Below are 115343 nucleotides of genomic sequence, written 5' to 3'. Positions count from 1 at the left end.
GCGGCAGGAGGCGTTGCCAAGCTCGTGTGCGACAAGGCAGGACTCGGCGCCACGATCGGCGACGAGTGGATCAGGCGAGTGGTTGAGTTCCTGCGCGAATACGACATACTGGAGTCCCCGCCGGTCGTGCCCGAAGCCGTAAGACGGCATCTTCATGGGCAGCGACCTTTGCAGCTCGCCAAACGTGTCGTGCGACTCGTGCCTGCCGAGCGCGGGTGGCGGTGCCGGAAATGCTCGATCTGGCGTCCCTATCTGGCCGATGTCTGTTTAGCTTCAACTGCATGCTCCGGAGAGGGCAAGGACCTTCTCCCAAGCACGGCGGACCGAGAGAACTATTATGTGCAACTCTACACCGCCGACCGTCCGCGACGCCTGCGCGCGCTGGAGCATACCGCCCAGATTGACCAGGACACCCGGGCCAGGCGCGAGCAGGAGTTCAAGGATGGCAAGCTGGAGGTGCTGGTGTGCAGCCCAACCTTGGAACTCGGCGTGGACGTTGGCTCCCTTTACAGTGTCCTGCTACGCAATGCACCGCATACGCCGGCCAACTACGTGCAACGCGCAGGCCGTGCAGGCCGGCGGCTTCGTATCGGGTTCGTGACCACCTTCTGTGGCACCGGGCCGCACGACCGGCATTGCTTCGAGGACCCGGCCTGGCTGGTCCGCGGCGAGTTCAAGCCGCCGGTGGTCCGGATGGCAAACGACAAGATTCTCGCCCGGCATGTGCGCTCCTTTGCACTGGAGGAACTCAACGAGGACTTTTCCTGGCTCATGGGCGACCTGCTGGCAGACATCCAGAACCCGGCGGTACTCAAGCGCGATCGATATGCCCACCTCCTCGACAGGCTCCGTGCGCAGCGCGCTGACATTGTCGCCAAGGCGATCGATGTGTTCGGCAACAAGGAACGCGTCACTGAGGTTGTGAATGACTTCCCGGACGAGTTCGAACAAACGGTGGTGAGATGGCATGAGCAGGTGAAACGGCTACACCGCGAATTCCACGAATATGCCCGCATCGTCTCGACCCGTGAGTCGGAACAGAAGCGACGAGCCCGCGAGCGTGCCTATCGGGAGTTAACGACCGATCGTGAAAAGGCCTTCGTGCTCTCGTATTTCGCGGAAGAAGGCGTGCTGCCTTCCTACCAATTCCCGACCGATACGTTCTCGCTTGATCCGGGCGTGGGCGACACGCCGACGCTGCGAAGACCCGCCTGGATCGCGCTGTTCGAATTCGCGCCGGGCAACATGGTCTATGCCAACGGGCACAAATTGAAGAGCATCCGAGCCTTTTTCGACGGCGGTCGGCGTTCCGGCCCCAGCGAGCGCGGCGCCGATCAGACTGGTCGTGTGGAGCGGTTCTGTTTCTGCGAGCAGTGTGGCTTTGCGGCCAAAGAGGTCGTGAACCACTGTCCGCGCTGTGGGAACCGGATTGCTCGTCAGGCCGAGGTTGCGCTGATCGATTCATTCGAGGCGGAGGAACACACACAGATTACCTCGGCCGAGGACAGCCGGCAGCGCCTCACCTTCAAGCGGCAGGAACATTTAATGGATGCCGCCGATGGACAGGCGCAGATGTATCCCTATGAATTCGTGACGCTCGAATTCCGCCACCATGCCAACCTCTTGGTCACGAACTGGGGCAGGCAGAGGCGGGAGCGCGATCACGGCGAGCCATTCGAATTATGTCCGCTCTGCGGCCGCCACCGGTCCCCCGGGTTGACCGAGAACAGACTGGCGCGCTGGGATGAGAATCATCGTGGTTTCTGCAGCGGGGAGCCGAGACCGTTCATCCTCGGCTATGAATTCTCCGCCGACGTGTTGATCGTCCCGCTTGCGCCGGGGCTCGCTCCGACGAGCCACGATGACGCCGAGGCGTTCTGCCGCACACTCGGCAAGGCGCTGGTGGTCGGGGCGCAAGAGCGGCTTGAGATCGAGCAAGACGAAATCGCCTATTTCCAGCATCCGGATGGGGCAGGGGGCTGGACCTTGGTGTTCTATGAAACCGCTCCCGGCGGCGCCGGCTATCTGGAACAGCTCGCGCAACATCTTCCTGCGTGGGCCCACGCCGCTTATGACCGCCTATTCAACCATGATTGTGAGCGGGCGTGTTATCGCTGCCTGAAAACGGCCCGCAACCAGTTCGACCATGCCCTGCTGAACAAAGAGCTGGTCCGCAGCGTGCTCTTTCAGTTGAGCGTCGTTCAGCCGATCGCCGAGCCGCATTCCGGCCGATCAGGAGACGCCAGAGCGTCATCGGCTGATTGGCTGCATCGCCTCACTGCCGAGCGACAGACGCAACCAACATCGAATACCGCCATCGAGCAGGCCTTGCTTCAGGCGATCCGTGACGGCGGGCGACTTCCCGAGCCTGTGCCTCAATTCGAGGTCCTCAACCGCGATGGGAAGCGACTCACCGTTCCCGATTTTGCCTACCCCGATCGCCGGATCGCCATCTATTGCGACGGCTTTGCCTATCATGGGAACCGAGAGGCCCTGGAAAGCGATGCTCGGAAGCGAAATTCGCTGCAAGCTATCGGCTGGACAGTGTTGACTTTCTGGGGCCGCCAAATCTTGCGGGACCCGCGTGCCTGTGAGACGCAAATTTGGCAGTGTTATCAATTTCGTTAAACTTCGCCTTCAGGAACTCTAGCGCCCGCTGCCGGAGCGGTCGGGGCGGTCGGGCCGCTCGGGTCGTTCGAGATGTTCCAGCCGTTCCGGCCGGCCGTCGGTGCGAGAACCGCGGTCTTCTCGGAGTCGTTCTCCGCGCCCGCTGCGGTCCAGTCGGTCGCTGCCTGCGCCCGATCCCCGCCGGTCCTCACGGAAGATTCGATCCGGTCGGTCGCCGCGTTTGACCGCGTCTTGCACGGCTTGGAGCGGAATTCTCCCCTCGCGCCCGCGCCGTTTGAGCTCGCGGCTCAGGTCAGCCAGTTCCGAGGGGCGAAACCCTTGCCGCAGCGCTTCAGTGACGAGGGACAACCCATCACGCGAAGGAACCCCGCCCTCTTTCATGACCGCCAGGCTTTTTGCGCCGGACGCGAGCGCTTCCGGCGTCAGGCGCGGTTTGCTTTCCTGCGCCAGTCGTCCGATCTCGCGCACCTCGTCGGGCGCCACGCCGCGCGCCAACGCCTCGGCCAGCACTTCGACTGCCCGTTGGCGTCCGCCGCTTCCCGCATCGACCAACCCTCGCCCGCTCAGCTCTTTCAAGGTCTCCTGTGCCGTCTCCAACCGGCCGGCCATCTCGCGGAGCACCGGTTCGATCCGCACAGGCTCGATGCCCTTCGCCAAGCCTTCTTTGATCTTGTTCACGAGTGGTCCGGATGGGAGGCCACGCTCGCCGGCTTTGTTCGCCAGCTCGATCAGCGGCTTGATCTCTTCGGCAGAACGGCCCTGCGCTGCGCTCAGACGGGTGATATCGTCCAGGTCTTGCGGCAAGACCGCCTGCCCGAAAGCCACCCCAGCGCCACCCAGCCATAGTCCGGCTACCGCAACCAGACGGGCGAGCCGCGCTCGCATCGAGGACGACACGATGGGCCGATTTCCTTCCATTGCCATTGGCTTACGGCACCACCAGCACGCCATTGAGGTTCCCGAATCCATCCCGCACGAAGTCCTCCGCCTCCGGCGGCGTGAGCCACCGCTTGCCGTCGATGACGTACATGAATCGATACTCGCCCTCCGGAATCGCTACGACCCCACTCCACACTCCGTCGCACCCGGCAGGCTTCAGCGGATGGGTTGTTGGCGACCACCCGTTGAAGTCGCCCGCCACCGCGACCGAACGCGCCGATGGCGCCACGACCGTGAACCGGACGCCCTCGCCCCCCACCCGCTGCTGTTGCGACACCGGCGCGGCGCAGGCCGTCAGAACCAGCCCTAGTGCAAACGCTAGGCCGAGTGCTCGAAACTGATGCGCCATCCCTGTCCCCGAACGCATGCTCGGCGAGAGGGTAGCGCAGCCGCTGAGAGCGGCGCAAGCATCGGGGGCGCCGGCTTACAACGGCAGCTCGACGTCCAGCACCGCGTTGCTTGATCCGAATCCGTCCAGACTTTCCTCGTGCGCGAAGGGGTCCGTGACCCACTGTGTGCCGTCCACCACGTACATATAATGATAGCGACCCGGCTTGAGTGGGATCGTCGCAGCCCAGACGCCGCCATCGACGCGGGAAAGCGGCGTCCGCTCCGGATTCCACCCGTTGAAGTCGCCCGCCACCGCGACCGAACGAGCCTGGGGCTTCAGCAACACCAACCGCACCAGCACGGTCGGTTCGGTTGCGGCCGGGGGCGCTGCGGGCGGCGCGGAACGATCGATCGCGATACGGGAAACTCCGCTCATCACCGCCAGTGCGATAACCGCGATAGCCAGCGCCCCGGCAGGACTCCAGTGCAGCACGCGCGGCGTGAGGAACCAGTTCTTGATTCGGCTCCATCTGGTCGCGTTGGTCTCGCGTAAGCAGGCTCGAACCTGTGCGACAAATCGGCTCGACGGCGCCAATCGCGGCAGCCGTCCGGCCTCCGAGACGAGCCGCTCGATTTCCAGCAGGCGCCGCCGCAAGGTCGCATCTTGATCAAGCGCGGTCAACAAACGGATGCGCTCGTCCGGCGTCAGGTCGTTGTCCACGAACCGTTGGAGCAACAATTCGGCTTCATCCATTCCTGTTTCTCCCGCACATCATCTGGTTTCTTGCAGCGCGCCCAGCATCCGGCAGAGTTGAGTTCGAGCCTTATAGACCCGCATCTTCAGGGTATCGCGATTCACGCCGATGATCTGTTCCATCTCTTCGTAGTCGAGCCCTTCGACATGCTTGAGCACGAACGCCTCTCGATAGAGAGGCGGCAGCTTCTGAATAGCGCGCTCCAGATGATCGGCGATCTGCCTTTGCGTCAGTGTCCGTTCCGGAGTGGCCTGATCCACCGCCAGTTCCGCCCAAGCTGCTTCGGCCTCCGACTCGGCAGCCCCCTGTCCCGCTCGGTGCGTGCGAAGCCAGTCTTTGCACTTGTTCATCGCGATCCGATACAGCCACGTCGAAAATCTCGCATCCGCTCGGAACGTGGGCAACGCCTTGAAGGCGGCGAGAAACGTTTCTTGCGCCACATCCTCGGCGTCAGCTCGTTCTCCCACCATCCGATAGGCCAGGCTGACGATGGAGGAGGCGTACCGCTCCACCAGTTGCCCGAACGCGTCCGGGTCCCGGCGAAGGCTGCGGGCCAGCAGGTCGTGTTCATCGGGGGCCGTTCTACCTGCTCCCATCGGTCCATCCACATCCGGCCGCCCGCGGGCGCCGCCGCAAGCCCGAGTCTTCTCCAATGAGATTAGACGGCGCTCAGCCGCTGCGGTAAACGGATTGTACAGGATTCTCCCGAACCGGAAACAGGAAGCCGTTCCGCACAACCTCGCGGAGAATCGCACGGCTTAAAACCGCCAAGCGATTCCGCCGGTGAGCCCATAGGCCGGCGCCCCGTCGGAGAGCCCGACGAGCAGCGAGGCGTTGAACCGAAGCGCGGACGTGGCCTTGTAGTTCAAGGCGAAGAGGAGGTCACGCGGGTTGGAGAGGGTCGGAATCAACGCCCGATATTCCTCGTAGTATGCGCTGAGTAAGAGAGTCTTGGTGGCGTTGTATCCGACGCCGAAATCGTAGTACCACTGGTTGCGCAGGTCCACCCCCGGGGGATCGCCGATAAAGGTGTACCCGAAATCCAGGAACCCCAGCCAGTTGCCGACCAGTGTCTTGCTCATTTCGACGCCGAAGCTTTCATCGAACTCGCCGGTGCCCAGGCCTCGATGTTCGTCCGCGGTGGGAAACTTGATCCGTCCCGTCACCGCGATCGTGGGAATCCAATCCCGCTCATCCACCAGGTAATAGCGGCCGCGGAGAATCAGATCGCCGATCCCACAGTCCGTGGAAGCGGTGGGCGCCACATTGCCGGGACTTTTGTCATCACCTCCCCGTCCCCTGCCGCTATTGCCAGATCCGCTGCCGGAACCAGAGCCTCCGCTGGATCCGCTTCCACTGCTCCCTGACCCGCTGCTTCCGCTGCGGCTCACCCGGTTGGGCACCCCGCTGAGCAATGTCACCGCGCCGGTGCTGCTGATGCAAATGTAGGGAACCGTCAGGGTAAGATCGCCGTCGTCAAAGAGCCGCCGAATCGACAGCGGGAGATAGGCGATGTCGGTCGTCGTATCCGTGCCGTATTTGCCGCTCGAATAAGTCGGCGAGAAACTGACCTGCCAATTCGGCGCCCGCTGGTCGTTCTTCTGTTCGGCGGCGACGCCCGTGACCGCATCGGCCAGCATGACGAGCACTCCCGCCATGGCGGCCATGCATCTGACTCCTCTGCCCGACATCGTTCTTTTCCTCGTGCACACTTCGACTCCCGTCGCAGGACACAACGAGGCGGCGCCGGGACCTCACCCGCCGCCGCCTCGACCGTCTCGCTGCCTCTCCTTACGAATTGACTCTCACCCGGATCGACATTCCCCCTGACTAGCGACCAGGCCGTTCCGGCCGATCCGCCCGATCGGGAAGCTGCGGCCGCTCCGGTCGTGGCCCGCGCTCCGGGCGATTGAACCGCTCCGGCCTGTCTCCTCCTCTGAGCACATTCTCGCGCGCAATGTCGCGGCCGTGTTGACCCGCCTCGCCTGCCGCCTGGTCCGCGCGGTCCAGCCCTCGCAGCCCGCTCCGATTGCTTCGCTCGGTATCACCCGGTGGAATGGTCGGCGCTTCCGGAGCCTGGGCCAAGCTTACCCTGCTCGAGATCAAGAGCGCCATGATCAGACAGAGGGTGACAAAGAGGGTTCTCGTTCCCATACTTCCTCCTTTGGGTTATCGATTGCCCCGTTCCGGCTTTTCCGGCCGTTCCGGACGCTCGGGTCGCTGGGGGCGTTCCGGCCGCTCCGGGCGCTGCAGCCGCTCGACCCGCTCCGCCCGTGCCTCGCGCTTCATGTCAACTCCCGCCTGACCGGCCCGCAGATCCCGTCTCAAGTCATTCAACGAATGCCTCACCTCGCTGACGACCGGCCCGAGCTTGAAGCCCAGCTCTTTGGCGATCTTGCCCCACCCCCCGCCGTCGTTCCGCAGGGTCGCAATCCGCTCCAGCGCATCGTTGAGCGTCGGGAAGTTCGCCGGATCGGTTTTCACCAATTTGTCCGCCAACGCCAGCCGGATGGTAATCTCTCCCCATCCCTGCCCCGCGCTCCGTAACTTCTCGATCTCGCCGACAGGCAGTTGGAACTGCCTGGCCAGCAGCTCAGCCTGCGCCTGTTGCCCCCGCTTGGCCGCATCTTCCTCTGCTTCCCGTTGCATGGCCTGCATCCGCACTTCGTCGGCATCGGACTGAGCGAAAACCTGCCCGGCGGCGCAGACGGCCGCCAGGACCAACCCGAGCAAAAGCGACAACCGCGTCATCGTCATTGTCATTCCGCACCTCCTCTGTCATTCACACACCTGTGCGAGCAATGCACCGAACTGTGGAGCTCCCACACAGAGTACAACGCGAGCGGTCCTGAGCCAATGGCTTTTAGCGACCGGACCGGTCCGGACGTTCGGGGCGCTCGGTCCGCCCCGACCTATCCGATCGCTCGATCCGTTCGACCCGCTCAACCCGTTCGACCCGCTGGTTTCGCTCGATGCGCTCAACCCGTCCATCGCCTTGACGATCGATTCGCCGGTCTTCGTGCCGCTCAACGATTCGTTCGTCGCGCCGGTCCATCTGGCGATCCAACCGGCGATCGTCCCGCCTCTCCGCTTGCCGCCCATCTGTCCGCACCGACCCGCCATCCGGCCGGCCACGGCCTTCACTCTTCACTTCGTTTCTTACGAGACCGCTGTCCACGCGGAATTCCGTCCGGACACGGTTGCCGCCGCCGTCAAACCCTTCGAGGCGGACCCGCTCGAATCCCGTTTGCTGACTCAAGCGCTGGACCAGTTGCTCACGGTCGGCGTCGCTCAGTGTTCCGACATGGACACCCTCGATCCGCGCGCGCAACGTCCCGTCTTCCTGGCGCTGCACCCGAGCTTCTACCTGCTGGCCGTCGACCACGCCGCGAAACGTCACGGTCCGCTCCACCCCGTCAGCCGGCAACGCGGCACCGACGTGAGCCAGCAGGTTCTGGTTGCGCTCGACACTCAGAAGCAAACTCCGGCTCTCTTCCACGTCGAGCGTGAAGTCGCGGAACTGGACTGCTCTGGCGCCCTGGGCGAATCGACCGGCCACGACCTCTCGCACTTGTGCCAAGTCCACCGCGCCGCTCGGCGTTCGGGGCAGCGCGCCACGGATCGTCGCTTCATCCAGTGATTGCCCGAGACCGCGGTCAGGCAACATTCCGCAAACCAATAGCACAAGCGCAGCCAGCCAAACAGCCGGTGCTGCCCCTAACGTCTTCATAGGCTTCCTCCTTCCCTCATCGCCGGAGGCCTGTCACCTGATGCACTGCCCGCCGCCTTGACGTCCGCCGCCCAGGACACATAGGCCGGACACCACTGCCAGACCCCCAACGTGATGATGCGGGTCAGCCCGGCCGGGATGCAGGCAGTTCTGGTCACAGTGACATTGCGGTTGATGACGCGACCCGGCTCACCGCAACGATTGAGATATTCCGCGCCCTTGATCTCGTTGAGATCCACATGCGGCACGAAAAAAGCCGCCACCGGCACAGGTAGGACGGCGATCGACGAGTCGTCCACCCATTCGCCTCCAGAGCAATGCGCCTCTGCGACCGTCGTCCGCTTCACGTCGTCCCGCACCAGCGTCGTCGAACACCCGGACAGGAAAAACGCGCACGCCACGCCGAGCGACACCCGCCGCAAGACGCGAGATGGTCGCTCCATCACGGATTCTCCTTTCGAAATGTCCTGCTGCCTTGCAAGTTGCAAATAGCCAGCAGCCAATAGCGAACCGCGAGCAGCTTTCCCCTCCCCATCCCTCCCCCTCACCCGTTTCATCGGCCCGTTGCAACGAAGTGCAACGGGTGTCCCGGAGGAAGGGCCTCGGGAAGAGATGCTTTCTATTGCAGCGTGAACCCACGGCCGATGAAGACCGTCGTGTAGTTAGACGAAGCGTGACGGAGTTCGTAAACGGAGATTTTGGGTTTGAACCGCCGAAAGGCAGCAATGCTCAGCGGATGTCTTGGAAGAGCACGCCTGAGCAGGGCGGGTGATGAAAAAACCCTCTGTTCTCGAAAGTCGGCTGGCTGAGACAACTGGCGGCGAATACGCGCATCTACCGGATATTGCCCGTAAACAGGCGGCTTTCAGAACAGAATTGCACATTCACGGACGATTTTTCCGCCCGTTCCCCATCAGCCCAATCAGTCCCTGCCGCAACGCTTTGCCTAACTTTCCAAGAAATCACGCGATTCTCACCGCAAGACGCACGGCACAACGTTTGCTGAGCCCCTGCTCTGTTTCTACGAAGGAAACAGACGGGGCCGGAGCCATGACGTCGGCCTCTCAACCAGGGATGAAGGAGGGTTCATATCATGAAGAAGAAAAAGAAGAAGACGATCGGCATCCTCTGCCTCGCCGTCATCTCGGGATGCTTGACCGCCCACCTGGCCGACGCTGCCGGTTCGAAATCTTCGAAGTCCGCCCCGCCCCCGCAGGTCGCCTCCAAGCCGGCTCCGATGAAGATGGACACCAAGCCTGGGCCGGCCTTTCAAATGGTCGAGGGCAAGCTCAACAAGATCGACGGGGACATTTACGTGGTGGAAGACTACAACGGCAACGAAGTCCGCTTGTACGTCGGCAAGGAAACCAAGAGGCTTCGCGGGAACAAGAAGGTGGGAGACACAGTCCGTGCAGAAATCACCCGCGGCGGCTTTGCGAATTCGATTCAATAACGCAGGCGCCGCGAACCCGCCCGAGTCTTGCGGCATTTCCTCCATGGGCTGACCGGCAACCGGTCAGCCCATCTTCTTTCTCGCAGCCAACTGATTGCCCACACCTTCTCCGTTGCTTCCGGTCATCACGCGCTGATGCCATCCAACACGCGTCGCTCTGCGTCGACGCAGCCGAAGACCGTGGGTCGAAAGAGTCTTCGTCCTCACAGCGCAGCTTTCCTGAACACGATATCGCCGTAGTATGCCGTGGCCGACTCAAGCGTGTTGTCCGAATCGGTCATGATGGCGACACCGGAGATCATCGGCGGTTCCTCGCCGAAGGCCTTCTTGTAGTCCTCGTACAGGTTGCGTTCCTCGTCGATCCATTGATTCAGCCGCTCCGTGCCGCTTTCCACGACGATCATCTTGACCTTGTCGGTGTAGGGATTGGGCACGATGGTTCCTTTGGGCGCCTTGCTTTCCCAGATGTAGCTCAACGCGCCGAGCGGCGGATATTGCCCGTAGAGCAGCCTGACGGCTTCATATTGCGCCTTCTCGAGGAAGCCGACCCGTGAAGAATCATATTCAAAGGTGATATAGAGCCGGGCTGGATAATCATCGCCTTCTTTCTTGGTCACATCGCCCTTTTGGTAGACGTTGGTCACCTTCCAGCGCCAGGAAATGATCGAGTATTCCTTGGGATCGATCCTGATCTCTCTGGTCAATCCCGCCGAACCCGCCTCGCTCGTCGCCTTCACGACCACCCGATCCCCGTCCCGGACCAACTCGTACTTCGTGTGCCGTTCGATCTTTTTGAACGTCAGCGGTTTCCACCCGTCCGGGAACGCCTGCCCCTCCTTCGCCGCCGAAAACTTCCCCACCTCCAGCACTGCCCCAGAATCACCGATTGAAGAAATCGGCGCGAGCGCTGTCAGGACCGCAAGGAACACGAAGCATATAGGCTCGACGAATCGCTTAAGGGCAGCCATCCTGCCGGAGATGGGGGACGAGGCAATCCTCCACTGCGCGTATCGAACAAGCACCGCCCATTGTTTGAACATGCGAAATGATCTTGTGTACGCGTTCTGCGAGTACAGAGGGTTGCCTCGTCTCACCATCATCCCTTTCTCGTCCATTCAAACCACTTCCTCAACATCCGCTTCTGCCCCTCCGTAAAATGCGCCTTCCGCCACAGGTTCACAACCTTCTTGTTCACCTCGGCCTGCGTGGGGTACGGATGAATCGTCCCGGCCAGTGTCTTCGCGCTGCCTCCCGCCTTCATCAGCGCGGTGAATTCGCTGATCAGATCGCCGGCGTGGGCTGCGACAATCGTGGCCCCCAGGATCTTGTCTGTGCCTCTTTGAATATGGACACGGGCAAAGCCTTCTTCCTCGCCGTCGAGGATGGCGCGATCCACCTCGTCCAGCCGATACGTGTAGGTTTCGACCTCCAGTCCCTTTGCCTTCGCTTCCGCTTCATACAGGCCCACGTGCGCGATCTCCGGCTCCGTGTACGTGCACCAGGGAATAATCAGCGAGTCGGCGCTCGCATAGGCCAGCCCGAACGGGTGCGGGAACAGCGCATTCTGGATCACGATCTGCGCCATCGCGTCGGCAGCATGCGTGAATTTGTAGCGCGAGCACACGTCTCCGGCGGCATAGATCCGCGGATTGGTGGTCTGGAGCCGGTTGTTCACCTTCACGCCGGTCTTATCGTAGTCGACGCCGACCGTCTCCAGGCCGAGCCCTTCCACATTCGGAGCGCGGCCGACGCCGATCAGGATCTCATCGACTGTGATGTCGTAGCGCCGGCCATGCGAATCGACCGTCAAGCGTTTGCCGCTATCCATTTTCCCGACGGTCAAGTCCTTCCCGCAACACAGCAACGTGACGCCATCGCGAAGCATGGAGGCATGGACGATGTCCGCCGCGTCGCGATCTTCGTTCGGCAGGATGCCGTGCAGGGCTTCGATGAGGTAGACCCGGCTGCCAAAGCGGGCAAAGCTCTGCGCCAGTTCGCATCCGATTGGGCCGGCGCCGATCACAGCCAGCCGTTGGGGCAGTTCGGTCAGCCAAAAGACGGTTTCGTTGGTCAGATACCCCGCCTCTTCCAATCCGGGAGTGGGCGGCGCCGCCGCCCGGGCCCCAGTACAGAGAGCCGCCTTGGCGAAGCGCAGCGTCCGGTTCCCGGCCGGCCCTTCCACCTGAATCGTGTCCGGTCCTGTAAACCGGCCGCTCCCGATATATACATCCACACCCAAGCCCCTATACCGGTGCGCCGAATCCGTATGGCTGATCCGAGCCCGCAATCGTCTCATGCGCGCCATCGCCGCGCCGAAATCGTATTTGACCCCGGGCGGGATATGGAGGCCGAATTCCTCCGCCCGCCGAAGCTCCGCCCAGGCGCGCGAAGCTCGGATCACGCCTTTCGAAGGCACGCACCCAACGTTCAGGCAGTCGCCCCCCATGAGGTGCTTCTCGATCAACGCCACCTTCGCACCGATCCCTGCCGCAATAGCCGCGGTCACCAGGCCCGCGGTTCCCGCGCCGATCACCACCAGGTTGTACCGACCGGAGGGTTCGGGGTTGACCCATCGGCTCGGATGTACGTTCTCCACCAGCCGCTGATTATGCTCATCGTCGGGGAGCACTAAGACATCCTCACGCGTGTTCATCGGCTGAGCCCCTCATTGTCAGTGAGTCGCCACCGCATGTGTCTCTCCGGTTGAGGACGCCGTCTGTTCGCAGTGTCCTGCTCATGCCTTTCCCGCGGCAAATTTCCGATAAATGATCGGCGCCAAGGCCAGCAGTCCAAGCAGAGTGAAAGCCAGGAGCACGTTAGGGGAGGCGATTTCCGAAAGCGAATTGATCGTGGCCAGTTGGCGGCCGGCGTAGGCGTACACAAAGCTGCCGGGAATGATCCCGATGGCCGTGGCCGCGACATAGGTCCCGAGGCTGACCCGTGTCAGCCCGGAGACCATGTTGACCAGGAAGAACGGAAACAGCGGGATCAGCCGCAGCGTCATCAAGTAACTGAATGCGTTCTTCGAGAACCCTTCCTGAATCGGTCCCAGGCGGCTTCCGAATCTTTGCTCGACCCAGTCCCGCAGGAGATACCGCGACGCCAGGAACGCCAAGGTGGCGCCAGTGGTGGCGCCGATGTTCACCAACACTGTCCCCAACGCGCTCCCAAAGAGAAACCCGCCGGCCAGCGTCAGGATGGCCGCGCCGGGCAGGGACAAGCCGGTGACAACGCAATACGTCGCGATGAAAATGCCGACGGCGGTGGCAAAGTTGGCGTCGGTGAAGGCCAGCAGCCGGTCGCGGTTCTCCTTGAGCGCATCCAGCGTTAGGTAACGGTCGAGATCAAAATAAAAGAACGCGCCAATGACCAATCCGAAGAGCGCCGCGATGACGAGTCTGCCGGTGTTGGACCCGCTCGCCGATGATGTCTGCACCGTCGTGGTCATGGCTGCTTGGTCGCGTATCATGGTGCCTCCCCTTCCGGCTGTCAATGCTGTCAGCCGGCCTACATTTTCTCTCTTCAATGGCTGGCTGGAAGGACATGGTGCTGGTTGCCCACCCAGCCGCAGAACTCAGCTCTCGCTGTTTGGTCATGACTGGCCGAGCAATCTAGCAGGGACGGCCAAGAAGACATGGAACGGGAATACCACGACGAGAGCTCAACGGATGAACGGAGTGGACGCCTCAACTCGGACGGCCCGGTCCTTCATCGGCTTGGAACGCGTGCCTGGAGCAGCTGTTTCTTCACCATGCCCCATTCCTCCAGGTCGGACAACCGAGCCCGATAGCCTCACCGGTTACGACACACTGCCTATCCGCTATGGGGGAAGGAGGCTATCGAGTGCCTGCCTCACACGCTCACAAACCGCCTGCACGTGAAAGTGGCCGGTCTCCTCGACGCCGCCGTCCGCATCAAAAACGGACCGCTCATTTCTTGAAGATCAGACGCGGCACCTGTATGTCGCCCATCGCCACGGCCACGAGCTCCCAGCCGGCATTGCCGTAGTCATTCAAGATCGCCTGCAACGTCTGCGTATCCGCGGTTGAATCGACGACCTTGTACTGGAACCGCTTGGGCTCCTGGGCAGATGTGGTATAAACCACCCACAAGACGACCAACAGATTCACCAGCAACAGCACCCCGGCCACAACACGCTTCTCAGGCATGTGCTTGAACCCCATTGCTTCCCCTCCTCCTAGGAACGTCTATGGGCGCAGTCTACTACACCTTGTCACGAAACCTGCACCAGGTGCCCACGATCGTTCGGGATGCTGTTGACCGAGGGCTTGGATAGCACGGCGAGATGGATTGAGCCGGGCATACCGAGCTCCACACCGATCGATCTTCCCCACACCGCCGAAGTCCGGCAAGAAAGCCTTGTCAGGCCACCGGGGTTTGCTCTACTCTTGCCCGGGACGCCTTTCCGATGGATGCGAACGAACGGCTGATCAAAGCCAAAGAGAACTGGGCGCGGGCGCGCCGCGGTGGCGAGGAACGCGAAGTCTTTGAGGAAGGCAACGATCGGCTGCCGCCGGGCCAACACCTCGTCGAGACTTGGCCCGTGCTCGACCTGGGTTACAGGCCGGACATCCCGTTGTCCGAATGGAGGCTCACGGTCAACGGCTTCGTCGCCAATCCGATCGTCTGGACGTGGGAAGAGTTCCTCGCTGAGGCGACCTTCACGTCGGTCTCGGATTTTCACTGTGTGACGAGTTGGAGCCGGTTCGACAACGAGTGGCAAGGGGTCAGCTTCAAGCGGCTCATCGAGGTCGTGAAGCCGCTGTCTCTGGCCCAGTTCGTCCTCTTCAGCGCCTACGACGACTACACGACCAACCTGCCGCTTGACGCCTGCGACGATGATGATGTCTTGCTGGCCTATCAATGGAACGGCCAACCGCTCTCGAAGGAACACGGCGGGCCGGTCCGCATGATCGTGCCCAAGCGCTATGCCTGGAAAGGCGCCAAATGGGTGAAAGAGATCACGTTCTCCGACCGGGACCAGAAGGGCTTTTGGGAAGTGCGCGGCTATTCGAACTCCGCCCTGCCGTGGCGGAACGACCGATACGGATGACGGTCATCGTGCGGCGGCACTCCATCAGGATTAGCGTCACCTGACCCCGGTATTCCTCATAGCGTGACGACCATTCGCACACATTCCGACGCCATCACCAAAGTCGAGCTCTGGCCGGTCGACATCCCGATCACCGATCCGTTCGTCATCGCGACCGGCAGCCGCGTCGTCGCGCAGAACGTGTTCGTGCGGATCACTTTGCAGAGCGGCGCGCAGGGATACGGTGAGATGGCGCCGTTTCCGGAGGTCGGTGGGGAGGATCAGGCAACCTGTCTCTCGGTCGCAACCCGACTCGGGAAGGCGCTCCTGGGGCAGTCCGCGGCGCAGTACAGACGCTTGGCCGACCTGTTGCAGGATCTGGCACCCTTGCACTCGGCCGCGCGCTGCGGGCTGGAGATGGCGGCGCTCGATGCCTTTTGCCGCGCCGCCGGAATCCCCCTCTGGGCTCTGTGGGGCGGCGCCGATGTGCGTGCACGCGAGACAGACATCACCATTCCGATCGCCGATCTCGATCGCACCGTCGCACTGGCGCGCGGCTGGCATGCCAAAGGGTTCCGGCTGTTCAAGATGAAAGTCGGGAAGGACGTGGATGGCGACGTGCGCCGGCTGGAGGCCGTGCATCGGGAGCTTCCCGACATCGCGTTCATCGGAGACGCCAATCAAGGCTTCAACCGCGAAGAGTGCATCGCGTTCGTCAACGGCGTCAAGCGATTCGGTGGACGTCTAGTCCTGTTGGAACAGCCGGTCGCGCGGGACGACCTAGACGGCCTGCTGGCGCTGCGTCATCTGACGGGCATCCCGGTGGCCGCCGATGAATCGGTCCGTTCCCTGGACGATGCGCGGACCGTCCTGGAAAAGCAGGCGGCGGACTACATCAACATTAAAATCATGAAGACCGGCGTCATCCAGGCACTGGACATCGCCGCTTTTGCCCGTGGGGCCGGTTTACGACTGATGATCGGCGGGATGGTGGAGACGCGAATCGCGATGGGCAGTTCGTTTGGCATAGTGTTGGGCTTAGGCGGGTTCGACGTGCTCGACCTCGATACCCCGCTCCTGCTCGCCGACGACCCGATCAAAGGCGGGTACGCCTACAGCGGGCCGCGCCTGCATCCCTGGCGGGAATCCGGCCTCGGCCTGACGACCGACGCCGGCCACGAGGTGACGCTCATCGAATGACCGTCACCTCGTTCGTTCTCTCTTCATTGCAAGTCTTGCAAACCAGCGTCTGTCCAAGCCGCCGCTGGCGGCCTTCTTCCGTGAGGACCCACGGCCGATTCATGAACGGCGGCTGATGGCGTACATGTTGCCCGTGGCCGCAGACCAGATCCGCGACCCAGTCACCGTGCTCATCCTGATGAAAGCCGACGATCACTCGTTCCATCACCACAGACGGGGGCGGCCATTGCGCGTTGGCATCCACATCGCGCGGCGTTGGCGAACAACGCCTCGAGTCCTGGAGGCCGTTTCATGGACAGGATGCCGAGGTTCTGACCGCATCGAGGCTGACCACCGGCTCATGGCCGACGACTTCCGCGGAGTGGACCACCCCGCGCGGCACCTCGAGAATGTCGCCCGCTTCTAGGATCGTTTCCTCTCCTTCGACGATCAGGCGAAACCGCCCGGACACCACCGCATCCATCTTATCGACGTGGTGGGTGTGATCCGGAAAGGAGGTCCCCGGCGGATAGACATACCGGGTTACCGTGTAGCCGAGCCGTTCAAGCTTCCGCCGGAGCGCCGACTCGGAGAGCGGTCCGTCCGTCTCGGGATTCCACCGTATGAGGTTCATGGGATCTCCCCGACAGATCGAGCCTCTTGTCAGTTCGATCGACCTGCGCGCATCGGATCAAAACCGGTCACAAGCGGCACAAATTAGAACAAGCTTACACCGTTTCTGCAAGATCTCCTGGCACGGATCGAGCTTGCACTGGGAACTCGGGGGGAGAAAGAATGATCGCCGTAGCCGGAATGGTGTGAGTATCCCCTTGCGGCGGTGACCGGAGTGTGGACAATGTTGACGTAATGCGGGGGTGGCGCCATGAACTGCACGCGGTTTTTTCTCGTCCTGGTTGTCCTGGTCTGCTGGATCGGCTTGTTCGCGTGCGTGAAGATCCCACGAGAGCAACAGATCGAGTTCGTCTATCTCGCCTTGGGCGCGAGCGATGCGACGGGGGTCGGCGCCTTGCCGTTGACGGAGGGGTATGTCTACTTGATCAAGGACGAGTTGGACAGGCACCTTCCCGGTGTCGCGCTGCTCAATCTTGGCGTTCCGGGAGCCCGGATTAACCTCATCAAAGAGCAGGTGCGACTCGCGGTGCAAGTCGGCACGAAAGCCGATCTCGTCACCGTCTGGACCGGAGCGAACGATCTCATTCACGGCGACGGAGTCGCGAAATTTCAGGAGGACCTGCGGTTCATCCTGCAACATCTGCGGGAGCGCGTCTCCAAGGTCATCATCGTCGCCAACCTCCCGGACCTTACCCAACTCCCGCGCTTTCGTAGCAACCCCGATCCCGCCGTGAACCTGGAGCGTGTCAGCGCGTTCAACCGCGCGATCGAAGAGGAGGCCCGCGCCGCCGGCGCGCCGGTCGTGAACCTGTTCGCCCAACCGGTTCGCGACGACTTGGTCTTCGATCTGGACGGCTTCCATCCAAACGATGCGGGCCATCGGGAAATCGCGCAGCTGTTTCTCAAGGTCGTGCTTCCGGCCTTGGGGGTGAAAAAGTAGGGGGAAGCGGAAGAGCGCGCTGGTCGGTCGGGATGATCGGCCGTGGGAGTGATCGTATGCTGAGAACGCCGATCAGACGCTGGGCTATCGGGTGGATCTTGCTGCTTCCTCTGGCCGGTCAGGCTATGGAGGCAGGGCCTTTCCCGGCGTCCTCCGTTCCGGTTGCCGACACTCCAGCTTCCGTTCTCGTGTATGTGTCCGACTATTTTTCCTTCGTCGGCGCAGATCAACACGGCCGCGTAGCGTTTGCACTGGACAACAATCGGGGACGCGACGGCGACGCCTATCAGGCGGAACACGTTGTCGTGTTGCACGACGAGCAGCAGGGATGGGCGAACGTCGCCGGCAACGGGCGGTTCGAGCATGTCGGAAAGGAACTCAGCCGCATCCCCGACTCGCCGTTCTTTCAGTTTCAGGGGACCCCGGACACCGGGCTCGTCGTGACCAGCGAGACAAACCGGTTGAGCCTCAAGATCGATCCGATTCCGCAGCGGACCCGCCGCACGCACGAGCAATCCGTGATCCGGATGGGATCGGCGCCGGCGGTGTTGACCTGGCAGGGACGGACCATTCCAGGGCGCGTGATTTACGAAGGGCTCGTCATGCCGGACTTCAATCGGCTGACGAGAACCTACTTCCGCCTGTGGAACGAGTTTCAAGGCCTGTATGTGCTGGCCGGCAAGGACGGGGACCTCTACCTGCACAGCCAGCGGAGCGAGCGTCTCGCGGCATTGGCCGGTCGGCTGGTCGGGTTCGCGGTCTTCGATGAACAGACCGATCCCCTGAACGACTTGCGCATCGAGGTGTTGTCCCGCGATTGGGCGCTCGTCTTCTATCGGTGGCCGACCGCTTGGGGCATCACCTGGTACGGGAGCCGCGGCCCCGCCTCGATGACGTTGCACCTGTCCGATCGGAAAACGATCGCCAACTGGGTCATCGGCGGATTTTCAATGGGGATCGTGCAGGGCGAGCTGGTCTACGCCGGTCGCACGTGGCCGGTGTATGGCCTCGCTGAACTGATTATGTAACAGGCGCCCGCGACATGGACGACGAAGTACGAACCGCATTAGAGGAACTGGCCGTGTGGGCCGCCGTCAACGTCGGGCATGCGCCCGGCCGGCTGGAGAAGCGCCTCGTCCTGATGAATGCGTTCGCCGAAGCGGACCGCATCACCGAGGCCGCGATCGGGAAACCCGATCTCGCGCTTCTCGACGCCTTGCTGGACGAGCCGGAGATGTTGATTCCCAATCTCCAGCGTCTCTGGATCGGTGACGACGACGTTTGTTCTAGGTGACCATCGGGCCGCGCAGCCCGGCGATTCACTTTTTTTCTTGCACCTTCGGCGCTGCGCCGATCGCGTCCAATCCGGCCTGCGCGCAGGCGTCGTCCAGGTGGGCGCCAGGCGCCCCGCCGACTCCGATCCCGCCAACTACCTCGCCGCCGATTTCGATCGGCAAGCCGCCGCCCAGGATCAGAATGTTCTCATCCATCCTGTGCAAACCTTGCAGTACCGGCGTCTTGGCCGCCAAGTCCGCCAACTCGCTGGTCGGCCGCCGCAGGCTCGCCGCCGTAAAGGCTTTCTTCGAGCTGCTGCTGACGGTATGCGGTCCGGCGCCGTCTCCGCGCAGGAGCGCGCGCAGTACCCCGGCCCGGTCCACCACCGCCACGCTCACCTTGTACCCGTCCTTCGTGCACTTCTCCAACGCGGCATGCGCAGCCTTGTCCGCCTGCGCGACCGGCAACACCGCCTCCCGCAGCAGTTCATCCGCCGAGGCGGTTTGCATGAATCCGAGCATGAGGCCTGCCACTAGCGCCAGTGTTTTCATTTCAGCCTCCCTGTTGTCCACGTTCGATAGCCGAACCAGCCGGCGGAGCGGTGCGGCCGGTTCGGCGCAAACCGCCGTATAGTACTGAGGGCGCCGGCGTGACGCAACGGTCGTCGAGACGTGCCGGCATCGCGTCCGCTGGCTTCACGACTTCAAAAGGAGTGTCCCACTGAGGGCAACCATCTGGGAAGCTCTCTCAACGCCATGAGTGAACCTGGCACCTCGCCGAAGCGATCGTCGCAACACCGCCGAGTGAGCCGGGTTCCTTGTGGTCTCGTGCGGCCGGCTCCCCATCGTCGCGTGCATCTCGGCCCCCTCCAGCCTCGCCGTCCAACTCGCCTGGGAATTCGGTCTCACGCTCGTCGGCTTCTTGCGCGGCAAGCGGTTTGTTATCGATACGGGGGAGGAGCGCCTTCGCTTGTCCCCGCCCGCCGGCTCCTGAGCGTTCCGCCCGAGCTCACGCCTCACACGCCCAGCCGACGCGTCAATCCTCCGCCGGCCTTTATGACCTGATAAGCTACCTTTATGGACCTCAATGTGCTGATCGTCGGCGGAGGCATTCACGGCGTCGGGCTGCTGCATGACCTTGCCACCCGGAAGATCGAGGGCGTTCACCTGGTCGAACAGGCCGAGTTGGCGTCGGGCACGTCCAGCCGCACGACCAAATTGGCGCACGGTGGGCTGAGGTATCTGGAGCATCCGGCGCAATGGGGCCTCGTGCGCGAAGCCCTCCGGGAACGCGCGCTCCTGCTCCGCAACCTGCCCGAACTGGTCTCGCCCCTTCGCTTCGTGTTGCCGAACTTCACAGGCGGGAGACCCACCTGGCTCGTCCGCATCGGGCTCGCTCTCTATGACTGGCTTGCTCGGCAGAGCGGGCTTCCGAAGGCACGCCATCTCACCAATGCCGAGATCGCGCAGATGGCGCCGTACCTCCGCCGCGAGAGGCTCGCTCAGGACGTGCGGTCAGGCTTCCTCTACTACGATGCCCAGATGCTTGATGACGTGATCGTGCGCGTCGCCGCTCGCGCCGCCACCCGCTTAGGAGCCACGTTCGCCGAGCACACGCGCGTGGAAGAGGTCGCGCCGGAGAGTGAAGGATTTCGCGTCCGCCTCGCCACCCCTGATGGCCGGCACATGGTGACGAGCCGGGTGATCGTCAACGCGACGGGAGCCTGGGCGAATGCCAACCTGCTAGCCTGGGGGCACAGCCCGCAGGTGCCCTGCCTCCTCAACGTGGGCTCCCATCTGTTGTTCGCACCGGAGGCCGTGAGCGCTTCACCGGAAGACTGCGCAGCCGCGCTCTTGCAGCACGACGATGGACGCGTGCTCTTTTTCATCCCCTGGCAAGGGAACTGGTTACTCGGCACCACCGAATCCGTACTCGAAGGAACACCGGAGAAGTGGGAGTGCCCGCCGGATGATCGCGAGTATCTTCTCCGTGTGGCCGAACGGAATCTCGCCCTCATCGAGCCGGCGCGCCACACACGGGAGTTCTTCTGCGGCATCAGAACGATTCCGCTTCCCCACCATAGAGTGAAGCTCCAAACCCGTTCGGCGCCGGACGCCTGGCGCGAGAAGCCTTTTGCCTCGCCTTGGTATCTCCGCACGGTGGATCGCGATGTCTCCGCATTGTCCCGCGAAGCCGTGGTGGATGAACCCGCGCCCAATCTGTTCACCATCTACGGCGGCAAGTTCACCACCTATCGGGCGCTCTGCGAGCGGGTCGGCGATCGCCTCGCCGCCAGGCTGGGCCATCCGACGCCCAGCGGCACTCATCTGAAAGAGAATTGGTTTCTGGACGATCTCAAGCAGACAGAGCCGGACCTCTTGCGCCCTGACCCCAGCCTCCGCCGGCGGTGAGCCGTCAGCTAAAAGCATGCCGAGAGCGGCTCTCGACGATTTTGCCGTCTGCTCGGCATTTCCACCGACTGCACGTTGACCCGATCAGTCTGCTTGTATATCCTATCGTATATACAGAGCGGAGGAGATTCATGAAGACGGCAAAGATCTTTATGAGCGGGAACAGCCAGGCGGTCCGAATTCCGAAGGAGTTTCAATTGAAGGAAGACGAAGTAGAAATCCAGAAAAAGGGTGACACGCTCATCCTTCGACCGAAGCGGAAAACGTGGGCGACGCTCGCCGCAAGCCTGAAGAAGTTTACCGACGACTTCATGGCAAAGGGTCGAGAACAACCCCGCCTTCAGAAAAGGCGCCGAGCCTTCTCATGAAGTTCATGCTCGACACAAACATCTGCATCTATCTTATCAAGAGACAGCCGGAGGCCGTGCTCGATCGCTTCGCATCGCACCCGGTCGGAGACGTCGGCATCTCGGTCATCACGTTGGCCGAATTGGAGTACGGCGCGAGCAAGAGCAGCAATCCGTCCAGAAACCGCGAAGCGCTGAAGCAATTTGTCCTGCCCCTGGAGATCGCGGCGTTCGATCGTTCTGCAACCATCACCTACGGAAAGATCAGAGCCCTTTTGGAGGAAAGAGGTCAGCCGATCGGCTCAATGGACATGCTGATCGCCGCCCATGCGTTGAGTCTGGGGGCCCGGCTGGTGACCAACAACATCAAGGAGTTCAAGCGCGTGCCAGGCCTGCGAGTGGAGAATTGGACCTGATTTCCCGCAAGCTCCGCTGCGCAGCCCCCGCGATTGCGAGGGAATCAACGAGAGCCTATATTGCCGCCGGACCGATCCGGGAGCGTATGAAAAAACCAGATACCCCAGGGTGAGGCATGAGTGAGTTGGTAAAGACCTTCGGTTTGTTTATCCTGACCGCAATCGCGGAGATTGTCGGCTGTTATCTTCCGTACCTCTGGCTGAGGAAAGATGGGTCCGCTTGGCTCCTGGTGCCGGGCGCGCTGAGCCTCTGTCTGTTCGCGTGGCTGTTGTCGCTTCATCCCACCGCTGCAGGCCGGGTCTATGCTGCCTATGGCGGCGTGTACGTTGCCGCAGCCATCTTGTGGCTCTGGTTGATGGATTCGGTACGGCCCACAGCATGGGATCTTATCGGCTCAGGCGTGGCGATAGTGGGTATGTGCATCATCATGTTCGGCCCGCGTCACCCATAACCGGCACGGTGAGCGGATGGCCCGGCTCCCCTCGGCCGGCGCTGGAGTGCGGCGGGAGAACGTTATAGCCGGGGGGGCTGACCCCTTATTTTTGTTCTTCGCCGTTCAAAAGCTTGCGACTAATACGCTCGAAGACTCCATCCCGCCGCAAGGGAGCCAAAGAAAAGGGGTCGGGAGTCTTTATTGTTTGTCAAGCCTCACGGATAAGCATTGTATTTGGAAAGGACTCCCGACCCCTTTTCCCCATGCGTGCCGACCTTTCAATTGCCGGGCGTCACCATCACCCCCGGAGATCTAAACCGTGATCCGGATCTGGACACTGAGCTGCGGCGCTCACCCTTCACTCGCGTATTCGTGTACAACATGCTCGGCCACACGGTCTACGAGTGGCAGAGTGAAACTGGCTGGCGGTGCATCTAGGAGATGCCCCGCGGCATCCACTGCAACGGGCACCGAGCTGTGGTTCAAGCGGTATCTAGCTGACCCCGAGATATGCAAAGACCCGAAGGGCTGGGCGATGCGTGAAGCGGAGCGTGTGCTGAACGAGCTGCGGGGAGTCCGCAAGAATCGCAGCCACCCATGAACGCGTCGCCTAATTTGAAAAGGCGCGTGATGTTGGACCGGCCGCATGACCGCCGGGATAGCCGCTGGAGGCAGCTTTAGGTAAGGCACCCATGCGGTCCACGGCTAAGGTACGGAGGCAGCGGTGAACTGGGAAAAGGGCTTACAGCGAATGGGTATCGTCTGCTCGGTCGCGGTCCTGGTGCTCGGGATCGTGCGCGACGCCCGGACCCTGACGGAATACCAGCGGGCCGAGGTGACGTTCAGGGATGGAAAACGCTACACCGTGGTGCTGCCGCACCTCAGACAGCTGGTTGACCGAGTGGACGGTACTGCCTGGTTGTACCCGTACTGGGGGGAATGGAGCCAAGACAAACTTGTTGAGGCGGAAACACGGATCTACGGGACGTCGAGAAACAAGTTCCTCACCGATCAGGGGGATGTGGGACCATTCAGCCAAGAGAAGCTTGACAGGGTCGTCAGCAGAATAAGCAAAGAGTTCAAGGAAGCACAAAAAATATTCCAGGAATTTGGCGGCCTGATCTTTCCTCACTTCCATTCGAAGAGGGAGCAAAGGGTCCACAGGTTTAAATTACTGGGCTATCCCTTAGGAGAACCTGAAGATTTTCTGTTCGATCAGATTGCGGCGGAGTTGGTGACTACGCATACCGTGCCCCAGGAACCGATGCGAGCGATCACCGTCACGTGACACGGCTATGCGGTAAGGTCCTGGGCCGCCAAGGTCCCTTCGCCAACAGCGCAGCCGACCCAAGAACAGATCGCAGAGGCGAAGAAGAGAACTCTAGATTACCTACTTTTGCGCATCCCAGCAGTGCGCCGGTTCCAGGAGGAGGATCGACAACTCCGCGAGAATAGGCGAAGGGCCGGGCTGCCGGAGTACTCTGAAGAAGAGAAACTCGCGCGGGAATTCTGGGATGATGAAACGAAAGCCATCTATTACCATCTTGAGCTGAAGGAACCACCCCCAACGGTGGAGGACCTGAAGGTGTGCCTCGAGGACGTGAGCGATGAGACTCGCATGGCCATGGTTGAGATGCAGATCGTGCGCGTAACGCTTCAATAGCCGACGCGTCGCCTGTCCGAGGCGTTCTACATCGCCCGCACCGCTTTGCTCGTCATCGTCCTCTGGAGGGTGTTCTTCCCGGCCTTTGGACGCTGCAGGGATTCAGGCGTTCCCGATGAGGCGAAGGGCACCGGTGGTACCAGCAGGCGCAAGGCGGTTACGTCCTCAGCCGAGAGCGGAGGCAATCCCGTCCGAACACGACCTTGACAGGCCCATTGGCATGCCAATGCATTCCGGTTTTCCTCAGCACTGGTCGGAGTGGCTTGACCGGCACATTTGGCCGCAGATTCAGACCATGATGTTCCATGACAGCTTTTTCAAACTATTCAGCTATGCTCGGGAACTCACTAGGGAGTTCAGCGGTCCTATCGGATGGCTCATGGAGGTCGGATATGTCACCACTCAGGCGGCGGCTATTCGCAGACTGTGTGATCCCCGCAAGGATGTCATTTCCCTGAGACGACTGCTTGAAGAACTCAAGTTACTTGTAAGACTCCAGTCAAAGAGCAACTTTCAGGTTGAAGAGCTTTCCGGCAAGCTGAGACGCTGTGACTATGTTTGCCGCATGGCGAATAACTACATCTTCCACACCGCAGACCCGCGCCGCAGGCCAAACCTCAGCGAGTGGAAGTTGCTGGTCGATCACCTGACTGAAGCACAGAAAGCAATTTGTGAGGTTGCCGTTACACTCGACCGTGACTTATTGAAGCGAAGGAACTACGTCGAAATCATTCCTGTACCTCAGTACAACTTCACGGAGGAGTTCGAGTCGTGGGTAGGAGCCAGTAACATTCAGAAGCTCCGGGACTACTTCCATAGCTACCGTCGTAAGATAAAGGCTTGGATGACCCGCCCTAACTAGACAGCCTCCACGTTTGTTGAACCATTCGAGAACAAGAAAAGTTCGACACAGAGTCCTAGCAGGGTGTTTATATTGACTCCCCCTTTGATGCAAGGTCATGAGTCATGGCGATGAGTTCTGACTCCGCGCAGATATTCGGCCTCGTGGTGAACCCGTCTGTGATGGGAAGAAAAGGGGACGTTCTACTTTTCTGTTGACCGGACGTCTAGGTCCTGCTGGCATGCCAGCATTCCCGCACGGCCCGCGGCTCGGGAGGCCTGTGCTCCCACGTCATCAACCGCAGCGCCCGGTTCGCGATCGAAGCGTGGGGACAGCTGACAGTGCGACGGTTGGGCTTGGAGGCGAGCTTTCTTCTCAACGTGGGTTCCTGACACGTTTATAAAAGTAGAATGTCCCCTTTTCTTCTTCTTTTCTTCTTCTTCTTTTCTTCTTCTTCTTTTCTTCTTCTTCTTTTCTTCTTCTTCTTTTCTTCTTCTTCTTTTCTTCTTCTTCTTTTCTTCTTCTTCTTTTCTTCTTCTCCTTTTCTTCTTCTCCTTTTCTTCTTCCGCGCAATCTCCTCCCGCAATTGTGCGGCCCAGCCATCGGCCAATCACGTCACCGTCTGCTGGGTCGAATACCAGTACCGGTTGCCATCCATGTAGAGATACGTTGCCCGGTCGGACAGCCACCGCGGGGCATCCCCGAAGACCGCCGTTCTCGCCCGGCTACACGCACCCCAGCCGCACCTACCGGTTGCCAATGCCGCGGTGAGCCGCATGCTGGGTCGGAGCCGAACCCAGATAAATCGTCCTCGCAACGCGCCGGCAAGCTGAATACCACCCCAGGTTCGGGTCCTCGCGATCCAGCGCCAGCGAGTGCGGACTGTCCAGGTTTCTCTCGATCACCGACCCTTATTAGTGGGTCGAACCCTTTTATTTTTGTTCTCTTATTTGTGTTTTTTGTTTCGGTCCCGCTTGGGCCATGTGTCATGCACAAGAGGGAGGCCGGAGGCTGCAGGGTGGGGCAAATCGGCTGCCTGGAGCCAAATCAATGACCAGAATCACATGTTAGGCGTCGGCATCGAACTGCACTTGCGGAATCGACCACAGGGCGGTGATCCCCAGCACGGCATCACAGAGCCGGTTGGGCATTGTGGCGTTTTGACTCTCTGTGTGGCGCTGACATCCTGCCAGAAATTCCAGAAAGAAACCTCCTTAAAAAACAAAAAGCGATCTTGCCGAGCAATGGGCGCGCATTGCCCAGCCCTCGGTCGCCCCTAGCAGTCCGCTCCCCGCTTGTCCCGGTTCATCCCTGAACTCCCCGGAGCCCCGTGTTCACGCCCTTCCGAGGTTTCTTCCGGCCTCCCTTCCTGTCGCATCGGATCCCCAAAAATGCTCGCACAACATGAAAAACTTTTCACCTGCACATCAGACGCTTTTCATCTTCGGTTGTATCGTCTTGACGAACACCATCACGAGGTGTGGCAGAAACGGGCGGGAATGTCGATAAGGGAAAGCACAGTGCATAGGAGGCAGCCATGAAGACTGACGATCTGATCGGATTGGCATTGATCGGTGCGTTCTTCGGCATCATGGTCTCGGTCGCGCTTCTCTCGAACGTCATCAAGGGTTGACAGGCTTACAGGCTTCTCACTTGGGGAGCAACTTCGGACCGAAAAGGTCGGACCGTGGAAAGAGGATTGAAAACGGAGGAGGTGGCCCATGAAGCACCCGCAAAACACCGTGTACCAGTACCTGCTCATGGTCGGGATCTTCAAGTTGGCCGTAATCTTTTGGATTCTCGCATGGTTCATCTGACTGTCATCAGAAGAGGTGGTGTCCTTTTCGGCGACCTCAATCGATAGCAGCGCTCAGGCCATGGAACGGCAGGGTATGGCAGTGCCTTCTCAAGAATTTTCGCCCTTCTCAAGGCACCACCCTGAGTTGTTAGAATCATTGAGGAAAGCCGATGGGATCGCCCATGCTAACCGGTCGACCGGCATCGGCGGCGGATCGGACCTCACGGAGAGTCGTGATGCGCATTCTGTTAGCCGAAGATGACGAGGATCTGGCCCGTTTTATCTGCAAGGGGCTGCGGGAAGAACAGTACGCGGTGGAAGCGGTCGGAGACGGCGAAGCCGCGCTCGAGCTAGCTGAGACGGGCGGCTTCGACCTGCTGATCTTCGACCTGCTGCTGCCCAAGCTGGATGGCCTGAGCTTGTGCCGGAGACTGCGCACTCAGGGAGATCACACACCGATTCTCTTGTTGACGGTGAAGGATACCGTCGAGGACAAGGTCCGTGGCTTAGACGCTGGCGCGGATGATTACATGACCAAACCGTTCGCGTTCGCCGAGTTGCTGGCGCGCGTACGGGTTCTCTTACGCCGTGGCACATCGGTGAGCGGCACTCGCCTGAAGGTTGACGATCTGGAAGTCGATCCAGCCGCCCGGCGCGTCTGGCGGGCAGGCAAGGAGATTTCTCTGACCAACCGAGAGTATGCCCTATTGGAATATCTGCTGAGAAATCGGAATCGCGCCTTGTCGCGTGCAGCCATCATCAATCACGTTTGGGGGCTTGCCTATGATCCCATGACCAACATCGTCGATGTGTACATCCGTGCCCTTCGAGCCAAAATCGACAAGGGCTATGCTCGCTCGTTGATCACCACAGTGCGTGGCGTCGGATACATGCTCAAAGACGATGAAAAATGAATACTCAGGGGGACGAATGAAGTCCTTTCGAAGTCGAATCCGGTACTCCGCAGTGGCACTCGTGGCCGTCCTCTTGGCCACGTTCAACGCCTTCGTGTATTGGGGGTTCGAAACCCTGTCCGGGCAATACATGGACGCCCGGCTTCACGGGCTGGCTCAGACGCTGGCCGAACTGTTCGAACGACACCCGGAGTTCCTCATGGCCTCCGAAGGTGAAATTGCCCGCTACCAAGGAACCTTGTCGCCTCGCGTGACGGAACTCCGGGAAGTTCTGCACTCCGTCCAAGTGCTGTCCCTCAATGGAGAGGTCATCTGGAAGGGAATGGATGTCCTTCAGAACCACCCTGCCAGCGGTGTGGTTTTGGACCGTGTCCGGAACGGCGAGTTCGCTTTTGAAACGGTGCGGACGCCCGCGGGCATGCTGGTCCGGCGGATCGTCATCCCGCTTCACCGCGAAGACGAAGTTCGGTTCGCTCTCCAAGCCGAGGCATCGCTCAGCCATTTCGAGAAGACGCATCGCAACCTAATGGGGCTCCTGTCGATCGGCTCGGTCTTTGTCATCGGGGTGGCTTGGCTCGGCGGGAGTTGGATCGCGCGGCAGGTCCTCCTCCCGGTCGAGGCCCTGAACCGCGCTGCGGAGGAAATCTCGGCCTCGTCGCTACGGAGTACGGTGAGCTTGCACGTTCCCTACAAGGAGTTCACACAACTGGCCCAGGCATTCAACGGCATGCTCGAGCGGCTCAGAAAAGCGTATGAAAGTCAACGCCGTTTCGTGGACGACGCAGCCCACGAGATTCAGACCCCGCTTACCGTCATTCAGGGCAATCTGGAGTGGGCTGCGCAAAAGCCTCGCACGTACGAAGAGTACCGTGAAGTGCTCACCACGAGCTTACGGCACGTGGCCAGACTGATTACCTTGGCCAAGTCACTGCTGATGCTCACCCGGTTCGGCGGCGAGACTCCACCGGTTCACCTTGCCCCACTATCGCTGGAGCCAATCCTCAGTGAGCTTGTGGAAGACCTCAGGCCCTTGGCGCAAGATCGTGGCCTCACGTTAACACTAGAACTGGAACCTATACCAAAAATTCAGGGAGATGCAGAGCGACTCAAGCAAGTGCTGATCAATTTACTAGACAACGCGTTCCGCTATACGCCGCCCGGCGGATCCGTCACCGTGCGAACCAGCCGAGTAGGAGATAGGGTCGCCATCGCGGTCCGCGACACCGGCGTAGGCATCCCAGTCGACGCACTACCTATGATCTTCGAACGTTTCTACCGGGGAACGGAAACCAAAGGTCACAACCCGGACGGTGTCGGATTGGGCTTGGCGATCGTCAAGGAAATCGCCCAAGCCCATAACGGCTCGGTGACTGTCGACAGCACAGTCGGCTTGGGATCCACATTTACCTTATGGTTGCCAGCCGTTGCCGCGTGAAAGTGTTTTCATCATCCCTTCATGCCTTTTTCACGTTCACAGGTTAGGATTGAAGGTAAGGGAACCTGCGAAAGCGTCGGACCGGTCACGGACACAACGATCACACAGAACGATTGTTCGTGTGGAAAACGCAAACGGCGGAAGACGGACTGAAGGAGGGAGGAAACCATGAGCGCGATGGGAGCGATTGCAGTTGTGATGTTTTTCTGGTTGTTGGGGGTTTTCGGACTCGTCCTCGCGCAACAGGCCGGGGAGTCGTACCAAAATCAAGACCGGCGCAACGGCCAACGAGTCGCGGCGTAACCGCATGGAGGCTCGGGCCGGGGAGTCCATTGTTCCTTGTTCCGAGTCCCGGTATCTTCTTCCGCTAAAGATCCGCATCTGTCAGCACCCGCGTAGGCCGCCCGACTCCCCGTTGACCACCGGTAGGGCCCCGGCTTCCCAACTCGTTGAATGCGCCGGTCATCTTAGGTCCACCGAATCCACACCGCATTTCAGGAGCCGGCTGTCTGAATCGACTCGGTGAGCTGTCCGTTTCTGCCACGCCTGGTTCCAATCCAAGGTAAACACGGGCCGCACCGCAGCCCAGCGCTCTTTCTAGGGTGGCGAATTCATTCGCTCGGTTTAATTCATGAAGCGCGGTGGGCTGGGATCCACGTTGCGGCCCTGCAGGCGGCCGCAAGGGCTCGCAAGAAAAGACTCCCGACCCCTTTTTTCCATGATTGCCGACTCCACGCTGAATATGCTTTAATCCGCCGCATGTCAGCGGCCGGCCGATCACATACCGTCTTGCCAGCTCCATTCCCGCCGCTTCACCCACGCTAATCACGGCAGCGTCGGGTTGTCGCACAGGCTATGTCCATGACTCAGTATTGGAGACTCATATACACGTCCGTCGTTCAAAGCAGCCTTGCGTTGCTCCTGACGCTCGCGGCACCGGCTGCTGGCCTGGCCGAGACTCCGCACTCCTCCAGCGATCTGTACATCCGGCAGTTGGATGAACTCTCCGCCCTCTGGAGCTTCTACAAGAAGACATACATCGTGAACGGCCGCGTCATCAGCCTGGACGAGAACGGGATCACGACCTCGGAAGGCCAAAGCTATGCGATGCTGCGCGCCGTGTGGTCGAACGACCGGCCGACCTTTTCCAGCGTGTGGACATGGACGAAGCAGAATCTGCAGGTCCGGCCCGACAAGCTGTTTGCCTGGAAATGGAAAGGCAAGGTCCTCTCCCTCAATTCCGCTACGGACGCCGACGCAGACATCGCGCTGGCGCTGATCCTGGCATCGCGGCGATTCGACGAGCCGACCTACGAGCAAGACGCCCTCGCGATTCTGGATTCGATCTGGAAGACGGAGGTCCTGACGATCGGCCGGCGGGCTTACGTAACCGCCGGCAACTGGGCGCCGCAGGAAGACTATCCGACGATCCACACGGCCTATCTGGCGCCCTATGCGTACGAAGTCTTCGCGAACGTCGATCGGCGCCATCCGTGGAGACAGCTCATCGAGAGTTCCTATGCGATCCTGCGGTGGCTCTACTTCGAGAAGAAGCTGCCGCTGCCGCCGGAAATCATCTACCTCAACAAGCGCACCGGTGAGCTGCTGCTGAAGCATCCGCAGTCCGGCGCGTCGGCCCAGTTCGGCTATGATGCAGTGCCGTTGTTCTGGCGGATGGCGGTGGATGCCGATTGGTTCGGCCACCGTGCGGAAGCGGATCTCCGACGCCAGATGCTGGCCTTCTTTTGGAAAGAATGGCAAGCGCGCAAGAAATTCTTCGACCAGTACACCGTGACCGGTGAGCCCCGCTCCACGCTCGAAGGGCTGCCGCTCTACGCGACTGTCCACGCGCTCGCTCTCCAGGAAAGCCACGATCTCGCCCGTATCCTGAGCGAAACGAAACTCGGACCGCTGCACAGCAAAGCGCTCGCCGGGAAAGACACGCCTTACTATCTCCACAACTGGCTCTGGTTCGGGCGCGCATTCGAGCTGCATCTCATACGGACCTACGACGAGTTCCTCGGCTTTCTCCGCCCGTTCGACTTCAAAGGCTTCGCCGCCCATTTCCCCTGGGAACTGTTTTTCGTGACGATCGGCCTCTATATCGTGGCGCGGTACCACCCGCTGTTGCAGCTCGCGTTTCTCGCCTGCGGCTTTATGCTGTGCGGCCGCTATCTCGTTTGGCGTTTCACCCACACGCTGAACTTCGTAGAGACCGCCGGACCGTTCATCAGCCTCTCGCTCTGGGCGGCGGAGCTGTACGCCTTTTCGACGGTGGTGCTGCTCCTGGTGCAAGTGGGACTGGGAAGGAAACAGCCGCGCCACGCGCCCCCTCAGGCGCCGCCCGGTTTCGCCCCGTCCGTAGACATCTTCATCCCGATCTACACGGAGTCGTGCGAGATTCTCGAAAAGACCCTCATCGGCGCCGGTGCGATCGAGTATGCGAACAAGCGTCTCTACGTGCTGGACGACGGGCATCGGCCGGAAGTGGCCAAGCTGGCCGCCGACTACGGCGCCGTGTATATCAAGGGGCCTCGCCGGCATGCCAAGGCCGGAAACCTGAACCATGCGTTGACCCACACGTTGGGCGAACTGGTGGTCGTGTTCGATACCGACCACATTCCGGTCACGAGCTTTCTTAAGGAAACCGTCCCCTTCTTCGCCGACCCGAAGGTGGCGTTCGTCCAGACGCCCCACCACTTCTACAACCAGGACATCTATCAGCGCGCGCTCGCCGCCGGGCCGCGGATTCCGAACGAGCAGGATCTGTTCAACCACGCCATTCAGGGCGGGCGCGCGCCGTGGAACGGCGCGTTTTTCGTCGGCAGCGGCGCGGTCTTTCGGCGCAGCGCGATCGCTGAGATCGGCGGGTTTAACCTCATGAGCATTACCGAGGACATTCACACCAGCCAGCACCTGCACGCCAAGGGATGGCGGTCGGTGTTCGTGGACAAGGATCTCGCCGTCGGGCTGACGGCGGAAAACCTGTCGTCCTACATCGTGCAGCGGCGGCGCTGGATGCTCGGCTGCTTGCATATCTTCTTCAGGGACAACCCACTGTTCTGTCGGGGGCTGACACTGCGGCAGCGTTTGGGTTATTTCGCCTCGCTCTATTACTTTTTCTTTCCCGCCGCGCGAGTTATCTTCTGGATCACCCCGCTCTACTACCTGTTCTTCCATCTCCATCCGATTTTCTCGGAGGTCTCGATCCTGGTCGCATACCTGCTCCCGTTTCTTGTCGTCCTGCCGTTGCTCTCCTACGCGCTCCTGCCCGGCTGGCCCCGTCTGCTTTGGGCTTCTCTCTATGAAATGCCGATCAGCTTCCCCCTGTTCCGATCCATGTTCGATCTGCTGCTCCCCAAACGGCTGGGCTTCAAGGTCACGCCGAAGGGGCTTACGTCAGACCGAAGGAAGTTCGCCTGGGATTCCGCGAAAGGTCTCGTCCTCGCCACCGTCATCACGATCGTCGCCATCGGCAAGGGTCTGACGGAGTTCTTTTACTTCGGCATCGAAAAAGACGCCTACTTCTTCAACCTGAGTTGGGCCTCGCTGAATCTACTCCTCTTGCTGGCCGGACTCCTCATCGCCTGGGAGAAGCCGCAACGGCGCGCGGAAGAGCGGGTGCGAAAATCTGTGCCCTTCACCCTGCAGGACAACACCTTCACCCTGCATGGGCAGACCACGGATCTCAGCTTGACCGGCATCTCCTTCATCACCCCATCCGCTGACCCGATCCCGCCCTCTGTCGAGCTCACGCTGCATGACCGGCGCCCCATCACGTGCCGCTGCCGGGTCGTTTATCACGAACGGATCGGCCGTCAATACCGATGCGGCCTCACCATGCTGGACGTGAATCGGGAGACGCGCCGGGCATTGATCTTGAATCTCTTTGCCGACGCCAATACCTGGCGGGACGCACACGAAGACCGCGTGCGGAGCAACATGTTGATGGCCTGGCTTTTCTTTTGCGGGATCGCGCGCGGGTTTCGACCGGCCAGACGGACTCGCCGTCGTATCGCGCGCCGCAGAACCTGGCGGCTCGTACATGTCCAGGTCGGATCGCACCGGAGGCTAGTGCTGGTCCGCGACTGGTCCGCGCGCGGCGCCGGCGTCATTTGTCTGAACGGTCAGACTCCGCAAGAGGGACTGTGGCACTTCCTTGACCCGGTGTACGACGACGCGCCACTCCGGCCCGTGTACGAACGCCGCGTCCTCCTTCTTTTCCGCCGGGTCGGTTTGCAGGCCGATGCGCGGCTTCCTCGAGAGCCCGAGTGGGAATTGGCGTTTTCGAGCACCATTGAACAGTCACATTCATGAGGCCATCACGATGCCCCGATTGAGCAAGAGGCTTTCCGCCGCAGGCCTGCTGTGCGCGGTCTTCTGGAGCGCATCCGTCTGGGCCGCCGACTTTACAGAGTCTTGGTACATGTCCCGCGGACGGGCGAACATGGAGATCGGCAACTACAAGGCGGCGATCGAGGCGTTCGAAAAAGTCGTCGAGAAGAATCCGGACAATCGAGAGGCGATGCGCAGCCTGGGTCTCGCGTATGAAAAACAGGGTTTGCGGGACAAAGCAATCGAACAATTTGACCGGTATCTCGAGAAATGGGAGGACGACCCGGAGATCGCGTTCAAACAAGCGCAGGCACTTGAATGGTCGCGTTACGCCTACCGCGAGAAAGACATGATGAAGTATTACCGGATGGGACTGAAGCGGAAGGACGACCCGCGCATGCGCCTGAAGTACGCGGCCCATCTGGCGAAGCGCAAGGAGACCAGCCGGGAGGCCATCGCGCAATATGAAAAGGTCCTGGTGAAGGAACCGCGCAATGTCGAGGCCCATCGGGGATTGGCCAAGGCCTATGCCTGGCTGGGCGACAACGACAAGGCGCTGTACTACACCAATCTCGCGCGGGACTATTCGCGGCGCGAACCTGGCGACATGACCGTGCTGCGCCGCGAGATGATGAAAGGGCGGGAGCCGACCGTAGAGGGCATCATGGGCGTCCTCGCCCAGCCTGAGCGACCCTTCGAATTGTACGGCCTTCGGCTCGGCTCGCGCGGGAAGATGGACTTGACGCCGTTCACCACGAGCACGCTGGAAGTGGGAGCCGAACACTTCTGGGATTCATCGGAGAACCGGTCGGGCGGATACCTGTCGCTCGGGAATCAGCTTCGCTTCAATCCGACGATCCGCCTGGACACCCTGCTCGAGTATCACGGGGTGACCAGAGGCGACGGGCTGGCCTACAAATTCGAGTTCACGCATGAAGCGACGGCCTTCACGATCCGGCCCGGGGTGAAACGGGAATTCCGGTACGATTCATTCGCCGCCCTGGTTGGATCGCGCAAGACCGGCCCGCTCCTCGGCCTCGCCCGTTCGACGCTTTTTTACTCCGACCTGACGTTCGAGACCGGCCAAGCGCGGGTGGACGTGACGCCGTTCGTTGGATGGGTTTCGGCCGAGAACCTCGACAACAACGCCCAGGTGGGACTGGATATGAAAATCACCGTACCGTTCTGGCAGGACGATCGCTGGGACGTCTACGCGGAATATCTTTTCTACCTCACCCACTACACCGAAGATCAGTCCGGCTTCAGGCCCAGCGTGATCGAGCCGCTGCCGGGCGGCTATTTCAGCCCCAGCGTCTTCGTGAACCAGATCCCGCGTTTCGCGGCCACCTATGTCGCCGAGAACAAGGGTGAGTTGTACATGGCGGCCGGCCCGGCGGTGCAGTACATCGACGAGGCGACGAAATCACCGGTCTTTCGGGTCGGCGGCGACGCCCACGCCTCGTACACCATGAAGCTTCCGCAGCGGTTCCTGTTCAAGGTACTGGCGGACTTCACCCAGATTGCCACCGTGTATATCCGGTTCCAGATGAACGCGCTGCTGGTGTATACGTTCTGACTTTCCTTGCTGACGGCGAACAGTGAATCATTCACAGCTATTGGCTACTTGCCACTCGCTATTTTTTAAGGCGTGAATATTTCGGGCCAGGATGACTTGCCGTCGAGCGGAAGTATTCTGTTCGGCGCTTTCGGTTGGCTATGCCATTGACCGAAAGATGTGGACGATCCGGCCTCACAGCCGTCGGTCATCGGCGGCAGGTGTCCGAGGAGCCCGCTAGTCGACGAGCGCCGTTCAGGCTCCTTCGCCCGTCTCCGGTGTATACTGTCTATTACGTTCGCCCCGTTATACCCGACGACGAGGTCGAATCGCGGGCACGGGGCCCCGACGGCCAGCATGTGCACAAGGAGCCGACATGACCTTGACTGCCTATAACCAGGTGCCGATCCCCTCGTTCATGTACGGCACGGCGTGGAAAAAGGAGGCGACCACGGCCCTGGTCCAGCAAGCTGTGCGGGCCGGATTCCGCGCGATCGACACAGCCAATCAGCCGCAACATTATGACGAGCCTCGCGTGGGAGAGGCCTTGCGGCTGCTCGCGGCCGACGGCATCTCACGGGAGAGCCTGTTTCTTCAGACGAAATTCACACCCCTGAACGGCCATGACCACCGGATCCCGTACGATCCCACGGCCGATCTGACCACCCAGGTCGCCCAGTCGTTCGAGGGCTCGTTAGCGCACCTTCACACCGACTATCTCGATTCCTATGTTCTCCACGGACCGTATTCGCGGCGAGGCTTGGGTCAGGCGGACTGGGAGGTGTGGGCGGCCATTGAAGGACTCTTTCGGGCAGGGAAAACCAGAATGATCGGCATCAGCAACGTGACGGCTGAACAACTCGCTCTCCTGTGCGAACACGCTACCGTCAAACCTATGGTGGTGCAAAACCGGTGTTACGCCGTGCTGGGATGGGATAAAGAGGTGCGAGAGATTTGTCGAATCCACGGTATCATCTATCAAGGCTTTTCGCTTTTGACCGCCAATCGACAAGTCCTCGTGGATTCGGACGTGCGCGCCATCGCCGCGCGACATGGGACCGGCGTCGCCCAGGTCATCTTTCGGTTTGCCATGCAGGTGGGCATGCTCCCGTTGACCGGCACCACGAACCCGCAACACATGAAGGAAGACCTCCAAGCCGAACAGTTCACCCTCTCTCCGGAAGAACTCGATCGGATAGAAACCATCGCGCTGTAGACCGAACATCCGATGAATGAGACTCCGGCATTCCAGACAGGCCCCTCGGTCCGAGGCACCAAATCAGTCGCCACAAGGCCATGTCATGCGGAAGTCGAGTTCGGACAGATGGCAATGGCGGATATGCCGGTGACAAGGCTACCGGCCGCCTTTTTTGCGAGATCGCTTCACGGGCGCGGTTCGGCTGGTCCGCCGAGACCGACCACCGGCCAGCTTTGCCGGTCTTCGCGCGATGCCAGTCACACCGACATCCTCCACCAGTGCGCGCAACGGCTCCGCCACCGACCAGGCTTGCGCCGGACAGCCGCGCGGTCGGTGCGGCGCTTCCCCGTCGAAGATTTCCGAGACCTGTCCCAGACAGGCCTCGCCGAGGTGTCGCTCGATTCCCTGGAGAAACGCCTGTGCGGTCTTTTTCGCGGCGGCCGTTTTGCCGTGGACCTTGATCCAGGCCGTGAGGAACGGACCCAACAAAAACGGCCAGACCGTTCCTTGATGATACGCGCCGTCCCGCTCCGTCACGCCCCCTTCATAACGGGCGCGATAGCGAGGATCGGTCGGCGCCAACGTGCGGAGGCCGACTGGCGTCAATAAGTGTTCTTGCACGACCTGCACCACTCGCTTCGCCTGCTCATGGCTGAGCAGCCCGTCGTTCAGCGAGACGGCGTAGAGTTGGTTCGGTCGGAGCGACGGATCGTCGCCGTCCGGCCCATCGATCACATCGTAGAGATACCCTCCGGCTTCATACCAGAAACGGGCGCGAAAGGACGAGCTGGCACGCTCGCGATCTTCCCGACAACGGGCCGCATAAGCCGGATCCTCGAACCGTGTCGCCAAGGCTTCCCCGACCGTCAGCGCCCGCACCCAGAGCGCTTGAACCTCCACCGGCTTGCCGTGCCTGGGGGTGACGACCCAGTCTCCGACCTTCGCATCCATCCATGTCAATTGCGTACCGGGCACGCCTCCGACAATCAACCCGTCGGCGTCCATGCGGATACCGTAGCGGGTGCCTCCGCGATAGCCGTCAAGAATTTGCCGGACGGCGGGCCAGGCTGTTTGGCGCACATGACGCTCGTCGCTCGTGGCCTCCAGATACCGGCCGACGGCATCGACGAACCACAATGACGCATCGATCGTGTTGTACTCGGGCTGCCCCTCCGCATCGGGAAACCGGTTGGGAATCATGCCCTGCGACACATGCGTTGCAAACGCCTCGATGATCTGCCGGGCGACGTCGAAGCGGCCGGGAGCCAAACAGAGCCCCGGCAACGAGATGAACGTGTCGCGGCCCCAATCCGTGAACCAGGGATAGCCGGCGATCACGGTCTGCGCTTTGCCGCGCTCGGACAGGTAAGCGCCAGCAGCCGACCAGAGCGCACGGACCAGCGGATTACCCTTGGGCGCCCGCGCCACTGCGCGTGCTCTCCGGCGCTGCTCCTCTTCCGCCAAGGCCGCCACATCCGCGGATTCGATCAACTCAGTGGTCAGAACCATCCAAACCGGGTTGTCCGACGCAAGATGAAACACCAGCTCCCCCGGCGACCACCAGTCCTCTTCACAATCGAGACCGCGTTCCCGTTCGACCGGATAGTGCAAACGTCGATACCAATCCGGCTGATGACGATAGGTCCCGTTGTGCAGAACGCGGACGCTCGGCAGGTCGCTATAGGGACTCCAGCTCACGTGTCCGTCCGCGATCACCGCCTGCGGAAACAGCGCGCCGTTTTCGTGGTGCAAGGCATGGTAATCGCGGCCGGTGAGCATGGGCCGAACCCTGAGCGAGAGCAGTGGACCGGACACGGTCTTTACCTGCCATCGAGCCACGACGGCATCCCGTCCGTGCGGGTAGAAGATCTCCCGCTGCACCGGGACACCCTGTACGTCGAATGTCCACGTCGGCCACGGTTCGGTCGAAAAGCCCGTACATCGTCGATAGCCGTCCGGGTGAACCGCGTCGGGGTAGAGATTGGTCGCCAACGGCACGACCTGGCCGCCGACTTCCACCCATTCTTCGAGATGGTTCACCAGCGCGATGCGATCGACCGGCGGCCGGCGCGCGACCAGCAGCAACGCATGGTACCGCCGCGTGTTGGCACCGGCGACGGAACCGGACGCGAAACCGCCCCGCCCGTTCGTTTCAAGCCATTCGAGACTGAGCGCCCGATCGAGGTCCTGGCAGGTTGCCTTATTCACGCGCATCGTTGGCGGCTGGTCGCTGTTTCCACATATCTCGTCTTCCGTCTCTCGTCATTCGCGAGACACGCTTCATGAAATTATTCCCCGCTTTGCTGAATGAGCTTCGCCACCAACGCCGTCCAGCCAGTCTGGTGGCTGGCGCCGATCCCCGCTCCGTTGTCTCCGTGAAAGTATTCGTAGAAGAGGATCAGATCCCGCCAATGAGGGTCCTCCTGAAATTTCCTTGTGCCTCCGTATACCGGGCGCCGGCCGTCAGGCCCTCGCAGAAAGATGTGCGTAAGCCGGCGCGACAGCTCGGCGGCCACGTGATTCAGCGGCGCCAGGCGGCCGGAGCCGGTGGGATATTCCACCTTGAAGCCATCGCCCAGGTAGTAATGGAACTTTTGCAGCGACTCGATGATCAGATAATTCACCGGGAACCAAATCGGGCCGCGCCAGTTGGAGTTCCCGCCGAACAAGCCGGTCGCGGATTCCGCCGGCTCATAATCCACCCGGTATTCCACGCCCATCACCGAGAGCGTATAGGGATGGTCCCGGTGGTATCGCGACAATGCGCGGATCCCGTAGGGAGAGAGAAATTCCTGCTCGTCCAGCATATAGCGCAGGACCTTCTGGAGCCGCCGGCGATTCACCAACGACAAGAATCGCCGCACGCTACCGTCCAGGCTCTGCGTCTCCACATGCGCGGCGAAATCCGGCCGGTTCTCGATGAACCATTGCATGCGATGCTTGAACCGCGGCAAGCGGTCCACCAACTCAGAGTCCAGCGTCTCCACCGCGAACAGCGGGATCAAGCCGACCATCGACCGGACTTTCAGCGGAACGTTGCGCCCGTCAGGCAGATGGAGGACATCGTAGAAGAAACCATCCTCCCGGTTCCACAACTCGATGTGTTCATCGCCGATGTTGTTGATTGCGCGGCAGATATAGACGAAGTGTTCGAAGAATTTGCTCGCCACATCCTCGTACGCCCGGTTCTCCTTCGCCAGCTCGAGCGCGATCGCCAGCATGTTGAGGCAGTACATGCCCATCCAACTCGTGGCGTCGGACTGTTCGATGTGTCCGCCAGTCGGAAGCGGCGCACTGCGGTCGAACACGCCGATGTTGTCCAGCCCGAGAAATCCGCCTTGGAAAATGTTCTTGCCTTCAGCGTCCTTGCGGTTGACCCACCAGGTGAAATTCAACAGCAATTTGTGGAACATCCGTTCGAGGAAGACTCGGTCGCCCACGCCTTTGCGTTTTTTCTCGATCTTATAGACACGCCATGCAGCCCAGGCATGAACCGGCGGGTTCACGTCGCCCAGCGCCCACTCGTAAGCGGGAATCTGTCCGTTCGGATGCATATACCACTCGCGCAGCATGAGAATCAGTTGTTCTTTGGCGAACGTGGGATCGACGAGCGCCAGGGGAATGCAGTGAAACGCCAAGTCCCAGGCGGCGTACCAGGGATACTCCCACTTGTCCGGCATGGAAATGACGTCGGCGTTGTACAGATGGGTCCACTCGCAATTGCGCCCCTTCAATCGCTCCTTGGGCGGCTCCGGCCCGGCGGGATCGCCCTTCAGCCAGCGGGCGACTTCATAGTGATAGAACTGCTTGCTCCACAGCAGGCCGGCGAAGGCCTGCCGCTGAACCAACCGGGCATCCTCCGAGAGGCCGCTGGGTGCCAGGGCATCATAGAACTCATCGGCCTCCCGCCTGCGCTCGGCGAAGACGGATTCAAAGGCCTCCCATGTCAGCAAGTCGTTCGCCGTCGAATCAGTAAAACGGAGGCGAAGGGTGGCGGTTCCGCCCGGCTCCACGTTCACCACGTAGTGGGCCGACGCCTTCGAGCCGATCTGGTCGGGATTCACCGCGTCCTTGTCGCCGTGCACGATGTAGTCGTTGATACTGTCCTTCACATACCGTGCCCCGTCCGGATCGCCGTAGAGCCGACGCGTGTTCGTTTCGTTTTCCGTAAAGAGCAGTTCCGGCCGGCCCTCGCAGAGCAGGCGCCGATATCCGTAATAGTCGTGCGTGAACTCGATGACGCTCATGTCCCAGACCGGATCGCCTCTGCGAAGCCTGGGGCGCCGAACATCCAGTCCCCACGACCAGGTGTTGCGGAACCAGAGGGTGGGCAAAACCGTCAATTCGGCAGCTTCAGGTCCCCGATTCACCGCCTGAATGCGGATCAACAGGTCTTCCGGCGTCGCTTTGGCGTATTCCACAAAAACGTCGAAGTAGCGATCGTCGTCGAAGACGCCGGTGTCCAGCAGCTCGAATTCCAGATCCTGCCGGCCGCGACGCCTGTTCTCTTCGACCAGTCGGGTGTAGGGAAAGACCGCTTGCGGATACTTGTAGAGATACCGCATGTAGGAATGGGTCGGCGTCGAATCCAGATAGAAGTAATACTCCTTGACGTCCTCGCCATGGTTGCCCTCGTTGCCGCTCAGGCCGAACAGCCGTTCTTTCAAAATCGGGTCGCGACCGTTCCACAGGGCCAAGGCGAAACAAATCATTTGATGCCGGTCGCAGAACCCGGCCAGGCCGTCCTCGTTCCATCGATAGGCTTTCGACCGTGCATGGTCGTGCGGGAAGAATTCCCAGGCGGTCCCGTCAGGACTATAGTCCTCGCGCACCGTCCCCCATGCCCGTTCGCTTAAGTAAGGTCCCCATCGCTTCCAGTGTCGTTCACGACGGGCATCCTCCTCCAGACGTTGCCATTCCGTCATACCTGAACCCGGACTGCTGATCCTCGGCTGAACAGCGCCATCCTGGTGCGCCTTTTTGTCACGAGGGTGCGTCGATCCTCACCGGCCGGCGGCAGGCCGCGCCACGATTGTTTTTTCCAAGATGCTCCTTTCCGGATCATATGCGCAAGTCCTTTCTTTCTCCTTCGTCGTCACAAGACGCGCCGCGAAGGAGGCTTGCTCACGACGAACGTCCACGCCTCTCCCTGCATCGCCTGCACGAGTCCGCCGGAAACGGACAGTAAACTAGGGGAGCCCTTACAGAATGACAGGAGGACCGAGGGGAAGAAGAGTGAGCGCCGGCAGGTGAAGCCACCAGGCCGGATCCAGGGAAACCTAACTCCAGATCACGGTGTCCTGACGGAGGAGATAATCAATGACCTCAATACTGTCTCGGAGTTGCACCTGAGCCTGCTCGGACATTGGGACGACAGCCCCGACAAGCCTGCCGGATTCAAGCTCATCCAGGGAGGGAATTCCATCAACACTGGCTTTTTCGAATTCCGAGCGGTAGCTAGCCACGGTAACGCCTTTCTCCGGTCCTATCCACGGATGTCACTGAGAGCAATTCCAGACCCTTTTCTCTAAAGACCGGCCTCTGAGTGTTAGCATACCATAGGATTTACCTCCGGCCTGGCAATTCGATGGAACCGCTCAATTTCCTGGAGCTTTTCTGGCTGGACACTCACGGAACCGAAGCGATCGGAGCTAGCGCGCCGAGATAGGAAAACCCGCCGACCTTGAGAAGAGGAGTATCCGGCCTGAGGCGAAAGTCGTCCCGGCCCGGATCCACAAAGCGGGGGTCTACCGCCAGATCCGACTCCGCCCGAAGTTCCGGCGCCGGCCGGAGCGAGGCCCCAGCCCACAGATAATCGCCCCCGTTGGCATACAGCGCATTGTATGAAAGCCTCGCCTGACTCGACGGCGCGACCACAAATCCGACCTTATTCAACCCGACGATATTCCCCGTGACTTCTCCCTGCGAGGTCCCCAGAAACGCGACGCCTCCGCCGTTCTTGACGATCGTGTTGCTGATCAGCGCGGCACGGGCCTTATCCATGACGACCACGCCTTCGAACAGGTTGCGGGTGATGACGTTCCGCTCCAACCGCACGTCGGACCGGCCGGCGACCGTCACGCCATGGTCGTTATCATGGATGACATTGCCGAGGAGGACTGCGTGGGCGTCGGCCAGTTGGACCCCTGTGGTCTCGCTTCCGCCGATGGTGCAATGCTCGATGCGCACCTCCCGCACCTGTTGGCCGAACAGCATCCCATTGACGCGAACCTCGCGCAGGACGATCCCCCGACCGTTGAAGATGCCCATTGCATGTCCGCCGTGCTCGTTGATCGTCAGCCCGCTGATTTCGATGTCGGACGCTCCGTAGGGCCACTTGCCGATGTGGAACACCCCGACCCGTTGACGGCCCAGGATCGTCACCCGATCCATCCCGTCCCCGATCAACCGGAGCCGCTCCTTACTATGAATCGTCACATCCTCGCGGTACGCGCCGGCCTTGATCCTGATGGTATCGCCTTTCCCCGCCGCATCGATCGCCGCCTGAATCGATGTGAATTGGCCGCTGCCGTCCTGAGCCACCACCAAAGTGCGGAAAGATTCCGTCTCCTCCGCCCCGGCGGCTAGACCGACGCGGACGAACAACAGCAGCGCCGATATCAGCATGCCGGTTCGACCCATGACTCGCATGCTGAGGGTGATACAGGGAAGAGCGTCCGGGAGTCAATGGTCACTTTCAGCTTTTCCCTTCGCCGCTCGCCCAACCATTCTGCTACCCGATGACCATTAAACTGTGACGCCTGATCGCTTGGATCTGGCGTCCTTGTAGCGGTCATTTGGCGCATGCTAGGCTCCCTCCCATGATTGTGGTGGGATTGACAGGCGGTATCGCCACGGGAAAAAGCACCGTGGCGCGGCTGTTTCAGGAATGCGGTGCGGCGGTGATCGACGCGGATGTCTTAGCCCGCCAGGCCGTCGAACCGGGCAAACCGGCCTGGCGCGACATCGTGCGGACATTCGGCAAGGGAATCCTCAACTCCGATCGCACGATCAACCGCCGCGCCTTGGGGGCAATCGTCTTCCGTGCACCCGCCAAACTCCGCCGGCTCAACGCCATCGTCCACCCGCGCGTCGCCAGAGCGCAGGCGCGGCTTGTGCGGGAGATCGCCCGCAAGGACCCGGACGCTGTCATCATCTACGACGTCCCGCTCTTGTTCGAAGCCGCCGCGCACCGACGTATGGACAGGGTCGTGGTCGTCACCGCCGATCGAAAGACCCAGATCGCCCGTTTGCAACAGCGGAATCATTTGACGCGCGCCGAAGCCCTGCGCCGGATTCGAAGCCAGATGCCGTTGGGGAAGAAGACGAGCCGGGCCGATTACGTGCTCGACGGCACCCTGCCGATGGCGCGGCTCCGCCGGGAAGTGGCGCGGATTTTCGAACACTTGCGGCACAGCGCGTGAGGACGCCCCTTTTCGCTTCCCGATCGGCTGTGTTACAGTCCTTTCATGGTTCGTAACGTCGCGATCATTGGATCGGGACCAGCCGGGCTGACCGCCGCCATCTACACGGCGCGGGCCGCTCTGTCCCCCTTGGTAATCGAAGGGTGGCAGGCGGGCGGGCAATTGACGACGACGACCGAGGTGGAAAATTACCCGGGGTTTGCGCACGCGATCATGGGTCCAGAACTCATGAAGGAGATGCGGGCTCAAGCGGAGCGGTTCGGCACCGAGTTTCTGACGGGCGATGTCACCGCCGCGGATTTCAGCCGCAGGCCGCTCAGGCTGACAGTGGATGGGGAGCAGACCATCGAGGCGAAAACGGTAATCATCGCCTCCGGCGCCTCCGCGCTCCACCTCAATCTTCCCAACGAATCCCGCCTCTTGGGCCGCGGTGTTTCCACTTGCGCCACCTGCGACGGCTACTTCTTCCGCGGTAAAGAACTGGTGGTGGTCGGAGGCGGCGACAGCGCGATGGAAGAAGCTATCTTCCTGACCAAGTTCGCCACCCGCGTCTTCGTCGTCCATCGTCGCGACAAGCTCCGCGCCTCCAAGATCATGCAAGACCGCGCCTTCAAGAACGACAAGATCACCTTCATCTGGAACAGTGTCGTCGAGGACATTCTCGGCGATCAGGTCGTCACCGGCGTCAAGCTCCGCAACGTGGTGACCGGCCGGACCTCGGAGCTCGCCTGTGCCGGCGTCTTTGTCGCCATCGGCCACAGCCCGAACACCGGAATCTTCAAAGGCCAGATCGAGATGGATGCAAAAGGGTACATCATCACCCGAAACGGCACCGCGACTAGCGTGCCGGGCGTCTTCGCCGCCGGCGATGTACAGGACTCCAGGTACCGCCAGGCCGTCACCGCCGCCGGCTCAGGCTGCATGGCCGCGATGGACGCCGAGCGCTATCTCGAATCGCTCGGTGAGTGAAGCGCCGTCCGCGAACCTCACGAGAGACGCTTCATCAGACAGATACGGGTGATGAGTCGATGCGCTGCGCGATCCTCCACTATCACGAGCTGGCCCTAAAGGGGCGGAACCGGTCGTTCTTCGAGCAGCGCCTGGTCCGCAACCTCCGCCTGGCGCTCAAAGATCTCGGCGTCAGACGGGTCGACGCGTTGCCCGGCCGCATTCGCGCGATCCTTCCCGATACGCTTCCCTGGGAGCCGGTGAAGACCCGCCTCTCGCATGTCTTCGGCGTCGTCAACTTCTCGCTGGCGCAGTCAGTCCCGTTGGATCTGATCCATCCGAATCTCGACGCGCTGAAAATCGCCGTCGCCGACGAAGTGCAGGGGCTGGCGTTTCAGACGTTTCGGGTCACCGCCAAGCGCGCCGACAAGCGCCTGACGCTGACTTCAATGGATGTGGAGCGGGAGCTGGGCGCCTACCTATGCGCGGTGACGGGCAAGAAAGTGAATTTAACGAAGCCCGACCTGACCGTCTATGTCGAGCTGCTCAGCTCGGAGGCGTATTACTCCGTGAAGAAAGAAGTCGGCCCTGGCGGCATGCCGACGGGCGTGAGCGGCAAGGTCGCGTGCCTGATATCCGGCGGCATCGACTCGCCGGTGGCGGCCTACCGCATGATGCGGCGGGGCTGCCAGGCGGTTTTTGTCCATTTTCACGGGCGGCCGTTCGTCAGCCGCGCGTCGGAGGAGAAGGTGCGCGAGATCGTGGAGCTGCTGACCCGCTACCAACTGTATTCACGGCTGTATCTGATTCCTTTCGGCGAGATTCAGCGCCACATCGTGCTTGGCGCGCCAGCCGCCTATCGGGTCGTGCTCTACCGCCGCATGATGCTGCGCATCGCCGAAGAACTCGCGAGGCGGGACCGGTGCTGGGCGCTCATCACGGGAGACAGCTTGGGACAGGTCGCGTCGCAGACGCCGGAGAACCTGACCGTGGTCCAGGAAGCGGCCCACCTGCCGATCCTCCGCCCCCTGATCGGCATGGACAAGATCGAGATTACCGAACAGGCGCAACGCATCGGGACCTTCGAGACCTCCATCGAACCGGATCAGGACTGCTGTCGGCTGTTCGTCCCACCGCATCCCAGCACTAGGGCCGATCTCGACCAGATCCGCAAAATCGAGCGCGGCTTCGATCTCGACGCCCTCGTCAAACAGGGTCTCGGCAAAGCGGAACTCGTGGAAGTTACCTTCCCTGCGCAGCCCGTTCGACCGCCTTTTCCCTGACCAGCCGGAAGTGCGCCTCCAGCTCGCGGCGGAGCGAGAGCGCGACGAGCCAGTTCGGGACCACCATGTCCACCTCCACGATCAGCTCGAAGTCCGCACGCGTCCGGCTGCCGTCCCCTTCCGGCGCGAGCCGCCAGGTGCGCTGATATCGTTTGAAATCGCCGCCCAACAAGGTGGTCAACAATCCCCCGTTCGGCAAGGCGCGCGATTCGCAGAGGAGCCGGCGCTCACCCGGCAGCAGCGCGTGCCGGATGCGGAGATCGGTGACGGCCCGTCCGTCCCGCCATTCCACATTTATAAGACGCATGCGGACCTCGAATAACTCAGGCCATCGGGCGTAATCGGTCAGAACCGCCTGTAAGATCGCCGGCGCGACAGGAACCCCGATCGTGGCCGTCGCCCGGACGCCCACGGCCGGATCGGGCCGAACATCCAGCGCGCGAACGCCCTCGGTCGCGATCGAGCTCCCGGCGGGCGACGCCCGCGCGGCTGAGGGACCGGTCCCGCAAAGCCCGAGCATCAGAACGGCTGTCACAGCCACAGCGGGTCTGCGCATGGGATTATTTTTTTACAGTGAGAACGCCGTACGTGACACGTCACGCGCCAACTATCGTCTCTCGCAAGATCGAGGTCCGCCGAGCGCGGGCAGGATCTCGTCCGCTCCCAGCGTATTGACGACGTCGGCAGGCGAGAGTCCACCCTTGCGGGCGACGCTGACGCCGAACGGTACATCGCGGAGGCCGTCGGTCGCGTGGGCGTCGGGGTTGATGCTGACCTTCACGCCTTGCGCCTTGGCGTAGGCGCAAAGCCGCCAGTCCAGATCCAACCGGTGAGGGTTGGCGTTGATTTCGATGACCTTGCCGTGTTGCCCGGCCGCTTCGATCACGCGTTTCATGTCGATCCGGTAGCCCTCGCGAGACAAGAGCAGGCGTCCAGTTGGATGTCCCAGCATCGTGACGTGCGGATTGGACAGGGCCCGCAGCACCCGCGCTGTCTGTTCTTCCTCGGAGAGGTTGAACCGGCTGTGGACGGAGGCGATCACGAAATCGAACCGCGCGAGCACCTCATCCGGATAGTCCATCGAGCCGTCGGCCAGGATATCGGCCTCGATGCCTTTGAAAATCGCAATGCCGGTCACCCGCTTCCGCAATGCGTCAATGGCGGCGTGCTGTTCCCGAATCCGATCCTCTTGAAGACCGTTGGCATAAAAAGCCGACCGGCTGTGATCGGAGATGCCGATGTATTGATAGCCCAGCGCTTTGGCCGCGGCTACCATGTCCTCGAGCGAAGCCGAGCCGTCGCTGTAGGTCGTGTGGTTGTGAAAGACGCCTCGGATGTGCCGCGGCTCCACAAGCGGGCCGAGTCTGCCGGCCTCCGCAGCCTCGATTTCCCCCATCCCTTCCCGGAGTTCCGGCTCGATGAACGGCAGGCCGACCGCGTCATAGAGCGCCGCCTCGCAATCGGCTCGAGGGGCCAACTCGCCCGCCTGCGGATCGAGATTCCATTGCACCCCCCGACGCGCGGCGCGCGCCGCGAGCATGTCGAGATGCGCCCGACTGCCGGTGGCCGACAACAGCATGTGCGCGGTGATCGCCGGCGTCACGGACACGATGATTGGCAGGCCCAGGCCGGATGTGCCGCAGACGACGGCCCCTTCCCGGCTCACGCCTTCCACACCTTCTATCCGACCGAGCGCCTCCAGCACCCCGTCCGGCCGCTCCGCCGCTGCCAGCAACTCAATCGCCCGAACGACCTCCATGCGCCGCCGGATTTCCCCGACCACTTCCACCTGCCCGATCCCAGGAGACGCCGCGAGCCATCGGACGACCCGGTCCGCCTCGCCGAGGACGTTTGCATAGAGGTGATATCCTCGCCGCTTCTTAAGCTGGAGAATCCCCTGCATGATTTTCTCCTGCGTCTTTTGCCCGAAGCCCGGCAAGCCGACGAGGCGATTTTCCACGCAGGCGTACTCCAGCTCGCCGACCGTGGTGATCCCCAATTGTTGCCAGACGGCCATGATCTTCTTCGGCCCCATGCCGGGAATCGCCGTCATTTCCAGCAGCCCCTCCGGCACGCTCCGCTTGAGTTCCTCGTAATACCGCAGCCGCCCGGTTCTAACCAACTCCGTCAGCTTTTCCGCCAGCGCCGCCCCGATGCCCTTCAGTTCCCGGATCCGGCCGGAGGCGACCAACTCCCCGATGTCCTCGGACAGGGCCTCGATCGTGCGCGCTGCGTTATAGTAGGCGTTGCTCTTGAACGGGCTTTCGCCTTTCAGCTCCAGCAACAAGCCGATCTCCTGGAGCATCGCGGCGATCTGGCGTTTGTCAATCATCGGAATTGGGCAAGTAGCGCGGGCGATTCTCAACCTCCTGGCCCGTCGCCCGGGTGTCCGGCTGATTCTACGCGCAGTTCCCATTGGCTGCAATGGAACGGAATGTGATAGGATCGCGCTCATGCCATCCGCCGGTCCCGCAAGCCGCATGCGATCACGCAGCATCCCGCTGGCGTCGGCCGTTTTGCTGGGGGTCGTCCTGCTCGACCTCGCCGCCGCCCAGCCGCTTGAGGAATCCACTGCCACGACGGAGTTGTCCTGCAATTTCGGCATGGGCAAAGGCGAAACCAAGCGGAGTTGCCGGGTTCCGTTTCCGGCGGGCTGCATCGTCGCGAATTTTCCTGGCACGACCATACCGTGGGCCACCATCTCGAAGGGCGGCCGGACAAAGTGCCGGTTCGACGAGAGCCAGACGGACTGGAAGACCCGCATCACCGGCACCTGCGGACGCTGTACCTCCCCGCAGTGCTCGGCTCAATTCAGCGTCCGCTTCGACTGTTCGAAACGGTAGCCACATGTCGCTCGCGGCGGCGATCAAACGTGAGGCCCGTGCCCTGGGCTTCGACGCGGTCGGCATCTGCCGGGTGGATGCTGACGATTCGAACTTCGAGATTGGAACTTCGCCGGCGGTTCCTCAATCGGCATCTCCTCTTCTTCCTGATCTCGGAACTTCGAACGTCCAACAGCGAACGTCATTGACCGACCTGCTTTACCGGCGCTTACGCGAATGGCTCGATCGCGGCTACCACGGTGTGATGGCGTGGATGGAGCGCGCGCCGTCCAGGCGGGCCGACCCTCGCGAGGTCTTGCCCGGTTGCCGCTCCATCATTTCCGTCGGCATGAACTATTACACGGACCACCGGCCGGACGAGAGCCCCGGTCACGGCCGGATCGCGCGCTACGCCTGGGGCGCGGATTATCACCAGGTGCTCGGTGAGCGGCTGGCGCGGTTGGAGGCACGCATCAAGACCCTGGCGCCGGAAGCCCGGACCCGCTCCTACGTGGACACCGGACCGGTGATGGAAAAAGCCTGGGCCCAGCAGGCGGGCCTGGGCTGGATCGGCAAACATTCGAACCTCGTCTCGGCCCACTACGGCTCGTGGCTCCTGCTCGGCGAGATCCTGACGACACTGGAGCTGGACCCCGATGAGCCCGCGACCGACCTTTGCGGATCCTGCAGCCTCTGCGTGAGAGCTTGTCCGACCGGTGCCATCGTGGAACCCTATGTCGTAGACGCCAGGAAATGCATCTCCTACTTGACGATCGAATTGCGAGACTCGGCGGAGGCGATTCCGGCCGAGACGGCGTCCAAACTGGGCAATCGGATTTTCGGCTGCGACGAGTGTCTGGACATCTGCCCGTACAACATGAATGCGCAACCGACCTCCGAACCGGCCTTCCAGCCTTCGCCGCTGACCCTCGCGCCCGTCCTCGCGGACTTGGCGGCGCAACACGAAACCGATTTCACCGCGATGTTCCGCCGCAGTCCGATCCGGCGCGCCACGCATGCAGGGTTTCTCCGCAATGTCGGCATCGCGCTCCGCAATAGCAAGCAGCAAGTCGCATGCAGCCAATAGCTCGTTATTCTTCCTTTCCCCTTCACCGCTCGCAGCCACTTCTCCTGCTGCTTCGATAAATGGTAGGCTATAGCGGGATTCCACCCTGGAGCAGCCGGTTTATCCGAATCCGGACACGCCATGCGTCCCCCCACGCTCCTCGTCATCGAAGATGAAGAACGCATGCGGCGCCTGTTGGAGTTGGTGCTCAAGCCCGAGGGCTATGACCTGGTCCTGGCCGGGAGCGGCGAAGAGGGCATCACGCTCATCGGCGAAACGCAGGACTTCGATGTGATTCTCACCGACCTGCAACTCGGCCATGTTTCCGGCCTGGATGTCTTGGAGGCGGCGAAGAAAACCGTGCCCGACGTCCCCGTGCTGATCATTACCGGGTACGGCACCGTGAAGTCGGCCGTCGAAGCCATGCGGAAAGGCGCTTACGACTACATCTGCAAACCGGTCGACAACGAAGAGTTGAAAATCGTCATCGCCCGCGCGCTCGAGTTGCGGCGGCTGTCCCGAGCCAACCAAGCCCTCCGGGCTGGCCTGCAGGAGCGGTTCGGCTTCGACCGGATGGTCAGCGTCTCTCCGCAAATGGCCCAGTTGAAACGCCTGGCAATGGAAGTCGCCAAGACCGACGTCACCGTGTTGATCACAGGCGAAAGCGGCACCGGCAAGGAACTGCTGGCGCGGGCCATTCACCTCGCCAGTCCGCGCGCGCAAGGGCCGCTCGTGGCGGTCAACTGCGCCGGCTTTCCCGAACAGCTTCTTGAATCCGAACTCTTCGGATACGAAAAGGGCGCTTTCACCGATGCGAAAAAGTCTAAGCCCGGGCGCTTCCAATTGGCGGACCGCGGCACCTTGTTTCTCGACGAAATCGGCGAAATGAGTCCGGTCGCCCAGGCGAAGCTCCTCCGGGTGCTGGAGACGCATCACGTGGAGCCGCTGGGTAGCGTGCGCAGCCTCGCCGTCGATATCCGGGTTATCGGCGCCACGAACCAGGACCTGTCCGAGCTGATGAGGAACGGGCGGTTCCGGGAAGATCTGTTCTATCGTCTGAATGTCTGCCACCTGCACATCCCCCCGTTGCGGGAACGTCGGGAAGACATCAAACCCATCCTGGAATCGTTTCTGGACGCCGCCGGGCGCGAGCGGGGGAGCCGGATCCGCAGCGTGTCGCCCGACGCACTGAGGCTCCTCCAAGCATACGACTGGCCCGGCAACGTGCGCGAGCTTCACAATGTGGTGGAGTGGATCACCATTACTTGCAAAGAGGGCGAAATCACACCGGACCACCTGCCGCCGTCACTGAAAAGCGCACAGCCGGCCGCCAAAGGGGCCAAGGAGCCGCTGTCCCTCTTATCGCTCGGCCTGTCCGTGGAAGAGGTGGAGAAAGCCATGTTGCAGGAGGCCCTCAAAAAAACCGGCGGCAACATCTCCGAAGCCAGCCGGCTGCTGAAGGTCACACGCAACACGCTCCGGTATCGAATGGCGAAATACAACCTCAAGTGAGGCGTCGTGCGTCTCTCGTCTCTGGTTGCGAGAGACGCGCACGCGCGCGAGGCACGGTATGGTCGGAGCAGGCGGCCTGCAAAAGAAGTTTTTCATCGCCCTGCTGATCGTCGGCATCGTGCCCGGCATCGCCGCCCTGATCGCCACCTATCAGTACAGCACCTATACGCTCAAGCACTCAATCGGCAGCGGATTCCAGGAGATTGCCCGCTCGACCGCCATCCGCATCGCGGCGGCGGTGGATCAGGAAATCGATCGCGCCGAACGGTTGGCGCTCGTACCCGTCCTGGTCCGGGGAGTCGTCCAAACGGCGAACCAGCGGTACGCCGGCAAAAGCGACGCCGAGGTCCGCCGCATCCTGGCCGACGGGGAAACGTTCTGGATGCGAACCCGGTTGCAGGGCGGTCCACCCGAAGTAGCCCAGACGACGGCCTATCTCCAGAATTGGGCGCGGCAGGCGAACTATTACGTGCGCGTGGTGATCGCGGACAGCCGAGGTGCGGTGGTCGCGTCCACCGATCCTGAGATTCCGTATCACAACGCCGACCAGGAATGGTGGCAGGAGGCCTTCGAGGAAGGAGCGGAGGCAGCCTATGTCAGTTCCTTGCGGTTCGACGGCCGGCTGAACGAATACGTCTTCGACGTGGCGGTCGCAGTCACCGACGAGGAGGAGCACGAACCGATCGGCGTGGTGGGACTGGTGATCAGACGCGACGTGCTGATGAACACCATTCTCCCCATCCACGTCGGGCAGACCGGCCACGGCATGTTGCTAGACACGGAGGGCACGCCGCTGATCTGTCCCGTGCTCCCGCCCACCGCGCACTTGATTCATGACGCGTTGCTGAATCAACTCGTCCGCAACGAACCCTTGTGGCTCGTGGCGGAGGACGATGCCCACGGCGGTCATCAGTCCATTGTCGGCGCGGCGCCGGTCCGCTTCAGCCACAAGTTGACCACGTCGAGCCTCGGCGGAGAACGGTGGTTCGCTTTCGTCCGCCAACAGCCGGAAGAGACCTATGCCCCTATCAATTCGATGCTGTTCACCGTCGGACTTATCGGGTTCGGGCTGGTGGTGGGGTTGGCCTCCATGGGATTCGTCGTCGGTCGGCGTATCGTCGGCCCGATCCTCGCGCTCCGGCGGGAGGCGGAGGCGCTTCGCCGTAACGTCGCCGCCCTCTTCGAGGCAACCCCATCACCGCCGCTCGAGAACAAACCGTCGGCGGACATCCGCACCGGAGACGAGATCGAGGCCCTGTCGACGACGTTCCACGCCATGAGGACGGCGCTCGAAGACAGCCTGCGCACCATCAAATCCCAGCAAAGCGAACTGATCAGGCGGGAGAAACTGGCCTCGGTCGGCCAACTCTTGGCAGCGCTCGCCCACGATCTCCGAAATCCGCTTGGCGTGATTCGCAGCTCGGCCCAACTGGTGCTCGAAGAACGTCAGGATGAGGCGGTGAAGCAAGAGGTTGCCAGATACATCGTCGATGAAGTGGATCGGCTCACCCACCGCATCAACGACTTTCTCCGATACGCCCGTCAAAAGCCGCCGGAGCTCAAAGCAGTGACGGCCTCCGCCCTGGCCGAAGCGGCGCTGTGGCAGTGGAAGGCGCAGGGCGGGCACGAACGGATCACGCTTGACACCCGGTTTGAAGAACATCTGCCGACCCTGTACGTCGACCCCGAACAAGTCAAGGAAGCGCTCGTCAACCTTCTGATCAACGCACGCGAGGCCATGCCAGACGGCGGGCGTCTCACCGTGACGGCGCGCCGCGGCGACGAGGATTCCGTCGAGATCGAGGTGGCCGACACAGGCTGCGGAATCCCAGAGGCCAATCTCGGCCGCATCTTCGAGCCCTTTTTCACGACGAAGGAATACGGCACCGGCCTGGGGCTGACCAACGTGAAACGGCTGGTGGAGGACAACGGCGGAACGCTGACGGTGACGAGCGAAGAAGGCAAAGGGAGCGCGTTCACGGTCCGGTTCCCGGTGACCAGGAAGGGATAAAAAAGAGGTAATCACCTGTTTCTGCGCTTGAGGTTCCAGACCCGCGCGGACTAAGATGGGGCTCCCGCCGGGATCGGTCGGAGGCCGAAAAAGGCAACTTCGGTGTTCTGGGAGACACGTCATAATCGCGACAAGCGCGACCGGTCCTGTTCCTTCTGCGGCAAGCGGCAAAGCGCGGTCAAAAGTCTCGTCCAAAGTCCGGCGACCTACCAATGCGCAACCTGCCAGACTGGCACGAACCTGCTGATCTGCGACGAGTGCATCCGGCTCTGCTCGGCGTTCCTCGCGGAGGAACGCGCGGGTGGCGCGACCGAGAGCTCCGCCGGCATCCGCGTCCCCAAGCCGACCGAAATCAAGGCGATCCTTGACGAGTACGTCATCGGTCAGGACCGCGCGAAGAAGGTGCTCTCGGTCGCCGTGCACAATCACTACAAGCGGATTCTGAGCCGGGAGCGGCTGAGAGACGTCGATCTTCAGAAGGGCAACATTATGATGATCGGTCCGACCGGGACCGGCAAGACGCTCCTGTCCCAGACACTCGCCAAAATCCTGCATGTGCCGTTCGCCATCGCCGACGCCACCACTCTCACCGAAGCCGGGTATGTGGGGGAAGACGTCGAGAACGTCGTGCTTAAGCTGCTCCAGGCGTGCGACTATGACGTCAAGCGTGCGGAAACGGGCATCATTTATATTGACGAAATCGACAAGATCAGCCGCAAGTCCGAGAGCGCTTCGATCACGCGCGACGTGTCCGGGGAGGGCGTCCAGCAGGCGTTGCTCAAGCTGGTGGAAGGAACGATCTGCAACGTGCCGCCGAAGGGCGGGCGCAAACATCCGGAACAGGAGTTCATCCGCGTGGACACCTCCAACATTCTCTTCATTTGCGGCGGCGCGTTCGTAGGGCTGGAACAGATCGTGGCTCAGCGCACCACGCAGAAGCGCCTGGGCTTCGGGGCCGGCACGACCACGCGCGAGGCCGCGGGGCCCGGCGGTCTGTTAAGTCGCGTCCAGCATGATGATCTGCTGAAGTACGGGCTCATCCCCGAATTCGTCGGGCGCTTCCCCGTCCTAACCACGCTTTCGGACCTCGACGAGCACGCGCTCGTCCGGGTGTTGACCGAACCGAAGAACGCGCTGGTGAAACAATACCAGGCGCTGTTCGAGCTCGAACACGTGCGCCTGGAGTTCACAGACGCTGCTGTCAAGGCCATCGCGCACCGCGCCGCCTCGATGAAAACCGGCGCCCGCGCGCTCCGCACGATCCTGGAAGACGTGATGCTGGACCTCATGTACGAGGTCCCGGCGCTGAACGGTGTCAAGTCCGTCGTCATCACCGAAGCCGTGATCAACGGCACGGGACAGCCGGACATTATCACCTGACCGGGCGCGCGGCTATGGGCAAGGGACGTTGGACATGCACAAAGCATCCCGCTTCCCGCCCGTCGCTTCCGGCTTCTTGCCTTTTGTCATTGTGATATGCCGCCCAAAATTCTCATCGCCGACGACGAGGCCAAGTGGCTGCGCATTGTTTCGCTGTACCTGAGCGGCCGTAACTGCCAGGTGACGACGGCGCTGAACGGTCACGAGGCACTCCAGAAGATCGCCGAGGATCGCCCCGACCTCATCATCGCCGACATCGGCATGCCGGGCATGGACGGCTACGAGCTGTGCAGCCGGCTCCGACGCGATGCCGCCACCCGCACCATTCCGTTCATCTTTCTCACCGCCCGCGACCAGGACACGGACCGGCTGAAAGCCCGGCGGGTCGGCGGGGACGACTACCTCACCAAGCCCTGTTCGCTGGAACGCTTGGCGCAGAGCGTCGAGACCGCGATCGATCGAATCGAGCAGGCCCGGAAGATCCCGCTCGACCGGATCGGCCTGAGCGGCCGGATCGAGGAGGTGGATCTGTTGGACCTGATTCAGACGCTGGAGCTCGAACAGAAGACCGGCGCGCTGGTGCTCAGTCACGGAGAGCGGACCGGCACGTTGTATTTTCAAGACGGGGTGATCGTGGAGGCAGAAATCCGTTCGCCGGTGAAGGAAGAACCGTTGTTTCGTTTGCTCGGGTGGAAGACCGGCCGGTTCATGTTCATCCCGGACGCGGTGCCGGAGCGGATGCCGATCACCGCCAGCATGGCCAACCTTCTCTTTCAGGATCTCCAGACCCTGCAGGAGCACGAGCGAGAGGCCGAACAACAGTGCGCTGAACCGGCGACGGTCGCCCAGGAGCAAGAGCTTCCGGCCGTCCGCCAGGTGCTCGAACGGCTCGGACGGATCGCGCAACGCGTGCGCTCGCAACGTCAGCCCGGCAGCGGTCCGTTGGCCTTGCGGGTGCTGGTGGTCGGCGCGGCCAAATCGGGCAAGAGTGAGCTGATCCAAGGCCTGGTGCACGACCTCTCCGGCTCCCGCTGGGCGGCGCTGGGAAGCGAAGAAGGCAAAGAGCTTTACCGCATCGACGTTGGCCGCGTCCGCATCTCGCCGGGCGTGGCACTCCATCTCCTCGCGGTGCGCATCGAAAAGCGGTTCTGGTCGGTCTGGGAACAGTGCCTGCCCGGCTCCGTCGGCGCGATCGTCCTGATCGGCCGGCCGCACGATGAACTCCTCGGTCACCTGCAAGCGTTTCTCAGAGCGCGCGAGGCTCTCGTCCCCGCGCTGCCGGTGCAGATTCTCCTGTCCGGGCCGCACCCCGCCGACCGGCAAGGCAGAGCCGGCGCGGACGAACTCCTCGCCGCCGAGCTCCCCGGTCTCGACCCTTCCGATATCAGACCGGGGCTTCTGCAAGACCAGGCGGTGCGGCTCGCAGTGCTGGACCGGGTCCTCGATCGGTGGCTGGCGGCGAATTGATTCGCACCAAACAGAGATTTTGGTTTCTTTGCTGGAGCGCGAGGAAGGTAACGTTGACTTTGCGGGGACTTTCCCGCCATGTTTAAGGTGGAGTGGCGATGGCGGAGAGAATGACGTGATCGTTCGCCGGCGCGGTCAGCTTCTTTTGTTCGTATTGGCACTTCTCTTGACCGTCCAGTTCCTTGGTACGGCCTGCGCGGAAAACTGGACGAACGACCGGTCCGGAGGTCCATCCCATGTCCACGATCAATTCCCCGACGAAACCGAGGGGCTGACCGAAACCGAAGACGGCGAAGAGACGGTTGAGTCGGAGTTCGCTCCCGTGCTGGGTTCCCCGCTTCACGTGACCTTGCAGGCAAGGCCATGGTGCGCCGACCACGGCTTTTGTCCGCGGGAGACTTTCAACTCGGACCTATTTCGACCTCCCATTTTCCCCTTGGTCTCACCACCTTCCGGTCCATAGCAACCAATCTTAATCGTGGCATTTTAACGATTCGTCTCACAAGTCCAGCGGCTAGCCTCCACCCTCCTTTCCGCCAACTCGGAGAGGGTCAGGGAGGGGGAGAAGCAGGGAGGCTGAATATGGCAGCAAGATTCTTCCTTCGTGTGATATCCCTCGCATCCACGGTCGCGCTGCTTCAGGGCGCGCAGCCGGTTGGCGCGGCGAACCCCAGCCCCCGCGTCTACGAACTGTCCGACATCATCGACTTGGCGCTTCAACGGAACCCGACCGTCACCGGGGCTGAGGCGGTCATCGAGCAGAGCCGCGGCCAACGGATCGCCGCCGGGGCCTATCCGAACCCCACCATTGTGGGCCAAACAGCGGATGGCGTCATTCGAGACCCCGACGGCGCTCGGCTCGTCGAGCGCATGGTCACCCTGACCCAGCCCCTGGAGTGGACCGGCAAGCGGTCGGCGAGAAAGCGGGAAGCGGAGGCCGGCCTGGCCGGCGCTGGCGCGGGATTGGAAGAGGTCAAGCTGAACCTGATCGCCGAGGTCAAGATCGCGTTCTACGAACTGCTGCAGGCCCAGCAGGCCCTCGACCTGGCCAGACAGAATTTGGAAATCGTCGAGGAGGTGGCGCGGATCGTCAGAGCCCGTGTGCAATCCGGCGAAGCCCCGCAGTTCGAGGCTATCAAAGCCCAGGTCGAGGTGTTGAAAGCCAACCAGCTCGTCACACGGGCGCAGAACTCCGTCCGGGTGAACCGGGTGGTGTTGGACACGCTCACGGTCGGCGCCCTAGGGCCGACCTACGAGATTACCGGGGACTTTGAACACTTCCCCAAGAGCATGGATCTGAGCGACTTGACCGCCCGCGCGCTCGAGCGGCATCCGACGCTCCGCCGCCTCAAACATCTGGTCGAGCGGGCTGGGCTCACGGTGGTGAAGGAAGAACAAAGCCGGGTGCCGGACATCAACGTCTTCGGCGGATACAGCCGGGAGGCCGGCCGGGAAGCGTTCTACGGCGGCATCGCCGTACCGACGCCGATTTGGTACCTGCGCCAAGGCGAAATCGCCGCGGCACTCGGCGCCAAACGCCGGGAAGAAGCGGAGCTGCTCCGAGCCCGCAACGAATTGCTCCGCGCCGTGAACCAGCATTTCCAGGACGCGCAGACGACGGCGAACCTGATCGACGTGTTCGAGCAGGGGCTGCTCAAACAGGCCCAGGAAGCGTTACGCATCGCGGAATTCAGCTTCAAGCAGGGGGCGGCCAGCCTGTTGGAGGTGCTGGACGCCCAGCGGGTCAGGCAGCAGGTGCTCGCAGAGTACGTGCAGGCCCGCTTCAGCCTGTCAGTCTCCCTGGCGAGGCTCGAACGGGCCGTCGCCGGCTTTTTATAATGGAACGCCGCTTCGCGAAACGGAAACGTTTCACGAGCCACAGGAGACGAACGGCGAGATGAGCGTGATCGCAAAGGAGGGATGGGGACTGGCGGCCGCCGTGCTGATGTTCAGCTTGGCGGCCGGGTGCGATTCCGCGCCCAATGAAGCGACCGGCGCGAAACCGAGTGCCCAGCCGCAGCAGTCCGTCAACGAGATCCGCCTCAATCCGGAGACGGTCGGACGATCTGGCATCACCGTCCAACCGGTAACAAGGGGTGAATTCCGGATATTCCGAGATTTTCCCGCGACCATCCGCCCGAACGAACGCGCGCTAGCAGACATCACCACGCTGGTGCGCGGCCGGGTCGTGGACGTGTATGCAGACCTCGGCCAGGAAGTCAAAGCCGAGGACCTGCTGGCGATTCTGTACAGCAGCGAGTTGGGATTGGCGCAATCGGCATACCTCAAGGCGCAGGCGAAACTGTATCTGGCCGAACAATCGTACAAACGGGCCGAGTTCCTGTTGAAGGAGAAAGTCATCGGCACCGCCGAAGCCCAGCGCCGCGAGGCGGAGCTGTACAGCGCCAGGGCCGAAGCGCGGGAAGCGAAAGATCGATTGCTGTTGCTCGGCATGGAGGAACGGGACATCAAGCGCCTGGACCGCGATCACAAGATCCGGTCCTACGTCCCGATCGAAGCGCCCTTCGCTGGCCGCATCATCGCCCGGAACGTCACCCGGGGCGAAGTGGTGGAGACCACGGAGAAGCTGTTCGTGGTGGCCGACCTCTCCGAGGTCTGGGTCGTCGCCAATATCCCCGAGAAGGACATTCCCTTTATCCGTCCGAACGGAACAGCCGAAGTCCGCGTTGCCGCCTATCCCGACGAGGTGTTCACGGCGAAGATCACCTATGTCGGAGACGTATTGGACCCCACAACGCGGACGATGAGCGTCCGCCTGGAGCTGCCGAATCCGCAAGGCCGGCTCAAGCCGGAAATGTTCGCCACTGTGCGCATCCATTCCGAAATCGAGTCCGGAGCGTTGCTGGTGCCAGAGTCGGCGGTGCAGCGTGATCGGAACCGCACCTTCGTGTTCGTCCAGCGCGACGCCCAATCGTTCGAGGCGCGCGAGGTCAAGCTCGGCGCGTCCAACGGCCAGATGGTCAAGGTCCTCGACGGCCTCCGCGAGGGCGAGCCGGTGGTGATCCAAGGCGCCTTCATTCTCAAATCTGAGCTCCAGAAAAAAGACATCTGACACATGGTCCGGTTGCTCGCCTTCTCTCTTCGCCAGCGCATCCTCGTCGTCGTCATCGCGTTCATGCTGGCCGCCGGCGGCGTGTATGCGTTCCGAACCATTCCGATCGACGCATTCCCCGACGTCACCAGCGTGCTTGTTCAGGTCGTGACCAAGGCGCCGGGGCTGTCGCCGGCCGAAGTCGAGCGGTTTGTCACCTTTCCGATCGAGCTGCAGATGACAGGGGTTCCGGCGCTCACCGAACTGCGTTCGCTCACCAAGGTCGGCCTGTCGCTCATCACGATCGTCTTCGAAGACAGCATGGACGTCAACCTGGCACGACAACTGGTTCTCGAACGGCTGATCGAAGTGCGGGAGTCACTGCCGCCAGGAGCCGAGCCGATGCTGGTCCCCAACACCACCGGGCTTGGCGAAGTGTTTCAGTACTACATCGAGACGCCGCAGCCGCCAGGCCAATCGGCGCACCAGGACGAGCAGGATCTGATCGACGTGCGGACCGTTCAGGATTGGGTCATCCGACCGCTGCTCAAGAGCGTGCCCGAAGTCGTGGATGTCAATTCGCTGGGCGGGTTCGTCAAACAATACCAGGTCATGGTGGAGCCCGGCCTGCTCCGCAAATACGACCTGTCACTCCGTGACGTGTTCGAGGCGGTCGCCAAGAACAACGCCAACGCCGGGGGGAACATCCTGGAAAAACATTCCGAAAAGTACATCGTCCGCGGCGTTGGCCTCATCAAATCGCTGGAAGATATTCAGAACATCGTGGTCAAGGAAGTCGGCGGCACGCCGGTGTATGTCCGCGACGTGGCCAAGGTGCAGATCGGCCACGCCGTCCGCCACGGGGCCGCCGTGCTGAACGGTGAGCGGGAGGTCGTGACCGGCATCGTCCTAATGTTGCGGGGCGGGAACGCCCGGGACGTGGTTCAAGGACTCAAAGCCAAGATCGACGAAATCGGGGAGAAGAACCTGCTGCCACCGGGGTTTCGGATTGTTCCCTTCTACGACCGGGTCGAGCTCATCACTGCGGCCCTCAACACAGTGTACAAGGCGTTGGTGGAGGGGATCGTTCTGGTCGTCGTGATCCTATTCCTGTTCCTCGGGAACGTCCGGAGCGCGTTGATCGTGACCGCAACCCTCGTCCTGGCGCCGCTTGTAACGTTCATTGTCATGGACAAAGCGGGGCTCACCGCCAACCTCATGTCTCTCGGCGGTCTGGCCATCGCAATCGGCATGATCGTGGACGGTTCGGTGGTCGTCGTGGAGAATGTGTACCGTCATCTGTCCGAACATCGCTCGCAGCCCGTCGACCGGATCGAGCTGATCCTTCACGCGTGCAAGGAAGTGGGCCAGCCGGTGATCTTCGGAATTCTGATCATCATCATCGTGTTCCTCCCGCTCCTCTCGCTGCAGGGGATGGAAGGCAAAATGTTCCAGCCGTTGGCCTACACGATCATGATCGCGCTGCTCGTGTCCCTGATCTTGTCGCTGACCCTCTCGCCGGTCCTTTGCTCGTTGGTGCTGAAGCACGGACGCGAAGAGGACACGTTGCTGATCCGCTGGGTCAAACGCGCCTACCTCCCCGTGCTCCGGTGGGCGCTGGGGCACCGTCGTGCCGTCCTGCTGGCCGCCGTCACGCTCCTTGTCGCCAGCCTGTTGCTGGTACCGTTTCTCGGCAGCGAGTTCATCCCGATCCTGAACGAGGGGTCCCTGGCGCCGCAGACCATCCGGCTGCCGAGCACTTCTCTCAAGGAATCGATCGAGATTGAGAAAGACATGCAACGCGCGCTGATGGAGTTCCCCGAAGTCACGATGGTCGTGTCGAAAATCGGGCGCTCGGAACTGGGGAACGACCCGCAGGAGCCGAACGAAAGCGACCCGGTGGTGTCGCTCAAGCCGCTGGACGAATGGACGACCGCCCGCAACAAGTCCGAACTGGTCGAGAAGATTCGCCAGCGCTTGGAACGGATTCCCGGTGCCAGCTTCCTCCTGAGCCAGCCGATTCAGCAACGGGTCGATGAATTGATTTCCGGCGTCCGGACCGAGGCGACGGCCAAACTCTTCGGCGACGATCTCGACGTGCTGCGGCAGAAGGCAGAAGAGATTGCGGCGATCTTGACGACGATCCGCGGGGTCAAGGACATCCGCGTGGAGCAACTGTTCGGCCAACCGTATCTGACGATCGACATCGACCGGAGCAAGATTGCGCGGCACGGGATCAACGTGGCCGATATCCAAGACATCATCACCACCGCCATCGGGGGCAAGACAGCCACGACCGTGTACGAAGGGCAACGGCGCTTCGACTTGATCGTGCGATTTCCCGAACAATACCGTAACAGCGTCGAGACCATCAGCAATATCCTGGTCAGCGACGCCTCCGGCGGGCTCATTCCGCTGGGCGACCTCGCCACCATCGAGCTGCGAGAGGGACCGGGCCGGATCAGCCGGGAGGGGCTCAAGCGCCGCATTTACGTGGGATTCAACACCTCGGGGCGCGATATCGGCAGCATCGTCGTGGAGGCCCAGAAGAAGATCGACGCGCAGGTGGCCCTGCCTCAGGGCTACAGCATCACCTGGGGCGGTTCGTTCGATAACATGCAACGGGCCATGGCCCGGCTGAAGATCATCGTGCCGATCACGATCGGGCTGATCTTCTTATTGCTGTTCTCATCGTTCAACTCGGTCCGTTACGCCGCGCTGATCATCCTGAACCTTCCCTTCGCCCTGATCGGCGGGATCATCGCGCTCTGGGTCACCGGCGAATATCTGAGCGTGCCTGCCTCCGTCGGTTTCATCAACCTCTTCGGCGTCGCCGTGCTCAACGGCATCGTCCTGGTGTCCTATATCAACAAGCTGCGCGACGACGGACGGCCTGTCATGGAGGCGATCATGACCGGCTGCGCCTTGCGGCTCAGGCCCGTGCTGATGACTGCGCTGGTCGCTCTGTTCGGGCTGATCCCCTTGGCGTTGGCCCAAGGAATCGGCTCGGAAGTGCAACGGCCTCTGGCCGTGGTGGTGATCGGCGGACTGGTCAGCTCCACGTTGCTCACGCTGGTCGTCCTGCCCGCCCTGTATCCCTGGTTCGATGAACTCAGGTGCCGCGACGAGATGCCGGCGCCGAAAACCCGCGCAAGCCGCGCTCCCTCCGAGGAACCGGTGAGCGCCTAGCACGCAAGCGCCAGCCGAATGAGAAGCTCTCCATCAAGAATTCCTCCCCCCTCCGGCAAGACCTGGATATTTCCTCGTTTTTAACGGGCTTTTTGTCTAGTGGGCTAGGAATCGACACTCATGGTAGCTAGAACCATCGGCAGCGGGCCGAAGACCCCCATCTGGAGGTGTCAAATGGCCGGACAGGCGGGCCAACCATATGGGCGCATTGTCGTCTTATGTTTTTTCGCCTCGCCCGCCCTTACAGATGAGAACGGACGTCCACAGAACCAGCAGCGGCCTCCTCCTGCTCATCGCGGCGCTGACGCTCATCGCTGCCTGCGCATTGCCGCAGGAGGTCTCCAAGACGCCGCGCAGCGCGGTGGAACAACTGCTGCTCACCCACGCCGTCGAACGGGCGCTGGCCAACGTGACCGTGCCGCTGCCGGCAGGCGCGACCGTCGCCGTCGAGGTCAGCGGCCTCCAAACCGATCGCGCGCACGTGCACCTGCAGCGCGAAGGCGACTTCGGAGTGATCGACGCGCCATCGTGGGACCTGGCCTTCGTGCGCGACGCGGTCGCCGCGCGGCTGGGCGAGCAGGGCTACCACCTGAAGCCGCACCCCAGCGAGGCCACTTATCTGGTCCGCGCCATGGTGCTGGCCCTCGGCACCAACCAAGGGAATACCTTCTTCGGGCTGCCGCCGATCCAAAGCGTGCTCATCCCGTTTTCGCTGCCCCAGATCACCCTGTACCAGGAGCAGGATCAGTTGGCGCACGCGCGGCTGTACCTGGACATCTATGAGACCGCCACCGGCCGGTTCGTCCGGTCCACCCCCTGGACCACGGGTAACGCGTACTACAATCAGTACACGGTCCTCTTTTTCTTCACCTTCCGCACCACCGACATCTTGCAGGTCCCGTGACGGTCGCGTTGAGGATCGCGGCATTTCATGTCATCCTACAGAGCAGCGCCGTCTGGATGCGGTAAGCCCCCTGGGGTCTTGCGCTTCAATGTACGTGTTCTGAGCTGCTGGCGACATGAACGGGACGAAAACCAGTCCGCTGACGATTCTCGCGGCGCTCGGATTTGCGGCGTGCGTGTGCGCGCTGGATTTTATGCCCTCCCCTGGCTGGTCATGGACGGCGCTCTATGTGATTCCCGTCGTCTGGATCGCATTGTGGTCCTCGCCGGACGACGTCAGGCTGGTGACCGCAGTGGCGATCGTCGCTACCGTGTTGGCATTCATCCCCTGCCTTGTTCCGCAGGACGGCGACGGCGCCTGCGTGTCGAACGGAGAACGACTGATCACCACAGGCGCGATCTGGCTCACCATGCTCCTGTCCGTGTCCCGCAAGAAAACGCAACGGACCTTCAAATGGATCAACCTCTCCGGCAAGCGGTGAGCGGATTTCACGCGGATGGGTGCACCCATCCTCCATAATGTCTCGGCCGCGACGTTTTCCGTTTTCGTATCCGCATGCCTCGGCTCGCACCTGAAGCAGAAGGGAACCGTTTGGATGCCAAAGCGATGGATCAGAGGGATGCTCGTCTGCTGCCTCACCGGACTGGGTGGGCCGACGCCGACCTGGGCCGACGAAGTGCGGTTGCTCAACGGCGATCGCATCACGGGCGAGATCGTCAAAATGGAAGAGGGCCGGCTGACCGTGAACACCCCGCACAGCGGGAACGTCACCATCGACTGGAAGCAGGTTGAGCGCCTTTCCTCCGAGAAACCGCTGAAAGTCCAGGTCGATGGAAAGACGGAAGCGGAGAGCCTCGCCGAGCTGTTCTTCGGGAAAGCCCTCATCGTTGAAGCGACGGAACTCGGCACGACCGGCTCGCTGCCCCTCTCGGAAGTGAAAGCCATCAACATCGAGCCGGTCCGCTACCGCGGCACGGTCAATATCGGCGGCAATAGCACCCAAGGCAACACCGACACCAGAGCGGTCAACGCCTCGACACGCTGGACGATCCGGTCGGAGCGACATCGGTTTCTCCTGGAAGGCAAATACAACTACGGAGAGGTCGGAAGCCGGGTTACCGTTCGCAACTCCTTGGCCTCGCTGAAATATGATCTCTTCCTCTCCCAAAAGATCTTCGTCAATGCGGCGGGTCTTTTTGAAAAGGATACGTTTCAGAATTTGACACTGCGCACGACGCTCGGCTCAGGTCTGGGCTATCAATTTTTGGAGAGCGCCCGGGCGACCGTCGCGGGTGTTGCTGGCCTCGCCTATGTCAGCGAAGACTACACCAACGCCCCCCAGACGCAGACGCCCTCCGCGCGCTGGTCGTTGCGCACCGAATTCACCCTCGTGCCCGACCGCGTTAAAGCGTTTCACAAGCACGAGGGGTTCTATGATTTCGCCGAGCGCAACGCCATCCGATTTTTCGCCGACCAGGGCGTCCGGGTCACGGTCTACGAGAATCTCTTCGTGAATTTCGAATACGACCTCCGCTACAACGGCGCCCCGGCGCCGGGCCGCAAGCGGATCGACGAAGCGTTCATTTTCGGCCTGGGGTACGAGTTCGGCAGCTAGCCATGCGCGTGCTGGTCATCAACTGCGGCAGCTCTTCCGTCAAGTTCCGGCTGTTCCAGGTGGAGGAAACGCGGGCGGGGCAAGACCCGGCGCCGAAGGAACTGGGACGAGGCGCCGTCAGCGGTATCGGCGGGCAGGCGGTCTTGGAACTGGCCTCGCAGGGTGGGACTCCCAGCCGGTCCACGCGCATGACGGCGGATCACCAGGATGCGATGGCCTGGGTCTTGGAACATATCGAGCGTGACGCAGTTCAGGCCGCCGGCCATCGGGTCGTCCACGGCGGCGAGCGGTTTCACGCACCGACGATCATCGACGACGAAGTGATCGCCGAGATCGAACGGCTCGGCGAACTGGCGCCGTTGCACAACCCCGCTTCTCTGGCCGGCATCAAGGCGACGCGGCGGCACTTCGGCCCGTGGATGCCGATGGTGGCCGTGTTCGACACGGCGTTTCACCACGGGCTTCCCGCCGAAGCGGCGGCCTATGCTATTCCACAGGACATAGCGTCCCGCCATCGCATCCGGCGTTACGGCTTCCACGGCATCGCCCACGCCTCTCTCGCGGCCGGCTACGCCGCCTTCACCGACAAACCGCTTGCGCAAGCCCGGCTGATCACCGTACATCTGGGAAACGGATGCTCGGCTGCGGCGGTCCACGGAGGCCGGTCTATCGAGACCTCGATGGGCTTCACGCCTCTGGAAGGGCTGGTCATGGGAACTAGGTCCGGCGACCTCGACCCGGCGATCGTCGCCTACCTCGCTCGCCGGGAAAGAGTCGGTCCGGACGAGGTCGAACGCTGGCTGAACGAGCGGTCTGGGCTTCTGGGGCTGTCTGGGCTTTCGCCTGACATGCGTGAATTGTTGCAAGCCGAGGAGCGCGGGAATGCTCGTGCCGCCTTTGCGATCAGGAGCTTTTGCTATCGGGTGCGCAAGTATATCGGCGCCTACCTGGCCGTTCTCGGTGGGGCGGACGCGCTGGTCTTCGGGGGAGGCATCGGCGAGAACGCGCCGGCGATTCGCGCCCGCATTTGCGAAGGCATGGCGTGGTGCGGTCTCGAGCTGGACCAGGCCCGCAACGAGGCCGTACAAGGCCTCGCCGCAGGAACGGCCGCGTTCATCGGTCGAGCAGACAGCAGGATCCCGTGCTACGTCGTCGGCGTGGACGAAGAAACCGAGATCGCGAGGGAAACGGTCCGGGTTCTGTTCGGAAATCGCGGCCGGCCCATAGCAAACAGCGAGCAGTTCTGAGCCGTTCGCTCTCGGCTATTCGCTGCGGCAGCCGACCGCTATTCAGAAGAGTTGACGAGGGAGACATGGACAAGACAGAGGCACAGACCGAACGATCGCTCGCGGAACGGGCCGCCGAACTTCGATCAGCCGATCCGCAGTTGGCCCGATGGGCCGAGGGTTACGGTGTCATCCGGCACAACGACGAGACGCAGGTGAGGATTCACGAACTGGCCGCCTCCGTGACCGGTTCCGGTTCACGCGGAGACGGGATCGCCTTGTACGACCTGCTCATCGCGCTGGATCGGCTGGCGAGCGCCGGGCTGTGGCTGGTCGTGCATCAGACGTACGCCCGCAACGTCTACCTGGACGGACGATCGCTCGCGACCGATGACTTCAAGCCCCGCCCCGAAGGCCACACCGGCGGCTCGCTCAACATGGTGCCAGCCTATGCGGGCTATCTGGCGGCCAATGTCTGGTCTGGCCACACGCGCGGCTGGCTTATGGGACAGGGTCACTGCGTCTCGGCCGTGGACTCCCTCAATCTCCTCGTCGGCAACATGACGGAGGCCCACGCAACTCGCTATGCGGTCACCGATGAAGGGTTAACCCGGTACGTCCGCGATTTCTACGCCTACCGGTTGCGCAAAGACGGTCGGCAGGATTCCCCTTTGGGCAGCCACGTGAACGCCCACACGGCCGGCGGCTTGGCCGAGGGCGGCTACCTGGGCTTTGCCGAACTCCAGTATGTCCACATGCCGCTGCCGGGCGAGCGGTTGGTGGTCTTCCTTTCCGACGGCGCCTTCGAAGAACAGCGCGGCAGCGACTGGGCCCCGCGTTGGTGGCGGGCGGAGGATTGCGGGCTGGTCACGCCGATCATGATCAACAACGGCCGGCGCATCGACCAACGCACCACGATGTCGCAGCAGGGGGGAGTCGAGTGGTTTTGTGCGCACCTGAAGCTGAATGGGTTCGACCCCATCGTGTTCGACGGACGCGATCCGGCCGCCTTTCTGTGGGCGATCCTGGAAATGGAGCGTCGGCTGGAGGCAGCGGCGGAGGCGATCAAAGCCGGGCGAATCCGGTATCCTATCCCGCTCCCCTACGGCATTGCAGTGGCGCCGAAGGGGGCGGGGTTTCCGGGGGAAGGCACCAACCTCGCCCACAACCTCCCGTTGATAGCCAATCCCCGCATCGATCAGCGCGCGGCGGACCTGTTCAATCAGGGAGCGCGGCAGCTCTGGGTACCGAAAGCGGACCTGGATGCCGCGGTCACGGCGTTCCGGCAACACCGAGCGTCCGGCCGGCCGTTGGAGCGCGACCATGTCCTCGCGCACCGCGCGGTCGCGCTGCGCGACGTCCCGGCGCCACCGTTTCGCCCGGTCGCTCAAGAGCGGCGTTGGGACGCCGCATCCTGGACCTTTGCGTCGCCGATGACGGCTATCGACCGCATGTTCGTGTCGATCCTGCGGGCCAACCCTCATCTCAGGCCGCGCGTCGGCAACCCCGACGAGATGCTTTCCAACCGGCTTGTCGAAACCCTGGCATACTTGAAATTCCGGGTGACGGACCCGGAACCCGGCGTGCCGGAAAGCGTGGATGGGGCGGTGGTCACGGCGTTGAACGAAGAAGCCGTCGCTTCCGCGGCGCTGGCCAACAAGGGCGGCATTAATCTGATCCACACCTATGAAGCGTTCGGCACGAAGATGCACGGAGCGATCCGGCAGGAGATCATTTTCGCCAACCATTGCGCCGAGGCGGGCCGGCCCCAGCGGTGGCTCTCGATCCCGCTGATTCTCACATCCCATACCTGGGAGAACGGCAAGAACGAGCAGTCACACCAGGACCCGAGCATGGCCGAGGCGCTACTCGGCGAACCGTCGCACGTGTCGCGCGTCGTCTTCCCGGCGGATTTCAACACGGCGGCGGCGGTCATGGAACGCCTCTACCGAACACAGGGCCAGGTCTGGACGATCGTGGCACCCAAGGCAGACACCGTACCGGACCTGTTCACCCCGGAAGAGGCTGGATGGCTGGTCGAGATCGGCGGCGCCCGGCTGGACTGGACGTGTCACGATCCCGAGCGCGCGCGGATCATCGTGACGGTCGTCGGCGCATATCAGCTTACCGAAGCGATCCGGGCTTCCCGCCGGCTGTCGGAGCGCGACATCCCACATGCGGTGGTCTATCTCCTTGAACCGGGCCGCTTCCGGACGGCGCGCAACGGGAGGGAACAGGCCCATCAGGCGCCGGCGTCGCTGGTCGAGCGGTTGTATCCGGCCGCGGTGCAATCCCGGCTGTTCCTCACCCACACGCGCCCGGAAACGCTGCTCGGCCTGCTGGGCCCCCTGCACACCGGGCCACGCACGAGCGGCTTGGGCTACATCAACGAAGGCGGCACGTTGAACACGCCGGGCATGTTGTTCGTCAACCGTTGCACCTGGGCGCACGCGCTGCTTGAAGCGGCGCGTCTGATGGAGTTGCCCCGCGAGCGGCTGCTGTCCGCCGAGGAGTTGGAGGCGCTGGATGGGCGGCGCAGCCCCCACGGGGTGATCATTCCGGATGTTTCCCCATGATGTTAACGGTATTGTCCCTCCTGGAGCCCATCGGAGGTCGCCTCCACCTCGGCTGAACTTTGAGACGTTTGTTTCAGTGAAGCAGGCAACGTATTTCATCGACCGTCATTTCTGTCGTCGATTGCTGGGGACCGAATCAAGGAACACCTTCAGCCGCAGGCCCCCTTGCATAAGCCCGGCGTATCAGCTATGCGGAAAGCACAGAACTTCCTGCCGGGAAGCGCTCAGTTCCTCTCCACCGCATCTCCTTTTGGACGTGACAGAAAGAAGCACCGAAACGCGTGAAGAAGGACAAGCCGAGTAAGACGCCCATCGTAACGAGGCCTGCTTCCAAGGACGCGCACCGGCGCAGTGGAGGCATCTTGTTGGCGACGGACTTTCTCCAACCTTCGCGGCGGGCGTTCGCATACGCGCTCAAGCTGGCCGCTGCACGCCATGCGCATCTGCTGATCGTTCACGTCCTCAAGACTGCGTTGAACGGTAAGCCGCCTGTTCGGACCGTGAGCCGCCGCCTCAACGCGATGAAGACAGCGGCGCTGCTGGAGTTAGGCCGCATGGCACGGATGGCGCAGGAGAAGGGCATCGCCGCCCATCCCTGCCTACTCTATGGGAGCCCGATTGCCTCGATTCTGGAAAAAGCTCAGGACGTTCGGGCCGAGCTGATCGCCCTGGGCACGCACGGGCGTACGGGGTGGGATCGGCTGCAGCTTGGCAGCACGGCCGAGGCTGTCCTGCGCGGAGCCCGTTGTCCGGTGATGACAGTGCGCGGCGCGATTGCCGGAGATCCCAAGCCGTCCGCGCTCGGCGCCATCAACCGGGTGATGGTCGCCACCGATTTTTCGTCACATGCCGCCCAAGCGGTTGCGTTTGTCGTCCCGCTCGCGCTCGCCTTGAAAGCGCGGGTCCTGCTCGTCCACGCCCAAGTCCCTCCGGCTCACGGCGCCGCCGGCCGAACGAACGTCCCCGGAGCACCCGGCATGTCGAACGGCTCAGGCAGGTCGCCGCAACGATTGTTGGAACGCCTGCTCTCCTCGCTCAAGGAAAAAGGCATTCCCGCCGACGCCTTGTGCGGGACGGGGGACCCCGTGGCGGTCATTCTCGGAGAAGCCCGCCGCCGGAAGGCCGATCTTATCGTGGTCGGCACGCGCGGCCGCCGGGGGCTGCCGCGCCTCATCCTCGGCAGCGTCGCCGAGCAGCTCGTCCGGCGCGCGGGCTGTCCGGTGCTGGTGGTAAAGGGCGGCGCACGGTCGGCGCAACTCGTTTAGGTGTCCATGCGGACTTCATGGAACACTCGTTGACAACGCTTCCGGTCGAATATCTGTTGCTAGGAGCCTCGCTCCTGCTGATCGTGAGCGTGATCGCCAGCAAGGCCTCCGGCCGTCTGGGCGTTCCCGCGCTCCTGCTTTTTCTCGTGATCGGCATGCTCGCCGGCTCCGACGGTCCCGGCGGCATCCACTTCGACAATCCGTGGCTGGTTCAGTCGCTTGGTGTCGTTGCCCTGGCGTTCATCCTCTTCGCAGGGGGCATGGACACCGATTGGGAACATATTCGTCAGGTGGCATGGACGGGGCTAGCCCTGTCCACGCTCGGCGTAGGCGCCACCGCCCTGCTGGTCGGGTGGTTCGCCACCGCCGTGCTGCACATGAGCTGGCTGGAGGGACTGCTGCTCGGCTCGATCGTGTCCTCGACCGACGCCGCCGCGGTGTTCGCGGTCCTGAGATCCAAGCACGTGAGTCTTCGCGGCCCGCTCAAGCCGTTGCTTGAGCTGGAGTCCGGCAGCAACGATCCGATGGCGGTGTTTCTGACCGTCGGCATGATCGCGTTGCTGATGGAGCCGGCAACCTCGGCCGTCGATCTTCTTCCCATGTTCGCGCGGCAAATGATCCTCGGCGCCGCGCTGGGCTACGGCATGGGCCAGGTGATAGTCCTGCTCATCAACCGACTGAAACTGGAATATGACGGGCTGTATCCGGTCCTGACCTTGTCCCTCGTGCTGCTTACGTACGGCGCGACGGCCTGGCTGGGCGGAAACGGATTCCTCGCCGTGTACCTGGCCGGCCTGAGAATGGGCAACAGCGCGTTTCTCCACAAACAGAGTCTGATGCGCTTTCACGACGGTCTTGCGTGGCTCATGCAGATCGTGATGTTTCTGACGCTTGGGCTCCAGGTCTATCCATCGCAGCTCGTCCCCATCGCGGGAGCGGGGTTGCTGCTCTCCCTGTTTCTCATGATTGTCGCCCGGCCCGTGGCTGTCCTGACCACGCTCAGCTTCTCCCGGCTGAGCCTGAGGGAAAAGTTGATGGTCGCATGGGTCGGGTTACGCGGCGCGGTGCCAATCGTGCTGGCCACGTTTCCGCTGCTGGCCGGCGTCCCGGACGCCGGCCTGATCTTCAACGTGGTCTTTTTCATCGTCCTGACGTCGGTGCTGCTGCAAGGCACGTCGATTCCGCTGGTGGCGAGATGGCTCCAGGTGGACGCCCCGCTGGCGAGCCGGCCTCCGGCCTATTCACCGCTCTGGGAAGCGCCCAGCAGCCTGAAGAGCGGGCTGATCGAGCTGAGCGTTCCGGAGCACTCCAGGGCCGTCGGACAGCGCATCCTTGACCTCGGCTTTCCCGAAGGCGCATTCGTTATTCTGATCGCCAGAAACGGCCAATGCTTTGTCCCCAGCGGCGGCACGGTGCTCGAAGCGGGCGATACGCTGCTTGTGTTCACGGACCAGGCTTCAGTCATAAAACTCCGCGCGATCCTTGATGCGCGCCGGCAGCCGGCAGCCGCCGATGTCGCGGAAGAACGCCGACCCGAGAGGTCCGTTTCCTAATGCCGAAACGTCCCGCCACCGGACAACCGTCCATGCCGACCCGGGCCGTCTCGGACGCCGCGTTGCACCATCTGCCCGCGCATGAAGTCCTGCTGTTGTTGGAGACCGATCGGACGCGGGGTCTCACCGCCGACGAAGCCGCGAAACGGTTGGAGCGCTTCGGCCCGAACGTCCTGCCTTCCTTTCGACGCCACGGCCCCCTGATCCGATTTCTCTTCCAGTTCCACCATCCGCTGATCTACATCCTGCTGGCCGCCACGGCCATCACCGTATTCCTCGGCGAATGGGTGGACGCCGCCGTGATCTTCGGCGTGGTACTGGTGAACGCCGTCGTCGGTTTCATCCAGGAAGACCGAGCCGAAAAGTCGCTGGACGCCCTGGTGGCGATGGTCAAGACCGAAGCCGCAGTAGTGCGGGACGGACGGAAATGCATGATTCCATCTGCCGAGGTCGTGCCGGGCGACCTGGTGTTGCTGCAATCCGGCGACAAGGTGCCGGCTGATCTCAGGCTGATTGCGGCGCGGGAATTGCGGATCGATGAATCGGCTTTGACCGGCGAATCCGTGCCGGTGGCCAAAGAGGATCTTGTGCTGCCGCCGGAAACGATCGTCGCCGACCGGCGCAATATGGCTTTCTCCGGTACGCTGGTCACCTACGGCCAGGGCATGGGGGTGGCCGTCGGCACCGGAGCCGATACGGAACTGGGGCGGATCCACCAACTGGTCGGCGAAGCGACCGAGATTGCGACGCCGCTGACAAAGAAGCTCGCCTATTTCAGCAAAGTCCTGACGGTCGTCATCCTGGGATTGGCGGCCGTGACGTTTCTGCTCGGCCTCTGGCGGGGACAACGGCCGGCGGAAATTTTTATGGCCGCGATCGCCCTGGCGGTCGGCGCGATCCCGGAGGGGCTTCCGGCGGCGGTGACGATCACCCTCGCGATCGGCGTGAGCCGTATGGCGCAGCGGCACGCCATCATCCGCAAGCTGCCCGCCGTCGAGACGCTGGGCAGCACGACCGTCATCTGCACCGACAAGACGGGCACATTGACGAAAAATCAAATGACCGTCCAGGTCATCTGGACCGGCGGACGCTCCTTCACCGTCGAAGGCACAGGGTATGAGCCGATCGGCGCGATTCGGGAGGACGCCGCAGGTCAATTGTCAACCGTCGATCGCGAAGACGCAGACGTCGCGCACAGCACACCACACGCCTCGCGCGATCCTGGTCTTCACGAGATCTTGACGGCGGGAGCGCTGTGCAACGATGCACAATTGGTCGAGCAGGACGGCGCATGGGACATCGTGGGCGATCCGACGGAGGGCGCGTTGCTGGTGGCGGCCCGCAAGGCCGGACTCGATCCCGAGCGCCTCGCCCGGACCTCTCCTCGTCTGGACGCCATTCCGTTTGAATCCGAGCGGCAGTACATGGCGACCTTGCACCGTCCGGCCGAAGGGGCGCCTGTGGCGTATCTGAAAGGCGCCGTCGAAACAGTCCTCGGCCGGTGCGACCGGATGCTCACGGCAGAGGGGGAAGAGAGACCGTGTGATCCGAACCTCGTCCTGGCCGAGGCAGAACGATTGGCGGCTCAAGGGCTCCGACTCCTGGCGTTTGCCAGGCGGCACGTCCCACCCGATGTGACCGCGCTGCAGGAACAGGACGTCGCCTCTGGCCTGGTGTTTCTGGGGCTGCAGGCCATGATGGACCCGCCGCGGCCGGAAGCCGTCGCCGCCGTGCGCGCCTGCCAGACGGCGGGGATTGCGGTCAAGATGATCACCGGCGACCACGCGCAGACGGCGCGCGCGATTGCGGAGCAGATCGGGCTGAACGGCGTGCGCGGAGCATCCGGAGCCGGGTTGCAGGTGATGACCGGCGTCGACCTGGCGGCCTGTCCAGCCGCGCATCTGCCCGAGGCGGCGGATCGCACGGCGGTCTTTGCGCGGGTCTCCCCCGAACAGAAGCTGCGTCTGGTGGAAGCGTTGCAGGCCAGGGAGCACGTCGTGGCGATGACCGGGGACGGCGTTAACGACGCGCCGGCGCTCAAACAGGCGGACATCGGCGTCGCGATGGGACGGAGCGGCACCGAGGTGGCGAAAGAAGCCGCCGACATGGTGTTGACCGACGACAATTTCGCGTCGATCGAAGCCGCCGTGGAGGAGGGCCGCGGCGTCTTCGACAATCTGACGAAGTTCATCGTGTGGACGTTGCCGACCAATATGGGCGAGGGATTGGTGTTGCTGGCCGCAATCGCCGCCGGGACGGTCCTACCGATCCTGCCCGTCCAGATCCTCTGGATCAACATGACGACGGCAGTCGCGCTGGGCATGATGCTGGCGTTCGAACCGAAAGAACCGGGAATCATGCGCCGCCCGCCGAGGGATCCGCAGCAACCGATCCTGACCGGCACACTGGCGGAGCGTATCGTGCTGGTCTCCGCTTTGATGCTCGCCGGGGCCTACGGGGTGTTTCTCTGGGAACATCAACGCACGGCTTCCCTCGAAGCGGCCCGCACGGCGGCGGTGAACGTCTTCGTCCTGGTGGAATTGTTCTACCTGTTCAATTGCCGCTCGCTCGACCATACGATGTTCCACATCGGGGTCTTCAGCAATCCTTGGATCTGGCGGGGCGTGGCGGCCATGCTCGCGCTACAGCTCCTCTTGACCTACGCGCCGCCGATGAATCGCCTGTTTCATACGAGCCCGATCGACGGGCCGGCCTGGGTGCTGATTCTGGCCGTCGCCGTAGCGGTGTACCTCATCGTCGGAGTCGAGAAATGGATTCGTCGGCACTGGCAGGCGCGGCGGGCGGAATCGGTCAGAAGGGCATGAGGACAACCGGCATGCATTGTGTTCCTCGCCGTTTGCCGCTTGTTATCGACTATCCGCAATTCGCCGTTCACCGGGAGCAAGATCCATGATCGGACAATCCCTGCGCCTGAGCACGATCCGCGGCATTCAGGTTGGCGTTCATTACTCCTGGTTCATCCTCTTTCTGCTCATCACCTTCTCCCTGGTGGCGCGGTTCGCGGGGCAACACCCGCGCTGGACACTGGCCGAACACTACGTCATGGCCTTTCTGACCAGCCTGCTGTTTTTCATCTCGATTCTCTTGCACGAGTTGGCGCACAGTTTCGTCGCGTTGACCAAAGGGATTCCGGTCCGCGCCATCACTCTGTTCGTCTTCGGCGGCGTCGCTCAGATCGGGCGCGAGCCGGACCGTCCGGCTGTCGAGTTCCAAATCGCGGTCGCCGGCCCGATCGCCAGTTTCGTCCTGGCCGTTGCGTTCGGAGGCCTTGCCGCCGCCACGGAAGACCGGTTCGAGCACCTCGCGGCCTTGGCCGACTGGCTGGCCTCGATCAACCTGGCTCTGGCGGTGTTCAACTTAATTCCGGGGTTTCCGCTCGATGGGGGGCGCATCTTCCGCGCCGCCGTCTGGCAAGTCACCGGCAGCTTGACGAGGGCGACGCGGATCGCGGCCCGTTCAGGCCAACTGTTTGCCTATGTCTTTATGTTCGGGGGCATCGCCGTCGGCTTCACGGCCAATTGGTTCAGCGGATTGTGGCTGGCCTTCATTGGCTGGTTCCTGCTTAATGCGGCGCAGGAGAGCGTCCTCCAGGCCAGTATCCGGTCCGTGCTCACCGGACTGGTGGCCGAAGACGTCATGGCACGCGACTGCCGGACGATCGATAAACGGACGAGTCTCGCCGAGTTGGTGGACGAGCATATCCTGCGGACCGGCCAGCGGTGCTTCGTGGTCTCATCGGACGGACGGATCGACGGGCTGGTGACGCTCCATCAGGTGAAAGCGATCCCTCGCGACCGCTGGGCGGCGACGCCGGTGGAACAGGCGATGACCCCTCTCGCCGAGCTGACGGTTGTCTCGCCCGACACCCCGATCGCGGAAGTCTTACAGATGATGGAGAGTCGGGACATCGCCCAGATTCCGGTGACCCGGTCCGGTCGTTTCCTGGGCATGATCACCCGAGACCATGTGTTGCGGGTGCTCTCGGCCAAAATGGAACTCGCCTCCCCGTCGTGATCATGGCACACCCGCGGCATCGGACCGTTCCCCGTTGGTTCATCGTTTCGGCGCTGTTGATCGCGGCCGTTCCCGCTGTCACGATCGCGCTCAATCTCGCTCCGATCCGTGCCGCGCTCATCCAACGGTTGGCGATGGAAACCGGCATCGAACTCACGGACCTGCGTATCCGGCTCTTGCCCCGCGTCCACATTCAATTCTGGAACGCCGTGATCCGCGATGCGCATCACACCCGGGCAATCTTCCACGCCCAAGAAGGGGTCTTGACGCTGCGCCTGTTCCCATTGCTGCGAAAAGAAATCGCCCTGAGTCAGGCAACGGTGGTCGCCCCGAGGGTCGTGATTCGGCGGGATCGGAAAGGACGGTGGCATATTCCGTTCCTCGACGAGCCGGAGCCGGCGGTCCAAAGTTCGCAAGGGTTCGCCTGGGGCCGGTTGATTCCGGATCTCCGGGTGCTCGGCGGAACGATTCTCTTGGAGGATGAGTTCGAACGCGAGAGCCTGCACACCTGGGGAATCGAGAACATTTATGTCGAGTTGGACGCGGACCTTCTGCGGGAAACCGCCGATCTGACTCTTAACGGCGAGGTCAATGCGGCAGGGACGGCGTCGCACATCAACCTGGAAGGAGAGTTGTCGATCGCCGGCGCCTCGGAAAAGCTCGATTCACTCGACGAGACCGGCGCACCTCCACCGGTTCGTTTCGAAGGTACAGTCGCGCTCACACAGGTCGATCTGGGACCTTGGCTCGATTCGACCGTCCCGCTGACCGACACGCGTTGGCGGGCGGATGTCTCGTCGCGCCTCGTGCTGGAGCCGGGAGACGCAGGGTATGACGTGACCTGGTCTCAGTTCGAGGCGCGACTCGATTGGGTGACCCTGCACGGGTCCGGTTTGCTTTATGGTTTCGGCGGAGAACACCCGGCCTATTCCTTCACGGTGTCGGGCTCGCCCGTCGATCTTGCGACTCTCCTGCATCATTTGCCAGCCGCCTGGATCGACGCCTCGATCCGTTCGGCGATGGCCGAGTATGAAGTCACGGGAACACTGGAACTCGTGTCGGCCACTATGACCGGAGCTCTGAACCGGCCGGGGGAGGGCGAATGGAAAGGCACCGTCAAGCTGTCACGGGGCGGCGCCGTTGTCGGCCCGGCGCGGACGTTCATCCGGGAACTCGCGGGCACTGTCTTCTTCGACCGAGTCCACGCGGAGGCGGTGGACCTGTCCGGCCAGGTTGGGCCGCTGCGCGTCTCGAACGGCACGTTGATCTTCTCCCATCTGGATGTCGCGCCGGCCGTCGATCTGCGGGCGACCGGAAGCGGCCGCGTGCGCGATGTGTTGGAACTCCTCCGTGCGGTCGGCAGACCGGCGGCCGGGGCGACGACGCTCGGCGCGATCGTGGACCTAACGGGCGAAGTACAGGTTTCGCTGCATATCGGCGGGCCGCTTACGCCGACCCCGCAGGTGGAACTGATCAGAGCGGACATCACCGTCCATGATCTCGGCGCGAAGGTGCCGAACTGGAACTTGTCGGCCGAACACCTTGACGGGATCGTCGGGATCACACCCCGGTTCATTGAATTCAAGCATCTGCAGGGAACCGTGGGCCCCATCCGCTTCGACCTGGAAGGAGCAGTGGAGCCGGGATCGTCACCCCGCTTCGAGGATGTGACGATGACGGCTTCAATCGAAGGCTCGGGACTACGGTCATGGTTGGTCGCCCATGCCTCGCTACCGCCAGACGTCATCCTCGACGGACCAGTTCACGCCGTCATTCGACTGTCCGGCCCAGTCTCCTCGCCGACTTGGCAGAGCTCAATCGATCTGTCTCAGACGACCATTGCGGTGCCTCCCGTATTCAAGAAACAAACAGGTATGGTCGCGTCGCTGAAATTCGACGGGATGCTGGTCAAGGGCAAGCGCCTGATTATTCGGCGTCTCGCATGGGAGTTGCCACGGGCTCACATAGAGGGGTGGGCATCCGTCCGGTTGCAGGGAAGGCCGACATTCAGACTTCACCTGAAGGCCGGTCCTCTGCCGTTCGCCGGACTCGTCGACGTCGTTCCGATGGGCTCTATCACGGAGGGAATGGTGGGGGTTTCAATCGGCGCAACGGGTCGCGGACCCGATTGGACATCATGGACACTCTCCGGCTTGGTCACGGTGGAGCGAGGCACGATCGCGCTGGAGGATTTCCAGGACCCGCTGAGAGAGCTGTCGCTTCGGGTCTACGTCGAGGAGCGCGACGTCAGGATCGAACGGCTGTCGTTTAAGCTCGGCGACAGCGACCTCGCCGTGCGGGGTTTCGTCAAGCGATGGGCAAGCAACCCGGCACTGACGTTGGCCGTGGAATCGTCGAAACTCGATTTCACGCGGCTCATCCCCCATGAGCGCACGGCAGGAGGCCGTCAGATTCTGGAACGGCTGCGGTGGTGGGCCGCATCCCGCCATGTCGAGGTAACCGTCAGCATCAAGCAGGCGCAGTACCACCGCCTCGTCTTCAGCATGCTGTCCGGCCGCCTGAGGTTGGGCGAAGGCAAGATCGCACTCGAGCAGGTGACTGGAAAGACACCGGAGGGCATCCTTTCGGGACGGATCGTCGCCGACATCCATCCGACGAAGCCGATCGAGGTCGAGACCGCGTTGAACATTGACGGAATGCCCGTGCAACGGCTCATTGCGGTGATCGACCCGGAGGCGGAACCGCTTCAAGGGACGCTGTCGTTGACCGGAACCGTTCGCGGAACGGTTGACGGACCGTCGCCGTTTCTTCGAACCTTGCGCAGTCTTGCCCCGCTGAAATTGCGCCTCGAACGGGGACAGGTCCTGCACGGGACGGTGTTGCCCAAGGTGCTCAAGATGCTCAACGTACCGGCCTTGCTCAAAGGGAAGGTGGACTTCGAACATGACGGGATTCCGTTTGATACCATCTCCGCCACGATCACGGTTGAAGACGGAATGTTGGCCTCCCACAATATTGTCTTCGACAGTCCGATCATGAAAGTCAGCGGGGCCGGCACGCTTGACATGGTCTCGGATGAACTGCATCTAGCCTTGGCCGTCAGTCCGCTCGGCGCCTACTCCGATCTGATCGGCAAGGTCCCGCTGTTTGGGCGGCTGCTGGCGGGCGACCGCCCGGGATTGTCCACCGCGCTGTTCGAGGTTAAAGGACCGCGGAGGAGTCCGGCCGTCCGGTATCTGCCAATCGAGTCCTTCGCTAAGGGGCTCACCGGATATCCTCGACTGGCCCTCGATGTGTTGGCGAACGCCATCGCTCTGCCCAAACAACTGCTTATCCCGAGGGAGCGAGAGTAGCCGGATCATCAGCACCAATCCCATGTCCGATCAGGCGCGCTTGTGTCGGGGAGTCAATTCGGGCAGACTGAATAGGCGCGATGCGGCACAGTCCTGAACAGAAGATCGGAATCGGCCCCGGCCGGTCCTGCAGGGCGGCGCTGTGGGCCATTACGTCGTTCGTCGCTTGTGCGGTCGGCGGCGCAGCCGCCTTCGAAAGCTTCGAAGAGGACATGATCCGGATCTACGAACAGCTTGTTCCGGCAACCGTGTCACTTTCCTCCGCCTACGCATCGCACGGGCAGCGGGGGGCGGCGCTGCCCGACGGCGTAGGATCGGGATTCATCCTCGATGAAACCGGGCTGATCGTCACCAACGCGCACGTGGTGGAAGGCGCCCATGCTGTGATGGCCACCCTCCACGACGGGCGGCGCGCGCGGGCCGAACTCGTCGGGAGCGATCCGGTGACGGACATCGCGCTGCTGCGTTTGGTCGACGTCAAGGGACCGTTCAGTGCGGTGCGGCTGGGAGACTCCAGTACCCTGCGGGTCGGTCAGCGTGCGCTGGTTATCGGCAATCCGTTGGGCCTCGGCTCCACGCTCACCAGCGGGATCATCAGCCGGATCGGAGGCGCGCCTCCCAATCTCGCCGCGGGCGAACCCCAGGTGCTGCAAACCACGGCGCCGATCAACCCCGGGAACAGCGGCGGGCCGCTCGTGGATTCCGAAGGTCGGGTGATCGGCATCGCCACCGCCATGATCGAAGGCGCCCAAAACATCGGGTTCGCCATCCCCATCAACACAGTCGTCCACGTGGTGTCTGAACTCAAGCAGAAAGGCCGGGTCATCCGGCCGTGGCTCGGCGTCGGCGGGAAGTTCGTCACCGACGAGTTGATTGCGCTTTTCACCCTGCCGCTGACGGCGGGACTGTTGGTGGAAGCCGTGGACCCAGGCAGCCCGGCGATGGAAATCGGCCTGCGCGCCGGCGACCTGGATGTCGTCGTCGAAGGGCAGGCATGGACGCTGGGCGGTGATATCATCACCGCCGTCCAAGGAATTCGCTTGCGCTCACCTCACGATCTCCTGCAGGCCATCGCCCGATTCCGGGTTGGCCAGAAGATCGAGATCGAGTACCGACGCGACGAAAAATCGTATCGCCGCGATGTGACGCTCCGCGAGCGGCCGCGCCAGCTTTCGAACAGCCCTGGCGCCAAGCCGGGCCGTATGACCGGAGAGCATCCGTCACGCCTCACGCCGTCGCCGAACGCCGGCGTTCCTCTGTCGTTTTGACTGCTTCAAAAAATACAGCAAGGAGCGAGCAGCGAAGAGCGATGAGCTATTGGCTTCGCGCGAGGCGCTGTCGGCCATGTTCAAAGCGGACAAGGACAACCTTGACCAAGGCGCCGCTGCGGATTTAGCATGGTCGCCGTCCTTCCGCCGCCGCATCGCAAACCGTGAGTCACATTCACACACCGGTCTTTCAATGAAACCGCACGCCCTAGCCGGAGACCCGGTCAAGCACCTGAATACGAAGGACGCCCTTGTGGGTTCGGGTATCCTGGCGCTGGCCGTCGGCATCTTCCTCGCGGACGTGTGGACGCCGCCGAGCGTCGTCACGGCTGCGCTGTACGCCGGGCTGGTGTTTCTTTCTCTGTCGGCGTCTCATCGCGCCATCCCCATCGCGACGGCGGCCGGATGCACGGCCCTCACCGTCCTAGCGTTCTTCCTGTCCCCCTTGAGCGCGGAACCCGAAAGCGATCTGGTCAACCGCGGGATCGCCATCGTCGTGCTGTGGGCGACCTTGTGGCTCGGCCTGAGGGAACAGCAAGCCGCCGAGCGCCTTCGCAAAAACGAGCGCGATCTTCGCGACTTCATCGAGCACGCCGCCGTCGGCATGCATTGGGTAGGACCGGACGGCCGTATCATGTGGGTGAATCAGGCGGAGGCCGATCTGCTCGGCTACGCGCCTGGCGAAATGATCGGACGCCATATCGCGGAATTCCACGCGGACCAGGCCACCAGCGACGACATCCTGGAACGCCTTGCGCGCGGCGAGACGCTGCGCAACTACGAAGCGCGACTGCGCGGCAAGGACGGCTCGATCAAGTACGTGTTGATCGATTCCAACGTGCGTTGGGAGCACGGGGCATTCTCTCACACGCGCTGTTTCACGCGGGATATCACGGAGGGGAAAAAAGCCGAACAGGCGCTTGTCTCTAAGGCATTGGACGCCCTGGCGGCGGAGTCCGTCGAGCGCAAACGGGCGGAAGAGCGGCGCCGGGTGAGTGAGGAGCGATTCCGGCTGATCGCGCAGGCCACGCATGACGCCGTCTGGGATTGGAATCTCCGCACCAACGACGTGTGGTGGGGAGACGGGCTGCACCGGTTGTTCGGGCACCAGGCGGACCAGGTCGGTCCCAAGCTCGACTGGTGGATCGATCGCGTGCATCCGGAAGACCGAGACACCGTCCTCACCGGCATCCACGCGTTGCTCGAACGAAGAGAATCCTCGTGGTCCAACGAGTACCGATTCCAGCGAGCCGACGGATCCTACGCGCATGTGCTGGACCGGGCCCGCGTCATCTTCGACAGACACGGTGCTCCAGTCCGCATGATCGGCGCTCTAACCGATATCACCCTATGGAAACAGATGGAGCGACATCTGCGGGAGAGCGAGGACCAGCACCGGCGCCTGTTCGAGCACAGCCCCTATCCGATGTGGGTCGTTGACCTGGAGACCCTGCAGTTTCTCGCCGTCAACGACACGGCAGTCCGCCACTACGGCTACTCCCGCGAGGAATTCCTGCGCATGACGGTCAAGGACATCCGGCCGCCAGAAGACATTCCGCGGTTCCTTGGAGTTCTGTCCGCCAGCCGCGACATTCCCTCCGGAACCAACATCGGCGTGTGGCGCCACCGGAAAAAGGATGGCACACTCATCGACGTGGAAATCTCCTATCACAACATCGTGTTCGCGGGCAGGCCGGCGCGTTTGACGCTGCTTAACGATGTCACCGAGCGAAGACGGGCCGAGGACACGACGCGGGCGTTTCTCCGGATCAGCGAGAAGCTCAACGCCACGCTAGATGTGGATCGACTGATGGACGAGTTGGTCGTGGAAGCAATCACCCTCGTGAATGCGGAAAGCGGGTGCGCCGGCCTGCGCACTCCCGAAGGGATGGAGTGCCGCAGATATTTCCATCGGGGCGAAGTCGTGCCGCTCGAATACCGCTGGCCTGCCGGGCGCGGTCTGCCGGGCTGGGTGTTGAAGCATAAGGTGCCCTACGTGACGAACGACGCGGCGACGGATCCGCAGATCATCCCCGAATTGCGGAAGAGATTCAGCGTCAAGTCGGCCATCAGCGTCCCGATCCTGGACGCCAAGGAAGACGTCATCGGATTCTTTAACCTCCACAACAAGCGCGACGGCTCGGAGTTCACCTTCTCCGATCAGGCCAAGCTCGTGGCCGTCGCGCAGGCCGCCTCGGTTGCCGTGCAGAATGCCCTGGCCTACCAAAAACTCCAACAGGCGGACCTCATTCAGACCCATCTCCTGAACCGGATCATCTCCGCACAGGAAGACGAGCGGCGCCGGATCGCCCGCGAGTTGCACGACGAAACGGCCCAGTCGCTGACGTCGCTGCTGGTCGGTCTCCGCGCCCTGGAAGACGCGGAGACCCTTGAATCCGTGCAGGCCAAGGCCGGTGACCTGCGCCGGCTTACTTCGCACACGTTGGCCGAAATCCAGCGGTTGGCGCGCGGTCTCCGCCCGCTCGCGCTTGACGATCTGGGTCTGGAAGAAGCAGTGCGTCGCCATGCCGAGGAGTACGCGGCGGCCTACGGCATTCCGGTAGACGTCCATGTGAGCGGGATCAACGGACGACGGCTTCCGTCGGCGGTGGAGACGGCGCTCTATCGTATCACGCAGGAGGCGCTGACCAACGCCGCCAAGCACGCGGCCCCGAACACGATCAGCGTCGTCGTCCGGCATGAATCGTCGCTGGTCAGGCTGGTCGTCGAAGACGACGGATGCGGCTTCAATGCCAGACGCTTGCTGAAAAATCCGGAAACCTTCTGGCATCTGGGCCTGCACGGCATGCGGGAACGGGCGGCCCTGCTCGGAGGGAGTTTCTCGATTGAATCCGCGCCGGGGAAAGGAACGACCGTCTCCGTCACCATTCCCCTTCCGGAGGACTCGGCCGCATGAAGATCAGGGTCTTCATCGCCGACGACCATGCGGTGCTCCGAAGCGGCCTGCGCCTGCTCATCAACGGACAGCCGGACATGGAAGTGGTGGGCGAAGCGGCCGACGGACTGCAAGCGGAGCAACAGATCCCGACGACGGCGCCGGACGTGGTGCTGATGGATCTTTCGATGCCACATGACGGCCTCCACGCCATCCGGCAAATCAGCCAGGCGTCTCCGGCGACGCGCGTGCTGGTGCTCACCATGCACGACGATCCCGGTTACCTGCGACTGGCTCTCTCGGCCGGCGCGGCGGGCTACGTGGTGAAAACGGCGGTGGACTCGGAACTCCTGACGGCAATCCGCACGGTCGCCCAAGGACGGACCTTTGTGGACCTCTCGTGCGACCCCGATCGGATGTTCGCTGATCCGCCTGAGACGGACCAGAACCGTTTGCGCCGGCCGACCCGTCCTCCCGATCAACCGTTGAGCCGGCGCGAGCGGGAGGTATTGACCCGCGTCGCGCGCGGCTTCACCAATCAGGAAATCGCCGAGCAATTGAGTTTGAGCGTCAAGACCGTTGAAACCTATCGCGCCCGCCTCATGGTGAAATTAGATCTTCGAAGCCGCGCTGATCTCGTTCGCTATGCGCTGGACCACAGCCTTCTGACTTCCGCCGAGTCGCCCAGGGCGTAACCGCGACCAGCCTTGTCAGGTTTTTCCCCTCGCATCGCCAGCCATTTTCAGGGAAATCCCCGCTACCGTCAGTCCGCGTCGTTTTGTAGAAAAAAGCGCGGAGCGGGCAGCAAACGGCCCGGTCAAATAAAACGAATAGCGTAGAGCGAATCGCGCGGAGCTATGTGTCATCGTTCTGTGCTGCTAGCTCCTCGCTATTTTCTCCACAGAAAGGATTATGCCGTGCGGTGCGGTCGTTGCGGCGGGTTGATGGTTTGGATTGGGCCATTAGCGGATGACACCGCTTCGAGCCCGCAGGACGAACATTCCTGGCGCTGCGTGAACTGCGGTGAACTCCTCGATGGGACAATCCTCGCAAACCGCTCCACGCCGCCCGAGCAACGGGAGACGCCACGGAGACGCTGGCGCGTACCGTTGTCGTCCCGTATATCCAGATGAGACGACCCGAGCCGAGGCGGGGGAACTTCTCCGTCGCGACAATTCTGCCGCACGAACCTCAAACCATGGGAAGGCGTATCGTGATCAAAACGCGCCGGCTGCCCGGACAACCCGAGGTACCGACCGCCGCCTCTCCTCCCGATCACGGCCACGCTTTTCGGACCGACGCCCTTTACGCCGCAATAGAAAAACGGGCCTACGAACTGTATGAAACGCGCGGCGGCCAGGACGGCCAGGACCTCGACGATTGGCTTGCGGCGGAACGGGAACGGCTCAGCCGGTAATGCCGGAGGACAGCGCATCGATGGGAAGTTCATCAACCGTGAATCGGGTGAGGAAAAGCCATGGGCATGCAGAACACCTATCGCAAGGCCTATCAGGACAAGCTGGAATCGCAGATCAACGAGTGGGCGGCCAAGCTTGAGGTCTTGAAAGCCAAAGCGGAGCAAGCTGAAGCCTCGGTGAAGATCGAGTATGACAAGCAGATCGAAGCGATATCCGCCAAGTACGAGGCGGCGCACACCAAGCTTCGCGAACTGAAAGAAGCCGGCGAAGACGCCTGGGAGTCGCTCAAGACCGGAGCGGAGAAGGCCTGGGCCGATCTCAAACAGGCGGTCGAACACGCGGCAGCCAAGTTCAAGTGAGTGGGCCGCAGCCGCATGGCTGCGGAACTTCTCATCAACAAGAACGCCGGTCGTCACAGATGGTCAATGTGACAAGGAGGAGCTATGAGGACAGCGCAGTGGGCACCGATCATGGCGGCAACGATACTCCTTCTCGGTGAATCGGCACTCGCGGCGCCGGAAAAAGATCCGCTCAAGCCGCGCGTGCCGGCGGATCAGATGGCCGAGGCCAAGAAGTTGAGTACGCCACTCTATCAAGACGCCAGGCGGGCGCCGGCCAAGATCGTCGAAGAAGGCAAGGCCCTTTACGAGGGCAAAGGCACCTGCTTCAACTGTCATGGCAAGAGCGGAAAGGGCGACGGGGTGGCCGGGGCTATGCTCAACCCCGGCCCCCGCGACCTCACGAATTGCCAGTTCCAGAACGCGCGGTCGGACGGGGAACTCTTCTGGATCATCAAGAACGGCAGCCCGGGGTCCGGCATGATCTCGCTCGTGCCCGGCGCACTGACCGAAGAGGAGGCCTGGAAGGTCATCGCGTACGTGCGGAGCTTCTGCGCGAAAGGCGGAAAGTGACCGCTGCGGGCCTGCGGCGTGACTTTTGATCTCGTCGTCCCGCATCGGGCGGAGTGGGAGAATATCGATGACGCGCATGCGAACCCGTTGGTTTGTTGGAGGCTTGGTTGCAACCGTCATGTGGTGGTCCGCCGCTCCGTTTGCCGCATCGGGCGATTCCACCCAAATCGCCAAGGGCCAGAAGGCGTATGCGGAGAAAAAGTGCGCCATGTGTCATACGATCAACGACAAAGGAGGCAAGAGCGGCGGCGACCTAACCAAGGTCGGTGCGGTGCGGGACGCCGATTGGCTCAAACGGTTCACCAAGGAACCTAAGTCTGTCATGCCCAATGCCAAGATGCCGGCCTTCAAAGGCACCGAAGAGGAACTCGACGCGATCGTGGCCTACATGGCGTCGCTCAAGTGAAAAGGGTCCCATGAACCTCTCATCGGTGGTGAAATGGGCGGCTCGAACGGCCGGCGTGCTCGCGGTTTTCGGACCAGTCGGATGGCTGAGCCCCAACCCCGGTGAGGGTCAACCAGCCGACTCGAAGACGACCGTGACCACGGTCGCGAGTGAAGATGCCCGCTGTCTCGGGTGCCACGGCGAAATTCAGGAACTTCGTCTCGGCAGCAAACATCAGGGATTGTCCTGCCTGACCTGCCATACCGAGACCTCCGCGCATCTTTCCGACGCGCAAGCCAAGCCGGCGACCAGTTTCGACTTGACCGTCTGCAGCGCCTGCCATCAGGACCAATACAACAGTTTCCTCAAGACGCATCCGGCGTCCGGCGCGCGCAGGGAGAAGGCCGTCCCGACCGGGCGCGCGCCGACGCTCGACAAACTGCTGATGGGACACGGGTTTACCAAAGAGCACAACGACCCCCGCTCGCATGCCTTCATGCTGCTGGATCACCTGCTCGTGGACCGAGCCTACGGCGGCCGGTTCCAGCTTCGGTCCTGGCAGGACATCGGATACATTGGCAAAGCGTGGGATGTGCTGGAAGACACGCACCGTGAACTGGTCGAGACTGCCAAGGCTGCCAATCCCACCTGTCTCCTGTGCAAAACCTCCGATTTCATTTTGCAGTGGGGCTTCATGGGAGAACCTCACCCGAAGGCCAAATGGGCGCGAACGTCCGATGTGATCGAGTTGGCCAAGACGCTGCAAAACCCGATGGGCTGTGTGCAGTGCCACGACCCGCACGCCGCGAAGCCCAGGATCGTCCGCGACGCACTGATTCAAGCCGTGACCACGAGGGGCGCAACCCCGTATGCCAAGGACGCCCAGAAGCAGGCGATCCGCGTGGTGGAGTTCCGTGGCTACCGCAAGATCGGCTTGCTCGCGCCAGCCAACTCCACGCTGCAGTGCGCCCAGTGTCACGTGGAATACAATTGCAATCCGGGCCTGGATCCCACGACCGGCAAACGGATTGGCTTCGAAGATGCCCGCACCAATTACTTCCCGTGGGTGAACGTGTTCGACATCAAAAAGGCCTATGACGACCTCCAATTCCGGGACTTCAAACATGCCGTGACCGGAGCGGCGCTGATCAAGGTTCAACATCCGGAAACGGAAGTGTTCTGGCAGAGCCGGCATGAGCAAGCGGGAGTGCAATGCGCCGACTGCCACATGCCGAAGCTTCACCGGCCCGACGGCACGACCTTCACGTCGCACTGGCAAACGAGCCCCAGGCGCTACCTGAAGGAGACCTGCCTCCGTTGTCACAGCGACTGGTCGGAAGCCGATGCAACCTACCGAATCGATGCGATCCAGGAGTATACCCGAGGGAAGATTCGCAAAGCCGAATTTTGGCTGGCACGGTTGATCGACACCTTCGACACAGCAGCGAGAGCCGGGGCGGCTGAACAGGTCCTGCAAGCGGCCCGCGCGCAGCACGATACGGCACATGTGCTTTGGGAATGGTGGACGGCGGAGAACTCCGACGGGTTCCATCACCCGGAGCAGGCGCGCGAAGCACTCGGGCAATCCATCACGGCCTCGAAGAAAGGCATCGACCTGCTGGAGGCCGCTTTGAAGGACACGCGACGTGCCCGGGCCCGATGAACGTCAGGCGCACGCGGTGACGCTGCGGACGTTACCCCTGCCTCTCAAGGTACTGGCGACCTGTTTTCTCCTGACGATGGGCATCGGTTACCTTTTCGGCGTGGCGTATCTCTATCTGACGGCGATCCAGCCACACGCGAACGGGACCTTGGTCAAGGCGATCATCACTAAATACCACGGAGACCGCGGCAGCAGCCGGTTGGAAGCCTCGCTCGAAGGGAGCATGAAAGAGTACGCGACTTCTGAGGAGCGACAGCAAATCATCGGCTGGATTCGCGCCGGGGCCGGCGAAGCGCAGTTCGCCGACATCCGGCCCATCCTACTGCGGGCCTGCGCGAGCTGCCACAGCGCGGAGGCAGGGATGGGCCTGGCGCCGCTCACGACTTATGCCGAAGTGGCGGAGTTCACGCGTGTGGACCTGGGCAAATCCATTCAGGCGCTCGCCCGCGTGTCGCACGTGCACCTGTTCGGGATGAGCTTCATTTTCATGCTGACCGGGGCGGTGTTCTCGTTGAGCGACACGCCGCGCCTGCTGCGCGCTCTCCTGATCGCGGCGCCTTTCGTGGCGATTTGGCTGGACATCGGATCCTGGTGGTTCACGAAATGGGCGCCGCTGTTCGCCTACACGGTCATCGGGGGCGGGGTGCTCATGGGGCTCTCGCTCGCCGGGCAGATCGGCCTCTCGCTCTATGAGATGTGGATCAAAGCAGAGGACTGAAGGTGTTTTCGTGATCCGTCGATTAGTCATTTTCGGCGCGTCGGGCGATCTCACATCCCGCTTTTTGGTGCCCGCGCTGGCGCGGCTGCAGCAGGGCGGCCTGCTGCCCGACGGCTTCCAGGTCCTCGGCCTGGCGCGGGACGACTGGGACACTGAGACGTTTCGGCGCCGCATCGAGGAGAGGCTGGAACACGCCCTCCCGCGGGTCTATCCCTCGTCCCGCAAGGACATCCTGTCTATCCTGGAATACCAGCGGGCGGACGTGACCGACCGCCGGCAGATCGCGAACGCGCTCGGCCCGTTGACGGAACCCTTCGTCGCCTATCTCGCGCTTCCCCCTGCGCTGTTTCGACCGACGGTGGAGGCGCTGGCGGCGCTCAGCCCGCCGAAGGGCAGCAAGATCGTCCTGGAAAAGCCGTTTGGGCAGAACCTCGAAAGCGCCCAGGCCCTGAACCGCCTGTTGCACAAATCGTTTCCCGAGGAGGCCGTTTTCCGGCTTGATCATTTTTTGGGCAAACAGACGGTGCAGAATATCCTGGGACTGCGGTTCGCCAACCGGATCTTCGAGCCCCTGTGGAACTCCCAGCACGTGGAACGGATTGACATCGTCTGGGATGAAACCCTCACGGCGGCAGGTCGGACGTCGTTCTACGACGGCACCGGGGCCTTGTGCGACATGGTGCAGAACCATTTGTTGCAGTTGCTCGCACTGATCGCCATGGAGCCGCTCCACACGCTCAACGAACGAATCCTGCGCAACCGCAAAGTGGACGTGCTGCAGGCGGTCCGCCGCCTCTCTCCCGACGAAGTCATCCGGCGGACGGTCCGCGGCCGGTACGGCCGCGGAGCCATTGGCGAGCGTGAAATTCTCGCGTATGTCCAGGAAGAAGGCGTCGATCCTCAGCGCGGGACCGAAACGTTCGCGCAGGTGACGTTGACGGTCGACAACTGGCGGTGGGCGGGAGTCCCCTTCACGCTCCGGACGGGTAAGGCACTCAAACAAGATCGTCGCGAGATCGCTGTTCACTTCAGACCGGTGCCTCATCTGGCCTTCGGGCAGAAGGACGACCCCCGACCGAACGTGTTGCGCTTGGAGCTCGATCCGGACCGCATCACGTTGGGCGTCAACATCAACAGTCCCGGTGACCTCTTCGGGTTGGAACGGGTCGAGTTGGACACCGTGTTGCCGTCTCCGAGCCTTCCGGCGTACGGGCGCCTGCTGCTCGACGTGCTCAAGGGCGACCCCCTGCTGTCGATCCGCGACGACGAGGCGGAAGAGTCATGGCGCATCGTCGAGCCGATCCTCGACGTCTGGGCCGGAGGAGGCGTCCCACTGCAAGACTATCCGGCCGGATCGGACGGACCCACGGTCACGGCCCGCAGGCTCGGCGACCGAGACGCGGCGAGAAGATAAGCCCATGCATCACATCCACGACCGGACAGCCGAGGGAGAGTCGTTCGCATGACACAGTGGGCGCCGCTTCGTCCGATCGACGGGTATCTGCCGATCGAAGATCACGGCTTGATTGGCGACGGAGCCACCGCCGCGCTGGTCGGGCGCGACGGCGCCGTCTCTTGGCTGTGCGTACCGCGCTTCGACTCCCCGCCCCTGTTTTGCCACCTTCTGGATGCAACCGATGGCGGCGCCTTCACGGTGGCGCCGGAGGGAATGCGCGAGGCGCGGCAGTTCTACGAAGCGGACAGCGCGGTCCTTGTCACCGAGATGCGCACGGCCACGGGTACGATTAGGGTTACTGACGCGTTTCCGCTGCGATCCGGCGCCGATCTCGCGGAGGATCAGCCAGCGACCAGGCGGGAACTGCTCCGGAGCGCGGTCGTGTTGGAAGGCCAAGTGCGGCTCCGCATCGAGATCGCTCCCCACGGCGGCGCGGAGGGCGAGCCATGCGGTGACGGAGTGGCGATCCGTTGCAAAGGCCGTCCTGATCTCGACCTACACCTCTCCTCGACGGTTCCCCTCAAGGGACTGTGCACGGTGCACACGCTGCAGGCCGGCCAGTCCGCTCACCTGCTGTTGCGCTGGACCGGCGTCCATCATCACCACGGCATCGATTACGAGGAACTGCTGCGGAACACGCGCGACGTGTGGCGCCGTTGGATGCAGCACGTGGATTACCACGGCCCGCAGGAGGCGCTCGTCCGCCGGGCGGCCATCACGCTCAAGCTGCTCGATCATTTCGAAAACGGCGCCATCGTCGCCGCGCCGACTTCATCGTTGCCGGAAGCGATCGGCGGCCCGCGTAACTGGGATTACCGCTACGCCTGGATCCGGGACGCGGCGTTTTCAGTCTATGCGCTGCATCGCATCGGGCTGTCGCAGGAAGCGGCCGGTTTCCTCGGCTGGGTCTTGGACGCGGTGGACCGAGACGGGCGGCCGAGGGTGCTCTATACCCTGGACGGCAAGGCCCCACCGCCCGAACGGGTGGACACGGAGTTGGAAGGCTATCGCCGGTCGCGCCCGGTGCGCTGGGGCAACGCAGCGGCGGACCAACGCCAGCACGACGTGTACGGCGAAATCATGGATTGCGCGTATCAGTGGGCGGCCCACCACGGCCGGATCGACCCGGCGCTGTGGGGACGGTTGCGGAAACTCGCCGACGCAGCCCGCCGCGAATGGCGGACGCCCGACCATGGCATCTGGGAAGTCCGGACAGACGGGCGCCTGTTCACTTACTCCGCCGCGCTCTGTCAGGTGGCGCTGGACCGCGCCGCCCGGCTGGCGGAACGCTTCCAGCTTCCCGGCCACGTGCAGGAATGGCGCGCCGCAGCCGAGGGCATCGGTCGTGTCATCCTGGAGGAGGCATGGGACGAGAACCTCCAGTCCCTCACCGAACATCTCGGCGGAGGAGGACTGGATGCCAGTTTGTTGTCGCTGCCGCTGCGCCGGGTCGTGCTGGCGGATCATCCGAAGATGGTCGCGACCACGCGCGCGATCGCCGATCGGCTAGGCGCGGGGCAGGGACTGCTCTACCGCTATCTGCCGGACGAATCGCCCGACGGCTTGGCTGGCCATGAGGGGGCGTTTCTCCTCTGCAGTTTCTGGTTGGTGGACAACCTGGCCAAACAAGGACAACTCGATGCCGCGATGGATCTCTATGATTCGCTCTGCGCCAGGGCCAACGGGCTGGGGTTGCTGCCGGAAGAAATCGATCCGGCGACCGGAGCGTTTCTCGGCAACTACCCGCAGGCCTTCAGTCACATCGGGGTGATCGCCAGCGGAGTGAACCTGGGACGGTTACTCAAGAAAGCCGGGCGGACCGCGTGAGGACGAACTGCCGTGGTGAATGGGGATTGGATCGACGTGTCGGTGGCGTTTCGGACGGGCATGGTGCACTGGCCCGACAATCCGCCGATCCGGATCACGCGCATTCTGGACATGAAGCATGGGGACGCGTGCACGCTCTCGGAGATTTCGATGGGAGCGCACAGCGGCACACACATGGACGCGCCGGTGCACTTCCTCCGCGGCGGAAAAGAATTGGACGAGATGCCGCTGTCGGCGGTGATCGGGCCGGCCCGTGTCATCGCCATCCGCGACCCCGATCGCATCCGCGTGGAGGAATTGCGCCCGCACCGGATTCGTCGCGGCGAGCGTATCTTGTTCAAGACGCGCAATTCCGCCCGAGTCTGGAAGACGGATGTATTCATCAAGGAGTTCGTGTACCTGTCCACGGAAGCCGGCCGATATCTCGCCGCGCGCCGGGTGCGAACCGTCGGCGTCGATTACTTGTCCGTCGGCGGTTACAAAAAGAACGGGCCGGAGGTGCATCGCGCGCTGTTGAAGGCCGGCATCTGGATCATCGAGGGGTTGGACCTGTCGCACGTTCGTCCTGGCGAGTACGACTTGATCTGTCTGCCGCTCAAAATCGCCCACAGCGACGGCGCGCCGGCCAGGGCGGTGTTGCGCCGGATCCCGGCGGGAACGTAACGCCTGCAGGCCGCCCCCCTAATTTCTCAGGACTTCTTTCTCCCCCGGAGGAAGAGGTTTTGGGAGTCCCGCAAGAACTCCTCCTTTCTCGCTGTGGGAGAGGGGCGATGAAGAATCGACGCTATCGGCTATTCGGCTATTCGCTGCCGCTCTGTTGAAGGCAGAGCTATGGTCAGGGGGAAGGAGGGAACCATGAACGGCGTGTATCGAGGTTTCTCCATTTTGTTGTCGTCTGCGGTGCTGTGCGTCGGGATCGGCTGCAAACAGGAAGGACCGGCGGAGAAAGCCGGCAAGAAAATCGATGAAGCGGTCGAGAAGGCCGGGCAGGCACTGCAGGAGAGCAAGGAAAAGGTCGAGGCGGCGGCGGAAAAAGCCGCCGAAAAGGCGCAAGAAGGAGCGGAGCAGATGAAGGAAGCGATGCAAGAAGCCGTCGAGAAGGCCAAGGAAGCGACGAAGTAGAACGGAGAGCCCATGGCCAAACCGGCATCGCGCGGCGCCGAATGGAAGCGTCTCGCCGAGGACACGGAGCGTACCCGCTACTGGAAACGGTGGGGACCGTATCTCTCGGAACGGCAGTGGGGGACCGTGCGCGAGGACTATTCCCTCGACGGGACCTGTTGGGACTATTTCCCTCACGACCATGCCCGCAGCCGCGCGTACCGATGGGGGGAAGACGGCCTGCTCGGCGTCTGCGACCGGCGTTGCCGCCTGTGCTTCGCGCTCGCACTCTGGAACGGGCGCGACCCCGTTCTCAAAGAGCGGCTGTTCGGCCTGTCGGGGCCGGAAGGCAACCACGGAGAGGACGTGAAGGAGTGCTACTTTTATCTCGATTCCACGCCCACGCATTCTTATATGAAGGCTCTCTACAAGTATCCTCAGGCGGAATTTCCTTACGCGCGTCTGGTCGAAGAAAACCGCCGCCGCGGAAAAGACGACCCCGAATTTGAGTTGCTGGACACAGGTGTCTTCGACGACAACCGTTACTGGGACGTGTTGGCAGAATACGCCAAGGCCTCGCCCGACGACCTGCTAATCCGGCTCACGATCGCCAACCGCGGGCCGGAGCCGGCGACGCTCCATCTGCTGCCGACCCTTTGGTTCCGCAATATCTGGTCCTGGGGACGCTCCGGAGAAGGCTATGGCCCCAAGCCGCAGATCGTCCGCGGGAATGAGACGGCGGTTCTGACCGATCACCATGAGCTGGGACGGTTCCGCTTCATCGCCGAATCAGCCGCCGGCCGGCAGGGCCCGGAGTTCCTGTTCACCGAGAACGAAACCAACACGGCCCGCTTGTTCGGAACGCCGAACCCTTCGCCGTTCGTCAAGGATGCGTTTCATGACTATCTTGTTCACGGCCGAACCGACGCGATCAATCCGGCCGGCGTCGGGACCAAAACGGCCGCCCTGTATCGGCTCGATGTGCCGGCCGGGCAGCAGCAAGTCGTGCGTCTGCGGCTCTGTCGGGAGGAAGGCGCGCCGGCGTCGCCGTTCGGGCGTGAGTTCGACCGCCTCTTCGACGAGCGGGTCCGGGAAGCCGACGAGTTCTACGCCACCGTGATCCCGCCGGGCCTGTCGGACGAAGAACGGCGCGTGGCGCGCCAGGCCTACGCTGGCCTCCTATGGACCAAGCAGTTTTACTTCTATGTCGTCAAAGACTGGCTGGACGGCGATCCGTCCCAGCCTCCTCCGCCCCCTGCCCGGCGGCAGGGCCGGAACAGCGACTGGCTCCACCTTTACAACCGCGACATCATTTCGATGCCGGACAAGTGGGAATTCCCCTGGTACGCGGTCTGGGACCTGGCCTTCCACGTGATCCCGTTCGCGCGGATCGATCCGGCGTTCGCTAAGGCCCAACTCCTTCTGTTTCTGCGCGAGTGGTACATGCACCCCAACGGCGAGATTCCGGCCTATGAGTTCGCCTTTGCCGATGCCAACCCGCCGGTCCACGCCTGGGCCTGCTGGCGGGTGTACAAGATCACGGCGCAGAAAGGCCAGCGCGACCGCGTGTTTCTCGCCCGGGTGTTCCAGAAGCTGCTCATCAATTTCACCTGGTGGGTCAACCGCAAGGACGTGCGCGGCCGACATCTGTTTTCCGGAGGGTTTTTGGGACTCGACAATATCGGCGTGTTCGACCGCTCCAAGCCGCTGCCCACCGGCGGCCACTTGGAGCAGGCGGACGGCACGGCCTGGATGGCGTTTTACTGTCTCACAATGCTGGCAATGGCCATCGAACTGGCCCAGGAAGACCCGGCGTACGAAGACGTGGCGTCCAAATTCTTCGAGCACTTCGTGGCGATCGCGGACGCCATGAACAACCTCGACGGAACCGGGCTATGGGAAGACGATGACGGGTTTTATTACGACCATCTGCACGTGAACGGCGAACCCGTCGCCTTGAAAGTCCGGTCGATCGTGGGACTGCTCCCGCTGATCGCGGTGGAAGTCCTGGAGCGAAAGGAACTGGATCGCCTCCCCGGTTTCACCAAACGGATGCGCTGGTTCATCGAGAACCGGCAGGACCTGCATCGCCAAATTTCCTACATGGAGTCGCTGAAGGATGCCGCCCACGATCGGCTGCTGTTGGCCATTCCCTCCCGCGAGCGGCTGGAGCGGGTGTTGCGCTACGCGCTCGATGAGCGTGAGTTTCTGGCGCCCTTCGGCATCCGCTCGCTGTCGCGGGTGCATCTGGAACACCCGTATGTCTTTCAAGCCGAGGGCAACGAATATCGGGTCGCTTACGTCCCCGGCGAATCCGACAACGACCTGTTCGGGGGCAACTCCAACTGGCGGGGCCCGGTGTGGTTTCCGTTGAACTATCTTTTCATCGAGGCGCTCGAGCGTTACCACCATTTTTACGGCGACCGGTTGCTTGTCGACTATCCGACCGGATCGGGACAGAAGCGGTCTCTTCGAGAGATCGCGGTCCTGCTCGCCGAACGTCTTGCGGCGACGTTTCATCCGGACGAGCGGGGTCTGAGCCCGTGGCAGGGAGAGGACCGTCGCTTCGCCGACGATCCGCACTGGCGCGGGTTGACACTGTTTCACGAATATTTCCACGGCGACATGGGACGGGGCTGCGGCGCCAGCCATCAGACCGGCTGGACGGCTCTGGTGGTCAGATTTCTGGAAGACCTTGCACAAGATCGCACGGGAAAAAAAGGGAGAAGGAAGGGGTAAAGGGGTACGGGATAAAGCGAGAGCGGAGCAGAGGGTGAGGCGGGATGAGCAGATGACGCCGCAGGTGGTGCTGATCATGGGCGTCTCGGGCTCCGGGAAGACAACCATCGGGCTGCGGCTGGCCGACGCGTTGGGCTGGAGTTTTTGCGACGGAGACGTGTTCCATTCACCCGCCAATCTCGAGAAGTTAAGGCAAGGCGTGCCGCTGACCGACGAGGACCGCCGGCCCTGGCTGGGAACACTCCGGTCGGCGCTCACGGAATGGATCGAGCAAGGCCGGCACGTCGTGTTGGCGTGCTCGGCGCTGAAGGCCGCGTTTCGACGTGCGCTGGTTGAGGGGTTGGAGGACCGCTTGTGCGTCGTATACCTCAAGGGCGACTTCGACCTCATCAAGCAGCGCCTGGTTCACCGCGAGGGTCACTTCATGCACAAGGACTTGCTTGCCAGCCAGTTTGAGATTCTGGAGGAGCCGGCCGAGGCCCTGGTCATCGATGTAGCCGATTCCCCCGATCACATCGTGGCGAGGATTCGGTCGGCCCTCGGCCGGTGAAAAAACGGCGGCAAACGGCGCGCAGCTAGTGGCGGCTTGCTCTTCTCTCCACAACCAACCGGAGGCGTCTATGGATCCTTTGGTCTTGCTCGGCGGCTTGGCGGTGGTCATCGGGTTCATCGGCCTGACGGTGCTGTATCTCAAAAAGAAGAAAGGTCATCGAGGGCCCTGACCCTCTCGCACAGCTATGTTTCAACGGAACGAAGGGCGGCCCAGAGAGCCGCTGATCAAGCCGGTCATCGAGCCGTTCCAGAACTTCATCCGGGCGGAATCGGCGGCCGGCATCTTGTTGTTGATCTCGACGGTCATCGCGCTGGCATGGGCGAACTCGCCTTGGGTTGACGCCTACATGACATTTCGCCGGCTGCCGATCACACTCGGAATCGGCGACTTCGCCCTCACCGAGCCGCTGGTCCTGTGGATCAACGACGGGCTCATGGCGATGTTCTTCTTCGTCATCGGGTTGGAGATCAAGCGCGAGGTGCTGGTCGGGGAGCTCTCCTCTCTGCGCCAGGCAACCCTGCCTCTTGCCGCCGCGCTGGGTGGGTCGATGCTCCCGGCCCTGATCTATTTCAGTTTCAACGCGGGGACCGAGGGCGCGAAGGGCTGGGGCATTCCGATGGCCACGGACATCGCCTTCTCGCTGGGAATTCTTTCGCTGCTTGGAGCGCGCGTTCCGCTGGCGCTGAAAGTTTTTCTCGTCGCGCTCGCGATCGGCGACGACCTAGCGGCGGTGCTGATCATCGCCTTGTTCTACACCTCCACGATCTCGTGGGCGAGCCTGGCGGTGGGCGCGGCGTTTCTGGTCGGTCTCGTCGGCGCAAACCTCCTGGGCATCCGCCATCCGCTGGTCTATGGAATGCTCGGCATCGGCGGGTTGTGGCTGGCGTTTTTTCTGTCCGGAATCCACCCGACGATCGCCGGCGTGCTCGCGGCGTTTACGATCCCGGCGAGAACACGGTTATCCGGCGAGGAGTTCGTTGCGCGGGCGCGCGCGCTGCTCGAGAAGTTTCAGAAGGCGATGGAGCCCGGACGGCCACCGCTGGCAAACCCGGACCGGCAGGCCGTAGCGGCACGCCTGCAGCAGGCAGCCGACGAAGTCGTCACTCCGCTGCAACGTCTGGAGCACGCCCTGCATCCGTGGATCACCACCGTCGTGCTGCCTGTCTTTGCCCTGGCCAACGCCGGCGTCACGATCGAAGGCGAGGCAGCGGCGACCTTGCTGCACCCAGTAGCGCTCGGCGTGATCGGCGGCCTGCTGATTGGCAAGCCGGTCGGGGTGACATTGGCCTCTTGGTCGGCGGTGCGGATCGGGGTCGCAACCCTGCCCGAGGGAATCACCTGGCGTCACGTGATCGGCGTGGGATTTCTGGCCGGCATCGGTTTCACGATGTCCCTGTTCATTGACGGACTCGCATTCGGCAAAACGCCGCTCGATGCTCCCGCCAAAGTGGGCATTCTGATGGGCTCGACGTTAGCGGGCGTCACGGGCTGGTTGATCCTGCGGACCGGGGGCCAGTCGGAGCGAGAGTCGGTTGTATCTCCCTCCCCCTCTCCCTAGCAAGGAAGGGTGAAAGCGGTCTATGCGGGAATGCCGAAGCGCCAGTAGGAGGAGGAGGACGTTATGCAGGACGAATTGGTGAATCGACCCCTTGTGAAGGCGTGGATCTGGTGGTCGCTGGTCTGGCTGACGGTGTTTCCGATCGTCGGGGTGGTGGTGTCGATCAAATTCCACAACCCGGAATTTCTGGACGGCCTCCCGTGGCTGACCTTCGGCCGGCTGCGTCCCGTCCACGTCAACGGCGTAATCTTCGGCTCCTTTTCCACGGTCTTCTTGGGCTTGCTGTACTACATCGTCCCGCGCCTCTGCGGCGTGCGCATGTACAAGGAGGCATGGGGCTGGTGGCTCTTGCACGCCTGGAATGCGTTTCTGATCCTCGGTTCGCTGTCTCTGCTGATGGGCTACAACATGGGCTTGGAGGCGGGCGAGTTCGAATGGCCGTTGAACATTCTGCGGTTCGCCGTCCTGGGCGCCATCACACTCCAGGTGCTGGTCACCGTCTTCCGCCGGGTGGAAACGCGCTTTTACGTGGCGATGTGGTACGCCACTGCCGCGTTGATCTGGACGATCATGAATCTGATCCTCGGCAACGTGCTGCTGCCCTACACGGAGGATCTCACCGGCGTCAACAGTGCCGCCATGCACGGGCTGTATATCCATTATATTGTCGGGCTCTGGATCACCCCAGCCGGACTTGCCCTCATCTATTACTTCCTGCCGCTGAGCGCCAAAAACGCGCTCTACAGCCACAAGCTCTCGCTCTTGGGTTTCTGGTCGTTAGCGTTTTTTTACCCGTTCGTCGGGACCCATCACTATCTCTATAGCCCCATCCCCCATTGGACCCAGACGATCTCGATTGTGACCAGCATGCTGCTGATCATTCCGGTGTGGACCGTGATCGTGAACTTTTTCGGGACGATGCTTGGCCGGTGGGGCGCGGTGGCTGGTGGCGGAGGGGGCGACAATTACGCCGCCAAGTTCCTAATGCTGGGCGCGGTTTATTACCTGCTCGGGTGTTTCCAGGGATCGGTCGAGGCGTTGCGCCGACTGCAGGAACTGACCCACTTCAACGACTTCGTCATCGCCCATTCGCACCTGACCGTCTTCGGCACCTTCGTCGTCTGGGCGGTCGGGGCGGCCTATTACGTGTGGCCGCGGGTCACAGGCCGAAGGCTGTGGAGCGATCGGCTGGCGAGCTGGCATCTCTGGCTCACCATCGCCGGCTTTACCGTCATGGCCGCGGGGCTGACCGCGCAAGGGTTCGTCCAGGGTTCGATGTTGGAATTCGGCGCCAACTTCGTGGACACGGTCAAGGAGATGAAACCTTGGTGGGTGGCCCGGACGCTGGGCGGTGTGGCGATGGACGCCGCCCTGCTCCTGATGTTCATCAACTTCTACAAGACCGCGCAGGCGGGGTCGCCGGTGGAACGCGAAATTTTCGAAGCCGCGGGACCGGTCGAGACACCGGTGCAGGTCGTCGCCAAAGGGAGTTGGATCGAAAGCCCCTCCACGGTGTTTCTCGCCGCCGGATTCGCCTTCTTTTTCCTGGCGGTCGGCATCCAGGGTATAACGCCCTGGCTCATGGCCGAAACGCGCACGCCGATCGTCGAAGACGTCGTCACCAAACTCCCGATCCGAGTGGCCGACTACACGCCACAGGAACTGCAAGGCCGTCAAGTCTATATCCGCGAGGGCTGCTGGTATTGTCATTCCCAATATGTCCGCCCGGTCACCGGCGAGTCGTTTCGGTGGGGACCGGTCTCCCAGGCCGGGGAATACGCCTACGACCGCCCGCATCTTTTCAGCACCAGGCGGATCGGACCGGATTTGACCCGCGTGGGTCTCAAGTACGGCGACGATTGGCATATCGCCCACCACTGGTCGCCGCAGGAGGTGGTGCCGGACTCGATCATGCCCGCGTTTCCGTGGCTGTTCGAACCGGCCAAGAACAGCGGCCCGCCGCGGCTCAACGAGGAGGGCCAGGCGCTGGTAGCGTATCTGCAGAAGCTAGGCACGGGCATCGGCGACTGGCGCGAAGGCTTTGCCTCGACGCAGAAGGTTGCGGGGCTAGGTCTTGACGCTAGCCCGCAGGCGCAGGAGGATTTGCTCGAGTTCGGCCGGGAGATCTATGCCCGCCGTTGCATCGGCTGCCACGGGGTGCAAGGAGACGGCAACGGTCCGTCGGCGCGGTTCATGGATCCCCGTCCGCGCGATTTTACGAAGGGCGTGTTCAAGTTCCGCTCGACGCCGGGCAAGGATTCGCTCCCGACGGACGTGGATCTCTTCAGCACGATCACGCACGGGCTGTGGGGCACCGCGATGCCGTCCTGGCAAGAGATTTCCGATCACGAACGCCGCGCCGTGGTCCAATATATCAAGACGTTCTCGGATCGGTGGCGGAAGGAGCACGTCGAACGGCCGATCGTGATCCCGCCCGAACCGCCCATCACGACGGCATCGTTGGACAAAGGAAAAGGACTGTTTCTGGCCAACTGCATGATTTGTCACGGTTCCGGCGGCCAGGGAGACGGCCCCATGGTCCCGGTGCTCACAGATATCTGGGGGCAGCCGCTAAAGCCGGCGAATTTCACCTTGCGAGCCGGCGCTGCGGGCGGCGTGAAGCTGGGCCATGACAGCGAACATCTCTTCAGGACGATCGCGACCGGCGTAGGCGGCACCCCCATGCCGGTGTTCAACGAACAATTGAAACCCGAGGAAATTTGGGACATTGTTCATTATGTGCAATCGTTGCGCGTCGCGGCGCACGAAGCCGAACTGGTCGCGGCTGGACTTAAGGACGCGGACCGGGAACAGGCCAGGACCCGCATCTGGGCCGGACTCTCCGCCGCTGCGCGGCGTGGCGACCTGGCGAAAGAGGTGGTGCAGCACCGACCGCACCGGGAGCCTGGAAGCCTGACGGCTCAGGCTCCGGACTCAGCCGTCAACAGGAGGTGAACGGATGAGCGAACACGATGGTGAGCAGGTCTTGCACAAGCCTTCCAACGATCATGAGACCGAACAGGTCTACCACTACCGGCATGCGGGCATCCGCGAGCGAGACGGCGTTGTTCCATTATGGCTCATGCTGGTGGTTCTCGGGCTTCTCATCTGGAGCATCTACTATCTGCTCCGATATTGGAGCCCGACCTGAGCGCCATAGAAGGATAGCGAGTAGCCGGCAGCTGACTTGACGCAGCGGCAGGCTCTACTTTCTTAGGCGAGGTTCTGATGGCGACGTTGTTCTTTGCATTCCTCCTGGCTTTGCTGACCGCGGTCTTTGCCTTGCAGAATACGGACCGCGTGACCGTGCGGTTTCTGATCTGGGAGTATGAAAGCTCGCTGGTGATTGTCATCCTTTCGTCCGCGGCGTTGGGCGCGGCGCTCATGTTTCTTCTGTCGCTCGGCCCCCGTTGGCGACGGGCGCGCGAGACATCGCGGCTGCTGGAGACCATCGAGACCCAAGGAGCGCGCATCCGCGAACTCCAAGAGCAACTCAGCGGGACCCCTCCGACGTCCTCCCACCCCGACTGCTGACCCACCGCATGCACGACATCCTGACCAGGATACCTCAAGCGGCCGGCGCCGGCCGTGTGCGCTGGCGCGGCGGCCAGCTCGAACTATTACCGCTTTCACTTTTTGTGCTGCTGGCTGCCTGCGCATTGCCGCAGGAGGTCTCCAAGACGCCGCGCAGCGCGGTGGAACAACTGCTGCTCACCCACGCCGTCGAACGGGCGCTGGCCAACGTGACCGTGCCGCTGCCGGCAGGCGCGACCGTCGCCGTCGAGGTCAGCGGCCTCCAAACCGATCGCGCGCACGTGCACCTGCAGCGCGAAGGCGACTTCGGAGTGATCGACGCGCCATCGTGGGACCTGGCCTTCGTGCGCGACGCGGTCGCCGCGCGGCTGGGCGAGCAGGGCTACCACCTGAAGCCGCACCCCAGCGAGGCCACTTATCTGGTCCGCGCCATGGTGCTGGCCCTCGGCACCAACCAAGGGAATACCTTCTTCGGGCTGCCGCCGATCCAAAGCGTGCTCATCCCGTTTTCGCTGCCCCAGATCACCCTGTACCAGGAGCAGGATCAGTTGGCGCACGCGCGGCTGTACCTGGACATCTATGAGACCGCCACCGGCCGGTTCGTCCGGTCCACCCCCTGGACCACGGGTAACGCGTACTACAATCAGTACACGGTCCTCTTTTTCTTCACCTTCCGCACCACCGACATCTTGCAGGCGCCGTAAATGCCGGTCATGCGGTCGCTCCACAGTTCGGCGGTCCCTGTCACCGACAGATTGCTCCGAGGAACGTCGAGGCCCATCATAGCCGTGGCCTGGCTTTGCCTCTTGGCAGCTCAAGTCGGGCAACTCCAGGCCGAAGTCGTTGGACCTGAACGCCTGCCGTGGCTCCCATCGATTCCCGGGACCACGCGTTCGGCGGACGGCCGCTTCGCCGTCAGCCTTCCGCCTACAGACACATGGCTTGGCGATCTGCAGCAAAGATGGGTCCTGTGGCCGGAGGACACGCGCGAACCAGAGACCATCGAGCGGGTGTCGGGAGAAGAAAAGGGCCCCCGTATTCCGGAGCCGATGGTGTTCGATCTGGTCCGGCCGCTCGGCGCCACGCGAGGCGAGGCGGAATTCAATACGCTGGGTCTGGTCCCCCTCTCCCGCAAAACGCGCAGGGTGGACGAGGTACCCGATCCGCTGGGCCTGGTGCGCCGGAGTCCCGATACGCAGGGCTTCGAGTGGGCGCCGGAGATCGAGTTCGTGCTGACGGAGGGGATCGCGCTCGAAGTGGAACTGCCGATAGAAAACGCCCGGGTCGAAGCCTACAAGGCGGCGGGGCAAGTCACCTTCGGGACGGCGTGGCGAAACCGGTACATTCACGGCGCCCAAACGATCCTGCAGTATGATCTGGATCCCCACATCTGGACGACCACGTGGCTGTACCTGGCCGGTTACCGTTTGGATGACACGTGGAGCCTGTTTGGCATGTTCGGGCCCCGTTTTGAACTCGGCCGCGCGGCCGGCGGCACGAACGCCGAGCTGCTCAGCAACGTGACGCTCTTCGCGGACGTGACCGACCGGCTCGTCGCCGGGATCGAGACGAACTTCGGGCAGGTCGTCGGCGGCCACGCCGCCTTGCTGGTGATGCCGCAGGTGCATTACGAGGTGAGCAAGTACTGGATGGTCCAGGCCGGAGTCGGCGTGCGTTTGACGCGTGACTTCACGCTGCCGGCCGTCGGCTTCCGGATCATCCGCGAATTCTGACCGGTCGATCCACCATCCATTTCACATTCAGCAGGGAGGCTCGTACCATGGCGGAATTGTCCTTCGAGAACGTCGTTCCGTGGCTTTTGACCGTTGTCGAGAAAGCGGGCGAAGCAGGCTTACGCATCGCATTGATTCTGGTCATCGGGTATCTCGGCCTTCGATTCCTGAGGCTCGGGCTTCAGCAGTTGGAACGGGTGATCATCCTGGCGAACGAACCCGGCGAGCAGGTTCCTGGGACCGCCAGGAAGCGGGCGGCTACCCTGACGGGCATTCTCAGGACCATCGCGTCGGCGGTGATCTGGGCAATCATGATCATCGAAGTGCTTCATCAGATCGGACTGGATATCAGGCCGATCCTCGCCGGCGCCGGCATCATCGGGCTGGCGGTCGGCTTCGGCGCGCAGAATCTCATTCGCGACCTGATCAGCGGATTCTTCCTCATTCTGGAAGATCAGATCCGGCTGGGCGACGTCGCCGTGATCAACGGTACCGGGGGGTTGGTGGAAGCCATCACGTTCAGAACCATCACGCTTCGCGATTTCTCCGGCGTCGTCCATATTTTTCCGAACGGCGCCATCACAACGCTGTCGAACATGACGAAAGAGTGGTCGGCCTTCGTCCTCGACATGGGCGTGGCCTACAAGGAACATCCCGACCGAGTGATGGAAGTCATGCGGCAGGTCGGCGAGGACCTGCAGAACGATCCGAACTTTCGCGACAAATTTGTCTCGCCGATCGAGATCATCGGCGTGGAGAATTTCGCCGACTCGGCCATTGTCATTCGGATCCGCATCAAAACGCGGCCATTAGAACAATGGAACGTGGGACGCGAATACCGCCGGCGCCTGAAACTCGCGTTCGACGCGCAGCGGATCGAAATTCCCTTTCCCCATCGGTCCCTCTACGTCGGCGAGGCCAGCGGTCCTTTCAAGGTGCAGGTCCTGCCCGCCGACATCCCGGTCAACGCCTGATGCTCGCTGCTCTGCCAATGCGGTACAATCGGCGCCGCCCCGGTCCATTCGGACCCGATGGATTCGCAAACACGGGACGTGGTCTGCAACAAGAGCGCATAGGAGGGTGGTATGTTTAAGCATGCGTACGGAATCGTGGTCGTTCTGGCGTTAGCGGCGGGCTTTCTCGGCGGCACGATCGGAAACCGATTCCTGTCGGCGGACCCTGTCGTCGCTCAGGAACTGGCCCCGCGCCAGCGGGTCGTGATCGCCGAACAGTTCATCCTGGTAGACAAGGAAGGCACGCCTCGCGCGCAGCTCGCCGTCTCCGACAGGGGCGCGCCGCGCCTGGATCTCGTCAACAGGGACGGGATGTCCGTCGCGAGCTTGGCCCTGACCGAGGAGGGGCAACCCGACCTCCGCTTGAACGCCAGAGACGGAAGCCCCCGCATCCGGCTGGCGCTTCTCAGCAAGGGCCAGCCCCGACTGGACTTGACGATGGACAAGGAGGGCGCGCCGACGGCGGGCTTCGGACTGAGCGATCAAGGGTGGCCGGACTTGCGCTTGACCGGCAAGGAAGGCAAGGGCGTCGCGACGCTGCTGTTTGTGGACGGGAATCCCCGGCTGTTCCTGGAAGATCAGAAAGGGCAGACCAACGCCGTCCTCGCCACCGCTCCAGAGAAAGCGCACCTCATGTTGTACAAGGACGGAAAGGTCCGGACGAGCCTCGCGCTGGATGGGCTGGACCTGATCGACCAAGAGAACCATCCGCGGCTTCGGGTGGAACTGGCCGAGGAAGGCGCGCCGCGCATCGCGCTGAAAGACAAAGACGGCCACCGGCTAATGACGATGGCTGTGCAGCCCCTGCCGAAAAAGGAAGAACCGATCTTGGCGCTGTATGACAAAAAGGACGCATTGCGCGCAGGCTTGAGTCTGGACGAAGCCGACCGTCCCAGTCTGATCCTGCGGGACCGCCCTCTGCTCTCGCTCATCGATAAGACCGGAGAGGACGGCCTCTTCCTGAGCTTGGAGGGAGAAGACCGGCCGAGCCTGCTGATCAGTAGCAAGAAAGGCAAGCACAGCGCGTTCTTAGGTCTCCGGGAAAACAAGGAAATGGCATTGGACCTGCTGGACGAGAAACATAAGCACCGCGCCAGCCTGTTTCTGGATCCCGAGGGATCCCCTGCCTTGATGCTGCGCGACAAGGAGGAGAAGGTCGTGTGGACGGCGCCCCCCGCGACGGACAAGAAAGGCGAATGAGCCCGGCCTGAGCAACCGCGGATGGCGGGTTCTCTGCGACGGCACCCAACAAGCGACGCTTCCGCGGCCGCCTTGCGACCCCTCCATCGAGGTCTTACCAAAAGCTCGCGCCCCGCTCCGCCGGAATCAAAACATGAATTCGGTCGCCACGTACCCGTAGTTCGAGTGTGAGGCGCCCGGACTGCCCGGCGCCCGTTGCGGAAACGACCCGAACGCGAAATGCGTGAATCCGGCCTGAAGAAAGGCATAATCCGTTAGGCCCCATCGGGCGCGCAGCTCGACAATATGTCCGAGGAACGTTCCGGCCGAGCCGGTCGGATCCTGCAGCCCGGTGCCGACCCAATGCCCTCGCCCGTCAGCCAACCAGGCTGGTCGATGTTGCACGAACAGGTAGACCCGCTTGGCCGGCTTCACGAGGACGCGGTAGCCGGGATAGATTACATTGCTGCGCTGAACGGCGCCGAAAATACCCGTCGGCATCAACTCGAACGAGCGCCGCCCGTAAAGGGTGTCGAACCCGTTGCTGGCATAATCGAATTTGAACAAAAGCTGGGGCGTCCAAGGCAGATCGAACGTGTAGCCGAATTCCCCGTGGTGAAAATGGCCGAAGCCAATGGTCGGCGCGATATTGCCGAACTGATAGTCCGTCTCGACTTCAAACTCGAGCCGGCTCACCCCGCCGAGTTTGAAGATCCTGGCGCCGAGCATCGTGAAATCTCCGGCTTCTCTCCGGCTGGCATGGCCATGATAGGACAATTCCGCGCGGAACCACTCTAGAGGTGGAAGCTGAACATATGCCCCCCACAGGGTGGTGGGGTTTTCAGTGAAAACGTGATCGGCTTTTCTGTGGAACTGCTCAACCGGCCATACGACGAAGCTATGCAGATGCCATCGGTTCCGCTCGCCCAGGCTCCAATGGGCTCCGTCGAAGGCGTTGGTCGCGTTACGAAAGTTATTGCGGGCGACCCACCTTCCCCTGCCGAGGTCCATGTTGACCCGCCCAATATTCAGCTCCGTCGGTAGGCCCATGCCTAGCAAGTTGTCGGAAACGAAATCGATGTGGAGTTGCTGAATATCGGTCTGGTTCACGTGGTTGCTGGTCACGAAGGACCCTGAATCGGTGAGAGACGCGCGGGAATCCTGCAGCTCCACGGTGAGGCGAACCGGATCGAAGATGTCTTGAATCCCGAAGAGGAGCCTCGTGCGCAAAGCCAGTTGCTGGTCGCTGCCGACTTCACCGGCGCGGAATCGTCCATCCAGGGTCTCATAGCGGGTTCGATGCTCCCCGCCAAGCACCAGCCAGGCCGGGCCTTTCAACGCGCGATAGAGCGTCCCCGGCCCCGGCTCCGTCTTCTGCAGAATTTCGTCGTAGATGCCGACTACCTCGCCGTACACGCCGAGGAGTTGTTTGACCCGGACCTTGGAGGCCGGGGGCGCCGCCGGTTCCGTCGGTTGTTTGAGCTGCTGCATCTTCTGACGGGCCCGCTCCTTCGGCCCCTGTTCTTCCAGCTCTTTCGCCTTTTCCTCCTCCCGCCGCTGTTCCAATTTCTTTAGGCGCTCGAGGGCTTTTGCTTTCGGACGCGGTTGAGGACTTTCGGACGGCTGCGGCTCCGGTTGCGGTCCTTGTTGCTCCAGCTTCCGCAGCTTCTCTTCGATCGCCGGCGGTTCCGGCTCGGCGACGCCTTCCGATGGTCGCTGCGGCTGCGCCGCCGTCGTCGCGAACAGCGCGCCGGATGTGACCAAGGCGATGCCGCCGATCACGCCGATTGGCAAGCCATCTCTTAAGAGCTTCATGTCCTGCCGCCTACGTTCCTCATATGACGGTTCATCGCGTTCATTCCGATGCGTCGCGACGGCAACCGACCCTGGTCTCGATCCACGGCGACGGCGCCGCGGCTGTTCGCCGTTCGTTGTCGGCGATCTCGGAACATGTTTACGAATCGAACGCCCAGATCAGCGCCGCGATGGCCAGGTGTTGACTGCCCGTCAGCCCGATCACGCCCGGCGCGATTTCTCCGCCTTTGAAAAATCCTCCGCCGGGACCGGTGGATTCGTCGAATCGGTACTCGAGCCGCAGCCATGCGGTGTGAGGGCCGAGTCGCACCTTGTGTTCGAGCGTCGTGGTGACGGCCTTGAGCAATTGTTCGGAGCCGGTCATCCGCCCATTGCGATCCCAGTAGAATTCGGGACGGACCGCCACGCTCCAGGGTCCGGCAATGTTCCAACGGGCGAAGGCCGCCGCGGCGGTCCAAAAGGTCCGCGGATGGTTGGGGGATTCGGCCGCTTTCTCGGTCCCGATGTCGTACGCCACGGCCAGCGTGAGGCGATCGCGTTTCCATTCGACGATGCTGTCCGAGAAGAACCGCCAAAAGCGCAAGGACGTGTCCACCTGATCAGGCCCGTAATAGAGGTTCTGGGTCACCGTGACCCTAGGCGTCAGGCGCCAGGATATTTGGGCCCCGTAACTCGGCTGATCATTGATATGGGAGAGATGGGTATAGGCGTTGACGATGAAGAAGCCCAGGCTCACGTCGTCGCGGAGCGGGTACCGCGCGGCGACGCCCATGAGGAGGTAGGGAGAGCGATCCGCCATATAGGACCGTGTGTAGTTGAGATTGTCACGCGCGTACAGCGACTGGTAACCGATGTAGCTTTTGAAGATTCCCGCTGTAAGGGTAAGCCCTCTGCCGACCGGGGCCAGATAAGAGACGTTGGCCTGACCGACGCGGCGGAGTAGGTCCGCCCCATCGATCGGCTTCTCGCGGATTTTGATCGGCTCCGGAGCCAAATCTTGAGTGTCATAGCCGGCCTGGAGCGCCAATTCCATTCCCCACCTGGAGTCCTCTCCAGGTCTCTTGCGCGCGTATCCCACCACCATGTTTGGCGCCAGTTCGTTGACGCGCGGGGTCGTGGTCTTGCTGCGCCAGAGATGATTTTCGGGAAAATTGAAGTTGACCGCGTAGCTCAGATCGACGAACCCGCCGTAACGCCAGTCGCCGGTCCGGGCGCCAGGCTCGTCGGCGAGACACCGGGCCGGAATGATCGCCAGTGTCAGCGTCGCACCCGCCGCCAAGAGAACCGCGACCATCATGAGGCGGACGACACCGCCGGCGTCGCGAGCGTCAAGTTGCCGCTCTTGATGTGAATGTCGCGTTGGGGATACGGGATCTCGATCCCGTGCTCGCGAAACTTCCGGATGATGGCGTAATTCAGCTCGCTCCGGAGCACGCCGGGACGATCCGTATAGTCCCTCGTCCAGACCCGCAGGATGAATTTCAAGGAACTCTCGCCGAACTCCTGGAAGAGCACATCGGGCTTGCGGTCTTTCAGCACTCCGGGATGACTCTCAGCGACCTCTAGCAGGAGCTTTCGCACCACCTCGGGGTCCTCGCGATAGGACACGCCGATGGGAACAGTGAACCGCACGTCCCTGGTTGTATAGCTCCAATTCGTGACTTTCGAAGAGATGAACTCGGAATTGGGAATGATAATCGCAATGTTGTCGTTAGTGACCACCGTCGTGGCGCGCGCCGAAATGTTCACGACATTTCCCGTCACGCTCCCCACCTCGATGCGGTCTCCGATTTTAATCGGCCGTTCGAAGAGGAGGACCAGGCCGCTCACCAGGTTATTGGTGATCGTTTGCAGACCGAAGCCGACTCCGATGCCCAGTGCGCCGGCCAGCACTGTCACCGTGCTGAGGTCGATTCCGACGGTCTGCAGAATGACCACGAACCCGATCGCAATGACCACGTACCGGACGATCGAACCCGTCGCCTGCCGAACACCGATGTCGATCCGGCTTCTCGCGAGCAGGGTCAGCACGATCCAATCCTTGAGTTTCTTCGTCAACCACAGCAGCAGAATGAAGAGGACGACTACGGAGACAAGCGTCCACAGCGTCACCGGCGTCGCACCGCCTTTCAACAGTGGAACGTTAAGCCAATCCTTGATCGATTCGAATGCGCGTCGCAGAGCCTCCATCGCATTTCCTTCCCTCTCACATTCACAAACACAAAAGGACGGCAAAGACGCTCACGAATGATCCCGTGGACTATTCGGATTTCGCTGCGCGCGGCTTTCGCCCTGTCTGCCCAGGAACGTTTCGATCGGAGCAATTCTGAACGCCGGAGCCTCATAGGTTTTCGGCAGGTATTCTTCCGGAATCGTCGTCTTGTTCCCGTCCCGGATCTGGGCATAATGGGGCGACATGATTTCGACACCGGCCTCGTTGAATTTGTCCTGAATATTCTGATGCAGTTCCGAATAAATACCGGCCATCTTGTTCGGCTGATCGGTGTAGGCGTTGATCTCATAGGTGACATAGAAATCGTTCAGGCTGGTCTGCAGCACGAACGGCTCCGGCCGCTGCAGAATATGGGTGGTCGCCTTGGCCGCATCGATCAACAGCTTGTGGACCGTCCGCCACGGCGCGTCGTAACCGATGGTGACGCTGGTGTGGAGAATCAAGCCGGAATCTTTGGCCACCGTGCTGTAATTCACGATATGACTGCCCAGGACCAAGGCATTGGGAACCGTGATTTCCACATTTTTCGTCGTCCGGACCCGCGTCACCAGCAACGTTTTCTCGATCACGTCCCCGACGGTGTCCGCAATCTTGACGCGGTCTCCGACCCGGAACGGCCGCATGTAAGTCAGCACGATCCCGGATACGACATTGCTGACAGCGCCGGTGGAGCCCAAGGAAAACAGCACGCCGAGAAAGACGGAAATGCCTCTGAAGGCTGGTGAATCGGAACCGGGAATATACGGAAAGATGGCGACCGCGCCGAACACGATGACCAAAAACCGGACGATTTTGTAGGTCGGCTCCGCCCATTCCCGATGAAAACCCGCGAAGGTCACGGCCCCGCGCTCGATCCCCAGGAAGACCACATGAATCAGTTTGATGATCACCCGGACCACGAAGATGATGACGATAATCGAGACCACGTCCGGCACATAGGTCGCGAACGCCTGCCCAATGGCCTTGAGCGTGGTCAGAACAGCGCCGAAGAGCTGGGCCGAAATCCCCTTGGTCCAAGGGAACACGCCGAGCACGGTGGAAACGTAAAAGTACAAAATCAGCAGGGTCGCGACCACCCGAACAGCCGTGGCCGCGGCGATCAGCGCCTCGGCGATCTGGCTGGCCGAGAGGATCTCGACCCGTTGCAGCTTGATCGACTTGATGCGGGTACCCCGCCAATCTTCGATTGTGGTGTAAAGCTTCGGAAAGTACCGGTGAAACACCACCAGCACAAGGATAAGCACGAGGGTGTCGATCACCGCGAATAGCACATCCATCAAGATTGCCTTCGAGCTGGTCTCTTCGCGCGTTCGACTCAGGACCTGTCGGATTTTGAACGCATACTCTTTGGCGACGGTCTGCCTGGGCTTCCCCAAAGGACGGGCATCGCCGTCAGTCACCGTCATGACAACCTTGTCACCGGCGACAATCTCGGTCAGGTGTTCTCGGTCTACCGTCGTGATCGTATCAGGCGCGGTCAGCGGGTCTGTGGATAAGCGCCGCAAGCGTTCGGCGATAGCCGCGGCCCGGTCCTGCGGAGTGAAGGCGCCCACGCTGTCGTAGACAGTCAACAAATCCTCCTCTCCAAACCGCACAGGCGCCCCAGCCGGTTTCTCAGCAGACAGCGGCGCGGGAGCCTGTGCCGAAGCGGGCGACGCGGTCAACAGAGCGAGCAGGGTCGAAACCATCAACGCTTGTTTCGCCATCGTTCCCATAGGCAATCCTCCGATGTCGTGCGGGAACCTGCCTCCGCACTGGCCGACGGCGCGCGGAAGGCCGACAGCCAGACGCATTGTCCCACACTCACTGTCGATGCGCCAGACAGCAGGCCCGCCGGCGAGCGAGGCGCCGGCGCTGAGCATCACCCCTTAAGTACGGCTGCTGTTCCGACCACCTCGCCCGATTGCTATCAGACGGCGTTCCCTGCATAATGCAGGCGTCGGCGCTCCGGAATCGGGAGACTCTGCCTCATGGACGAAATCGCCGTTACCATCACCTCGGTTGGCATTTTGGTCTTCCTCGCCCATCTGTTCACAGGCGTTTTCCAGCAGACCCGACTCCCGGACGTCCTGCTCTTGATCATCATCGGGCTCCTCCTGGGTCCCCTGCTGGGACTCGTCACTCCCGCGCATTTCGGCGTCGTTGGATCCGTGTTCACCACGGTCACCCTGATTGTTCTCCTCTTCGAAGAAGGATCGGGCATCAGCCTGGATGTCCTCTGGAAAGCGATGCGCGGCACCTCGTCGCTGACACTGGTGAGCTTCCTGGTCACCATGGCGGCGGTCGGGACCGTCGCGATGGCGTTGACGGAAATGGACCCGATTGTCTGTTACATGCTGGGGGCCATCGTCGGGTCCACTTCTCCGGCCGTGGTCGTGCCCCTCGTTCGCCAGCTCGATATGCAGGAGTCCAGCCGCACCATTCTGTTCCTCGAATCGGCGGTGAGCGACGTGTTCAGCATCGTGGTCGCGTTGGCCCTGGTCGAGCTGTATAAGCTCGGTCAGCTCCGTCTGGGCCTGATGGTGGGGCATATCCTGTCTTCGTTCGTCCTGGCGTCGTTGCTCGGCATCGGGAGCGGTTACTTGTGGTCGATTCTGCTCAACAAAGTGCGGACGCTCAAGAACGCCATCTTCACCACGCCGGCTTTCGTGTTTGTCGTATTCGGGATCGCGGAGATTCTCGGTTACAGCGGCTATATCGCCGCGTTGGCCTTTGGCGTGACGCTGGGCAACATCGGTACGTTCAAGATACTCCCGTGGCGGCGCTACATTCCGCACGATCCCATCACCTTCAACGAGATCGAGAAGGTCTTTTTTTCCGAGGTGGCGTTTCTGCTCAAGACGTTCTTCTTCGTGTACGTCGGCCTGTCCGTGCAGCTGACCGACCTGTGGGTCATCTCCCTCGGGTTCCTGCTCACGGTCACGATCTTCGCCCTGCGCATTCCGGTCGTTCGACTGTCGGTACAGAAGTCCACGCCGGTCGCCGACGCATCGCTGATGGCGGCCATGACCCCGAAGGGTCTGGCCGCGGTTGTGCTGGCCGCTATTCCGCTCCACGAGGGCATCGAGGGGGGAGAATTGATCCAGAACCTGGCCTATGCGGTGGTCCTCTTTAGTATTGTCCTCACGGCCCTGCTTGTATTCCTGTTAGAACGGACGACCCTGGCCAAGGTTTACGGCTGGTTTTTCGCCGGCTTCGGCGCGCAGGTCGCCACACCCCCCAGTAGGCCGGCCTCAGCCAGCTAAGAGCCGGCAGGAGCCTCTGGCCTCGCCCCCCGAACGTGGTCTACAATTCCGACACCGTTTGTCCCTTCGTGCTCCGGTGTCCAACAAGGGAGGATCCCATGGCTGACACAATCCGCACCGCGCAGTACTTCAAAGTCCAGGTTCCGGACAAACCGGGCATTGGCGCCGGCGCGCTCACTATGTTGCGGGACGCCGGCGTCAACCTGTTGGCGTTCTCCGCGTTTCCCCGCGGACGGCGCTCCCAGATGGATTTCGTTCCGTCTGATCCCGAAGCGTTCAAAACGGCTGCCAAGCGCGCCAAGTGGAAACTCGTGGCGCCAAAAACCTGCTTCCTCATCGAGGGAGACGATCGACCCGGCGCGTTGGTGGACGTCCTCACCCAGCTGGCCGGGGCAAAGATCAATGTCACGGCGTTGGACGCGGTGGTGGCCGGATCGGGCCGGTACGGAGCGATCTTTTGGGTCAAACCGCGGGACGTAAAGAAAGCGGCCAAGTTGCTGGGAGCCATGTAGATCGGACGCAGATCTCGCGGCCGCAGCTATGAGCACAGAGACGCTGCAACCGGGCGACGCTCTGATCGTCGTCGACGTCCAGAACGACTTTCTTCCCGGCGGGGCGTTGGGCGTGCCGGACGGCGATCAGGTCGTGCCCGTCCTGATGCGCTACATGGCCCGCTTTGAGTCGCACGGGTTGCCGATCTTTCTCTCTCGCGACTGGCACCCGCCGAATCACTGTTCCTTCCGCGAACAGGGTGGTCCATGGCCCGTTCACTGCGTCGCCGGTTCGCCCGGTTCGTTGCCACCGCCGGGGTTCCAGGCGCCCCCGTCGGCCGTGGTCATCCACAAAGCGACTGAGCCGGACCAGGATGCCTACTCCGCGTTTCAGGGCACATCGCTCGACGAGTGGCTTCGAGCCGCCGGCGTGCGACGCCTGTTTATCGGCGGCCTGGCGACCGACTATTGCGTGCTCAACACAGTGAAAGACGCGAGGAAACTCGGCTATGCTGTCTATCTTCTGACGGACGGCGTCAGAGCCGTGAACGTGCAACCGGACGACGGGCGGAAGGCGGAGGAGGAGATGGTCCGTCTGGGAGCCGTGCCGATCCGCCTGGAGAATCTCGCGGTATGAATCAACCCCCGAGCGCGCTCCTCACCGATCTCTACCAACTCACGATGCTCCAGGCCTACCTGGAGCAGGGGATGGAAGAGACGGCGGTCTTTGAATTCTTCGTCCGCAAGCTGCCGCCTCCGCGTAACTTTCTGATCGCGGCTGGCCTGGAGCAGGTGCTGGACTATCTGGAAACGCTCCGCTTCAGTCCGGTGGATCTGGAGTGGCTCGCACACTGTGGACGCTTCAGCCGGTCGTTTATCGACTACCTCGAACGCCTGCAGTTTACTGGCGACGTGCACGCCATGCCGGAGGGCACGATCTTTTTCCCGAACGAGCCGATCCTCCGCGTGACCGCCCCGCTCCCGCAGGCCCAGTTCGTCGAAACCCGGGTCATGAACCTCCTCAACTTTCAGACCATGATCGCGTCCAAGGCGGCGAGATCGGTGCTGGTCTCTGGCGGCAAGCCGCTGATCGACTTCGGGTTGCGGCGCGCTCACGGCGCCGAGGCGGGATTGCTCGCGGCCCGGGCCAGCCACCTGGTGGGCTTCACCGGCACGGCGACGGTGCTCGCCGGTGTGAAATTCGGGATTCCGGTCTACGGCACGATGGCTCACGCGTTCGTGCAGGCGCACGAAGACGAGACCAGCGCGTTCGAGCACTTCGCCTACACCCAGCCCGACAACGTTGTGCTGCTGCTCGACACCTACGACACGGAGGCGGCTGCCCGCAAGGTGGTGGCGCTTGCGCCCCGGCTGAAGGAGAAAGGCATTCTTGTCAAAGGCGTGCGACTGGACAGCGGCGATCTGGCCGATCACGCCCGAAAGGTCCGACGCATTCTGGACGACGGCGGACTGCCACACGTGCAGATTCTCGCGAGCGGTAATCTGGATGAGTACCGGGTGCAGGCCTTAGTGGCAAGCGGCGCCCCCATCGACAGTTTCGCAGTGGGCACGGCCATGACCACATCGGCCGACGCCCCGTCGCTTGACTGCGCGTACAAGCTGCAGGAATACGCCGGGCGAGCCTGCCGGAAACGATCGGAGGGGAAAGCCACGTGGCCGGGCCGGAAACAGGTGTATCGCCACTATGAGGCGAATGGCCGGTTCGCCGAAGACATCGTCACAGTAGAGGATGACGCGCAGGCAGGCGATGCGCTGCTCCAGCCCGTCCTGCAGGCCGGCCGGCGTCTTGCGCTGCTTCCCTCCCTCGCCGACTCGCGAGCGCATGCCGCTTCCCAGCTCGCCCGCCTGCCCGATTTCCTGCGGCGCCTGGACCCCGCTCCGCCCTATCCAGTCCACATCGCCCAAGCGCTCCGCGACCTCGCTAAGTCCGTCGACGAGCGGGGCTAATTTCGGCAGCGACTAGCTCGGCTGATCAATGCGGACGCTTCGGATTGGACGGAACGGCGCCGTCCTTGATGTCCAGCACCTTCACGTCAAAGACAAGCGTCTTGCCGGCAAGCGGATGATTGAAATCCAGCACGACCGTCTCATCCTTGACTTCCGCTACCCGTGGATAGAGCACCCGACCATCAGGCCCCCGGCCCTGGAGCTGTGCCCCGACCCTCAACGCGTCCGGCGGAATCAGTTTCTTGCTCACTTCCTGAAAGGCCTTGGGATCGACGGCCCCATAGCCATCCGCCGGAGGAACGGTGACCGTCTTCTTGTCGCCCACCGCCATGCCCTCCAGCGCTTTCTCCAATCCGACGATCAGCTCGTGCGCGCCTTGGGTATACCTCAAGGGATCGCCGCCCACGTTGCTCTCGATGACTGTCTTGTCGTCTAGCCGGAGCGTGTACTCCAACGACACCAGTTTGCCCTCTGAAACCGTCATCTTCGACGCTCCTTTCTGTGCCTGCGCGCAGGCGACGTTGACAGACATGGCCATCACAAACGCGAACAAGCCTCCCCCCGTAAGCCTGTATATGTTCATAGGCTAAACCTCCCAGAAAGAGGGTGAAACCCCTAAATAGGCTGGAAAGGGTCGCAGGATGGTTGCACCAGGCAGGCGATCGGTTCCAGACTATTCGTTGACGTTGTGAGCAGCGTATCACATTTTCCCGTGATACGACAATCGCGGGCACA

General features: G+C 62.3%; 98 protein-coding genes and 1 pseudogene (1 of these 99 cut by a window edge). 70 read left to right on the top strand and 29 right to left on the bottom strand.

Annotated features, from left to right (window positions below; translation table 11 throughout):
• Positions 1–2628: the 3' portion of a DEAD/DEAH box helicase gene (locus ACWHTU_RS05910; RefSeq protein WP_447862401.1), read on the top strand. 2538 nt of this gene lie to the left of the window's left edge; only the last 2628 of its 5166 coding nucleotides appear in the window; its start codon lies off the left edge, out of view; the stop codon is at positions 2626–2628.
• 18 nt (positions 2629–2646) lie between these two features.
• Here the strand turns inward: ACWHTU_RS05910 and ACWHTU_RS05905 are convergent, their stop codons facing one another.
• From ACWHTU_RS05905 to ACWHTU_RS05865, 9 genes are all read right to left on the bottom strand, one after another.
• Positions 2647–3525 (bottom strand): hypothetical protein, encoded by an 879-nt coding sequence (locus tag ACWHTU_RS05905; RefSeq protein ID WP_447862400.1) that lies wholly within the window; start codon positions 3523–3525, stop codon positions 2647–2649.
• Positions 3526–3556: 31 nt separating this feature from the next.
• Positions 3557–3916, bottom strand: a complete 360-nt coding sequence (locus ACWHTU_RS05900) for an isoamylase early set domain-containing protein (RefSeq protein ID WP_447862399.1) — start codon at positions 3914–3916, stop codon at positions 3557–3559.
• A 75-nt stretch (positions 3917–3991) separates the two neighbouring features.
• Positions 3992–4651, bottom strand: a complete 660-nt coding sequence (locus tag ACWHTU_RS05895; protein ID WP_447862397.1) for an isoamylase early set domain-containing protein — start codon at positions 4649–4651, stop codon at positions 3992–3994.
• Positions 4652–4669: 18 nt separating this feature from the next.
• Positions 4670–5248, bottom strand: a complete 579-nt coding sequence (locus ACWHTU_RS05890; protein WP_447862395.1) for an RNA polymerase sigma factor — start codon at positions 5246–5248, stop codon at positions 4670–4672.
• Between the two features lie 162 nt (positions 5249–5410).
• On the bottom strand, positions 5411–6319 hold the full coding sequence (locus ACWHTU_RS05885) for a transporter (protein ID WP_447862393.1): 909 nt from the start codon (positions 6317–6319) through the stop codon (positions 5411–5413).
• A gap of 163 nt (positions 6320–6482) precedes the next feature.
• The gene (locus ACWHTU_RS05880; protein ID WP_447862392.1) at positions 6483–6806 is read right to left on the bottom strand and encodes a hypothetical protein; all 324 of its coding nucleotides are present in this window, start codon (positions 6804–6806) and stop codon (positions 6483–6485) included.
• 15 nt (positions 6807–6821) lie between these two features.
• Positions 6822–7415, bottom strand: coding sequence for a hypothetical protein (locus ACWHTU_RS05875; protein ID WP_447862390.1), 594 nt, complete (start codon positions 7413–7415; stop codon positions 6822–6824).
• 100 nt (positions 7416–7515) lie between these two features.
• Entirely contained in the window at positions 7516–8382 is an 867-nt protein-coding gene (locus tag ACWHTU_RS05870; RefSeq protein WP_447862389.1) for a hypothetical protein, read from the bottom strand.
• On the bottom strand, positions 8379–8825 hold the full coding sequence (locus tag ACWHTU_RS05865; RefSeq protein ID WP_447862387.1) for a hypothetical protein: 447 nt from the start codon (positions 8823–8825) through the stop codon (positions 8379–8381). Before ACWHTU_RS05865 ends, ACWHTU_RS05870 begins: the two co-directional genes overlap by 4 nt.
• Positions 8826–9475: 650 nt before the next feature.
• On the opposite strand from ACWHTU_RS05865, the gene ACWHTU_RS05860 reads away from it, so the two are divergent.
• Complete coding sequence (locus tag ACWHTU_RS05860) at positions 9476–9835, top strand: hypothetical protein (protein WP_447862386.1); 360 nt, start codon at positions 9476–9478, stop codon at positions 9833–9835.
• Between the two features lie 203 nt (positions 9836–10038).
• Here ACWHTU_RS05860 and ACWHTU_RS05855 read toward each other — a convergent pair whose 3' ends face one another.
• From ACWHTU_RS05855 to ACWHTU_RS05840, 4 genes are all read right to left on the bottom strand, one after another.
• Complete coding sequence (locus ACWHTU_RS05855; protein WP_447862384.1) at positions 10039–10950, bottom strand: DUF3047 domain-containing protein; 912 nt, start codon at positions 10948–10950, stop codon at positions 10039–10041.
• Positions 10932–12488, bottom strand: a complete 1557-nt coding sequence (locus ACWHTU_RS05850; RefSeq protein ID WP_447862383.1) for a mercuric reductase — start codon at positions 12486–12488, stop codon at positions 10932–10934. The genes ACWHTU_RS05855 and ACWHTU_RS05850 overlap by 19 nt, the downstream gene beginning before the upstream one ends.
• An 81-nt stretch (positions 12489–12569) precedes the next feature.
• Entirely contained in the window at positions 12570–13304 is a 735-nt protein-coding gene (locus tag ACWHTU_RS05845; protein WP_447862381.1) for a TVP38/TMEM64 family protein, read from the bottom strand.
• 460 nt (positions 13305–13764) lie between these two features.
• Entirely contained in the window at positions 13765–14019 is a 255-nt protein-coding gene (locus tag ACWHTU_RS05840) for a hypothetical protein (protein ID WP_447862380.1), read from the bottom strand.
• Between the two features lie 245 nt (positions 14020–14264).
• On the opposite strand from ACWHTU_RS05840, the gene ACWHTU_RS05835 reads away from it, so the two are divergent.
• Together ACWHTU_RS05835 and ACWHTU_RS05830 are read left to right on the top strand one after the other, a co-directional pair.
• A complete protein-coding gene (locus tag ACWHTU_RS05835) occupies positions 14265–14909 on the top strand; it encodes a sulfite oxidase-like oxidoreductase (protein ID WP_447862378.1) in 645 nt (214 codons plus the stop codon).
• Positions 14910–14972: 63 nt separating this feature from the next.
• On the top strand, positions 14973–16088 hold the full coding sequence (locus tag ACWHTU_RS05830) for a dipeptide epimerase (RefSeq protein ID WP_447862377.1): 1116 nt from the start codon (positions 14973–14975) through the stop codon (positions 16086–16088).
• Here ACWHTU_RS05830 and ACWHTU_RS05825 read toward each other — a convergent pair.
• Positions 16078–16293, bottom strand: a complete 216-nt coding sequence (locus ACWHTU_RS05825; RefSeq protein ID WP_447863316.1) for a DUF3565 domain-containing protein — start codon at positions 16291–16293, stop codon at positions 16078–16080. The two genes, ACWHTU_RS05830 and ACWHTU_RS05825, sit on opposite strands and share 11 nt — an antisense overlap.
• An 84-nt stretch (positions 16294–16377) precedes the next feature.
• On the bottom strand, positions 16378–16701 hold the full coding sequence (locus tag ACWHTU_RS05820) for a cupin domain-containing protein (protein WP_447862376.1): 324 nt from the start codon (positions 16699–16701) through the stop codon (positions 16378–16380).
• Between the two features lie 249 nt (positions 16702–16950).
• Here ACWHTU_RS05820 and ACWHTU_RS05815 point away from each other — a divergent pair, with 249 nt between their 5' ends.
• From ACWHTU_RS05815 to ACWHTU_RS05805, 3 genes are read left to right on the top strand one after another with little or no spacing between them, the layout of a single operon-like run.
• On the top strand, positions 16951–17640 hold the full coding sequence (locus ACWHTU_RS05815; protein ID WP_447862375.1) for an SGNH/GDSL hydrolase family protein: 690 nt from the start codon (positions 16951–16953) through the stop codon (positions 17638–17640).
• Positions 17641–17696: 56 nt separating this feature from the next.
• Positions 17697–18668, top strand: a complete 972-nt coding sequence (locus tag ACWHTU_RS05810; protein ID WP_447862374.1) for a hypothetical protein — start codon at positions 17697–17699, stop codon at positions 18666–18668.
• Positions 18669–18682: 14 nt separating this feature from the next.
• Entirely contained in the window at positions 18683–18934 is a 252-nt protein-coding gene (locus ACWHTU_RS05805) for a hypothetical protein (RefSeq protein ID WP_447862372.1), read from the top strand.
• A 25-nt stretch (positions 18935–18959) separates the two neighbouring features.
• On the opposite strand, the gene ACWHTU_RS05800 is transcribed toward ACWHTU_RS05805, so the two are convergent.
• Positions 18960–19466, bottom strand: a complete 507-nt coding sequence (locus ACWHTU_RS05800) for a GlcG/HbpS family heme-binding protein (RefSeq protein WP_447862371.1) — start codon at positions 19464–19466, stop codon at positions 18960–18962.
• Positions 19467–19734: 268 nt separating this feature from the next.
• Here ACWHTU_RS05800 and ACWHTU_RS05795 point away from each other — a divergent pair, with 268 nt between their 5' ends.
• The 8 genes from ACWHTU_RS05795 to ACWHTU_RS05760 all read left to right on the top strand — a co-directional run bounded on the left by ACWHTU_RS05795 (position 19735) and on the right by ACWHTU_RS05760 (position 25048).
• Positions 19735–19908 carry a formate dehydrogenase accessory sulfurtransferase FdhD gene (locus ACWHTU_RS05795; protein WP_447862370.1) on the top strand — a complete coding sequence of 58 codons (174 nt, stop codon included), beginning with the start codon at positions 19735–19737 and terminating at the stop codon, positions 19906–19908.
• Between the two features lie 83 nt (positions 19909–19991).
• Positions 19992–21326 (top strand): glycerol-3-phosphate dehydrogenase/oxidase, encoded by a 1335-nt coding sequence (locus ACWHTU_RS05790; protein ID WP_447862369.1) that lies wholly within the window; start codon positions 19992–19994, stop codon positions 21324–21326.
• Positions 21327–21457: 131 nt separating this feature from the next.
• Positions 21458–21694, top strand: a complete 237-nt coding sequence (gene vapB / locus ACWHTU_RS05785; RefSeq protein WP_447862367.1) for a type II toxin-antitoxin system antitoxin VapB — start codon at positions 21458–21460, stop codon at positions 21692–21694.
• Positions 21691–22089, top strand: a complete 399-nt coding sequence (gene vapC / locus ACWHTU_RS05780; RefSeq protein WP_447862365.1) for a type II toxin-antitoxin system tRNA(fMet)-specific endonuclease VapC — start codon at positions 21691–21693, stop codon at positions 22087–22089. Before vapB ends, vapC begins: the two co-directional genes overlap by 4 nt.
• Positions 22090–22205: 116 nt before the next feature.
• Positions 22206–22541 carry a YnfA family protein gene (locus ACWHTU_RS05775; RefSeq protein WP_447862363.1) on the top strand — a complete coding sequence of 112 codons (336 nt, stop codon included), beginning with the start codon at positions 22206–22208 and terminating at the stop codon, positions 22539–22541.
• A gap of 706 nt (positions 22542–23247) precedes the next feature.
• Positions 23248–23811, top strand: coding sequence for a hypothetical protein (locus tag ACWHTU_RS05770; RefSeq protein WP_447862362.1), 564 nt, complete (start codon positions 23248–23250; stop codon positions 23809–23811).
• Between the two features lie 108 nt (positions 23812–23919).
• On the top strand, positions 23920–24186 hold the full coding sequence (locus ACWHTU_RS05765) for a hypothetical protein (protein ID WP_447862361.1): 267 nt from the start codon (positions 23920–23922) through the stop codon (positions 24184–24186).
• A 220-nt stretch (positions 24187–24406) separates the two neighbouring features.
• On the top strand, positions 24407–25048 hold the full coding sequence (locus ACWHTU_RS05760) for a hypothetical protein (protein WP_447862360.1): 642 nt from the start codon (positions 24407–24409) through the stop codon (positions 25046–25048).
• 182 nt (positions 25049–25230) lie between these two features.
• On the opposite strand, the gene ACWHTU_RS05755 is transcribed toward ACWHTU_RS05760, so the two are convergent.
• Together ACWHTU_RS05755 and ACWHTU_RS05750 are read right to left on the bottom strand one after the other, a co-directional pair.
• On the bottom strand, positions 25231–25641 hold the full coding sequence (locus ACWHTU_RS05755; RefSeq protein WP_447862359.1) for a hypothetical protein: 411 nt from the start codon (positions 25639–25641) through the stop codon (positions 25231–25233).
• Positions 25641–25932: pseudogene (locus ACWHTU_RS05750) on the bottom strand (hypothetical protein); the annotation flags it as partial. The pseudogene ACWHTU_RS05750 and the gene ACWHTU_RS05755, both read right to left, overlap by 1 nt.
• 1129 nt (positions 25933–27061) lie before the next feature.
• Here ACWHTU_RS05750 and ACWHTU_RS05745 point away from each other — a divergent pair.
• The 6 genes from ACWHTU_RS05745 (at position 27062) to ACWHTU_RS05720 (ending at position 36280) form a co-directional block, all read left to right on the top strand.
• Positions 27062–27739, top strand: coding sequence for a response regulator transcription factor (locus ACWHTU_RS05745; protein ID WP_447862358.1), 678 nt, complete (start codon positions 27062–27064; stop codon positions 27737–27739).
• Positions 27740–27755: 16 nt separating this feature from the next.
• Positions 27756–29174 carry a sensor histidine kinase gene (locus tag ACWHTU_RS05740; protein ID WP_447862356.1) on the top strand — a complete coding sequence of 473 codons (1419 nt, stop codon included), beginning with the start codon at positions 27756–27758 and terminating at the stop codon, positions 29172–29174.
• A 168-nt stretch (positions 29175–29342) separates the two neighbouring features.
• On the top strand, positions 29343–29477 hold the full coding sequence (locus ACWHTU_RS05735) for a hypothetical protein (RefSeq protein ID WP_447862355.1): 135 nt from the start codon (positions 29343–29345) through the stop codon (positions 29475–29477).
• A gap of 612 nt (positions 29478–30089) precedes the next feature.
• On the top strand, positions 30090–33491 hold the full coding sequence (locus ACWHTU_RS05730; protein ID WP_447862353.1) for a glycosyl hydrolase family 8: 3402 nt from the start codon (positions 30090–30092) through the stop codon (positions 33489–33491).
• Between the two features lie 10 nt (positions 33492–33501).
• Positions 33502–35085 carry a tetratricopeptide repeat protein gene (locus tag ACWHTU_RS05725; protein ID WP_447862351.1) on the top strand — a complete coding sequence of 528 codons (1584 nt, stop codon included), beginning with the start codon at positions 33502–33504 and terminating at the stop codon, positions 35083–35085.
• A 355-nt stretch (positions 35086–35440) separates the two neighbouring features.
• Positions 35441–36280, top strand: a complete 840-nt coding sequence (locus tag ACWHTU_RS05720) for an aldo/keto reductase family protein (RefSeq protein ID WP_447862350.1) — start codon at positions 35441–35443, stop codon at positions 36278–36280.
• 138 nt (positions 36281–36418) lie between these two features.
• On the opposite strand, the gene ACWHTU_RS05715 is transcribed toward ACWHTU_RS05720, so the two are convergent.
• The 3 genes from ACWHTU_RS05715 to ACWHTU_RS05705 all read right to left on the bottom strand — a co-directional run bounded on the left by ACWHTU_RS05715 (position 36419) and on the right by ACWHTU_RS05705 (position 42904).
• Positions 36419–38476 (bottom strand): amylo-alpha-1,6-glucosidase, encoded by a 2058-nt coding sequence (locus ACWHTU_RS05715; protein WP_447862348.1) that lies wholly within the window; start codon positions 38474–38476, stop codon positions 36419–36421.
• 74 nt (positions 38477–38550) lie between these two features.
• Positions 38551–41187, bottom strand: a complete 2637-nt coding sequence (locus ACWHTU_RS05710) for an MGH1-like glycoside hydrolase domain-containing protein (RefSeq protein ID WP_447862346.1) — start codon at positions 41185–41187, stop codon at positions 38551–38553.
• A gap of 703 nt (positions 41188–41890) precedes the next feature.
• Complete coding sequence (locus tag ACWHTU_RS05705; RefSeq protein ID WP_447862344.1) at positions 41891–42904, bottom strand: right-handed parallel beta-helix repeat-containing protein; 1014 nt, start codon at positions 42902–42904, stop codon at positions 41891–41893.
• A gap of 179 nt (positions 42905–43083) precedes the next feature.
• Between ACWHTU_RS05705 and coaE the strand changes: the two genes are divergently transcribed.
• Genes coaE through thiI form a run of 3 tightly spaced genes read left to right on the top strand, consistent with a single transcriptional unit; the run spans position 43084 to position 45917 of the window.
• Positions 43084–43686 carry a dephospho-CoA kinase gene (gene coaE, locus ACWHTU_RS05700; protein ID WP_447862343.1) on the top strand — a complete coding sequence of 201 codons (603 nt, stop codon included), beginning with the start codon at positions 43084–43086 and terminating at the stop codon, positions 43684–43686.
• A 45-nt stretch (positions 43687–43731) separates the two neighbouring features.
• Positions 43732–44655, top strand: a complete 924-nt coding sequence (gene trxB, locus ACWHTU_RS05695) for a thioredoxin-disulfide reductase (RefSeq protein WP_447862341.1) — start codon at positions 43732–43734, stop codon at positions 44653–44655.
• A gap of 59 nt (positions 44656–44714) precedes the next feature.
• Positions 44715–45917: a tRNA uracil 4-sulfurtransferase ThiI gene (thiI, locus tag ACWHTU_RS05690; RefSeq protein WP_447862340.1), complete on the top strand. Its 1203-nt coding sequence runs from the start codon at positions 44715–44717 to the stop codon at positions 45915–45917.
• Here the strand turns inward: thiI and ACWHTU_RS05685 are convergent.
• Positions 45877–46473 (bottom strand): SRPBCC family protein, encoded by a 597-nt coding sequence (locus ACWHTU_RS05685; protein WP_447862339.1) that lies wholly within the window; start codon positions 46471–46473, stop codon positions 45877–45879. The genes thiI and ACWHTU_RS05685 overlap by 41 nt on opposite strands.
• A 51-nt stretch (positions 46474–46524) precedes the next feature.
• A complete protein-coding gene (polX, locus tag ACWHTU_RS05680) occupies positions 46525–48249 on the bottom strand; it encodes a DNA polymerase/3'-5' exonuclease PolX (RefSeq protein ID WP_447862337.1) in 1725 nt (574 codons plus the stop codon).
• A 148-nt stretch (positions 48250–48397) separates the two neighbouring features.
• Here polX and ACWHTU_RS05675 point away from each other — a divergent pair, with 148 nt between their 5' ends.
• The 6 genes from ACWHTU_RS05675 to ACWHTU_RS05650 all read left to right on the top strand — a co-directional run bounded on the left by ACWHTU_RS05675 (position 48398) and on the right by ACWHTU_RS05650 (position 56175).
• Complete coding sequence (locus ACWHTU_RS05675; protein ID WP_447862335.1) at positions 48398–48760, top strand: hypothetical protein; 363 nt, start codon at positions 48398–48400, stop codon at positions 48758–48760.
• 4 nt (positions 48761–48764) lie between these two features.
• A complete protein-coding gene (gene queG / locus ACWHTU_RS05670; RefSeq protein WP_447862333.1) occupies positions 48765–49826 on the top strand; it encodes a tRNA epoxyqueuosine(34) reductase QueG in 1062 nt (353 codons plus the stop codon).
• A gap of 120 nt (positions 49827–49946) precedes the next feature.
• Positions 49947–51317, top strand: a complete 1371-nt coding sequence (locus ACWHTU_RS05665) for a sigma-54-dependent transcriptional regulator (RefSeq protein ID WP_447862332.1) — start codon at positions 49947–49949, stop codon at positions 51315–51317.
• A gap of 58 nt (positions 51318–51375) precedes the next feature.
• Positions 51376–53328, top strand: a complete 1953-nt coding sequence (locus tag ACWHTU_RS05660) for a sensor histidine kinase (protein WP_447862330.1) — start codon at positions 51376–51378, stop codon at positions 53326–53328.
• A 102-nt stretch (positions 53329–53430) separates the two neighbouring features.
• A complete protein-coding gene (clpX, locus tag ACWHTU_RS05655; protein ID WP_447862329.1) occupies positions 53431–54708 on the top strand; it encodes an ATP-dependent Clp protease ATP-binding subunit ClpX in 1278 nt (425 codons plus the stop codon).
• A 96-nt stretch (positions 54709–54804) separates the two neighbouring features.
• The gene (locus ACWHTU_RS05650; protein WP_447862328.1) at positions 54805–56175 is read left to right on the top strand and encodes a response regulator; all 1371 of its coding nucleotides are present in this window, start codon (positions 54805–54807) and stop codon (positions 56173–56175) included.
• Between the two features lie 82 nt (positions 56176–56257).
• Here the strand turns inward: ACWHTU_RS05650 and ACWHTU_RS05645 are convergent, their stop codons facing one another.
• Positions 56258–56518 carry a hypothetical protein gene (locus ACWHTU_RS05645; RefSeq protein ID WP_447862327.1) on the bottom strand — a complete coding sequence of 87 codons (261 nt, stop codon included), beginning with the start codon at positions 56516–56518 and terminating at the stop codon, positions 56258–56260.
• A gap of 239 nt (positions 56519–56757) precedes the next feature.
• On the opposite strand from ACWHTU_RS05645, the gene ACWHTU_RS05640 reads away from it, so the two are divergent.
• The 36 genes from ACWHTU_RS05640 (at position 56758) to ACWHTU_RS05465 (ending at position 104877) form a co-directional block, all read left to right on the top strand.
• The gene (locus tag ACWHTU_RS05640) at positions 56758–58014 is read left to right on the top strand and encodes a TolC family protein (protein WP_447862326.1); all 1257 of its coding nucleotides are present in this window, start codon (positions 56758–56760) and stop codon (positions 58012–58014) included.
• 58 nt (positions 58015–58072) lie between these two features.
• Complete coding sequence (locus ACWHTU_RS05635; protein ID WP_447862324.1) at positions 58073–59248, top strand: efflux RND transporter periplasmic adaptor subunit; 1176 nt, start codon at positions 58073–58075, stop codon at positions 59246–59248.
• A 3-nt stretch (positions 59249–59251) separates the two neighbouring features.
• Positions 59252–62416 (top strand): efflux RND transporter permease subunit, encoded by a 3165-nt coding sequence (locus tag ACWHTU_RS05630; RefSeq protein ID WP_447862322.1) that lies wholly within the window; start codon positions 59252–59254, stop codon positions 62414–62416.
• 247 nt (positions 62417–62663) lie between these two features.
• Positions 62664–63320 carry a hypothetical protein gene (locus ACWHTU_RS05625; RefSeq protein WP_447862321.1) on the top strand — a complete coding sequence of 219 codons (657 nt, stop codon included), beginning with the start codon at positions 62664–62666 and terminating at the stop codon, positions 63318–63320.
• 115 nt (positions 63321–63435) lie between these two features.
• A complete protein-coding gene (locus ACWHTU_RS05620; protein ID WP_447862320.1) occupies positions 63436–63801 on the top strand; it encodes a hypothetical protein in 366 nt (121 codons plus the stop codon).
• 138 nt (positions 63802–63939) lie between these two features.
• Positions 63940–64935 (top strand): DUF481 domain-containing protein, encoded by a 996-nt coding sequence (locus ACWHTU_RS05615; RefSeq protein ID WP_447862319.1) that lies wholly within the window; start codon positions 63940–63942, stop codon positions 64933–64935.
• A gap of 2 nt (positions 64936–64937) precedes the next feature.
• Positions 64938–66182, top strand: a complete 1245-nt coding sequence (locus ACWHTU_RS05610) for an acetate/propionate family kinase (protein ID WP_447862318.1) — start codon at positions 64938–64940, stop codon at positions 66180–66182.
• Positions 66183–66247: 65 nt separating this feature from the next.
• Complete coding sequence (locus tag ACWHTU_RS05605) at positions 66248–68737, top strand: phosphoketolase family protein (RefSeq protein ID WP_447862317.1); 2490 nt, start codon at positions 66248–66250, stop codon at positions 68735–68737.
• Between the two features lie 362 nt (positions 68738–69099).
• Entirely contained in the window at positions 69100–70002 is a 903-nt protein-coding gene (locus ACWHTU_RS05600; RefSeq protein ID WP_447862316.1) for a universal stress protein, read from the top strand.
• Between the two features lie 29 nt (positions 70003–70031).
• The gene (locus ACWHTU_RS05595; protein WP_447862315.1) at positions 70032–71555 is read left to right on the top strand and encodes a potassium/proton antiporter; all 1524 of its coding nucleotides are present in this window, start codon (positions 70032–70034) and stop codon (positions 71553–71555) included.
• A 32-nt stretch (positions 71556–71587) separates the two neighbouring features.
• Entirely contained in the window at positions 71588–74380 is a 2793-nt protein-coding gene (locus ACWHTU_RS05590) for a cation-transporting P-type ATPase (protein WP_447863315.1), read from the top strand.
• A gap of 85 nt (positions 74381–74465) precedes the next feature.
• Positions 74466–75590 (top strand): site-2 protease family protein, encoded by a 1125-nt coding sequence (locus ACWHTU_RS05585; RefSeq protein ID WP_447862314.1) that lies wholly within the window; start codon positions 74466–74468, stop codon positions 75588–75590.
• Positions 75587–78904 carry a hypothetical protein gene (locus tag ACWHTU_RS05580; RefSeq protein ID WP_447862313.1) on the top strand — a complete coding sequence of 1106 codons (3318 nt, stop codon included), beginning with the start codon at positions 75587–75589 and terminating at the stop codon, positions 78902–78904. The genes ACWHTU_RS05585 and ACWHTU_RS05580 overlap by 4 nt, the downstream gene beginning before the upstream one ends.
• An 80-nt stretch (positions 78905–78984) precedes the next feature.
• Complete coding sequence (locus ACWHTU_RS05575) at positions 78985–80172, top strand: S1C family serine protease (protein WP_447862311.1); 1188 nt, start codon at positions 78985–78987, stop codon at positions 80170–80172.
• A gap of 253 nt (positions 80173–80425) precedes the next feature.
• The gene (locus ACWHTU_RS05570) at positions 80426–83089 is read left to right on the top strand and encodes a PAS domain S-box protein (protein WP_447862310.1); all 2664 of its coding nucleotides are present in this window, start codon (positions 80426–80428) and stop codon (positions 83087–83089) included.
• Positions 83086–83763, top strand: coding sequence for a response regulator (locus ACWHTU_RS05565; RefSeq protein WP_447862308.1), 678 nt, complete (start codon positions 83086–83088; stop codon positions 83761–83763). The genes ACWHTU_RS05570 and ACWHTU_RS05565 overlap by 4 nt, the downstream gene beginning before the upstream one ends.
• 518 nt (positions 83764–84281) lie before the next feature.
• Positions 84282–84485 carry a DUF2934 domain-containing protein gene (locus ACWHTU_RS05560; protein WP_447862307.1) on the top strand — a complete coding sequence of 68 codons (204 nt, stop codon included), beginning with the start codon at positions 84282–84284 and terminating at the stop codon, positions 84483–84485.
• A gap of 60 nt (positions 84486–84545) precedes the next feature.
• Positions 84546–84845: a coiled coil domain-containing protein gene (locus ACWHTU_RS05555; protein WP_447862305.1), complete on the top strand. Its 300-nt coding sequence runs from the start codon at positions 84546–84548 to the stop codon at positions 84843–84845.
• An 84-nt stretch (positions 84846–84929) separates the two neighbouring features.
• Positions 84930–85397 (top strand): c-type cytochrome, encoded by a 468-nt coding sequence (locus tag ACWHTU_RS05550; RefSeq protein ID WP_447862304.1) that lies wholly within the window; start codon positions 84930–84932, stop codon positions 85395–85397.
• A gap of 67 nt (positions 85398–85464) precedes the next feature.
• Positions 85465–85803: a c-type cytochrome gene (locus ACWHTU_RS05545; protein ID WP_447862303.1), complete on the top strand. Its 339-nt coding sequence runs from the start codon at positions 85465–85467 to the stop codon at positions 85801–85803.
• A gap of 10 nt (positions 85804–85813) precedes the next feature.
• Positions 85814–87445, top strand: coding sequence for an ammonia-forming cytochrome c nitrite reductase subunit c552 (locus ACWHTU_RS05540; RefSeq protein ID WP_447862301.1), 1632 nt, complete (start codon positions 85814–85816; stop codon positions 87443–87445).
• Positions 87429–88163, top strand: coding sequence for a hypothetical protein (locus tag ACWHTU_RS05535; protein ID WP_447862299.1), 735 nt, complete (start codon positions 87429–87431; stop codon positions 88161–88163). The genes ACWHTU_RS05540 and ACWHTU_RS05535 overlap by 17 nt, the downstream gene beginning before the upstream one ends.
• A gap of 10 nt (positions 88164–88173) precedes the next feature.
• Positions 88174–89577 carry a glucose-6-phosphate dehydrogenase gene (locus ACWHTU_RS05530; protein ID WP_447862297.1) on the top strand — a complete coding sequence of 468 codons (1404 nt, stop codon included), beginning with the start codon at positions 88174–88176 and terminating at the stop codon, positions 89575–89577.
• 48 nt (positions 89578–89625) lie between these two features.
• Positions 89626–91446, top strand: a complete 1821-nt coding sequence (locus tag ACWHTU_RS05525) for a glycoside hydrolase family 15 protein (RefSeq protein WP_447862295.1) — start codon at positions 89626–89628, stop codon at positions 91444–91446.
• Positions 91447–91458: 12 nt separating this feature from the next.
• Positions 91459–92109, top strand: a complete 651-nt coding sequence (locus ACWHTU_RS05520; protein ID WP_447862293.1) for a cyclase family protein — start codon at positions 91459–91461, stop codon at positions 92107–92109.
• 192 nt (positions 92110–92301) lie between these two features.
• Positions 92302–92568: a hypothetical protein gene (locus tag ACWHTU_RS05515; RefSeq protein ID WP_447862292.1), complete on the top strand. Its 267-nt coding sequence runs from the start codon at positions 92302–92304 to the stop codon at positions 92566–92568.
• 12 nt (positions 92569–92580) lie between these two features.
• The gene (locus tag ACWHTU_RS05510) at positions 92581–95286 is read left to right on the top strand and encodes an MGH1-like glycoside hydrolase domain-containing protein (RefSeq protein WP_447862290.1); all 2706 of its coding nucleotides are present in this window, start codon (positions 92581–92583) and stop codon (positions 95284–95286) included.
• A gap of 34 nt (positions 95287–95320) precedes the next feature.
• Positions 95321–95836 carry a gluconokinase gene (locus tag ACWHTU_RS05505; protein ID WP_447862289.1) on the top strand — a complete coding sequence of 172 codons (516 nt, stop codon included), beginning with the start codon at positions 95321–95323 and terminating at the stop codon, positions 95834–95836.
• Positions 95837–96023: 187 nt separating this feature from the next.
• Complete coding sequence (gene nhaA, locus ACWHTU_RS05500; RefSeq protein WP_447862287.1) at positions 96024–97397, top strand: Na+/H+ antiporter NhaA; 1374 nt, start codon at positions 96024–96026, stop codon at positions 97395–97397.
• A gap of 63 nt (positions 97398–97460) precedes the next feature.
• Positions 97461–100352 carry a cbb3-type cytochrome c oxidase subunit I gene (locus tag ACWHTU_RS05495; protein ID WP_447862286.1) on the top strand — a complete coding sequence of 964 codons (2892 nt, stop codon included), beginning with the start codon at positions 97461–97463 and terminating at the stop codon, positions 100350–100352.
• 4 nt (positions 100353–100356) lie between these two features.
• On the top strand, positions 100357–100548 hold the full coding sequence (locus ACWHTU_RS05490; protein WP_447862285.1) for a cbb3-type cytochrome c oxidase N-terminal domain-containing protein: 192 nt from the start codon (positions 100357–100359) through the stop codon (positions 100546–100548).
• Between the two features lie 77 nt (positions 100549–100625).
• A complete protein-coding gene (locus ACWHTU_RS05485) occupies positions 100626–100931 on the top strand; it encodes a LapA family protein (RefSeq protein WP_447862283.1) in 306 nt (101 codons plus the stop codon).
• An 8-nt stretch (positions 100932–100939) separates the two neighbouring features.
• Entirely contained in the window at positions 100940–101635 is a 696-nt protein-coding gene (locus tag ACWHTU_RS05480; RefSeq protein WP_447862281.1) for a hypothetical protein, read from the top strand.
• Positions 101636–102664, top strand: a complete 1029-nt coding sequence (locus tag ACWHTU_RS05475; RefSeq protein ID WP_447862280.1) for a hypothetical protein — start codon at positions 101636–101638, stop codon at positions 102662–102664.
• Positions 102665–102711: 47 nt separating this feature from the next.
• A complete protein-coding gene (locus ACWHTU_RS05470; protein ID WP_447862278.1) occupies positions 102712–103638 on the top strand; it encodes a mechanosensitive ion channel family protein in 927 nt (308 codons plus the stop codon).
• 111 nt (positions 103639–103749) lie between these two features.
• Positions 103750–104877, top strand: a complete 1128-nt coding sequence (locus tag ACWHTU_RS05465) for a hypothetical protein (protein ID WP_447862276.1) — start codon at positions 103750–103752, stop codon at positions 104875–104877.
• Positions 104878–105003: 126 nt separating this feature from the next.
• On the opposite strand, the gene ACWHTU_RS05460 is transcribed toward ACWHTU_RS05465, so the two are convergent.
• The 4 genes from ACWHTU_RS05460 to ACWHTU_RS05445 all read right to left on the bottom strand — a co-directional run bounded on the left by ACWHTU_RS05460 (position 105004) and on the right by ACWHTU_RS05445 (position 110619).
• Complete coding sequence (locus tag ACWHTU_RS05460) at positions 105004–106671, bottom strand: alginate export family protein (protein ID WP_447862274.1); 1668 nt, start codon at positions 106669–106671, stop codon at positions 105004–105006.
• 139 nt (positions 106672–106810) lie between these two features.
• Complete coding sequence (locus ACWHTU_RS05455) at positions 106811–107968, bottom strand: outer membrane beta-barrel protein (protein WP_447862272.1); 1158 nt, start codon at positions 107966–107968, stop codon at positions 106811–106813.
• Positions 107965–108861 carry a mechanosensitive ion channel family protein gene (locus tag ACWHTU_RS05450; RefSeq protein ID WP_447862271.1) on the bottom strand — a complete coding sequence of 299 codons (897 nt, stop codon included), beginning with the start codon at positions 108859–108861 and terminating at the stop codon, positions 107965–107967. Before ACWHTU_RS05450 ends, ACWHTU_RS05455 begins: the two co-directional genes overlap by 4 nt.
• Positions 108862–108912: 51 nt before the next feature.
• A complete protein-coding gene (locus ACWHTU_RS05445; protein ID WP_447862269.1) occupies positions 108913–110619 on the bottom strand; it encodes a mechanosensitive ion channel family protein in 1707 nt (568 codons plus the stop codon).
• 255 nt (positions 110620–110874) lie between these two features.
• On the opposite strand from ACWHTU_RS05445, the gene ACWHTU_RS05440 reads away from it, so the two are divergent.
• From ACWHTU_RS05440 to ACWHTU_RS05425, 4 genes are all read left to right on the top strand, one after another.
• Positions 110875–112149, top strand: coding sequence for a cation:proton antiporter (locus tag ACWHTU_RS05440; protein WP_447862268.1), 1275 nt, complete (start codon positions 110875–110877; stop codon positions 112147–112149).
• A 98-nt stretch (positions 112150–112247) separates the two neighbouring features.
• Complete coding sequence (locus ACWHTU_RS05435; protein ID WP_447862267.1) at positions 112248–112661, top strand: hypothetical protein; 414 nt, start codon at positions 112248–112250, stop codon at positions 112659–112661.
• A 28-nt stretch (positions 112662–112689) separates the two neighbouring features.
• On the top strand, positions 112690–113277 hold the full coding sequence (locus ACWHTU_RS05430; protein WP_447862266.1) for a nicotinamidase: 588 nt from the start codon (positions 112690–112692) through the stop codon (positions 113275–113277).
• A complete protein-coding gene (locus ACWHTU_RS05425; protein WP_447862264.1) occupies positions 113274–114608 on the top strand; it encodes a nicotinate phosphoribosyltransferase in 1335 nt (444 codons plus the stop codon). Before ACWHTU_RS05430 ends, ACWHTU_RS05425 begins: the two co-directional genes overlap by 4 nt.
• 25 nt (positions 114609–114633) lie before the next feature.
• Here ACWHTU_RS05425 and ACWHTU_RS05420 read toward each other — a convergent pair whose 3' ends face one another.
• Positions 114634–115092 (bottom strand): FKBP-type peptidyl-prolyl cis-trans isomerase, encoded by a 459-nt coding sequence (locus ACWHTU_RS05420; RefSeq protein ID WP_447862262.1) that lies wholly within the window; start codon positions 115090–115092, stop codon positions 114634–114636.
• Between the last annotated feature and the right edge of the window lie 251 nt (positions 115093–115343).

This window comes from Nitrospira calida, assembly GCF_976986435.1.
Note: the sequence above shows the minus strand (reverse complement) of the source record. Positions and strands in the feature narration are given on the sequence as shown.

Bases quoted from the DNA above. Each gene is read 5' to 3' on its own strand.
- queG (WP_447862333.1), top strand. From the start codon at position 48,765: ATGTCGCTCGCGGCGGCGATCAAACGTGAGGCCCGTGCCCTGGGCTTC.
- ACWHTU_RS05590 (WP_447863315.1), top strand. From the start codon at position 71,588: ATGCCGACCCGGGCCGTCTCGGACGCCGCGTTGCACCATCTGCCCGCG.
- ACWHTU_RS05625 (WP_447862321.1), top strand. From the start codon at position 62,664: ATGAGAACGGACGTCCACAGAACCAGCAGCGGCCTCCTCCTGCTCATC.
- ACWHTU_RS05435 (WP_447862267.1), top strand. From the start codon at position 112,248: ATGGCTGACACAATCCGCACCGCGCAGTACTTCAAAGTCCAGGTTCCG.
- ACWHTU_RS05460 (WP_447862274.1), bottom strand. From the start codon at position 106,671: ATGAAGCTCTTAAGAGATGGCTTGCCAATCGGCGTGATCGGCGGCATC.
- ACWHTU_RS05615 (WP_447862319.1), top strand. From the start codon at position 63,940: ATGCTCGTCTGCTGCCTCACCGGACTGGGTGGGCCGACGCCGACCTGG.
- ACWHTU_RS05515 (WP_447862292.1), top strand. From the start codon at position 92,302: ATGAACGGCGTGTATCGAGGTTTCTCCATTTTGTTGTCGTCTGCGGTG.
- ACWHTU_RS05760 (WP_447862360.1), top strand. From the start codon at position 24,407: ATGCCAATGCATTCCGGTTTTCCTCAGCACTGGTCGGAGTGGCTTGAC.
- ACWHTU_RS05675 (WP_447862335.1), top strand. From the start codon at position 48,398: ATGCGATCACGCAGCATCCCGCTGGCGTCGGCCGTTTTGCTGGGGGTC.
- ACWHTU_RS05545 (WP_447862303.1), top strand. From the start codon at position 85,465: ATGACGCGCATGCGAACCCGTTGGTTTGTTGGAGGCTTGGTTGCAACC.
- ACWHTU_RS05835 (WP_447862378.1), top strand. From the start codon at position 14,265: ATGGATGCGAACGAACGGCTGATCAAAGCCAAAGAGAACTGGGCGCGG.
- ACWHTU_RS05635 (WP_447862324.1), top strand. From the start codon at position 58,073: ATGAGCGTGATCGCAAAGGAGGGATGGGGACTGGCGGCCGCCGTGCTG.
- ACWHTU_RS05665 (WP_447862332.1), top strand. From the start codon at position 49,947: ATGCGTCCCCCCACGCTCCTCGTCATCGAAGATGAAGAACGCATGCGG.
- vapB (WP_447862367.1), top strand. From the start codon at position 21,458: ATGAAGACGGCAAAGATCTTTATGAGCGGGAACAGCCAGGCGGTCCGA.
- trxB (WP_447862341.1), top strand. From the start codon at position 43,732: ATGGTTCGTAACGTCGCGATCATTGGATCGGGACCAGCCGGGCTGACC.
- ACWHTU_RS05540 (WP_447862301.1), top strand. From the start codon at position 85,814: ATGAACCTCTCATCGGTGGTGAAATGGGCGGCTCGAACGGCCGGCGTG.
- ACWHTU_RS05650 (WP_447862328.1), top strand. From the start codon at position 54,805: ATGCCGCCCAAAATTCTCATCGCCGACGACGAGGCCAAGTGGCTGCGC.
- ACWHTU_RS05525 (WP_447862295.1), top strand. From the start codon at position 89,626: ATGACACAGTGGGCGCCGCTTCGTCCGATCGACGGGTATCTGCCGATC.
- ACWHTU_RS05875 (WP_447862390.1), bottom strand. From the start codon at position 7,415: ATGACAATGACGATGACGCGGTTGTCGCTTTTGCTCGGGTTGGTCCTG.
- ACWHTU_RS05480 (WP_447862281.1), top strand. From the start codon at position 100,940: ATGCACGACATCCTGACCAGGATACCTCAAGCGGCCGGCGCCGGCCGT.
- ACWHTU_RS05710 (WP_447862346.1), bottom strand. From the start codon at position 41,187: ATGACGGAATGGCAACGTCTGGAGGAGGATGCCCGTCGTGAACGACAC.
- ACWHTU_RS05575 (WP_447862311.1), top strand. From the start codon at position 78,985: ATGCGGCACAGTCCTGAACAGAAGATCGGAATCGGCCCCGGCCGGTCC.
- ACWHTU_RS05485 (WP_447862283.1), top strand. From the start codon at position 100,626: ATGGCGACGTTGTTCTTTGCATTCCTCCTGGCTTTGCTGACCGCGGTC.
- ACWHTU_RS05735 (WP_447862355.1), top strand. From the start codon at position 29,343: ATGAGCGCGATGGGAGCGATTGCAGTTGTGATGTTTTTCTGGTTGTTG.
- ACWHTU_RS05420 (WP_447862262.1), bottom strand. From the start codon at position 115,092: ATGACGGTTTCAGAGGGCAAACTGGTGTCGTTGGAGTACACGCTCCGG.
- ACWHTU_RS05465 (WP_447862276.1), top strand. From the start codon at position 103,750: ATGTTTAAGCATGCGTACGGAATCGTGGTCGTTCTGGCGTTAGCGGCG.
- polX (WP_447862337.1), bottom strand. From the start codon at position 48,249: ATGATTGACAAACGCCAGATCGCCGCGATGCTCCAGGAGATCGGCTTG.
- ACWHTU_RS05585 (WP_447862314.1), top strand. From the start codon at position 74,466: ATGATCGGACAATCCCTGCGCCTGAGCACGATCCGCGGCATTCAGGTT.
- ACWHTU_RS05870 (WP_447862389.1), bottom strand. From the start codon at position 8,382: ATGAAGACGTTAGGGGCAGCACCGGCTGTTTGGCTGGCTGCGCTTGTG.
- ACWHTU_RS05455 (WP_447862272.1), bottom strand. From the start codon at position 107,968: ATGATGGTCGCGGTTCTCTTGGCGGCGGGTGCGACGCTGACACTGGCG.
- ACWHTU_RS05880 (WP_447862392.1), bottom strand. From the start codon at position 6,806: ATGGGAACGAGAACCCTCTTTGTCACCCTCTGTCTGATCATGGCGCTC.
- ACWHTU_RS05825 (WP_447863316.1), bottom strand. From the start codon at position 16,293: ATGGAACGAGTGATCGTCGGCTTTCATCAGGATGAGCACGGTGACTGG.
- ACWHTU_RS05890 (WP_447862395.1), bottom strand. From the start codon at position 5,248: ATGGGAGCAGGTAGAACGGCCCCCGATGAACACGACCTGCTGGCCCGC.
- ACWHTU_RS05855 (WP_447862384.1), bottom strand. From the start codon at position 10,950: ATGGACGAGAAAGGGATGATGGTGAGACGAGGCAACCCTCTGTACTCG.
- ACWHTU_RS05470 (WP_447862278.1), top strand. From the start codon at position 102,712: ATGGCGGAATTGTCCTTCGAGAACGTCGTTCCGTGGCTTTTGACCGTT.
- ACWHTU_RS05490 (WP_447862285.1), top strand. From the start codon at position 100,357: ATGAGCGAACACGATGGTGAGCAGGTCTTGCACAAGCCTTCCAACGAT.
- ACWHTU_RS05620 (WP_447862320.1), top strand. From the start codon at position 63,436: ATGAACGGGACGAAAACCAGTCCGCTGACGATTCTCGCGGCGCTCGGA.
- ACWHTU_RS05790 (WP_447862369.1), top strand. From the start codon at position 19,992: ATGGACCTCAATGTGCTGATCGTCGGCGGAGGCATTCACGGCGTCGGG.
- ACWHTU_RS05565 (WP_447862308.1), top strand. From the start codon at position 83,086: ATGAAGATCAGGGTCTTCATCGCCGACGACCATGCGGTGCTCCGAAGC.
- ACWHTU_RS05805 (WP_447862372.1), top strand. From the start codon at position 18,683: ATGGACGACGAAGTACGAACCGCATTAGAGGAACTGGCCGTGTGGGCC.
- ACWHTU_RS05510 (WP_447862290.1), top strand. From the start codon at position 92,581: ATGGCCAAACCGGCATCGCGCGGCGCCGAATGGAAGCGTCTCGCCGAG.
- ACWHTU_RS05895 (WP_447862397.1), bottom strand. From the start codon at position 4,651: ATGGATGAAGCCGAATTGTTGCTCCAACGGTTCGTGGACAACGACCTG.
- ACWHTU_RS05705 (WP_447862344.1), bottom strand. From the start codon at position 42,904: ATGGGTCGAACCGGCATGCTGATATCGGCGCTGCTGTTGTTCGTCCGC.
- ACWHTU_RS05900 (WP_447862399.1), bottom strand. From the start codon at position 3,916: ATGGCGCATCAGTTTCGAGCACTCGGCCTAGCGTTTGCACTAGGGCTG.
- ACWHTU_RS05885 (WP_447862393.1), bottom strand. From the start codon at position 6,319: ATGGCCGCCATGGCGGGAGTGCTCGTCATGCTGGCCGATGCGGTCACG.
- vapC (WP_447862365.1), top strand. From the start codon at position 21,691: ATGAAGTTCATGCTCGACACAAACATCTGCATCTATCTTATCAAGAGA.
- ACWHTU_RS05495 (WP_447862286.1), top strand. From the start codon at position 97,461: ATGCAGGACGAATTGGTGAATCGACCCCTTGTGAAGGCGTGGATCTGG.
- ACWHTU_RS05605 (WP_447862317.1), top strand. From the start codon at position 66,248: ATGGACAAGACAGAGGCACAGACCGAACGATCGCTCGCGGAACGGGCC.
- ACWHTU_RS05610 (WP_447862318.1), top strand. From the start codon at position 64,938: ATGCGCGTGCTGGTCATCAACTGCGGCAGCTCTTCCGTCAAGTTCCGG.
- ACWHTU_RS05720 (WP_447862350.1), top strand. From the start codon at position 35,441: ATGACCTTGACTGCCTATAACCAGGTGCCGATCCCCTCGTTCATGTAC.
- ACWHTU_RS05745 (WP_447862358.1), top strand. From the start codon at position 27,062: ATGCGCATTCTGTTAGCCGAAGATGACGAGGATCTGGCCCGTTTTATC.
- ACWHTU_RS05445 (WP_447862269.1), bottom strand. From the start codon at position 110,619: ATGGGAACGATGGCGAAACAAGCGTTGATGGTTTCGACCCTGCTCGCT.
- thiI (WP_447862340.1), top strand. From the start codon at position 44,715: ATGCGCTGCGCGATCCTCCACTATCACGAGCTGGCCCTAAAGGGGCGG.
- ACWHTU_RS05845 (WP_447862381.1), bottom strand. From the start codon at position 13,304: ATGATACGCGACCAAGCAGCCATGACCACGACGGTGCAGACATCATCG.
- ACWHTU_RS05685 (WP_447862339.1), bottom strand. From the start codon at position 46,473: ATGCGCAGACCCGCTGTGGCTGTGACAGCCGTTCTGATGCTCGGGCTT.
- ACWHTU_RS05815 (WP_447862375.1), top strand. From the start codon at position 16,951: ATGAACTGCACGCGGTTTTTTCTCGTCCTGGTTGTCCTGGTCTGCTGG.
- ACWHTU_RS05865 (WP_447862387.1), bottom strand. From the start codon at position 8,825: ATGGAGCGACCATCTCGCGTCTTGCGGCGGGTGTCGCTCGGCGTGGCG.
- ACWHTU_RS05630 (WP_447862322.1), top strand. From the start codon at position 59,252: ATGGTCCGGTTGCTCGCCTTCTCTCTTCGCCAGCGCATCCTCGTCGTC.
- coaE (WP_447862343.1), top strand. From the start codon at position 43,084: ATGATTGTGGTGGGATTGACAGGCGGTATCGCCACGGGAAAAAGCACC.
- ACWHTU_RS05555 (WP_447862305.1), top strand. From the start codon at position 84,546: ATGGGCATGCAGAACACCTATCGCAAGGCCTATCAGGACAAGCTGGAA.
- ACWHTU_RS05475 (WP_447862280.1), top strand. From the start codon at position 101,636: ATGCCGGTCATGCGGTCGCTCCACAGTTCGGCGGTCCCTGTCACCGAC.
- ACWHTU_RS05860 (WP_447862386.1), top strand. From the start codon at position 9,476: ATGAAGAAGAAAAAGAAGAAGACGATCGGCATCCTCTGCCTCGCCGTC.
- ACWHTU_RS05715 (WP_447862348.1), bottom strand. From the start codon at position 38,476: ATGCGCGTGAATAAGGCAACCTGCCAGGACCTCGATCGGGCGCTCAGT.
- ACWHTU_RS05850 (WP_447862383.1), bottom strand. From the start codon at position 12,488: ATGAACACGCGTGAGGATGTCTTAGTGCTCCCCGACGATGAGCATAAT.
- ACWHTU_RS05775 (WP_447862363.1), top strand. From the start codon at position 22,206: ATGAGTGAGTTGGTAAAGACCTTCGGTTTGTTTATCCTGACCGCAATC.
- ACWHTU_RS05550 (WP_447862304.1), top strand. From the start codon at position 84,930: ATGAGGACAGCGCAGTGGGCACCGATCATGGCGGCAACGATACTCCTT.
- ACWHTU_RS05640 (WP_447862326.1), top strand. From the start codon at position 56,758: ATGGCAGCAAGATTCTTCCTTCGTGTGATATCCCTCGCATCCACGGTC.
- ACWHTU_RS05450 (WP_447862271.1), bottom strand. From the start codon at position 108,861: ATGGAGGCTCTGCGACGCGCATTCGAATCGATCAAGGATTGGCTTAAC.
- ACWHTU_RS05425 (WP_447862264.1), top strand. From the start codon at position 113,274: ATGAATCAACCCCCGAGCGCGCTCCTCACCGATCTCTACCAACTCACG.
- ACWHTU_RS05725 (WP_447862351.1), top strand. From the start codon at position 33,502: ATGCCCCGATTGAGCAAGAGGCTTTCCGCCGCAGGCCTGCTGTGCGCG.
- ACWHTU_RS05660 (WP_447862330.1), top strand. From the start codon at position 51,376: ATGGTCGGAGCAGGCGGCCTGCAAAAGAAGTTTTTCATCGCCCTGCTG.
- nhaA (WP_447862287.1), top strand. From the start codon at position 96,024: ATGTTTCAACGGAACGAAGGGCGGCCCAGAGAGCCGCTGATCAAGCCG.
- ACWHTU_RS05740 (WP_447862356.1), top strand. From the start codon at position 27,756: ATGAAGTCCTTTCGAAGTCGAATCCGGTACTCCGCAGTGGCACTCGTG.
- ACWHTU_RS05810 (WP_447862374.1), top strand. From the start codon at position 17,697: ATGCTGAGAACGCCGATCAGACGCTGGGCTATCGGGTGGATCTTGCTG.
- ACWHTU_RS05440 (WP_447862268.1), top strand. From the start codon at position 110,875: ATGGACGAAATCGCCGTTACCATCACCTCGGTTGGCATTTTGGTCTTC.
- ACWHTU_RS05820 (WP_447862376.1), bottom strand. From the start codon at position 16,701: ATGAACCTCATACGGTGGAATCCCGAGACGGACGGACCGCTCTCCGAG.
- ACWHTU_RS05840 (WP_447862380.1), bottom strand. From the start codon at position 14,019: ATGGGGTTCAAGCACATGCCTGAGAAGCGTGTTGTGGCCGGGGTGCTG.
- ACWHTU_RS05800 (WP_447862371.1), bottom strand. From the start codon at position 19,466: ATGAAAACACTGGCGCTAGTGGCAGGCCTCATGCTCGGATTCATGCAA.
- ACWHTU_RS05430 (WP_447862266.1), top strand. From the start codon at position 112,690: ATGAGCACAGAGACGCTGCAACCGGGCGACGCTCTGATCGTCGTCGAC.